Raw genomic sequence first — 81,040 nt, forward strand, 5'->3', positions numbered from 1 at the left:
GCGGAAGCCGCCAAGAAGGTCGAGCAGGAGTATTCGGCCATTACCGAAGGGGAGCGCAGCCCCAAATGGGTGGAAGGCCAAAGCATCCGCCTGCTACTGTTTTGCCAGTCGGTTGCTGCGCTCTAGACGCGCTGGAAAATCGCAGCGATACCCTGTCCCCCGCCGATGCACATCGTGACCAATCCGTACTTGGCGCCTGTACGCTGCATTTCGTATACAAGCTTGACGGTATTGATCGCACCGGTAGCGCCGATCGGGTGGCCGAGAGCGATGCCGGATCCGTTTGGATTGACCTTTCTCGGGTCGAATTGAAGTTCTTTCGCGACAGCGCATGCCTGCGCGGCAAAGGCTTCGTTCGCCTCAATGATATCTATGTCGTCTAGGGTTAGTCCGCCTTTTTGCAGTGCGACCTGTGTCGCAGTGACTGGTCCTATACCCATATGAGCAGGGTCGACGCCGGTAAATGCATAGCTGACGAGCCGTGCCATTGGTTTGAGGTCGAGCCGTTCGATCACCTTGCCGCCAACAAGCACCAGAGCGGCCGCGCCGTCATTGATTCCCGACGCGTTTCCAGCCGTTACGCTTCCGCCTTCACGAAACGCTGGCCTCAGTTTCTCAAAATCCGTGAGCACAGCGTTACGACGGACGTGCTCGTCGGTTCTAATCGAGACTTCCTTTCCCTTTTGCCGTGTTTTGACTTCGACGATTTGACCGTCGAAATAACCCGCATCGATAGCGTGGGATGCCCTGCGATGGCTCTCCAAAGCCAGCGCATCCTGTTCCGCGCGCGCTACATTGTATTTCTGTGCCACATTCTCGGCGGTAACGCCCATGTGGATTCGGCCGAAGGGATCGGTAAGGGAGCCAAGCAGCATATCCGTCGAGGTACAATCGCCAAGGCGCATTCCCCAACGGGCCTGGCTGAGGATGTAGGGCGCGCGGCTCATTGACTCTGCGCCACCGGCAAGCGCAATTTGCGCGTCCCCGAGCATAATTCCTTGAGACGCTGACAGGATTGCCTGCAATCCCGATCCACAAAGGCGGTTCACTGTGAGTGCGCCGGCGCTGTGAGGAACGCCCGCTTCAACGGCTATCACTCGAGAAATATAGGGGTCCCGTGTCTCCGTCTGGATGACTTGGCCGAATACCGAATGCTCCACCTCTGCGCCATCCAGGCCAGCACGCCTCAGCGCTTCGCGGGCAACGACTGTGCCAAGGTCTATCGGCGTAACATCCTTTAGCGAGCCTCCGAAAGAACCGATAGCCGTTCTGGCCGCGCCGGCAATGTAAACGTCCGTCATGGGATTTCCTTCTAAAATAGCGAGCGTTCGCTTTTTAATTTCGGATAGTCATCGGCGTCCTGCCCGAGTCCATTCGCGCTTCGCGTTGGGTTCGGTCGCAGTCTCCAATGGTTTATGCGGTGCGCAAGAATATCCGCGCCAGGCCGTCCTTCACAGACGCCATGGCGTCCGTGGCGCTCATCCTGATATGCTCGTACATCAAAATGCCGGCTTCTTCGCCCTTGCGCTTCGACAATGCATCCGCAATGTCTGTGTGCTCGGTATATGTCGTCGATCGACGGCGACGCTTTTCGATTTCAATTTCTCGAACGAACCGAATGCGCGCGTTAATCCCTTGAATCATACGGGAAAGCTCGGGATTACCGGACATTTGCGCTATCCTCATATGGAACTCTTCATCTTTGTCCGTCAGCTCTATGCTCGAATAGGAATCCGCTCGATCTGCGACGGCATGCCACCAGGAAGCAAGACCAAGAAGTTCGTCAAGCGGAGCGTGTTCCGCGGCGAGCTGGACCGCTTTCTGTTCCAGAAATCCGCGCACGTCGGACAGGTGCACGATCTGTTCGACATCAAGTCCGCGACAAAAGAAGCCCCTGCTTGGCTGAAAGGTGATCAATCCTTCTGTTACCAACCGCTGCAGGGACTCCCGCACGGGACTGCGGCTGACATTCAAACGCGTCGCAAGTTCGACTTCGTTAATTCGCTCGTTCGGCCTGAAGTCATAGCTCACGGCCATCCGGCGTACTTCCTCGTAAACACGCTCGCCAGTCGGTGTACGCTTTTGCACGGTTGCCGGAACCATATTGGAGAACGACTTCTTCTTGTTTTGTGGCATTTCTCTTCGAAGCCTTGACGCGAAAGGGGCGCATTCCGCGCCCCTTGTAGCACTCAGATTCCGGCAATAACAGCAATTTCAACCGTATATTGCGGCGCCGCGAGCTTCGATTCAACGCATGCCCTTGCAGGCGTGTTGCCCGGCGCGACCCAGGCGTCCCAGACTTCGTTCATTTCGCTGAACGTTGCGATATCGGTGAGCCAGATCGATGCTGACAGAATCTTTGATTTGTCGGTTCCGGCTTCCGCGAGAAGCTCATCGGTCTTTGCTAAAATATCCTTCGTCTGATCCGCTACGGACGCACCCGGTGCGCGCAGGGCGACCTGGCCGGCGAGAAACACGAGGTTGCCGTAAACGACAGCTTGAGACATCCGGTTGCCGGGCACGATGCGTTTGATATCGGTCACGTTATTTCCTTTCAATGTGAAACATGGAGCTTACTGACGTCACCGGCGGTCGGTCCCGAGGAGAGGGATTCTGCCGGAACGATTCCATCAAGTGGAATGGGTGGGGTGCGGCCCGCGATGAGGTCCGCGATGATGCGCGCCGAACCGTGCGACATAGTCCAGCCGATGTGGCCGTGGCCGGTGTTCAGCCAAAGATTGCTGAGGTGTCGCCGCCCGAGGACAGGGAGGTTGTCGGGCGTCATGGGACGCAATCCGGCCCACATTTCTGCCCTGTCGTAGGCAATGCCGCGCGGATATAGCTCCTGGGCGACGCGCTTCATGAACGCGAAATCGGCCGGTTTGTGGCCGCGATTGTAGCCAGCGAACTCCGCCGTTGCAGTTACGCGAATTCGGTCTCCCATCGGGGTAATACCAACGAGATTGTGCTCATCGAGAACGGGCAGTTTCGGTGCGGCGTCCCGATCGGTAATCGGTATGGTCAGCGAATAGCCCTTGATGGGGTAGATCGGCAATGAAAGGCTTATCTTCCGAGCCAGGATCGGGCTCTCGGAACCGAGACAAAGAACATAGGCGTCGGCGGTTAGGTCTCCGCGGGTTGTACGAACCGCGCGAATAACGTCTCCTTGACGGTCGAAGCCGGTGACGTTCGTTCCGGTCAGGATCTTGCCGCCTCGGCTTGCGACGACATTGGCAAGCGCGCGCGTGAACTTTGCGGAATCACCAGTTTCGTCCGTTGGGCAGAGAATCCCGCCGGCGATCTTTCCGCGGGACGAGGCAAGTGCAGGTTCGCGCCGGATGATCTCGCTTTCATCGATAACGCGGATTTCCTGCCCGTCTTCCTGGAGAAGGCGCATGTTCGCGGCGCCGCGATCGAGCGCCGCCTTGCTGCGATGGAAATACAGAATTCCCTGATCGGTTCGATCGTAGGAGATGCCTTCATCTCGTACGACTTCCTGCAGCACGCGCTGGGAATGAACCGCCAAACGATGTTTGAGCAGCGTGTTCTTCTTCGCCTTTGAGGCCGTGCATTCCAACAGGAACTTCAGGGACCAGGTGTAGAGGTGGGGATCTGTCGAAAGGCGGAAACGGAGCGCCTGGTCCTTCAGAACGAGTGATTTCATCAAGATTTTGGGCGCGGCGGGCGACGACCACACGAAGGAGTGGCCAGGTGCGATCATACCAGCGTTGCCCCAGCTCGCACCTTCGGCCAGAGAGGTCTCCCGGTCGACGATCGTAACGTCGTGTCCGTCCTTTTGAAGCTGATATGCGGTTGTGACGCCGACCACGCCGCCGCCCAATATCAACGCCCTCATCTGAATCCCTTTCTGCTTTTAATTCTGTCGACAGTAATGCGCTAATCCGCCGAAAGTCAAACTGGAAACGCAAATTCACCGCCGTTGCGCCTTCGCCATTTCACCGCGAAGGAGCATCTCGCATGACGAGGTTCGCGAATAACCACCAAAATTCCTGCAAAATCCGCGAGTTCAACGAAAGTCGTTTTCTGCCGCTTGACATAATCCAGCTTTGTTTATTGTACTGTCGACAGAAACAACTTTCATCAACCAAAAAAGGGGAACCACGATGAAAAGACTGTTGACCTACGCAATCCTCGTCGCCGGCCTTGCAGGTTCGGCTCATGCCAAGGACGTGACGATTGGTGCGATCATTCCCTTGTCGGGCGCCAGCGCCACGCAGGGTGAAGATCAGCGTCGTGGGATGGAGCTCGCTCTTGAAAAGATCAACGCGAATGGGGGCGTGCTCGGCGGCAAGCTGGCGATCATCACCGAAGACTCGGCCGGACGCGCTCCGACCGCGCTCGACGCAGCCAAGAAGCTCGTCACCGTCGACAACGTACCGGTCCTGATCGGCGAATTTTCATCCGGGATCACCATTCCGGTTGGGGAATACATCGCCCAGCAGAATAAGGTTCATTTGAACGTCGCCAGTACCAGTATCGACGTCCGCAAGATCAAAGGGGACTTCTACAGCGTGATCGGCCTTGACGATGTCTCCGGCTCGTTCTCGGCGCAGGACGCGATCGACCGCGGCGCCAAGAAGGTGGCTGTCATTGCCCCGAACAACGCGTATGGCCAAGGTATTGCTGATGCCTTCGCGAAGAAGTTCAAGGAGTTGGGCGGCGAGGTCGCTGCCTCCATTATGTACACGGAGGGGCAGACCAGCTACCGGCGCGAATTGCAGCAACTCGAGAAAAGCGCGCCCGACATGTACGTCTATACGGCATACGGGAAGGAATCGGCGACCATCAACCGCGAGGCATTCGAACTAGGCCTCACGGACACGCCCTGGTATGCCATGTATATTACCATGTGCACCGCCGACAGCGATCCGAAGTACATCGAGGGCCAGATCGGAATGGACCTGAACTACGTTGGTCCTTCCGGCGCCGATTACCAGGCGGCCTACCAGAAGCAATATAGCGGCGACTTCCTTTCGACCTTTAACGGCTTCGCCTACGATGCCGTTATGATGGCCGCGGCGGCCATCAACAAGGCTCAGTCGGATGATCCGGCCGCGATTGCTTCTGCCCTGGCCGAGATCGGCAAGAAGTACGATGGCGTCACCGGTGAAATCGCATTCGACAACGAGCGGCAGCGTGTGACGCAGCCCTATCTGAAGCTGAAGATCGCTTCTGGAAAGGTTGCAGCGAATTAAACGTCAGCAGAGGGCAGGCGACCGTCGTCGTCTGCCCTCGTTTCGTGGCCTGCATCTCTTTCTGGAAAGCAAAATCATGTTTCAGTTTGCCGTCGATGTCGCCCTGCGGGCGTGCGACCTTATGCTGATTGCCGTGGGAATGAGCGCGGTTTACTCGCTGATGAAATTCCCCAACATCGCCCTCGCACAATATGCTGCGATGGGCGCGTTCCTGGCAATTGTGCTACAAAGAGCCGGCATTCCTCTGGTCGTCTCGAGCCTCGCCGCGGTTTTGATTGTCGGGATAATTGCGGTTTTGCTCAACCGCATCCTCTTCGAAAGGATGCTGGCGATCGGTTCGTCGACCGCGATGATCGGCTCACTCGCGGTCAGCATGGTCATCTCAGCCGTATTCCTGGTGATCATCGGCCCAAGCCCCGCGCGCTTCGATCTGGAAATCACGCGACCGTTTCGCATTTTCGGGGCGCGGATCACAGAGCACCAGATCGTTTCGCTTGGAATTACGGCAGCCGCCATTTCCGTGTTCGCCATCCTCCTGTTCAGGACCGATCTCGGGCGTTGTATGAGGGCGACGGCGACAAACAACCTTTTGGCCGATGCGACCGGCATTGACACGGGCAAGACCAAAACCGCGGTCGTTGCCATCAGCGCATGCCTCGCCGCCCTCGGAGGAATCATCATCACCATGAAGGGTGAGGTCAATATCCAGACGGGCCTTGATCTTCTTCTGCCCGTGTTCTCCGCGGCGATCCTCGGAGGCCTTGGAAATCCGCTCGGTGCGGTCTGCGGCGCCATTGTGATCGCCATGGCCGAGACCCTGATCACGAACGTCAACTTTGGGCCCATGCTCGGCAAGGATCTCGTCTTTCTGCCCGCTGCCTATGCGACGGCCGGATCGTTTGTGATCCTCGTCCTAACCCTTTTGTGGCGTCCGCGTGGGCTCTTCATCAGCGAGGTGAAGCGTGTTTGACTTTCTCATCCATGTCCTGATCATGTGCTGCCTCTACAGCATGCTGGCGCTCAGTCTGAACCTTCAAGTCGGTTTTGGCGGTTTGATGAACTTCGGCCAAATTGCGTTGTTTGGCTGCGGAGCCTATGGCGCGGCCCTTGCCTATAAATATGATCTGGGATTTGCATCGGGTATTCTGATTGCTGTCGGCTTGTCGGCATTTGTTTCCTGGGCGTTTGCCGGCATCGGCCGCAATCTCCAATCCGACTACTGGGGTATCGCAACGCTTGCGCTTGCCGAGGTCATTCGCACCATCGTCACCAATGAAGGATGGCTCACCGGTGGCGCGCAGGGGATCAGTGGGATCAAACCTCTTCTGCCAGAGCTTTCGGGGCGAAATCAGCAACTTGGTAATCTCGCGATCTGCGGCATCGTGCTGCTCGTGGCTCTGTTTGCATCAACGCGTCTGACGAAGAGCAGATACGGTCTAGGGCTGAAAATGATGCGTGAGGAGCCGCAACTTGCGCAGTCCCTCGGTTACGACATTATGTCGCTGAAGCGCCGCTGCATGATCTTTTCCGGATTCATCGCTGCTGCAGCAGGTTTTATTTTCGCCCACTATATCACGTTCGTCGGACCAGATCAGATGTTCAGCTCGGAGACGTTCTTGATCTGGGCGATGATCGTCATCGGTGGATTGGGCAATCACTACGGAGCTGTCTTCGGCGCATTCTTACTTCAGTTCATCTTTGCCTTCATCCCGTTCGTTAAGGATATGCTCGGATTGCCGACCGAGTTCGTCGCCGCCATGAGGCTTATGCTGATCGGGGGCGGGCTGATCGGCTTCATCCTTTGGCGCCGCACTGGACTGTTTCCGGAAAAAGTCGGAGGGCGTGCCAATGCCTGAACCCGTTCTGAAAATCTCCGGGGTCGCAAAATCCTATGGTGCAAATCAGGTGTTGAAAGACATCGATCTGGAGGTTGGCACCCAGGAGATCGTCGGTCTGCTTGGACCTAACGGTTGTGGGAAGAGTACTCTCCTCAATCTGGCGAGCGGCTTTGCACGGGCAGATGCCGGGTCGATCATTTTTGCTGGTCGCGATATCACCGCGTGGGGAGTTGAGAAGATCGCCCAAGCGGGGCTGGTACGAACGTTTCAGCTACCCTCGATGCCTCACCGGATGACCGTCTCGGAGGTTTTGCGCGCCGCGGATTCCCGTGGTGCCCATTTGACAGCGATGTTCGCACCGGATCGGACATCGGTACAAGAAGTTGACGCGCTCCTTGAGGAGCTGTCGCTCTCCCATGTTCGCGATCTGTCAGCCGGCTCTCTTTCCGGGGGCCAGAAGAAGTTGCTGTCAATCGCCTTGGCTCTTCGCTCGAACCCGAAGCTCATCTGCCTCGACGAGCCGACGGCCGGTGTGCACCCAAACCTGCGGCACAGCATGGTGCAGCTCCTGCGCCGGGTGAGCCAGCGCGGTATCTCGCTGCTGATCGTAGAGCACGACATGCACTTCATTCGTGAGCTCTGTAGCCGATGCGTCGTTCTGGATCGGGGAGAGGTAATTGCGAACTGTGCGCCCGCTTCACTGACTTCAAACGAACGCGTCGTTGAGGCGTACCTTGGTAGCGCAAGAGATAAAGGGGCTATTGCATGATCGAGGTTCAGGGCGTGCGCGCCGGATATGGAGACGGTCCCGATATCCTCAACGGAATCAACCTGGTCGCCGATGCGGGAAAGATCGTAACGATCCTCGGCCCCAACGGATGCGGCAAGTCGACCTTGTTGAAGTGCATCGCCGGTTTCGTGAGGCCGAGAGCCGGCGATGTAAGAATGTCGGGCACGGCGGTGACGAATCTCAAGGCGCACGAGAAGGTGCGATCCCATGGCGTCGGTTTCGTGCCGCAAACCGACAACGTCTTCTCGACGATGTCAGTAACCGAAAATATCATGTTGGGCGCACGTCTAGTTGAAAGAGCGGAGCGGGAGCAACGTTTTGAAGCTCTCTTGATGCAGTACCCATCATTGGCGGCAAAAAAGAACCGTAAGGCTTCCGCCCTTTCGGGGGGAGAACGCCAGCTTCTCTCGCTTGCCAGGGCGCTGATCTCAAAGCCAAAAATTCTTCTGCTCGATGAACCCTCCGCCGGTCTGTCTCCGCGGATGATGCATGAGGTCTTCGAGGCGATCAGCGAGATCCGCACGCGCGAAGGGATTTGCATCCTGATGGTCGAGCAAAACGCCTTTGAGGCGCTCCACATCTCCGACACTGCCTATGTGCTGTCGCTCGGCGATGTCGCGATGCAGGGCAAGGCCTCGAATCTCCTGGCAGACCCGGCAATGCGATCACTTTATCTCGGCGGCGATGCACCGCACTGACACATGACTCTCCCGTTGAAAGAATTGAAGGAACTTCCCGAATGTCCGAAGCCGCATTGAAGTACCAGGACACCCTAGTCACCAATATGGAAAACATCCCGTTCGAGCTTGACAAAGGCATCGGCACACGTGCCAATCTCGGCCTTTTGGTCCTGCGCACGGACCAGACGATCGAAGACGAGTTCCGCTACGCGATGCCTGATAAGGGCGTTGCCCTCTACGAGGCGCGGTTGTTCAGCGAGGTCGAAATCACGCCGCCCAACCTTCGTAAGATGTATGACGAGATCCCAAGAACGGTTGGCTTGCTGCCAGACGTTCAGTTCGACGTGATCGGCTTCGCATGCACGTCGGGCTCGCTGGTGATTGGGGAGGATGTAATCGAGACGCGCGTTCAGGAAAGCATGCCCGGCGTCAAGGTCACCAATCCGGTCACGGCCGCGCGCGCTGCGCTCGAAGCACTTGGCGTGAAACGGATCGCTCTTCTCACGCCTTATCTCGCCAATATCAACCACTCGCTCCGGGCATCGTTGATTGAACGCGGCATGGACATCCCCGTCATGGGCTCCTTCAATGAGCCCGACGACAATCTGGTGGCGCGCATTCGCTCGCAATCCATTGAAAAGGCCATCCTCGAGGTTGGTGGCTCGCAGGACTGCGACGCCGTCTTCGTTTCCTGCACCAGCCTGCGTGTAGCGCGGATCGTCGAGCAGGTTGAAAGGAAACTTGGAAAGCCCGTCACGTCGAGCAATCACGCCTTGGCGTGGCATATGCTTCGTCTTAGCGGCGTGAATGATCCGATCGAGGGGCTCGGCGAGCTGTTCCGGAAACCCCTAAAGTGATGATCATCGTTTTCCGGATCAGCATTTTATGAACATCGAGATGTAGATGAAACAGAATGGTATCGAAACCGATGTCGTGGTGATCGGTTCGGGATCGGCCGCGCTTTCCGCTGCCTTACGAGCTTCTTTCGGCGGTCTGCGGGTCGTCATTCTGGAAAAGGCCGATGTCATCGGAGGAACGACAGCCATGTCGGGTGCTGGGACGTGGATCCCGGCAAACCATCACGCCCGGAATGCAGGACTGGGCGACTCGGTCGAGGAGGCCATTTGCTATCTTCGTGCGGCAGCACCCGGCGCTTGGCGCGAACATGAAGACAAGCTCTGGACAAACTTCGCGACCAATGCGCCCAAGGCTCTGAAATTCATCGAAGACAACACACCGCTGGAATTTGCCTTAACCGAGGAGCCTGATGTGTTCGTCGAAGCTCCGGGCGGCAAGAAGGTCGGTCGGATGCTCTCGCCGAAGCCACTCAGCAAGCACATCCTTGGCAAGTTCAAGAGCAAGATCCGCTCGTCGACACTTCCGCATATCTTCACCTACCAGGAGGTTTACATTGGAGACCTCTATCATCGGCCTATCTGGACCGGCTTCCGGTTCGCCCACAAAGTAGTCTGGCGCTTTCTCACGAAATCGCGCGCGCAAGGCAGCGCTTTGGTGACAGGCCTTCTCAGAGGGTGCCTCGATCACGGGTGCACGATCGAGACCGGCACCCGCGTAATCGAACTCGTCACAAGCCCTGACGGGTTCGCGGTGACCGGCGTTGTCGCTGAAACCGCCGCAGGTCAGCGTCGCTATCAGGCGCTGCGCGGGGTCGTGATTGCGAGCGGTGGCTTCGAATGGAACGAGGAGATGCGAAAGACGTATTTCGCCGGTCCGCTCGACCACCTGGGAAGCCCGCGCACGAACGAGGGCGATGGTCAAAAGATGGCGGCTGCCGTCGGCGCGCAGCTTGCGCATATGGACCAAGCGAATGTCTATCCGACGATGCCCACACGCTATGAGGGGAAACCCCATGGTATTCCTCTCATTTTCCAGGCGGAGCACCATGCGATCGTCGTGAACAAACACGGGCGCCGCTTCGTCAGCGAGTATGATTTCAATATCGGGGAGGCGATCGATAAACGTGATCCCGTTACTGGAGAAGCCGTGCACCTCCCTGCCTGGGTCGTTGCAGACAAGCGTTTTCTCAGCCAGGCGCTTCCATTCCTCTGGTACGCCCGCAAGGCGCCGAACTGGCTCCGCAAAGCGAAGTCTCTCGGCGAACTCGCACAAAAGATCGGTCTGTCAGCCGCCGAGCTTGAGCGAACCGTAGCGCGCTACAACAGCTTTTGCACGACGGGGAAGGATCTGGATTTCGGGCGTGGCGATTCCGAGTGGGAACAGTTCAAGGCCGGAGGCAAGGATGCGGCGCTCGCGGCGGTCGAAAAGGGACCGTTCTACGCAATGCCCTTCAATCGCTCCATCTTGGGAACCAAAGGCGGTGCCCGCACAAACGAGTATGGGCAAGTCGTTCGTGAGGATGGAAGCCTTATTTCCGGGCTATACGCGGCCGGCCTCGCCATGGCGAACCCGATAGGCACCCGTGCCGTCGGTCCCGGGACGACAATCGGCCCGAATCTGACATGGGGTTATATCTGCGGCGAGGCGCTGCTGCGGGACAATCGAGCCCAAGACTAGGCGATCAAGATCGTCGCTATGACGGTGTTTGCCCATCGTCGGGCGTGGCGGCGGTCTTTGGCTGGATGGCTCCGATGATGAAAGCCGTCGCGCCGGCGATATAGCTTTCGATTTGCGTGCCACGTTTTCTGTACTTGCTGCGCTTCACGTACCAGTCTTGCAACACCGGCTTTATCAGCGAGGCGATGAACGTCGGATCTTTCACATCGAATACACCTTTGCTGTTTCCGGCTTCCAGCGCCTGCGCAAACAGCTTCTCCGTCGCGACTTCGCTGTCGGTCGCAAGCTTGCGCGCGACGGCGGGAAAGTATTTCGCCTCCATGAATGCGAACACAAACCATTTGTGCATGGTTTCCGTGAGCCGTAGGTGTGTCTCTATCAGCCATCGCAAATGGGCCATTGGATCTTCGGCAATACCTTTGGGAGGGTCTGACAAGACTTCCGTCGCCGTTGCGGACACTTCCCCCAGGATCATACTGACCAGCGTCTCTTTCGTGTCAAAGTAGGTGTAGAGGCTACCCATGCTCACATTGGCTGCCTTCGAAAGATCGCGCAGGCTCGTACCCTCGAAGCCAAGCTTGTTGGAAAGATCCAGCGTCGCGTCGACGATCAGCGTCAGTTTCGCAAGAGCCACATGCTCTTTTTGAATCTGTATCGTCGCACGGTTTCGCTCGAGGATGCGACGGCAAAGCGCCTCGGTCGAAAAGTCTTGTGGTTTGAAATTGAATCCGGACACGCACACACCCAACTGTGCAAGAAGCTGTCCCGCCTAGCACATTTGGCGCGTGCTTGTAACGCCGTTGGCTTCATCTTTTCATTTGAATCCTATTGCCTTCACGAGAAAAAGCAAATATTAAAAAATCGAGCGCTCGCTCAATTTTTGGAGGGTTGGCCGATGGCTTGGGATGATCTTAAGGGCAAGACAGCGCTGGTCACCGGAGCGTCGAGCGGGTTGGGTAAGCATTTTGCCGGTGTCCTAGCCGGGCTCGGAGTGCACGTCGTTCTGGCGTCCCGCAACGAGGCCGCGCTGCACAACGAGTGCGATGCCATACTTGCCTCGGGCGGGCGAGCTTCCTTCGTGACGATGGACGTTTCGGATCCGGTTTCGGTCGGGCACGCGTTCGAAAATGCCCGCATGCGCTTCGATATCATCGTGAACAATGCAGGGATTAGCGGCGCCGGCCCTGCCTTGGATATCGAGGAATCGGCATGGGACGCGGTTGTCGACACGAACCTCAAAGGCGTGTTTTGCGTGGCTCAGGTCGGCGCAAGGAAAATGCGGGAGGACAAACACGGTGGCAGCATTGTGAATATCGCCTCTATTCTCGGCCTGCGCGTGGCTGGGCAGGTTGCCGCATATACCGCGTCCAAAGCCGCCGTCGTTCAACTCTCGAAGGCTCTCGCGCTCGAATGGGCGCGGTACGGCATCCGGGTAAACGCTTTGTGCCCCGGCTATTTCGAGACCGAACTGAACAAGGAATTCTTTTCTTCCGAAGCCGGGCAGGCGCTGATCAAGCGTATTCCCCAGCGGCGGCTCGGCCGTCTGAAGGAACTCGACGCACCGCTTCTGCTGCTTTGCTCGGACGCCGGCAGCTTCATAACCGGCGCAACTCTAGCGGTCGACGGCGGCCATCTCGTTTCCAGCCTTTAGAAAGCTTCCGCTTTTTTCTTGGCACGCTCTAACTCGATGTTTTGTCGCACTTCCCGGAAACGCTCGAAAGGAAAAACGCTATGGACTTCACGATTTCGAGAGAGCTGGAAGGCCTGCGCGGTCGTATTGCGGAGTTTGTAGCCGGGAATGTTCTGCCGCTCGAAAACAACCCCGAGGCCTATGACGAGCACGGCAATATCTCCGCGAGCCATTTGGGACCTCTCCGCGAAAAGGCGCGCCAAGCTGGTCTCTGGTGCCTGCAACTTCCCCGGCCGGACGGCAGCTTTATCGGCCGTGTCGGCATGGCGGTTTGCTACGAAGAGATGAACCGCTCGATCTTCGGCCCCGTCTTGTTCAACTCGGCTGCCCCCGACGACGGTAACATGATGGTCATGCACCAGCTTTGCCGGCCTGACCAGCGTGAGAAATGGCTGCAACCGATCACCGAGGGGAAGGTACGCTCCGCATTCGCCATGACGGAACCGAGCCCGGGTGGCGGCTCTGATCCTTCGATGATCCGCACCACCGCGAAGAAAGTCGGCAATCGCTACGTGCTTCGTGGTCGGAAGTGGTTCATCACCGGCGCGCAGGAGGCTGCGCATTTTATCGTCATCGCCAGGACTTCTGATGATCCTCGTTCGGGATTGTCCGCGCTGATGTTCCACAAGGATCAGCCCGGTTGGCGGATCGTTCGACGAATACCTATCATGGGACCGGAGGAGCATGGGGGGCATTGCGAAATCGAGTTTGACGGGCTGGAGATTCCCGAAGAGGACCTTCTGCTCGAAGAGGGCAGAGGGCTGAAAGTCACCCAGGTCCGGCTCGGACCGGCGCGTCTCACGCACTGCATGCGATGGCTGGGCCTGTCGAAGCGTGCTGTGGAGATTGCCATGGAATATGCCGAGAGTCGCGAAGGCTTCGGTGTCCGCCTTGCCGACCGCGAGAGCATCCAGATGATGCTCGGGGATCTGGCGATGGGCATCGAGATCGGGCGCCTGCTGGTGATGAAGGCGGCATGGGAACTGGACCAGGGCAGCTTTGCCAAAAAGGAAGTCTCCATGGCCAAGATCCATGTCGCAAACTTGCTCCACAAGGCGGCCGACACCGCGATCCAGATCAACGGCGCCCGCGGATACTCGACGGACACCGTACTGGAGTGGATCTATCGTTATGCGCGGCAGGCGCGCCTGGTCGATGGAGCTGACGAGGTACACAAAATGGTGCTGAACCGTCACCTTGCCGACGAACGGCGCGATTTCTGGCGCTGGGCCTCCCGTGAAGCCCCAGCCACAATCAAGTGACCGGGACGAAAGATGAGCCAAGTTTCAGAAATGCAGGCTGACGCCCAGACAATCGAATTCGACAGGGACAAGCTGCGCGGGTTCCTCGATACCACATTCGGTGCCTCGATGGATTTCAGCTTGGTGCGTGTCAGTGGGGGGCAATCGAATCCGACGTTCTTCATCGATCACGGCGGCAAGCGGATGGTGTTGCGCAAGAAGCCGCCGGGCCAACTCCTTCCCGGCGCCCATGCGATCGAGCGCGAATATCGTGTGATCTCGGCGCTTTCTTCCCAGACTGACGTGCCGGTTCCGGCACCCATCCTTCTTCACGAGGATAGCGAACTTCTCGGAACGCCGTTCTATCTTATGGAGCGTGTTGAAGGCAGGGTCTTTTCCGACTGTGCGCTGCCGGAGATTGCCGCCGAAGAGCGTCAGGATCTCTATTTCGGAATGGCCGAGGCGATGGCGAAGCTGCACGCCATTCATCCCGAGAAGATCGGGCTTTCTGACTTCGGCCGCCCGGGAAACTATTTCGAACGTCAGATCGCTCGCTGGACGAAGCAATGGGTCGAATCTCCAAGCGACCGGATCGCGGCGCTTGATGAACTAGCGCAATGGCTTCCGGCAAACGTGCAAGAGGACGACAGCCGCATTTCGATTGCCCATGGCGATTTCCGTTTGGGAAACATGCTGTTCCACCCGACCGAGCCACGCGTCGTCGCAATCCTCGATTGGGAATTGTCGACCTTGGGGCATCCTCTCGCAGATCTTGGGTTTTGCTGCATGCCTTGGCACACCGCGCCGTCGGAGTATGGCGGGATACTTGATCTGGATCGCGTAACTCTTGGCTTGCCGACGGAACGGCAATTCATCGAGCACTACTATCGGCACGCGATTCCAACGCCACCCTTAAAGCGCTTCCACGTTGCCTTCGCGCTTTTCCGATTTTCTGTCATCTGGGTCGGTATTGCCGATCGTGTTCGGGCAGGCAACGCCGCTGGCCATGACGCGGCCGAGGCGGGGCCACTAGCGGAGAAGTTCGCCCGGCGAGGTCTCGAAGTTGCGACCGGCCGGCAAGATTTCGCGGCGCGGCATTAGAGCATTCGGGTCAAATCATTTTCAACCGGTGCGTCCGAAAAAGATGCGGGCAAGGCCTTCCTTGGTCACTTCGACGGCGTGGGCCGAACTCATGATGATATGCCTCTCAATGAGTGCGCCCCCGACGTCCTCGTCGCGCCGCGTGAGGGCGTCGATGATTGCGGCATGTTCGTCATACGTACTGCCGCGTCGCCGCTTGCTTTCCAGATCGATCACACGAAAAAATCGGATTCGGTCATTTATCTCGCCGATTGCACGAATCATCTCGGAATTCTGGCTCAATTCCACAATCGCGAGGTGAAAGGCTTCGTCGGCGTTGGCGACCTGCGTCCAATCGACCGCACTCATATCGTCGAGTTTTCCGGCGTTGTTTGTCCAGACCGCTGCGGTGGCTGCGATTTCCTTGTCGCTGGCGCGTTGGCATGCCCAACGAAACGCGCCGCGCTCGATCGATGCACGCAATTCGTAGAGAGCCTGCACGCTTTCAGGAGCAAGTTCGCGTGAATAGAACCCTTTGTTCGGCACGAATGTCATGAAACCGTCTCGTACAAGACGGTTGAGGCTTTCGCGTACGGGCGTCCGCGAGCAACCAAGCCTGGCGGCGAGCTCGACTTCGTTCACACGTTCGCCTGGCTTGAAACGATACTCGACCGCAAGTTCCTTGATGGCCTCGTAGACGCGATCTACGACATCGGCCGGACGAGCTGGCTTTTGTGTCTTTACTTGGGTGGGTGATCGCATACCGGAAAGAGCCTCGTTCGGATAGCCGCCTCGATGGAAGCATTGGATTTGGATCGGTTGTATCCAGATTTGTCTTTAACGACACACAAAATCGATGCCAAGTCCGCATTCGCCGGTCATCGTCTTTAGCCCAAGCGCTCGAGGCTGCGAGGTGCCGGCCGTTGGTCGGCCGGCACGATCGTCAGATGTGCAGCGCCTTGCCGAGCGAGCGTAGTGCCGCCTCCTGGAATGCTTCGCTCTGCGTCGGATGAGCGTGGATCGTTTCCGCGACATCCTCCAGGCGGAGCCCCGCTTCGATTGCCAGCGCAAACGTCGCGGACATTTCCGATATGCCCGTCCCCACCGCCTGTATGCCGAGAATAATGTGGTTATCCTTCCGTGCAACGATCCTGACGAACCCGTCCTCGCGCCCTGTGGTCATAGCGCGCCCGTTTGCCTGGAAAGGGAACAGCCCGGTCACGGTCTCCACGTCAGTCGGATCGCCAGGCAAAGCCCCGACGGAGACCACCTCGGGATCCGTGAAGCAGACCGCCGGTATGCATCGCTTGTCCCACTCGCGCCTGTGGCCGGCGACGATCTCGGCGACCATTTCTCCCTGTGCCATTGCACGGTGCGCCAGCATCGGCTCGCCGGTAACGTCGCCGATGGCGAAAACGCCACGCATGGAGGTTCGGCAGGAGCCATCGATTTTAATGAATGGTCCGTTCATCGTCAGCAGCAGGCGTTCAAGACCGAATCCTTGCGTGTGGGGGCGGCGGCCGACGGTGACGAGGATTTTCCGGGCCTCAATGGTTTCTTCCTTACCATCGACTTCCACGATCAAGGTGTCGCCTTGCCCCCGGCCTTTGGCTTTGGCGTTCGTCATGAGGCGAATGCCAAGATGTTCAAGCCGCTGGCTGACAGGGCGAACTAGCTCCTTGTCGTAGATTGGCAGAATCTGCGGTGCCGCCTCGATAACGGTGACCTTGCTTCCAAGCTTCTGGAACGCGATTCCCAGTTCCAGCCCGATATAGCCGCCGCCGACAACGGCTAGTGTTTCGGGGACCGCCTTCAGTGAAAGCGCCTCCTTGGAAGAAATAACATTCTCGTCGAAAGGGAGGAACGGGAGTTCGACCGGAGCCGAGCCTGTCGCGATCACCACATTCTCAGCGGAAATCTGCACCGGGCCATCGGCTGTGTCGACCGCAACGGTCTTTCCGTCGAGAATTCTGGCTTCCCCTTCGATCAGCTTGACCTTCGCCTTCCGGAAAAGGCCCGCGACCCCGGTGTTCAGCCTTTCAACGATCCCATTTTTCCAGTCGATGGTCTTGGCAAGATCGATTGCGACCCCCGAAGCGGAAATCCCGATCGAATGGTCGTCAGTGGAAGAGCGTAGTTTGTAATATTCATCTGCTGCATGGATAATCGCCTTCGATGGGATGCAGCCAACATTCAGGCACGTACCGCCCGGCTTTTGCGAGTCGACCACGATCGTATCGATCCCCAGTTGGCCCGCCCGGATCGCACAGACATATCCGCTGGGGCCTGCGCCGATGACGAGCAGTTTGCAGGATAGCTTGTTCATTCGCTTACGTCTCCAGGAAGAGCAGGGCCGGGTTTTCCAAAAACTCCTTCATCCGGTTGATGAAGACGGCTGCGTCGTAACCATCGACGATGCGGTGGTCGAAGCTGCAGGAAAGGTTCATCATCTTCCTCGGAACGAAGGTCGATGTGGCCCCATCCCAGACAGGCCGGATCGCCATCTTGTTGACACCCACGATGGCCACTTCCGGGTGGTTGATGATGGGAGTGAACATAATGCCGCCGAGCGCGCCCAGCGATGTAAGGGTGATGGTCGAGCCGGACAATTCGTCCCGTTTAACGGTTCCGTCGCGCGCGGCTTGCGAAATGCGCAGCACCTCATCCGCGTTTTCCCAAAGGCTGTTTGCCTCCGCATGCCGGACGACCGGCACGAGCAGGCCACCGTCCGTTTGCGTGGCGACGCCAATATGCACGCCGCCGAAACGGTGAACGATACCCGCCTCGTCATCGTAGTGCGCATTGCAGACCGGCAGCTCGGCCAGCGTGCGCACCATTGCTCGCATCAGAAAGGGCAGGACCGTCAATTTCGTACGGTCACCCTTGGCGTTGAGTTTGGAGCGAAGCTCTTCGAGGGTGGTGACATCCACCTCCTCGACGCTGGAAATGTGTGGGATGTTGCGCTTGGCAAGCGACATGCGTTCCGCGATCCTGCGGCGCAGGCCGATCACTTTGACTTCGCTGACATCCGTATTGGGAGTCTTTCTGGCGCCGGACACCGGCGGATCCTGTCCTCCGTTTGCGAAATAGCCGTCCAGATCTTCATGCGTGATCCTACCGCCCGGCGCCGTGCCGCGTACGCGGCGCAAGTCGATGCCCGCGGCCCGCGCCCGCGCTCTGACGGCGGGCGAGGCGAGCGGCTTTTCGCCCTCCGACCGAGGCGGTCCGTTCAGTTGCACGGCGGGGCGGGCGGGTGCTGGCCCAACAGGCGGCGGCGTGTCCGCAGGCTTTGCCGCAACCGACGGCTTTTCCGGCTCCACCTTCGGGGCCGATGCCACCTCGGCGGCGGCCTGAGGCGCCTGTTGCATATTGCCCGCGCCATCGATTTCAAGCCGGATCAGTTCCGACCCGATGGCCATCAGATTGCCGGGTTCACCGCCCAGCCAAACCACTTTGCCTGCAATCGATGTCGGGATTTCGACGGTTGCCTTGTCGGTCATCACAGCGGCGAGAAGATCGTCCTCGCGCACCTCGTCGCCGATCTTCACAAGCCATTCAATCAGCTCGGCTTCGGCAATGCCCTCGCCAATATCAGGCAATCGGATAGAGTAAATGCCCATTCAAGCCTCCATGATTTCGATAAGAGCTGCGGCGACGCGAGCCGGTCCGGGGAAGTAGCTCCATTCGTGGACATAGGGATAAGGCGTGTCCCAGCCGCAGATGCGCGTGACCGGCGCTTCGAGATGGTAGAAGCATTCTGCCTGGACGAGTGCCGCCAGCTCCGCTCCAAAACCGGAGGTCAAGGTAGCCTCATGGACAACGACGCAACGCCCGGTCTTCTTCACCGATTGCACAATCGTGTCGAGGTCGAGGGGCAGCAGCGTCCGTAGATCGATAACCTCTGCGTCGACCCCACTTTCCTCCGCAGCGGCCTCGCAGACGTGCACCATCGTGCCATAGGCGAGAACCGTGACCGCAGACCCTTCGCGGTGGATGGCGGCTTTTCCGAATGGCGTGGTGTAATAGCCGGGATCGACCTCGCTCAGCGGATGCGCCTTCCACGGCTTTATCGGGCGATCGTGATGACCGTCGAAAGGCCCGTTATAGATGCGTTTCGGTTCGAGGAAGATGACCGGATCCGGTTCTTCGATCGACTGCAGCAACAGCCCTTTCGCATCCTGAGGGTTCGAGGGAATAACGACTTTCAAGCCCGGAATATGGGTAAAGAGCGCTTCCGGGCTCTGGCTATGCGTGAGGCCACCGAGAATGCCGCCGCCCGTCGGCATGCGCACGACGATGGGGCAGGTGGCGTCGCCGGCGGAGCGATAGCGCATGCGGGCCGCCTCGGAGACGATCTGATCGTAAGCGGGATAGACATAATCGGCGAACTGAATTTCCGCCACGGGCTTGATACCGTAAGAAGCCATGCCGATTGCTGTGCCGACGATGCCTTGCTCGCTGATCGGAGTATCGAAGCAGCGGGTCTTGCCGTACTTTTGCTGCAAGCCGACCGTGCAACGAAACACGCCGCCAAAGTAGCCGACGTCCTGCCCGAAGACGACCACCCGGTCGTCACGCCCCATCGCTACGTCCAATGCGTTGCGAATGGCTTCAACCATAGTCATCTGCACCATCTCAATACCCCATCTGTTGGCGCTGCCGAACAAGATGCGGGGGCATCTCGGCATAAACATCCTCGAACATCGTACTGACCGATGGCCGATCTCCGGTGTGCAGCGTGCCTATAGCTTCGGCCTCCTTTTGCACCGCGATGACTTCGGTCAAAACCTCCGCTTCCGCTTGCGTGTGTCGCTCTTCCGACCAGACGCCCTTGCCGATCAGATACTGCTTGAAGCGCGCAATAGGCTCTCCGAGCGGCCAGGCGGTCGCCTCCGAGGCAGGGCGATAGGCAGAGGGATCGTCAGTGGTGGAGTGTGCGCCGCCGCGATAAGTCACATATTCGATCAGCGTCGGACCGAGATTGAGCCTGGCGCGCTCGGCGGCCCATTTGCCGGCGGCGAACACTGCCAGATAGTCGTTTCCGTCAACGCGCAGTGACGGGATTCCATAGCCGTGGCCGCGCGCGGCAAATGTATCGGAGCCGCCACGGGCGATGCCTTGGAACGTTGAAATTGCCCATTGATTGTTGACGACGTTGATGATGACCGGAGCTTGGTAAGTTGACGCAAACAGCAGCGAGGTCGGGAAATCGCCCTCTGCGGTCGCACCATCGCCGATCCAGAAAGCAGCTATCTTTGTGTCACCCATGATTGCCGAGGCCATTGCCCAGCCCACCGCCTGCGTGCACTGCGTGCCGAGATTGGCCGAATGCGAGAAAAAGCCGTGTTCGAGTGAGGAATAGCAGACCGGCACCTGGCGACCTTTGTTTGGATCGCCCGTGTTCGAGTAAATCTGATTGGCCATCTTGATCAGCGGATAGTCACGGCCGATCAAAAGACCTGCCTGTCGGTAGTAGGGGTAGTTCATGTCGCCGACATCGAGCACTTGAGAGAAGGCGCAGGAGATCGCCTCCTCGCCGACATGCTGCATATAGAAGGAAGTTTTCGACTGGCGTTGCGCGGTGAGCATTCGCGCGTCGTAGGCGCGCAACGTGAGCATGTGACGGAGCCCCTTCAAGAGGGCTTCGTCAGAAAGATCGGGTGCCCACGGGCCGACGGCCTTTCCCTCATCATCGAGAACGCGGATCAAGGTGAAGGCGAGATCGCGCATCTCGGACTGATCGGTATCGACCGGGGGGCGGCGAACGGATCCAGCGGCCGGAATCCTCATCCACGAAAAGTCTGGATTTTCTCCTGGACGGGCACCAGGCTGCGGCACGGTAAGCGCCAGCGGCGTTCGCTTTTCCATCTTTCTCCTCCGAAATAACCAGCGTCGTTGCGTGCGTAAGATGGATTGTTGTATACGTGATGCACAAGTGTATCCACAAGTGAAATCTTTTCTGCATTACCGTGCGAATCGGGGTTGTGAGCAACGCGAACCGCTTCGCACGCCCTCGCCGCATGGTGCGTCTCAACAAGGAAGGTTGGAAAAATGAGCATTTTCGACATCGCCGGCTCGGTGCTGGTCATCGTCGGGGATGACGGGACAATCGTTGATGACGCCCTCCATCGCGGGTTCAGTCGGAATTCCCGCATTTGCCCTTACGCCGCGAGCAAAGGCGGCATCAATCAATTGGTGGGAACGCTTGCTGTCGATTGGGCGGAGTATGGAATTCGCGTAAACGCGGTGGCGCCAGGCTACATCGACAACATCATGGATGGTGTGACGGTCCATCGCAACCCGAAGTCTGAGGAGCGGATCCGAGGCTTCTTTGGGGATCCACCTGGATTGATCAGTCGATCATCAATCAGCAAGGTTCGGACGATGAGCAAGCGTATCCTCCAGGTGGTCAGCAATGTTGCCCACTAGCCGACCCGTCGCATCCAATCGGCCTTTGGCTGCCGGCGCAAAGCGGTTCCCTTGCTGATTACCGCTCGAAAATTTACAAGCCCCCGTGCAGTCAGGCCCACGCAATCAGATCAAACAAAACCCCGCAACATAAGCTACGGGGTTTTTGCGTTTCTGGGGGCTACGCGAGGCAGCTTCTACATCGGTGCGATCGATAGGGTCGAAGCGGGGCGTTGATCTCAGTGGCTTCTCGAGCTGAGAAAGATTGAGCGGAAGCGCCTGGAAGTTGCCGAGCCCTGTGGGGTGCGTTCCGATTGTCTTGCAGGCCAAGGTACCGCAGAGACTACTTCTTAGCAGAAATGAAGTCAGCCATCAGCGACAGCAGCTCGAACATCACCACCATCGCATTCATGGAGGTAATCTGGTTCGGGTTGTCCTTTGTCGGCATCAGGCAGACCACGTCGGCGCCGACCACGTTCAAGCCGCGCAGGCCCTGCAGCATGCGGACAGCTTCACCCATGCGGATGCCTGCATAGCCGGGCTCGATGTTCGAGACGCCGGGCGCGTCGGTGGGATCGAGCGAGTCCATGTCGAAGGTGATGTAGACGGGCGCATCGCCGATGCGCTCCCGCAGAGCCTCGATCACGCCCTTGCTGCCGATCTCCTCGATCTCGTCCATGCCGATGATGCGGTAGCCGAGGTCCTCGCTGGTGTTGCGCGAGCCGGGCGTGCCGACATTCGGACGGATGCCGACCTGGGTGGAGCGGTGCGCGTCGACATGGCCTTCCTGGACGAGATAACTTGCCCAGTGCGCCGCCGAACGTCGGTTGCCCAGCCAGTGCGGCATATGGTTGTAGCTGTCCGTGTGGGAATCGAAGTGCACCAGCGCGACCTTGCGGCCGTCGGTCAGGCGGGAATGGCTGCCGGCCACGGCCTTGACCAGCGGGCCGGTGATGCTGTGGTCACCGCCCATCGAGACGAGGCGCGTTCCCGCCCGGTCGAAGCGCTTCGCGAATGCCTCGATGTGCTCGACCGAGATGTCGTTGACCATGGCTTCCGGCAGCGGGACGTCACCCGCATCGTGGATGCGGCAGACATCCCAAGGGATCAGGTTGAAGCGCCCGTGGCCGCGGCGGTACTGGGCGGACAGGTTGCGCACGGCGCGCGGGCCCAGATGCTGGTCGCGTTCGGTCGAGCCGTTGCCGGAGCTGTGCGGGACGCCGATCAGGGCGATGTCGCTGTCCGCCGGGTTTTCCTTCCAGTCGCACCGGAAGAAGGTGGGGATGCCCCACCAGTACCAGCGTTCCATTTCTTTCTTGGCGCTTTCCACGTCGAAGTCGGACATTGTTTTCATACTCCTTTGCCTGTTCCTCGCCGGCCGGGCCGGCATCGCATCGTCTTGGGCAGCATTCCGGGGTTAGGCGTCACGCAGGAAGGCTGCATCCTCCCGGATCTCGATGATGGTGGGTCCTGCGTGACGGGCGGCCAGCGCCAGCGCCGCGCGCAAGTCGTCGAAGCTTGTGACGTGGGTCGCTGCGCAGCCGAAGCCACGCCCGATGGCGATGAAGTCCGGGCCGACGAGATCGACGCCGACGCGCGGAATGCCGCGTGCGCTCATGTAATCCCGGATCTCGCCGTAACCGTCATTGTTCCAGATAAGCACGACGACCGGCACGCGTGCCTCGACGGCGCTGGCCAACTCTCCGATGGAGAACAGCACGCCGCCGTCGCCGACGAGGGCGACGACCGGGCGGTCTCCCTTCAGGCCGATCGCCGCGCCGATGGCGGCCGGCAGGCCGTAGCCGAGCGTGCCGTATCCCGTGCTGGCATTGAAGAACGAGCGGGACAGGCGCGGGTGGTAGAACTGGTTTGCCGCATAGACGATCTGCGTCGAATCCCCGACAAAGACGGCATCTGGCAGCGCGTCGTCTATCGCGCCCATCAGGCGCCGGAAGCGGTTGAGATCCGCCGGCCGCGCCTGTTCCTGCGCCTCCCGCAGCGCGGCTGCGCGGCGCGCGCCTTCTTCCGTGGAGCGGACGTCGAGCCTGCGGGTGAGTCCGGCAAGCGCCTGGCCGGCGTCGCCGAGCAGCGGAAGATCGGCGAAGGGCCGGCGGCTGAGCTGCTCGCCGTCAATGTCGATTCGGATGAGACGGCCGTCCACGACGGGCTCGACCGGGAGGGGATACATTTCCGTCTCGCCCAGTTCTGTTCCCACAGCCAGGACCACATCAGCCGTGCGCAGGGCCTCGCGCATCGCAGGCGAGCCAAGATTCTCGCCGGCCAGAAGTGCATGGCCGGCCGGTAAAATACCGCGGGCATTGATAGTGAGGATAGCGGGGGCGCCCAGGCGTTCGATGAACTGGCGCGCCTCGGAAGCTGCGCCGACCGCGCCACCGCCCAGAACGACGAGCGGTGAACGCGCGCCGGCAAGCATCGCCGCAGCCCGGTCGAGCATATCGTCCGGCGGCGAGGGCCGCCACGGCAGGGGGCAGACGGCATGCTCCGCTTCGAAGGGGGCCGTCAGCACATCGACCGGAATTTCAAGGTAGACCGGGCGGGGGCGGCCGCTGGAAAAGACGGTCATGGCGCGCGCGAAGGCTTCCGCAAGCTGGGCGGGCGAGAGGATGGTCTGGCTGTAGGCGGAAACCTCGGCTGCGAGATTTCGCTGCGCGCGCAGCTCGTGCAGCGCGCCGACGGGCGCGCCGAGCTGGTCCACCGCGTTGACGGTCGAGATGACCAGCATGGGCACGGAATCCGCATAGGCCTGGCCCATGGCAGTGAGGATGTTCGTCAGGCCGGGGCCGCTGACCGTGAAGCAGGCCGCGACCTTTCCGGTTGCGCGCGCATAACCGCCCGCCATGAAACCCGCGCCCTGCTCGTGCCGGGGCGTCACATGGCGCAGCGCAGCGCTTTCGAGGCCCCGGTAGAGTTCGACATTGTGCACCCCCGGAATACCGAAGACGACCTCGACCCCGTAGGCTTCGAGAAGACGGATGATGGCTTGCGCGCATGTGGGCATGGTTCGTCCTTCGGCATTGCGGCTGCGGCGATGCGCGTTCAGTGCATGATCTGCGAGAGGAAGTTGCGCGCCCGCTCGGTCTTCGGCGCGCTGAAGAAATCCTCTGGCTCGGCAATCTCGACGATCTGCCCGGCATCCATGAAGATCACCCGGTCCGCCACCTTGCGCGCGAACCCCATCTCGTGTGTCACGCACAGCATCGTCATGCCTTCGCTTGCAAGTTCCACCATGACGTCCAGCACTTCGCCGACCATTTCCGGGTCGAGGGCGGAGGTAGGTTCGTCGAAAAGCATCACTTCCGGCTCCATGCAGAGCGCCCGCGCGATCGCGACGCGCTGCTGCTGGCCGCCGGAAAGCTGGGCGGGCATCTTGCGCGCCTGGTCGGCGATGTGGACGCGGCCGAGCAGGCGGATGGCGGTTTCCTCCGCCCGGGCGCGGGATTGCCCGCGCACCTGCATCGGCGCCAGAATGCAGTTTTCCAGCACCGAGAGGTGTGGAAAGAGGTTGAAGTTCTGGAACACCATGCCGACCTCGCGGCGGATGGCGGCGACGCTCTTGTTGCTGCCGCCGAGTTCGACGTCGTTGACGCGGATCGAGCCGGCATCATGGGGGGAAAGATGGTTGATGCAGCGGATGAGCGTGGACTTTCCGGAGCCGGACGGCCCGCAAATGACGATCTTCTCGCCTTTCTTCACCGACAGGTTGATGCCTTGCAGAACCTGAAACGCACCATAATGCTTGCCGACATTGGTAAGCCGGATGATCTCGCTCATTTGTATGGTCCTTTCGGGGCTCAGGCGCGGCGGAAGAAAGCCATGGCTTTCTGGACGGCGCCCGGATCGCCGGCGTCTTCGGCCTGCTTGCGGTCCCAGCTGTACTTTCGCTCAAGCTTGCCCTGAAGGAAGACCAGCGCGTAGACCATGATCAGATAGTAGATGAGTGCTGCGGCATAATATTCTGAGAACTGGAAGGTCGTCGAAACCGCGCGCGACGCGGAACTCATCAGCTCCTGCAGGGAGATGACGGAGGCAAGCGAGGTGATCTTCAGAAGCGTGATGAACTCGTTGACCGTCGGCGGTATCGCGATGCGCATCGCCTGGGGCAGAGTGATGAACCGGAAGATCTGGAACCGGCTGAGGCCGAGCGCCTCGCCGGCCGCCTCCTGGCCCGGATCGACCGCCTTGAGGGCTGCCCGGTTGATCTCGACCTGGTAGGCCGCCTCGTTGAGGCTGAGTGCGATCCACGCGGCAAGGAACGGCGTGAACCAGGGTTCCCGAAAGATCGGAAAGAACTGGGGAAGCGCGTTCCACACGAAAAGCAGCTGGAGCAGCGTCGGCGCGCCGCGCAGGACGCCGACGAAACCCCGCAGGATGCCGGGAAGAAAGCCCGTGCCGCGATTGATGACCACCGCAACGGGAATGGAGATTGCGATGCCCACGCCGTGCGACAACAGCGAGAGGAGGACGGTGACACACGCTCCCCGGAAGAAGGCCTCCGATGTCAGCGCGCTCCAGAAAACGGAAGGATCGAATGTCATGGTCACTGGCCGTGGTTTTTGTGGAGCGATGCGGGGAGAGGCGATCCGCGCCGGAGCGCGGGTCGCGTGGAAAATGCGGTCAGGTGGTGGTGAGCCGTTTACTTGCCCGCAGCGATCGCATCGGGTGACAGGCGCCATTTCTCAGTGATGGTCTTGAGCGTGCCGTTTGCGGCGAGCTCCGCGAGTGCAGCGCCGACAGCCTCCTTGTCGCCCCCGTTGCGGCGCAGGTAGACGCCGAAATTGTCCTCGCCAGGGAAGGTGTAGATCGTCTTCAACTGCCCCGGATTCTGGATCTCGCGATAGGCGAGTTCGGTGTCCTGCGAAACCGCCGCGGCCGCACGGCCGACCAGCACCTGCTGGATGACATCCGTCTGCTTCGGATAGGTCTGGATGCTGATTTCGTCGCGCCCTGCCGCTTTCAGCGCCGCGCTGACCTTTTCCAGTTGCTCGACATAATGCGTACCAGCCTGCACGGCGACAACCTTGCCGCTCAGATCGGCCGGGTCGGTAATCGTCAGGTCGCTCTTTGCCGAGGTGAAGGCGACGAGCGCCGTGCCGAGATAGGGCAGAGCGTCATAGGTCTTGGTGCGTTCCTCGGTCACGAGAATGCCGCTTATGACGGCGTCGCAGCGCTGCGCCTCAAGGCCGGGCAGGAGGCCGGCAAAGTCGGCAACGACGAGACGCGACTTCACCTGCCAATGCTCCGCCAGCGCGCCAGCGAGGTCTATATCGTAGCCGACGGGCGCTTGGTCGCCGGCCTTTTCGAAGAATTCCATCGGCGGGAATGTCGCGTCCGTGCACACGACGAATTCCCCCTTGTCGGCAAAACTCGGGCGTGCGCCCTCGGCTGCGAGCGATACGGCAGCCGATGCCGCGAAAGCCGCAAGTGCCATGCACGATGCTTTGATTACAGAAACCATTTTACGTGTTCCCCTAGAACATCCGTTCGTTAGGCCCGTGTGTCCGAGCCTTGATAGGGGTCGCAGTAAATTCGTTTAAAGTCAACAAAGTTCTTTTATAGCGAACTTTATCGCCTTGACGACGCTCTGCCTGATATGATCGATAGTCTGGCAGATTCATTCAAGGCAGCTGTATGGCAGATACACCCACCTCCAGAAACACCGGCAAACAGTCTCCGCGCATCGGCCATCTCCTGCGGGAACGGCGGCGGCAGCTCGACCTGACCCTCGATGCCGTTGCGGAGGCGACCTCGCTTACGAAGGGTTTTCTCAGCGATATCGAGCGGGACAAGACGTCTCCTTCCGTAGCCTCGCTGGTGAAGCTGTGCGAGGTGTTGGGCATGCCGGTCGGCGACCTGTTCAGTTCCTCCGAATCTGCTGTCGTGCGTGCCGATGAGCGAACGCCGATTAAGTTCGGCGGCACTGGCGTTTCCGATCATCTGCTGACACCGAGCGGTAGCATCCGGATCCAGGCGATCTGGACGGAAATCGAGCCCGGTGGCACCGGCGGCGAGCAGCTCTACGGTCTCAGGGCAGAGGAGGAGTTCATCCTCGTCATGTCCGGTGAACTTTCCCTCAAGCTGGAGGACGAGACGTTCGTCCTGCGCACCGGCGATGCCATGACCTTCGATCCGCGACGCCTTCATACGTTCTACAACCCCTCCGACAGCCATCCGACGACCGCGATCTTCGTCATCACGCCGAAGCCACGCTGACGTCGCCCGTACGTCAAAGTGGTCGCATGACGCGGCGAGGCTTGCGGGAAGGCGTGGCCTCTGCTTCCGACGCATGTTAAGATTTTGCAGAAAGCATGCAATGTTTTATTCGCTGTCCGCCATCGCCCGGCCAACGATGCGGCCGGCGCCCGCCGCACCCGACCCGCCATCGGTTGATATTGGCGGGATTGTTGCGTAGCAAACCAGAGCGGCAAGATGGCGGGCAAGGCGCAATGGGCAGGTTGTACAAGGTTTCGGAGATTTCGGCGGCGACGGGGGTGCCGCCGGCGACGTTGCGGCTTTGGGAGCAGCATGGCCTGATCGCGCCATCCCGTACGCCCAGCGGCTACCGGCTCTATAGCGAAGACGACTTTGCCCGCGTTCACCAGATCGTCCGGCTCCGCTCCGTGCAGGGCCTCAATCTTGCGGCAATCAAATCCACGCTGGAGGAGGCTCCGCCCGGTGCGCAGGCGCCTGCTGGCGACGATGCTCCGTCCCCGCGGCTTGGCCACGAGATCAGGCGGTTGCGCAAGGAAAAGAAGCTGACGATCACCGCACTGGGCGAGAAGCTCGGCATCTCGCCCTCGATCCTCAGCACGCTGGAGCGCACTTCGCGCGGCGCAAGCGTGCCTCTTCTTCGCGCGGTTGCGCAAGCGCTCGGCGTCACGGTGACCCAATTGACGGCCAGTCCCGTCGAGGTCGTCAAGGTCGTGGTGCGCAGCGGCGAGGGCCGGCAATTGCCGTCGCTCGGCACCGGCATCCAGATACGCGAGCTGGCATCCGGCCCCCGGATGATGGATTGCCAGGAATGGACCCTCTCGCCGGGGGCGGGAAGCGAGGGCTTCTATCGGCATGAGGGGGAGGAGTTCATCCGCGTGCTGGAAGGCAGTTTCGAGATCGAGGTGGACGGTCTCGGCCTCGCCACGCTGAACGAGGGCGACTCGATCTATTTCGAAAGTCATCGGGCCCATTCCTGGCGATCGGTCGGAACCGTGCCGTGCCGCCTCGTCTGGGTCAACACGCCGCCCACCTTCTAATCCCATCATACGGAACGGAGATAAAAGCAGCTTCGGCGGCAGGGCTGGAGCTGTCTGTCGTGCTATCCGCGAACCCGTTCGCCTTTGGGATCGTACCAGGGGCCGAGTTGAACCTCGATCGGGTATCGCTTCATCGCGACTTCCACTTCCCAGGTGCCGCTCGCTAGCCATTCCTTGGTCACGCCTTCGGCGCAGGAGATATAGCCGAGGCCGAGTGATGCCTTGACGCGGTGGCCATAGGCGCCCGACATGATTGAACCAATGATCTTGCCGTCGCGCAGCAGAGGCTCGTGGTGGAACAGCATGGGCGCATCGCCCTCGGCGTTCACCTTCACCTGGACGAGGCGCTTCCTGACGGCGCCTTCGGACTTCTGGCGGAGCAGGACCTCACGGCCGATGAAGCCGCCGGCCTTGTCGAACGCGACCGCAAAACCGAGACCGCCTTCAAGCGGCGTATCCTCTTCGCCGATATCGTGGCCCCAGTGGCGATAGCCCTTTTCCATGCGCAGCGCGTTCAAGGCGAAAAAGCCTGAGTTCTTCAGGCCGAGATCCTTGCCGGCCTCGGTCAGGACATCGTGCACATGCGCGGCCTGCTCGCTTGGGATGTAAAGCTCGTAGCCGAGTTCGCCGACGAATGTCAGGCGGCTCGCACGTACGCGCGCATAACCGAGGTCGATCTCGCGGCTTGTCGCAAAGGGGAAGGCCTCGTTCGAGAAGTCGTCCGGCGAGACACGCGCCATCAGCGTGCGTGCCTTCGGACCCCAGACCGCCAGCATCGACAGGCCGGACGTGATATCCGAAATGTGGACGCGCGCGCCCTGCGGAACATGGCGCTTGAACCATGCCAAATCGCGCCTCTGGGAGACCGCGACGGTCACGACGAGGAAGGCGTCTTCCGCAATCCTCGTGACGGTGACGTCGGCCTCGATCCCGCCCGCCTCGTTCAGCCATTGCGTGTAGACGACACGGCCGACATCGACGTCGCATTCATTCGCGCTGATCCAGTTGAGCGTCTTCAGCGCATCTGGTCCTTCGACGACATATTTCACGAAGCAGCTATGGTCGAACAGCGAGACGTTTTCGGCGGTGTTGCGGCATTCGGCGGCGACATTCTCGAACCAGCTCGGCTTCGCATAGGAATAACGAATATTGGCGACCTCTTCCGGCGTGCCGTAAAAGCCGGGGCGCTCCCATCCGGCAAGCTCCGTCATGAAGGCGCCGGAAGCCACCAGCCGGTCGTGGAACGGCGAGCGACGCACGCCGCGCGCCGTCGTGAACTGCCGTGAAGGCCAGTGCATGTCGAAATTCAGCCCGAGGGATTCGACCGTCCGGTCTTCCAGATAACGCCGGTTGCGCTGGAAACCCTGCGTGCGCCGGACATCGACGTCGATCAGGTCGACGGGCGGGCGGCCGTCGCGGATCCAGGCCGCGAGCGACTTTCCAACTCCGCCGGAGGAAAGGATGCCGATGGAGTTGAAGCCGGTGGCGCAGAACAGGCCGGCGACTTCCGGCGTTTCACCAAGCAGATACCTGTTGTCCGCCGTGAAGCTTTCCGGCCCGTTGAAGAAGAGCTGCATGCCCGTATGTTCCAGCAGCGGAACGCGGGCAGTCGCCGCTTCGAGATGCGGCGCGATATGATCGATATCCTCGGGCAGCGTGTCGAAGCAGAAGGTTTCCGAAATGCCCTTCTGGCCCCATGGCTTGGCGACAGGCTCGAAGAAGCCGACGAGAAGTTTGCCGGCATCCTCCTTGTAATATGTCCACTCGTCCGAGAGGAACAGCACCGGAAGGTCGCGGGGAAGATCGGGAATAGCTTCCGTTACGACGTAGAAATGCTCGGCGGCGTGAAGCGGCAGAGTCACGCCGATCTCGGCCGCGAGATCGCGCGACCACATGCCGCCGCAGATGACGACGGTGCGCGCTTCGATCCTGCCATGTTCGGTCATGACGCCGACGGCCTTGCCGCTCTCGACGAGGATTTTCGTCACCGAAAGGTTTTCGATGATCCGCGCGCCGCCCATGCGTGCGCCCTTCGCATAGGCCATTGTGACATCGGCGGGGTTGACCTGTCCGTCGTTCGGGAACCAGAAGCCGCCCACCAGCCCATCGGTGCTGATCGGCCCCCAGCGCTCCCTGATCTCACCGGGGCTGACGGCCTCGACCGGCAGGCCGAAATTCCGCCCCATCGATGCGCCGCGCGCAAGCTCCTCGTACCGGGCATCGTTCGTCGCCACGCGCAGCGAGCCCGAGCGGCGGAACCCCGTCGCCTGCCCGGTTTCGGCCTCCAGATGTCCGAACAGTTCGCCGGTATATTGCGCAAGCTCGGTCATCTGGCGCGTCGCGCGCAGCTGCGTCACCAGCCCGGCGGCGTGCCAGGTCGTCCCGCTCGTCAGCTGGCGCCGTTCGCAAAGAACGACGTCGGTAATGCCGAGCTTTGTCAGATGATAGGCGATCGAGCAGCCCGCGATGCCGCCGCCGACAATGAGCACGTCGGCTTTTGAGGGGATGTCCATTGGAGATTCCTTCTTCGGATAGGTGTCTCGGTCGCAGCCCATTCCAGCGCGCGTCACGGGCTTCGTTGCGAAAACATAGCAACGATGAAATCAAAACTCTACAGAAATTATGCCGAGTTTATGGATTGAATTAAGCGAGTAAGGGCCGGCGTCGAAATGGTTCAGAAAACCGTGACACAGACGGCCAGAGGACGGAGCAGCATGTTCATGTCGTGTGAACGAGATCTTTTGCGCAAAGCCAGACGCCAAAGCGGAAATCATTCCCCTCCGCCGGCTGAGGCTTAATTTACAAGCCTCCATGCAGTCAGGCCCTCGCAACCCGTTACGACAAAGTCCGCAATCAACGCGGGCTTGTGCCGCTTCTACCGGGCAAAATCAGCCGCCGTTTTCCCCGCCCTTCTTCGCGTCCGTATACTTCCGGAAAACCGACACAGGAACCGGAACCATGGACGCGACCGAAAATCTTTATCTTCCCTATATCCTTCCCGCACAGGCCCAGAAGCATGTGACGCACAACGAGGCCATCAAGGCGATCGATGCGCTGCTTCATCTGGCTGTCGGCAGCCGGAGTGTGGCGAGCCCGCCGGGAAGTCCTGCGGCGGGGGATCGTTATATCGTGCCTGTCGGCGCGACGGGGGCCTGGACGGGGCGGGCGAGGGATGTCGCGGCCTGGCAGGATGGGGTCTGGACCTTTTATACACCGCGCGACGGCTGGCTGGCCTACGCGACGGACGAAAACCGCATGCTGACATTCGAGGAGGGCGAATGGGAGCTTGCGACCGTCAGTGTCGCGATTCCGGTTGAAGTCGGTATCAACACGACGGCGGATGCGATGAACCGGCTTGCCGTGGCCTCGCCCGCTTCGCTGTTCACCAACGAGGGTGCCGGGCATCAGGTCAAGATAAACAAGGCCAATGCGGGGGACACGGCGTCGCTGCTGTTCCAGACGGGCTGGTCCGGGCGGGCCGAGATGGGGCTTGCCGGCAGCGATGCGTTCCGGGTCAAGGTGAGTGCCGACGGCTCCACCTTCAACGATGCCATGGTCGTCGACCAGGCGACGGGCAGGGTGTCCTTTCCGGCCGGCGCCGTCGGCCTGCGGCCGCAGCTGACCGGCAATCTTACCTACTATGTTGCGACCACAGGGAGCGACAGCAACAACGGCCTGTCCGCGGGAACGCCGTTTGCGACGCTCCAGAAGGCGATCGACGAGGCGCACAAACTCGACTGCGCGAGCTATGACGTGACGATCGAGCTTGCCAACGGCACCTATGCCGGCGCGACCGTCGTGCGGCCGCTGATCGGCGGCGGCACGCTCTTCATCAAGGGCAACGAGACGACGCCGGCCTCGGTCGTGCTGTCCTCGGGGCTCAGCTTCCGCAACGGAGCGCAGCTCCGTGTCAGCGGCCTGCGGATCGCCATCGGCACGGATCTCATCCATGCGCTTTCGGTCAGCAATGGCGTCACGCTCCGCCTCGGCAAGATGGAGTTCGGCGCGGTCGGCGCCAACGCCGACCACATCTTTGCCGACAGCCCCTGCCAGATCGTGCTGGAGGACAATTACACCATCAATGGCGGCGCGCGGCGGCATATGAACATCGCCATGGGTTATCTCACGGGCGTGAACCGCACCTTCACGCTGTCCGGCACGCCGGCCTTCACGCAGTTCATCGCCGCCAGCAGCTGCGGCACCGTGGCGCTCTCCAACCCGACGATCGTCGGCACGGCCACCGGCAGCCGCTACATCGCCGAAACGAACGGCGTCATCAACACGTTCGGCAAGGCGGCGACCTTCCTGCCGGGCTCGACGGCCGGCACGATCCCGACCGGCGGCATCTACGCGTAAAAGCATAGTATGCGTTGCTTTTCGGTGGCCTCTTGCAAGAAGGCCGCCGGACTGGCTATGAACATGGGCATGTCTCTCGAATCCGTCCGCAGCTTCTTTTCCGAAAACGCTCCCGATGTCGCGGTGCTCGTCACCGAGCAGAGTTCGGCGACGGTGACGCTCGCCGCCGAAGCCCATGGGGTGGCGCCGGAACAGATCGCCAAGACGATCTGCCTGCGCATCGGCGAGGAGATCGTGCTGCTCGTCGCCGCCGGCACGGCGCGGCTCAGCAACCGGAAATTCAAGGATCGCTTTGCCGCAAAGCCGCGCATGCTCGATGCGGAACAGGTGCTGGCGATCACGTCCCATCCCGTCGGCGGCGTCTGCCCGTTCGGCCTGCCCGCTCCCGTGCCGGTCTATTGCGACGTGTCGCTCCGGCCGTTCGACGAGGTGGTTCCGGCCGCCGGCGCGACGAATGCGGCGGTGCGCATTGCACCGGAGCGCATGGCGGCGTTGGTCAAGGGCGAATGGGTCGACGTCTGCGAGTGACGCAGGCCCCTGCCGATCCGACAAATCGCGCCGCCGCTTAGGCGAATCCGTGCCCCGCATCAGGCGAATCGTGAAAGAGTTTCGCTCAAATTCGGGGAAATGCCCGGCTGGCGCAACTGCGCTCAAACAAGCAATATGACGAAACTGTGATCAACCGCGGCCGGCTTCCGGCGGACAGCGGCGCGCGGGCGCGGGAAATCCGCGGGGGCGGCGGTTCGCAGCGCGAAGCGTCGGTCAGGACCGGGTGGCTGGAGGAGCTTTGACCCGGAAGTTTCGCACGGCGCGCCTCAGGCAGCGCCAGGGGGAGAAAACATGTTTGAACGGCTTTTCAAGCTGAGTGAGCACGGCACGTCCGTGCGCACAGAGGTGATCGCGGGTCTCACGACCTTCCTCACCATGTCCTATATCATCTTCGTCAACCCGGACATCCTGTCGACGACGGGCATGGACCGGGATGCCGTCTTCGTCGCGACCTGTCTTGCCGCGGCTCTCGGCTCGCTGGTCATGGCGCTCGTCGCCAACTGGCCGATCGGCATGGCGCCGGGCATGGGTCTCAACGCCTTCTTCGCTTTCACCGTCGTGGCAGCCCTGGGCTTCACCTGGCAGCAGGCGCTGGGCGCGGTGTTCATCTCGGGCATCATCTTCGTCATCCTGACGGTGACCGGCGTGCGCAGCTGGCTGATCGCCGGCATCCCGCATTCGCTGCGCAGTGCAATTGCCGCCGGTATCGGCCTCTTCCTCGGCATCATCGCCCTGAAGAATGCCGGCATCGTCGTCGACAATCCGGCGACGCTCGTCGGCCTCGGCAGCCTGAAGGAAACCGGCCCGCTTCTGGCGATCCTCGGCTTCTTCGTCATCGCGGTGCTCGATGCGCTGCGCGTGAAGGGCGCGATCCTGATCGGGATCCTCGCCGTCACGGTGCTCTCCTGGATCTTCGGGGTCAGCGAGTTCCGCGGCGTCGTCTCGGCTCCGCCGTCGATCATGCCGACCTTCCTGCAGCTCGACATCATGGGTGCGCTGCATGGCGGTCTCATCCATGTCATCCTGGTCTTCGTGCTCGTCGAAGTCTTCGACGCGACCGGCACGCTGATCGGCGTCGCCAAGCGCGCCAACCTCATCCAGGAAAACAAGCCCAGCCGCCTCGGCCGCGCGCTTCTCGCCGACAGCACGGCGATCGTCGCAGGCTCCCTGATCGGCACGAGCAGCACGACGGCCTACGTCGAAAGCGCGTCCGGCGTGCAGGCCGGCGGGCGTACGGGCCTCACCGCCTTCACCGTCGCCATCCTGTTCCTCGCCGCCCTCTTCATCTCGCCGCTCGCCGCCTCCGTGCCGACCTATGCGACGGCGCCGGCTTTGCTTTACGTGGCAGGCCTGATGATGCGCGAACTGACGGAGATCGAGTGGGAAGACCTGACGGAAGCGGCACCGGCGGCGCTCACCGCGCTCGCCATGCCCTTCACCTATTCGATCGCCAACGGCCTTGCCTTCGGCTTCATCAGCTATGTCGTGCTGAAGCTGTTTACCGGCAAGTGGAAGGACATCCACCCGGCGACGGCCATCGTCGCGGTCCTCTTCGTCATCCGCTTCGCCTTTTTCGCGGAGTAACAAGGGGCCGATTGTTTGATTGGACCATGCCACAAACTCCATCGTCATCCTCGGGTTTAACCCGAGGATCTACGCGGCACCCGCGGCTGTGGATGCTCGGGTCAAGCCCGAGCATGACGGAGGAGAGCTTTGTGGAAAGTGCCAAAAGGGCCGCGTGATCAGCGCGGCCCGTTTTCGTTTCAGGATTTTGCGATGCCATCGAGCCAGGCCTGCCATGTCGGCTCGGTCGCAGCGGCGGTCTCCGTGGCTTTCGGGCCGTAGAAGAAGCGGCAGACGCTGAGTCGGACCGCTTCGCCCATGCGGTAGATGCCGAACAGGCCGACGCCGGGCACGTCGCTGGCAATGTGCACCAGAACGTAGCGCTGCTCCTCGTCCTGTCGCACGCGAACCACTTCGCCGAAAAATGTTTCGCCGGCGTCGACGGTCCAGTTTTCGCCGGCATCGGCCGTTTCGTGGCCGAGCCCGTCGAGCAGCTTGCGCCAGACCACGAGGTCTTCGCCCTTCGCTTCGGCGCTGATCTGGAAGGACGCGGCGGTGTCGCCGGCATGATGGCGGAGATAGAGCCGCAGCACTTCGAAGAAGCCGGGCCAGCCGGATTCGAACCCCTCCATCTGGCTGTCCCAGTCATCGGTCGAAGAGAAGAGGGAATGCACCATGCGGATCAGGCACTGGTCGCCGGAGCGCGCGACGATGCTGATCTCGGTGGCGACCGGCGGCGCATTTTCGGCCCAGCCCACCTCCACATAGCCGAAACGGTGCGGCGGCTCCCACTGGGTGACCGTGCCGCCGGAGGTGACCCCCGGCATGAAATGGAAGGTGATCTGGCCGCCGATCTTTCCCTCGATCTCGGCCGTGGTGAACCAGGCAGTGTTGCCAGGTCCGGTCGCGATTGCCTGCCAGACCTGGTCGGGGGTGCCGGGCACCAGAAATTCCATCTCCACCCAGCGTTTGCCGGTGGCGTCAAAGTTCGTCGGCATGGGTCTTCCTTTCGGTTTCCGGAGGTGCGGGATATGCGGCGACCACCAGCCTGTGCGGCCGGCCGCCCGGGGTCGTGTCGTCATGATAGCGGGCGGCGAGCGCCGCGACCGCGTCGGTGAGATCGGCGGTGAAGGCGGCGCGTGCGGTGGGCGAGGCGAAGCGGATCGTCGTGTCGATCGAGAGCGTGGCGAGCCGTTTGTCCGAAGCCCGCGCGCTGCGCCAGAGCGCGCCGACCTCGCGCACGATGCGGGCGGCGAGCGCGATGAGGTGACTCGCGGAGAGCCGGTCGCCATTGAGAGCGGGATCGGCGCCAACCGGGCCGAGTACCGCGGGCGAGACGACGTAGGAGCGCGCCGTCGCCACCATCAGCCGCTCGGTGATGCCACCCCAGTGGCGCGCCTCGGTCTGCTCCACCAGCTTGCCCTCTTCCAGCGCCTTGAGGTGATAGTTGACCTTCTGGCGCGTCAAGCCGACGCGGCCGGCAAGCGCGGCTGCGGAGGAGGGAACCGAGAGTTCGGCGAGAAGCCGCGCCTTGATCGGGTCGAGGGCGAGGGCGGCCGCTGCCGGTGTATCGAGGATGTCGAGATCGAGCATGCCGCAGGATTCCATTGACAAGAAAATTTGTCAAGGAGGCCAAAAAGTGCCGGCCCGTGGAGGCGGGCCGGCGGATCCGCTGCCCGGTGGATGGATCAGCGGATCAGGAAGGTTTCATCGTAGAAGTGCTCTTCGAGGTTCACGCCCTCGCCTCCGCGGTCGACCACGGCAAAATCGGAGACGGTTTCGAGCGGGGTCAGGATGCCGTGCCAGACATTGCGACCGATATTGACGCCCTGCCCGGGTGCCGTGCGAAAGGCGATCGGCTCGGCCGGGCCGTTTTCCGTCTCCTCGGCGACGACGACGAGGAAGGGGCTTTCGCCGAGCGGAATGAAGGCCTGGCTGCCGAGCGGATGGCGCTCGACCATCTTCAGTTCCAGCGGCAGCGGATAGGGCTCGCCGCGCAAGAGGCTGATCATCGGCCGGGCCTTTTCGCCGGTCGTCTCGATATGGGCGAGGTCGTGGAAGCGGGTGCATTTGCCCGCATTGATCGGGAAATTCGGCGCCCCGTCCTGCTCGATGACCTGGCCGAAGGGCGCGAAGGCCTCCCGGGTCAACCGTCTGATCTCGATGGTCTTCATGTCTTTCCTCCCTCGGCCGGATGGCCAAAAACACGCAGGCGGCTGACGCCGCCGTCCGGATGGATGTTGAGGCGGACATGCGTCACCGCACCCGCCCGCTTCACGAGATGGCCGTCGAACGTGTGGATACGGTCGGCGGCCAGTTTCTGCTCGGGCAGGATTTCCTGCCAGAACATCGACGCGGCTTTGACAAGGGTGGGGAGGTCCCCCGTCGAGCCCGTCAGGTCGGCGGCCTGCATGGAACAGGCATCCGGGTAATTGCCCTTGAAATGGGCGGTATCGACGACGATGCTCTCCACCGTCGCCCGCGTGGCGAGCTTGACCACGATCCATTCGTGGCCGGGCTCGCGGCGCCGGCTGGTCTCCCAGCCGTCACCCATATTGACGCCGCGGCCGGGCGCGAGCAAGCGCTGATGGCCGTAATGCCCGTTCGAAAGCGCGATGACCTGCCCGCCGGTTAGCGCCGCGGCAAGGTCGATCGGCCCTTCGGCAGGGACGAGCGTCGGAATGCCGTAGACCCGCAACCGCGCCACCCCGCCATCGGGATAAATGCGAAGCCGCACATGGCTGTAGAGCCCGTCTGCGGCGCAATCGAAGAAATGCTGGGCGCTCGGCCCTAGCGGGCTGGGTCCAAGCAGTTCCACCCAGGCCGTCTGGTCGTCGGGGCCTTCCGGCGCATGACAGGCCTCGATGGCGCAGGCTGTCGGGAAATTGCCGGTGAAAAAAGCGGTGTCGACGTCGAAGCCGCGAATGCGACCGGGCGTGGCGAGCGCGATGACCGCGTGGTCATGGCCCGGCCCGCGCCGCCGCCGCGTTTCCCAGCCGTCCATCCACTTGCCGTTTTCGTCATAAAGGCCGGGGTGGAAGACGGCCGGTTCATCGGCCAGCATGCGCGACAGCGGCCCGAAGAATTCATCCGTCGCGAAGACGCCCCTCGCCCCGAGGCTGGCCGCGGCAAGGTTGATCGTTCCACGGGTGAACGCGGGCAGGGCGCCGGTCGACATGGTCTCTCTCAGGCGGGCAGCAGGGCTTTGAGCCGCAGCAGGCCGATCCGCTCCACCTGCTTGCAGGCAGTAGCGAATTCGACGTCGCGGTCATTGCCGATGCGTGTCTGGAAGGCGGCGAGGATGCTGGCCTTGGTATTGTCCCTGACCGCAATGATGAACGGGAAGCCGAATTTCCGGACATACTCCGTGTTGAGTTCGGTGAAGCGCGCCCGCTCCTCGTCCGTCAATGCATCGAGGCCGGCCGACGCCTGCTCCTCGGTCGAGCTTGCCGTCAGGCGCTTGGCCTCGGCCAGCTTGCCGGCGAGGTCCGGGTGGGCGACGAGCACGCCGAGCCGTTCGGCATCGCTTGCCGCGCGGAACTGGAAGGTGAGCGCTGCAGCAAGGCCGATCGCGGTATCGTTAGCCGGCGAAAGTTCTCCGGCCCAGGCGCGGCGCGCGACCCAGGGCGAATGCTCGAAAATATCGCCGAAGCGTTTGACGAAAGCCTCTTCCGGCATCTGCGAGGGGCGCTCGGCCTGCTTCTGCGGCGGATGGGTCTTCGCCCAGTGCTCGGCAATGTCGATGCGGCGCGCGATCCAGACCTTGTCGTGGCTCTGCACATAGTCGATGAAGCGGGCGAGCGCCATGACGCGGCCGGGCCGGCCGATCAGGCGGCAGTGCAGGCCGATGCTCATCATCTTCGGGCTGCCCGCCTTGCCTTCGGCATAGAGCGCGTCGAAAGAGTCTTTCAGGTAGCTGAAGAACTGGTCGCCGCTGTTGAAACCCTGCGGCGTCGCGAACCGCATGTCGTTGGCGTCGAGCGTATAGGGGATGATGAGCTGCTGGCGGCCGCCATGCTCGTACCAATAGGGCAGGTCGTCCGCATAGGTGTCGGACACATAGTCGAAGCCGCCTTCTTCCGCCACCAGATCGACCGTGTTCACCGAACAGCGGCCGGTATACCAGCCGCGCGGCCGCTCGCCGGTGACGAGCGTGTGCAGGCGGACCGCCTCGGCAATCGCTGCGCGCTCCTCTTCGGCCGACATATCCTTGTGCTCGACCCATTTCAGGCCGTGCGAGGCGATTTCCCAGCCGGCTTCCAACATGGCGGCGACCTGGGCCGGCGAGCGTTGAAGTGCGGTCGCGACGCCATAGACCGTAACCGGCACGGCCTTTTCCGTCAGCAGCCGGTGCAGCCGCCAGAAGCCGGCGCGGGCGCCATATTCGTAGATCGATTCCATGTTCCAGTGGCGCTGGCCCGGCCATTGGGCGGCGCCGACGATTTCGGAGAGGAAGGCCTCGGAGGCGGCATCGCCATGCAGCACGCAGTTCTCGCCGCCCTCTTCGTAGTTCAGCACGAACTGCACGGCGATGCGCGCCTCGCCCGGCCACTCGGCCGCCGGCGGTGTCTGTCCGTATCCGTGCATGTCACGGCAATATCGCATGGGAACGCTCCTCCAAACCCTGTCCATGGCGAATTTCTAACCCGAAATCGCGTGGGCCATTCCCCCGGAAATTTTGAAAGTCTCGAACGATCCCGCCGCTTTTCAGGGGGTAGGGGCTGACGGATAGTGGAGAGAGGAGCACTGTGTACGCGGAGGAAGATCATGCAGTCACATTTGGAGCGAGCCGGCCGGCTCACGACCCACGTCCTGGATACCGCCCGCGGCAAACCGGCGGAGGGGCTGCGCATCGAACTCTTCCGGGTCGAGGGCGATACCTTCCATCTGCTGAAGACCACCGAGACGAACGATGACGGCCGCTGCGACGCGCCGCTTCTCGCCGGCGAGACCATGAAGGCCGGCACCTACGAACTGCGCTTCCACGCCGGCGACTATCTCGGCCGCACGGGCGATGGCCCGATGTTCCTCGATATCATCCCCATCCGCTTCGGCCTTGCCGACGAGGGCGCGCATTATCACGTGCCGCTGCTCGTCTCGCCCTTTAGCTACTCCACCTATCGCGGGAGCTGAACCATGCCTGTCGAGATCCGCTCCGAGCTGCGCTTCATCCTCAACGGCCGCGACGTGGCGCTGCGCGATGTGGCGCCGGACCACACGCTGCTCGACTGGCTGCGCCTTTCCCGCCTGCTCAAGGGCACCAAGGAAGGCTGTGCGGAGGGCGACTGCGGCGCCTGCACGGTGCTGGTCGGGCGCCTGACGCCGTCCGGCGGCCTCGTCTATGAAGGCGTCAATGCCTGCATCCGCTTCCTCGGCTCGCTGGATGGCTGCCATGTGGTGACCGTCGAGCATGTTGCCGCAAGCGACGGCCATCTGCATCCCGTGCAGCAGGCGATGGTCGATTACCACGGCTCGCAATGCGGCTTCTGCACGCCGGGCTTCGTCATGTCGCTTTATGCGCTGTGGATGCAGTCGCCGAACCCGAGCGACCAAGAGATCGAAACGGCGCTCCAGGGCAATCTCTGTCGCTGCACCGGCTACGAGCCGATCCTGCGCGCCGCGCGCGCCATTTCGAGCTACGGCAACACGGACAAGGACCCGCTGCTCACCGAGCGCGCAACCATGATCGCGCGCCTCAAGGGCCTGCGCGATGGCGCCCGTGTCGAGATCGGCGAGGGCAAACACCGCTGGATCGTGCCGGCGAACCTCGACGATTTTGCCGCCGTGCTGGAAGCCTCGCCGACCGCCACCGTGGTCGCCGGCTCCACCGATGTCGGTCTGTGGGTCACCAAGCATATGCGCGCCATCACGCCGGTCTTCATCGCCGGGCTTGACGAGCTGAAGGCGATTTCCGTGCAGGACGGCATCGTCTCCTTCGGCGCCGGCGTCACCTATTCCGAGGCGATCGCCACGCTGTCGCAGCATATCCCGGCGCTCGGCCCTTTGATCACCCGCATCGGCGGCCAGCAGGTGCGCAACATGGGCACGATCGGCGGCAACATCGCCAACGGCTCGCCGATCGGCGACACGCCGCCGGCGCTGATCGCGCTGGATGCATCGCTCACCTTGCGCAAGGGCGCGGAGCGGCGCACCATCCGGCTCGAAGACTATTTCATCGCCTATGGCAAGCAGGATCGCCAGCCCGGCGAATTCGTCGAAGCCGTGCAGGTGCCCATTCCCGCCGCGACGGAAAAATTCGCCGTCTACAAGGTGACCAAGCGGCGCGACGAGGACATCACGGCAACGCTCGGCGCCTTCCGCCTGGTGCTCGCCGACGATGGCACGGTGGCCGACATCCGCATCGCCTATGGCGGTATGGCGGCGACGCCGAAGCGCGCCGCCGCGGTGGAGGCGGCACTGCTAGGCCAGCCGTGGTCCGAGGCGACGGTGGGAGCGGCGATGGAAAAATATGCCGAGGACTTTTCGCCGCTGACCGACATGCGCGCCACCGCGGAGTATCGCGCCCTGGTGGCCAAAAACCTTCTCCTGCGTTTCTATATGGAAACGACGTCCAGCGAGGCACCGGTGCAGGTGTCCAGATACGAGGCTGCGTGAGCCATGAACAAGCACACCCCTGACCTCAAGGCCGAAAAGATCGCCGGCGGCGTGCATTCCAGCGTGCGCCACGACTCGGCGCACAAACATGTCGCCGGCACCGCCGTCTATATCGACGACATCACGGAACCCGCCGGCACGCTGCATGCCGGCCTCGGCCTTTCGACCGTCGCGCACGGCATCCTGAAGTCCGTCGATCTTTCTGCCGTGCGCGCCGCGCCGGGCGTCGTCGACGTGCTGACTCACGAGGACGTGCCCGGCGTCAACGACATCTCGCCCTCCTACATGAACGACGATCCGGTGCTGGCGAACGGCAAGGTCGAGTTCCACGGCCAGCCGATCTTCTGCGTGATCGCCGAGACGCGCGAAGAGGCCCGCCGCGCCGCGCGCCTTGCCAAGATCGAGTATGAGGAACTGCCGGCCGATATCGACATCTGGGACCTCGACGTCAAAACCCATCGGCAGGTGGTCACCCCGCTGACGCTGAAGCGCGGCGATGCGGCAGCCGCCCTCGAAAGCGCCCCGCGCCGCATCAAGGGCCGCATGCGGCTCGGTGGGCAGGACCACTTTTATCTCGAAGGCCAGGTTTCGCTTGCCGTGCCGGGTGAGGATGACGAGGTGCTCGTCTATTGCTCGACACAAGGCCCGAGCGAGACACAGCACATGGTCGCGCACGCGCTCGGCGTGCCGAGCCATGCCGTGACGGTGGAAGTGCGCCGCATGGGCGGCGGCTTCGGCGGCAAGGAAACCCAGGCGAACCAGTGCGCCGCCTTGGCCGCCATCGCCGCCAAGAAGCTGAACCGCGCCGTAAAAGTCCGGCTCGACCGCGACGAGGACATGGCCGCCACCGGCAAGCGGCACGATTTCGCCATCGACTACGATGTCGGCTTCGACGACGAGGGCCGCATCCTCGGCATCGACTACACCTTCGCGCTGCGGGCCGGTTTTTCGGCGGACCTGTCCGGCCCGGTGGGCGACCGGGCGCTGTTCCATTGCGACAACGCCTATTTCTTCCCGCATGTGCATGCCAAATCCGCGCCGCTCTACACCAACACCGTCTCCAACACGGCGTTCCGTGGTTTCGGCGGTCCCCAGGGCATGGTCGGCGCGGAACGCGTCATCGACGAGGTGGCCTTCGCCGTCGGCAAGGACCCGCTCGATATCCGCAAGCTGAATTTCTACGACGCGATGGGCGTGGAGGGCACGCGCAACGTCACGCCCTACCACCAGAAGGTGGAAGACTGCATCATCCAGCGCATCGTCGCCGAGCTGGAAGAGAGCGCCGACTATGCCGGCCGCCGCAAGGCGATTGCTGAGTTCAACGCGAAGAGCCGCATCGTCAAGCGCGGCCTGGCGCTGACGCCCGTCAAGTTCGGCATTTCCTTCACCAAGACGGAATCGAACCAGGCCGGCGCGCTGGTGCATGTCTATACGGACGGCTCCGTGCACATGAACCACGGCGGCACCGAGATGGGCCAAGGCCTGCACCTGAAGGTCGCGCAGGTCGTCGCGGAAGAATTCCAGATCGATCTCGACCGGGTGAAAATCACCGCGACGACGACCGCCAAGGTGCCGAACACCTCGCCGACCGCCGCCTCCTCGGGCGCCGATTTGAACGGCATGGCGGCGCAGAATGCCGCCCGCCAGATCAAGGACCGGCTCATCGATTTCGCGGCGGAAACACACCAGGTGCCGCGCGAGCAGGTGGTGTTCCTGCCCAACCGGGTGCGCATCGGCAATGCGGAGATCTCCTTTAACGATCTCGTCAAGAAGGCCTATATGGCGCGTGTCCAGCTGTCGGCCGCCGGCTTCTACAAGACGCCGAAGATCCATTGGGACCGCTCGAAGGGCCGCGGCCACGCCTTCTACTATTACGCCTATGGCGCGGCCTGTTCCGAAGTCTCCGTCGATACGCTGACCGGCGAATATATCGTCGAACGCACCGATATCCTGCACGATACCGGCCGTTCGCTGAACAAGATCATCGATATCGGCCAGATCGAGGGTGGTTTCATCCAGGGCATGGGCTGGCTGACGACCGAGGAACTGTGGTGGGACGGCAAGGGGCGGCTTCGCACGCATGCGCCCTCTACCTACAAGATCCCGCTCGCCTCCGACCGGCCGAAAATCTTCAACGTAGCGCTCACCGACTGGTCGGAGGCCTATGAGCCGACGATCCATCGCTCAAAGGCCGTCGGCGAACCGCCGCTGCCGCTCGGCCTTGCCGTGCTGCATGCACTGTCGGACGCGGTGGCGAGCGTTGCGGATCACAAGATCTGCCCGCGCCTCGACGCGCCGGCAACGCCGGAATGCGTGCTGATGGCGATCGAGCGCCTCAAGGCTCAGAAGAAGGGGTGACGTCATGCCCGCCCTGCGCGAAGATATCCGGGATTTTCTGCGCCGCGAACCGGTGTCGATCCTGGTCGAGGTGACGGGTGCCGCGGGTTCCACGCCGCGCGACACCGATGCCTGGATGCTGGTGTCGGACCGGGCGATCTTCGCGACGATCGGCGGCGGGCAGCTCGAATATATGGCGATCGATCAGGCGCGGCGCGCCTTGCGCTCCGGGCTTGCGGCCGAGCCGATGAACGTGCCGCTCGGCCCGGAGATCGGCCAGTGCTGCGGCGGCCGGGTCGGGCTTTCCTTCACCGCCATGAACCCGGGGCTCGCCAAAAGCCTGATTTCCCGCAGCGATCGCGAAATGGCGGCGCGCCCGCATGTCTACGTCTTCGGCGCCGGCCATGTCGGCGATGCGCTCGCGATGGCGCTGTCGCTGGCGCCCTTGCGCGTCGTGCTGGTGGATACGCGGGAGGACGAGCTCATGGCGTCCACGGTGCCGCGCATTGGAACCTGCCTGACGGCCATGCCCGAAGCCGTGGTGCGCGACGCGCCGGCCGGCAGCAGCTTCGTCATCCTCACCCACGACCACGCGCTCGATTTCCTCATCACCGCCGAGGCGCTGAAGCGCGCCGACGCCGCCTATGTCGGCATGATCGGCTCGAAGACGAAACGCACGACCTTCCGCAACTGGCTGTCGCGCGAATTCGGCCAGCCGGGCCTGTTCGAAAACCTCATCTGCCCGATCGGCGGCACCACCCTCAAGGACAAGCGCCCGGCGGTTATCGCGACGCTCGCCGCCGCCGAGATCATGACGGCGGCGCTGAACTGGACCGATAGCCGGGTCAATAGATTGCGGGCCGTCAGCCGCTAGCAGTTTCGTCGGCAGGCGCGTCACCGAGCAGCTTGCCGATCAGCCGCTGACATCGCTCGGCCATGAAGTCGATCATCAGGCGGACCTTCGGGTCCTGGAACCGCTTGTGCGGATAGATCGCGGCGAGTTGCACAGAGGCGGGCGGGGAATCCTTCAGGATTTCGACCAACCGGCCTTCCTTCAGATGCGCCTTCACCTCGAACAGCGGCTTGTTGATGATGCCGCGGTCCTCCAGCGCCCATTGGGTCAAGACGTCGCCGTCGTCGCTGTCATAGGGGCCGGCGACTTCGAATTTGCGCGGGCCTTCCGCGGTCAACAGCGTCCAGAAATATTCCTTCGAACCGGGATACCGCAGCAGCAGACAGTCATGTTTGTCGGCAATCAACGCATCCGCAATTGCCGGCACGCCGCGCCGCGCGAGATAGGCGGGCGACGCACAGAGCACGCGTTCGCAATTGAGGATGCCGCGCATGCGGAGATTCGAATCCTCCAGCACGCCGAGCTTGAAGGCGACATCGACGCCTTCGGCGAGGATATCGACATTGTGGTCCGACAGGCGCACGCGCACTTCGATATCGGGGTACTTGTCGTGGAATTCCGGAATGCCGGAGGCGATCAGCCGCCGGCCGATGCCGAGCGGCGCGGTGATGCGGAGCGATCCCTTCGGGTTGCGCGAGAGGTCGGCGATCGCCGCCTCCGCCTCGTTCACCGCCTCGATGATCTTGACGGCGCCGTCGTAGAAGACGCGGCCGTGTTCGGTCGGTGAGAGCTTTCGCGTCGTGCGGTTGAAGAGGCGCACGCCGAGATGGCGCTCCAGCTCCTTGATGCGATTGCTGGCGACCGCCGGGGTGACACGCTGGTCGCGCCCTGCCGCTGAAAGAGTACCGAGTTCGACCACGCGAACGAAGACGCGCACATTATCGAGATAGGACATGGATTCCTTCTACCACATTGGCGTGCAGAGCAAAGTGGGGGCCATCTTATAGATTTTTTTGAAAGTGTTGGGGATTCACCGGGATTTCCGAGAAAATCGCTTGATGGCAAACAAGCCCATGAAAAGTGGGTGGAGGTCCCTATGTACGAATATGCCATAGCCTGGGATTGGCTGATGTTTGCCGTGCGCTGGCTGCACGTGATCACGGCGATCGCCTGGATCGGCTCGTCGTTCTATTTCGTCGCGCTCGACCTGGGCCTGAAGAAGCATCCCGCCCTGCCGCCGGGCGCCCATGGCGAGGAGTGGCAGGTGCATGGCGGTGGTTTCTACCACATCCAGAAGTACCTGGTGGCGCCGGCCTCGATGCCCGAGCACCTCGTCTGGTTCAAGTGGGAAAGCTACGTCACCTGGCTCTCCGGCTTCGGCATGCTCTGTCTCGTCTATTATGCGGGCGCCGACCTCTACCTGATCGACCCGAACGTGCTCGACGTCTCCAAGCCCGTGGCAATCGCCATCTCGCTGGCCTCGCTCGCCTTCGGCTGGATCATCTACGACCTCATCTGCAAGTCGCCCTTCGGCAATGACAACACGCGGCTGATGGTGGCGCTCTATTTCATCCTGGTCGCGGTGGCCTGGGGCTACACCCAGCTCTTCACCGGCCGCGCCGCCTTCCTGCATCTCGGTGCCTTCACGGCGACGATCATGTCGGCGAACGTGTTCTTCATCATCATGCCGAACCAGCGCGTCGTCGTCGCCGACCTCATTGCCGGCCGCACGCCCGATCCGAAATACGGCAAGATCGCCAAGCAGCGCTCCACGCACAACAATTACCTGACGCTGCCCGTGCTGTTCCTCATGCTGTCGAACCATTATCCGCTGGCCTTCGGCACGGAGTTCAACTGGATCATCGCCTCGCTGGTCTTCCTGATGGGCGTCACGATCCGCCATTACTTCAACACGACCCACGCCAACGCCGGCAACCCGACCTGGACCTGGCTTGCAACCGCGCTGCTCTTCGTCCTCATCATGTGGCTCTCCACGGTGCCGAAGGTGCTGACCGGCGAGACGGCGGATGCCAAGGTCTCGGCGGTCCAGCAGTCCTTCATCACGGCGGAGGCCTTCCCGAAGGTGCGTGACACGGTGCTCGGCCGCTGTTCCATGTGCCATGCCAAGGAACCCGGCTGGGAGGGCATCATCACCCCGCCGAAGGGCGTGGTGCTGGAAACGGATGGCGAAATCGCCGCCCATGCCCGCGAGATCTATCTGCAGGCCGGCCGCAGCCACGCCATGCCGCCGGCAAACCTGACGCAGATTTCCGACGAGGAGCGCCGTCTGCTCGTCTCCTGGTACGAAAGCGCCGTGAGCGGGGAGAAAATCCAATGAGCGAACGTCTGATCCGGGGCCGCGTGCTCACCTTCGTCACCGAGCCGCAGGGCATCGACGATACCGCCTCCTACCGCTATTTCGAGGACGGCGCCGTCTTCGTGCGGGGCGGCAAGGTGGTCGAGACCGGCAACTATGCCGATGTCCGCAAGCTCGCCGGTGCCGAGGTCGAGATCGCCGATCACCGGCCGAACCTCGTCCTGCCCGGCCTCATCGACACGCATCTGCATTTCCCGCAGACCCAGGCGATCGCCTCCTACGGCGCGCAGCTTCTCGAATGGCTGAACACCTATGTCTTCGTCGAGGAGCAGAAGTTTTCGCGTCCCGCCCATGCGGCGGCCGTTGCGGATCGCTTCATGGACGAGCTGCTCTCGAACGGCACGACGACCGCCGTCGCCTATTGCTCGGTACATCCCGAAAGCGTCGACGCCTATTTCTCGGCGGCCGAAGCGCGCGGCATGCGCATGATCGGCGGCAAGGTGATGATGGACCGCAATGCGCCGGATGCGCTACGCGACACGCCGCAGCAGGGTTATGACGAGACGAAACGGCTCATCGAGAAGTGGCACGGCCGCGGCCGCGCGCATTATGCGATCAGCCCGCGCTTCGCCATCACCTCGACGCCGGAGCAGCTGGAGATGAGCCAAGCGCTCGTCGCCGAACATCCCTCCTGCTACGTCCAGACGCATCTTTCGGAAAACCGCGACGAAATTGCCTTCGCAACTTCGCTCTATCCGGAGGCCAAGGACTATACGGATATCTACGCCCGTTACGGACTGCTGAACGACCGCATGCTGCTCGGCCATTGCATCTACCTGAGCGACCGGGAGATTTCGGTTCTCGCGGAGACCGGCGCCGTCGGCGTCTTCTGCCCGACCTCGAACCTCTTCCTCGGCTCCGGCCTGTTCGATCGCGACCGTTTCGACAGGCTCGGCGCGCGCTGGTCGGTCGCCACCGATGTCGGCGGCGGCACCAGCTTCTCTATGCTGGAAACCATGGACGAGGCCTACAAGGTGCTGCATCTGCAGGGCCAGCGGCTGACGCCGTTCAACTCGTTCTACCGCATGACGCTCGGAAATGCCCGCGCCCTCGGGCTGGAAAACCATATCGGTTCGCTGCATTCCGGCGCGGATGCGGATATCGTCGTGCTTGATTCCAGCGCTAAGTCGGCGATGGAATATCGCATGCGCACCGCGACCTCGCTGCTCGAAGAGCTGTTCATTCTCCAGACCATGGGCGACGACCGCTGCGTCGCCGAGGTCTATGTCGCCGGCAAGGCGATGAAGGGGAAGGGCAAGGCCGTCGAAAAACGCGTTCTCGAAACGGCCTGATTATTTGACGGTGCAAACGCCGTTCGCGCCGCCGTGTCCGGTATAGGACACGTCGGGCGAGCCGTCCGGGCGGATGGTGAGCGAGATCGTCACGCCGCCACCCTTGGCCTCGTAATAATTGTCGTTGAAGACGTGGAGCTTGGCTTCCTTGCCGTTGATGTAGACCGGCCCGCCCTCGTCGGCATGGACCTCGATCTTGCCGGGGCAGGTGGCGTTGACGAGCGGGATCTTTGCAAAGGCCGGGCTTGCGGCAAGAAGCGCGAAGGCGGCGGCAACGGCGGGGCGGACGGTGCGCATCGGGAAATCCTCTCGTGATTTTCACCGGGCAAAACTGAGCCCTTCGCCGGCAAAGTCAAGCGCGCTTCGAGCGTCCACCCATCGCCTTGGTTAACTCTTCCGCAGCCGCGCGCACGACCGGCCCGAAGGCGCCGACCTTCTCGTCCGGCAGGCGCACCGCCGGTCCCGACACGGAAATCCCCGCAACGGCCTCGCCATATTCGTCGAAGATCGGTGCGGCCACGCAGCGCATACCGAGCGTGTGTTCCTCGTCGTCGATCGACCAGCCGCGGATGCGGATCTTTGCGATATCCTCCAGCAACATCGCCACGCTGTCGCGGGTCTTGTCGGTAAAGTGCTGCAAGGTGCGGCCGGCGAGCAGCGCCTCGATGCGGGAATCCGGCCAGGTCGACAGGATCGCCTTGCCGATGCCGGACGCATGGATCGGCCCGCGCCGCCCGGGGCGGAAGAAGGCCCGCATCGGCGCATGGCTTTCGACCTGCGAGATGAAGACCACGTCGCCGTCGTCCTCGATGGCGATGTTGGCGGTCTCGCCGCAACCCTCCATCAATTGTTTCAGGAAGGGCCGGCTGATCGTGCCGAGCTTGCGGAAGCGCAGATACGCGGTGCCGATCTCGAAGGCCTTCACGCCGATCGTCCAGGCGCCGGTCTCGTTGTCATGGGTCACCATGCCGTGCTGGGCAAGCGAGGTGAGCAGCCGGTGCACAGTGGAGGGCGCCATCGCCGACTGGTCGGCAAGCTCGGTCAGGCCGGCACCATCGGCCTGCGCGACGAGCTCCAGCAGTTTCAGGCTGCGATCGAGCACCTGCACCGAAGAGGGCGCCGCATTCTCGCCGGCCTTGCGGCCCGGTTTGGCCCGCGTCTTTTCCTGATGGTCCGCCATGTCGTTTTCTCCTGTCCGCCGACGTCATGACATAGCTGGCCCGGATCGATTGTTCCAGTTTCGTTGAAAATGTTTATTTCCACATGATGGGATTGATTTCCATTTTATGATTGCGCGCGACCGGAAATGGGTTACCTTCCAACTCGAGAGACGGAGGAAATTCCCATGGCAAAAATGCGTGCTGTCGATGCAGCGGTCCTGGTTCTGGAAAAGGAAGGCATTGATTGTGCCTTTGGCGTTCCGGGCGCTGCGATCAATCCCTTCTATTCGGCGCTGAGGGCGCGCGGCACGGTCCGCCACGTTCTCGCCCGCCACGTCGAGGGCGCAAGCCACATGGCGGAAGGCTATACCCGTGCCCGGGCCGGCAATATCGGCCTGTGCATCGGCACCTCGGGTCCGGCCGGCACCGACATGATCACCGGCCTCTATTCGGCCTCGGCCGATTCGATCCCGATCCTCTGCATCACCGGTCAGGCGCCACGCGCCCGCCTCGACAAGGAGGATTTCCAGGCCGTCGACATCGCGAAGATCGCAGCCCCCGTCACCAAGTGGGCGGTCACCGTCATGGAGCCGGGGCTGGTTCCCTACGTCTTCCAGAAGGCGTTCCACACCATGCGTTCGGGCCGTCCCGGCCCCGTCCTGATCGACCTGCCGATCGACGTCCAGCTCGCCGAGATCGAATTCGACATCGACGCCTATGCGCCGCTCGAACCCTACAAGCCGTCGGCCACCCGCGCCCAGGCCGAGAAGGCGCTCGCCATGCTGAACGCATCCGAGCGGCCGCTGATCGTCGCCGGCGGCGGCATCATCAATGCGGATGCCTCCGATCTTCTCGTCGAATTCGCCGAGATCATCGGCGTCCCGGTCATCCCGACGCTGATGGGCTGGGGCACGATCCCGGACGACCATCCGCTGATGGCCGGCATGTGCGGCCTGCAGACCTCGCACCGCTACGGCAATGCGACCATGCTCGCCTCCGACTTCGTTCTCGGCGTCGGCAACCGCTGGGCCAACCGCCACACCGGCAATATCCCGACCTATACGGAGGGGCGCACCTTCGTCCATGTCGACATCGAACCGACCCAGATCGGCCGCGTCTTCACGCCCGATTTCGGTATCGTGTCGGATGCCGGCGCCGCGCTGAAACTCTTCCTCGACGTTGCGACGGAGTGGAAGGTCGCCGGCAAGCTGCGCGACTGGTCCGGTTGGGCCGAGGAATGCCGCGAGCGCAAGCGCACCATGCTGCGCAAGACCCATTTCGACCAGACGCCGCTGAAGCCGCAGCGCGTTTACGAGGAGATGAACAAGGCCTTCGATCGCGACACCTGCTACGTCTCGACCATCGGTCTTTCGCAGATCGCCGGCGCGCAGTTTCTGCATGTCTACAAGCCGCGCAACTGGATCAATTGCGGCCAGGCCGGTCCGCTCGGCTGGACGCTGCCGGCAGCGCTCGGTGTGCGTGCCGCCGATCCGGACCGCCCGATCGTGGCGCTGTCCGGTGATTACGACTTCCAGTTCCTCATCGAGGAGCTTGCGGTCGGCGCCCAGCACAAGCTGCCCTACCTGCATGTGGTCGTGAACAATTCCTATCTCGGCCTCATCCGCCAGGCTCAGCGCGGCTTCAACATGGACTTCGAAGTCTCGCTCGCCTTCGACAACGTCAATGCATCGGACGATGCGGAGCCGGGCTACGGCGTCGACCATGTCGCGGTCGCCGAAGGACTTGGCTGCAAGGCGATCCGGGTCCGCAGCCCGAACGAATTCCAGGAAGCCTTCAACACGGCGCAGAAGCTCATGAAGGAACACCAGGTTCCCGTCGTCATCGAGTTCATCCTGGAGCGCGTCACCAACATCGCCATGGGCGCCGACATCAATGCCGTCGTCGAGTTCGAGGAGCTTGCCGAACGCGGCGAAGATGCCCCGACTGCCACGATGGCACTGCTGGACTAAGGAGAAAAAAATGCCGAAATTTGCGGCCAATCTGACCATGCTCTTCAACGAGGCGCCGTTCCTCGAACGCTTCGCGCTGGCCGCGAAGGCCGGCTTCGAGGGTGTGGAATACCTCTTCCCCTATGATTTCGACAAGGAAGCGCTGCGCGCCGCCCTCGATCTCCATGGGCTGACGCAGGTGCTGCACAACCTGCCGGCCGGCAACTGGGCCGGCGGCGAGCGCGGCATCGCCATCCTGCCGGACCGCGTCGACGAGTTCCGCCGCGGCGTGGCTTCCGCCATCGACTATGCGACGGCGCTCGGCTGCAAGCAGGTCAACTGCCTGTCCGGCATCGCCCCGGTCGGCGCTTCCGACGAAGTGCTGCGCTCGACCTTCGTCGCCAACCTGAAGCTCGCGGCCGCCGAACTCGGCAAACACGGAATCCGGCTGTTGATCGAGCCGATCAACCGCTTCGACATTCCGGGCTTCTACCTCAACACGCCCGACCAGGCGGCCTCGATCATCGCGGAAGTCGGCAGCGACAACCTGTTCATCCAGTACGACCTCTATCACCAGCAGCGCACCGAAGGCGAACTGATCGGCACCTTCAAGAAGCACCAGGCGAAAATCGCCCATGTGCAGCTGGCCGACAATCCGGGCCGGGGCGAACCGGGCACCGGCGAGATCGCCTATCCCTTCGTGTTCAAGACGCTCGACGCGCTCGGCTACGACGGCTGGATCGGCTGCGAATACAAGCCGGCCGCCACCACGCAGGAAGGTCTCGGCTGGCTGGCCGAAGTCGGCCGCTGAGCCACCAAACATTTTCAAGACTGGGAGTTAGCATCATGGCAAATATCGGTTTCATCGGCCTCGGCATCATGGGCACGCCCATGGCGCGTCATCTTCAGGACGCCGGCCACACCGTCATCACCTCGAAATTCGCAATCGCACCGCGTCAGGAACTCCTCGACAACGGCCTGAAGATCGTCGACAGCCCGAAGGCGCTGGCCGAGACCGTCGACACGATCATCCTCATGCTGCCCGACACCCCGGAAGTGCAGGACGTGCTGTTCGGTGAAAACGGTGTTTCCTATGGTCTCTCCGCCGGCAAGCTCGTCATCGACATGAGCTCGATCTCGCCGATCGAGACCAAGGAATTCGCCAAGAAGATCCGCGCGACCGGCGCCGAATATGTCGACGGTCCGGTGTCCGGCGGTGAAGTGGGCGCCAAGAACGCCACGCTCTCCATCATGGCCGGCGGCTCGCAGGAAAGTTTCGACCGGGCGCTGCCGCTGTTCCAGTTGATGGGCAAGAACATCACGCTCGTCGGCGATTGCGGTGACGGCCAGGTGACCAAGGTCGCCAACCAGATCATCGTGGCGCTGACCATCGAGGCCGTAGCCGAAGCGCTCGTCTTCGCCTCGAAGGCCGGTGCCGATCCGGCCCGCGTGCGCGCCGCGCTGATGGGCGGCTTCGCCTCCTCGCGCATTCTCGAAGTGCATGGCGAGCGCATGGTCAAGCGTACATTCGATCCGGGCTTCCGCATCTCGCTGCACCAGAAGGACCTGAACCTGGCCCTCCAGGGCGCCAAGGCGCTGGGCGTTTCGCTGCCCAACACCGCCTCGACGCAGGAACTCTTCAACCAGTGCGCCGCTCACGGCGATGCCGGCCTCGATCACTCAGGTCTCGTCACGGCGCTGGAGCGCATGGCGAACCACGCCGTCGCATGACGGCCTGACCGGGCGGGGAGGGGAGCCCCGCCCGGTCACCCATCCTGGAGGAGGAAATACGAGCCCCTCATCCCGCCGCATCATCTTCATTCGGGAGGTGACGCAGGCTTGCGGATGAGGGGCTTCGTGTTCATAAGACCAGCATTCCGCAGACTTGGAGGAACCCCATGCCTGATATCGCCGATCCGCGCGCCTTTCTCGAAACGCTCTTTCACGCCGCGGTCGCCGCCGCCGACCCGGAAAAGGTGCTGGCCGCCAACCTGCCGGAAAAACCGAAGGGCCGCACGGTGGTGATCGGCGCCGGCAAGGGGGCTGCGCAGATGGCCCGCGCCTTCGAGCGCCTGTGGGATGCGCCGCTGACCGGCGTGATCGTCACGCGCTATGGCTATGCCGTTGCCTGCGAACGCATCGAGGTGCTCGAAGCCGCCCATCCGGTGCCGGATGACAGCGGCCTGCTCGCCTCCGGCCGGCTGATGGCCGCCGTGCGCGGCCTCACCGAAGACGATCTCGTCGTGGCGCTGATCTGCGGCGGTGGCTCCGCCCTGCTGCCCGCACCCGCCGGCGACCTGACGCTGGCCGACGAAATCGCCGTCAACCGCGCCCTGCTCGCCTCCGGCGCGCCGATCAGCGCCATGAATGCCGTGCGCAAGCAGGTCTCGCGCATCAAGGGCGGCCGCCTCGCCGCGCTCGCCCACCCGGCGCGCGTCGTCTCCCTCGTCGTCTCCGACATTCCGGGCGACAATCCCGCCCTCGTCGCCTCCGGCCCGACCATCGCCGACGCCACCACCCGCGCCGACGCGCTGCGCTTCATCGAGCGCTACCGCCTCGATCTACCGGAAGCCGTGATGCGCCATATCCGCGATGGCCAGGACGAGCCGCCGCTGCCGTCCGATGCCTGCTTCGCCCGCAACGAGGTCAAGCTCGTCGCCTCCGCCGCCGTCTCGCTGGAGGCCGCCGCCGATGCCGCGCGCAAGGCCGGCGTCGAGGCCGTCATCCTCTCCGATGCCATCGAGGGCGAGGCCGCCGAAGTCGGCCGCGTGCATGCGGCGATCGCAGCGGAAGTGGTGCGCCGCGACCGGCCGTTCCAAAAGCCCGTCGTCGTGCTCTCCGGCGGTGAAACCACCGTCACCATCAAGGGCAAGGGCAAGGGCGGCCGCAACGGCGAGTTCCTGCTGTCCTTCGCCTGCGCCACTGACGGCCTCGACGGTCTCTCCGCGCTCGCCGCCGATACGGACGGCATCGACGGTTCGGAAGACAATGCGGGCGCCTTCGCCGACGGCACCACCGTCGCGCGCCTCGCCGGCAAGGGCAAGGACGCCGCCGACTATCTCGGCCGCAACGACAGCTGGACCGCCTTCGACGCGCTCGGCGACCTTTTCGTGCCCGGCCCGACCGGCACCAACGTCAACGATTTCCGCGCCATCCTCATCCAATAGAAATGAAAACAGCCCCGGCTTGCCGGGGCTGTTTTGTTTCGTCGCATTCCTCCCCACCAACGTCATCCTCGGCCTTGAGCCGAGGATTCAGGCAACGGAGAGGCGGTGGATGCTCGGGTCAAGCCCGAGCATGACACAGGAGAGGTTGGCTCTCTCCGGCCGGTGCCTGATCAGGCGGCCGGCTGCTTGGTCTTGCGCAGATAGGGCAGCACCGTGTCGAAGGCGCCGAAGCGGGTGATGGCGTCTTCGTTGGAAACGGCGGCGGTGATGATGACGTCCTCGCCCTGCTGCCAGTTGGCGGGCGTTGCCACCTGGTGCTTGCTGGTGAGCTGGATCGAATCGATCGCGCGCAGGATTTCCGCAAAATTGCGGCCCGTCGTCATCGGATAGGTGAGGATCAGCTTGATCTTCTTGTCCGGGCCGATGACGAACACCGAGCGCACGGTGGCGTTGTCGGCGGGCGTGCGGCCTTCGGATGTCTCACCGGCGGCGGCCGGCAGCATGTCGTAGAGTTTTGCGACCGCGAGGTCCTTGTCGCCGATCAGCGGATATTCGACGTCGAAGCCGGTGGCGGTGCGGATGTCGTTCTTCCACTTGCCGTGGCTTTCCACCGGATCGACCGAGATGCCGATGATCTTGACGCCGCGCTTGCGAAATTCGCCTTCGAGGCCGGCCATGGCGCCGAGCTCGGTGGTGCAGACGGGGGTAAAATTCTTGGGGTGCGAGAAGAGCACGGCCCAGCCGTCGCCGATCCACTCATGGAAGCCGATCGTGCCGGCGGTGGTTTCGGCGGTGAAGTCCGGAGCGATGTCGTTGATGCGCAGGCTCATGGGTCTCGTCCTCTCTGTCGTGCGGGATCGCAGGCAAACGGCCCGCGAGAATATATCCCGGCGGGTGTAGAACGAAAATTCCGCCTTGCCTATAGCGGCAAGCCGTCGCTGCCGGAGGCGCCGGGAGCGCATCTTTGCGTCTATCCCGCCCCTCGCAACAAGGCATTCGGCGTTGCTTCGCCGCCGCGCCAAACCGTTCTCCGGAAAGGCCGCGAAAGGGAAGGGGATTTTATTTTGGCGAACAGGGTGAATCTGGCCTCAATCGCAGATTTCGGCCCGCCCGCTGGTGAGATCCACGATCAGCCGGCCGGTCTCCTCCGCCTTGTCAGCCGGCACGCGGAAGGATAGGCGTGCGCCCGTATCGTGATAGGCCTCGTCGTCCATCACCAGCCCCGGCAGGGCGGCAAGCCGCGCCTTCACCAGGGCGAGATCGGAAAAGCCGAGCGAGACGGAAAGCGCGACCCGCTCGACATATTCGGTCTTGGCGGCGGCGCGCAGGCAGAGGGCCGCCGTGCCGCCATAGGCGCGGATGAGCCCGCCGCTCCCCAGAAGAATGCCGCCGAACCAGCGCGTGACGACCACAAGCGTGCGATCGAGCGCCTGCCCGTCGATTGCCTGCAGGATCGGCTTTCCCGCCGTGCCGCTCGGTTCGCCGTCGTCGCTGAAGCGATAGGCCTGGCCGATCCGCCAGGCCCAGCAATTGTGGGTGGCCGCCGTTTCGGAAATCTCTGCAAGCCGCGCCTTTGCCTCCACCTCGCTCTCGACCGGGCAGGCGATCGCGCGGAACCGGCTCTTGCGGATTTCCTGCTCGAAAGTCTCGGTCTGGTCCAGCGTATACAAGCGGTCGATCCGGTGGTGTGGAGATGCCTCGTAACCCCACGGGCGCCGTGCAATCAAGGGTCGAATAGAGCACTAATTTTATGGACTATTGACAGATGCCACGATTTTGCCATGATGTTGACCGGATCGTAACAGCAACGGAAGCGATGGCATGATGTATCTCGGTGGCGTGACGCTCGGTTACTTCAACCTCTATCCAGTCGGCTTCCAGCCGAAGACCGAAGAAACCCGCGAGGCCGAAGAGACGGTTGATTCCGGCGAGCAGGACAGGCTTCCGCTCGAAGGCAGCCGGCTTTCCTATTCCCGCCGCCCGGTGCAGTGGCCGTTGCACGTTTTCTTCTGAAGCACGGCCGACTGCAGAAAATCATCGGTGATTTCCTGTGGTCCGGTCTTCGACGTCCCGCATGAAGCTCAAAAACTGACGACGGCCTCCAGGCCGAGGCCGCGGATTTCTCCGGCGGGTTTTGCCGCGGGATCGGTGCCGGCGCGGGCCGCAAGGCGGATGGTTTTCAGGGCGCCGGGCGCCAGGTGGAACCAATTGTCCGACGGCACGAAGCCTTCGGCCTCGATTGCGACGGACTGGGCGAAACGATCCGCCGACACATCCAGAACCCAGCCTTCTGCATCCTGCCGCAGCGCCGCCGTCGCGGCAGCGGAAAACAGGGCCTCCGCCCGGCCGCGCGGGAAATGAAATGTCTCCGAAACCACCGTTCCATCCGCATCGGTCAGCCGGCCGACGGTCACGTCGTGGGAGGGCGGGCCGAAGCGGAAGGCATAGGTCGTGTCGAAGAAAGCGCCGAAGAGGTCGGTTGCCGGCAGCGTTTCGGCCGAATGCGGGGCAAGGGTGATCGCGCGCCGTCCGCTGACGACAGCCTGGCGGCCATGGCGCAGGCAGGAAAGCTCCAGCACCAGATGCCGTTCATCCGCACTGTCGTTGATGACGTGCACGTCCAGCCCATTGGTGCCCTCGTCCGAGAGCACGACCTGCACCGGGCGGAAGGCGCGGCGCAGCGCATGCCAGGCGGATTTCGGCAGGCCGGTCGCATCCACGATGCCCCAGCCGGCGCCGGGCAGCAGGTCCTGGAAGGTCCAGACGAGCGCGCCGTTGCAGGTGGATTGCGACCGGCGCCATTCGGCAAAGGTCACCTCCATCACCTCGGCCACGACGGCGCGGGAGAGATCGAGATAACGGGCTGGGTCCTCGCGGCGAAGACGTGCTGGGTCGTGGCCGTAGAGCAAGCTGAGATAATGGTCGCGCACATCCTCGAAATCCCAGGAGGCACCCCGGTCGCGCGGGACGAGGGCCTTCCAGCGCGGATCGTGCACGGGGGGCACGGGCAGATGCGCATCCAGCGTCTGCTGCTCCGGCACATTGGCGAAGGCGAGGCTTTCGGCGGAAAAGCGCACTTCGGCGCGCCGGGCATCCTCCAGCGGCCGGCAATAGGCGCCGACACCGTAATAATGCGTCACGCCGGCATTCGGCGAAAAGGGCATCGCGCCGCCGCTCGGCGAGTTTTCGACATAGGGCACGTCGGGGCGGTGAGTTGCCACGAGCGAGGGCAGGATTTCTCGGGTCAGCGGCCCGGCCCACGACGCCTCCGGCAGGCCGAGCATCGCCGCCTGCTGGTCGATCTCGCTGCCGCCGCACAGCACGGCGAGCGATGGCGAGGCGGCGGTTGCGTCGAGAAACTGAGACACTTCCTTGCGCACGTTCTCCGCAAAGGCGGGATCGTTTGCCGGGTAATCGAAATTGGCGAACTGGAAATCCTGCCAGACCATCAGCCCGAGCTCGTCGCACAGCGCGAAGAAGTCCGACGTCTCATAGGCCATGGTGCCGCCGATGCGCAGCATGTTCATGTTGGCGTCCGCGGCGAGCCTCAGCAGCGGTTCGTATCGCTCGCGATTGCCGGGAAGATCGACGATATCGGCCGTGGTCCAGACAGCACCGCGGCAGAAGATTTTTACGCCGTTGACGAGGAGGGCGAAGTCCCGGCCATCTGCGCCGCGGTCGATTGCGATGCGGCGGAAGCCGGTGTGGCCGATCGCGTGGCGCTTGCCGTCCGCGAGGAGGGAGACGTCATGCAGAACGGGCTCGCCATGCGTGCGCGGCCACCAGGCTGCGACGTCGGCAATCGTGAGGCTGGCGCTGAAACTACCTTCGCCATCGGCCACGGCGACAGCGGTCGCGCCCGCGCATTCCACCATCGGCGGGGTAGCGCTGTCGAAGCTGAAGCGAGCATCGAGCCGCCCGGTGCCGTTCTCGTCGAGCCGCGAGGAAATTCGGATATCGGCAGGAAGGGCCGACGTGGGCCGTGAGAGGCGCACAGGACGCCAGGGGCCGGCGGCGTGAACCTCCGGGCACCAGCCCGGCATGCGGCCGAGCAGCGTGGTGCGCACGAGGCGCAGGCCTTGCGGTGTGATCATCTGCGGCCGCCAGCGGGCACGAGGCCCGCGTTTTTCAAGGTGGGGTTTCAGCGCGCGGAAGCAGAGGGCGAGGCGGTCGCTGCCGGTGAGCGTGACGGGCAGTTCGTGACGCACGAACATGCTGTCGGAGGACAGCGCCAGCGCATCGTTCCACCAGATCTCGGCGATCGTGGCGAGGCCTTCGAAATGCAGGACAGCCGCTCCCGGCGCCTCGGCGAGGTCGAGCACATACCAGGCGTCGAGATGATCGAGCGGCGCGGGCGCCGTGCGGTCGAAGCGGCCGGCGCGTTCCAGCGCACCGGCGACGGTGCCGGGGACAGGGGCGTCGACGACATCGGAAAAGCCTTCGAGCGCCGCAGGCTCCGCGGCGGCGCCGGCGGGCGTCAGGATCATGCGCCAGCCCCTCGAAAGATCGTTTCCGGTCAAGCACATCCCCCCGTCAGCCGATGCGGGCGGCAAGCGTCGCCATCAGCCTGTCCCAGGCTTCGATAGCCGGATCGAGCGCGGTCGTCAGCGGTTCGAACTTTCGGCGGGTTACGGCACGGGCGATCTGGAACTGCACGGATTTCGCCGTCTCGGAAATTTTTCGCGCGGCCTCAGTAGCCTCGGTGAGGCTCCCATCCGGCGCGATCCAGTCGAGATGGCTGCCGGCAAGCTCGAAATTCGCACCGAGCTGGCGCAGCGTGTTGAAGGCATATTTGTGGAAGAAGCCGAAGGGGCGATCCGCCACCGCCTCCACCTGCTGCGGGAAGACGCTTGCGAAGGCGGCGATCGGGTTCGCCTCCGGGCGCTGGCCGAAATGGATGGCGAGCAGGCGCCTCGCTTCACGGCGGAGATGGACTTCATCCGGCCGCTTTTCCGGGAATTTGGCGAATTCCGTATAGGGCAGGAAGGGCAGCTCGTCGGGGCCGTCATTCAAATGGAACAGGCCGTCGAAATCCGCACCCTCCAGCCGGAAGAAGCCGGCATTGTGAAAATAGTCGAGCCGCTTGTTCTCAAGATCCAGCCGGTTGATCGCGACCGTCGTCTTGCCATGCTCCTGACCATAGGCGACGCCGCGGGTATCGGGCATGTAAAAGCTGTCCATCTCGACGAGGCAGAGGCGGCCGCGCGCGATCTGGGTCGCGATGTGGCTTTCCACTTTGTCGAAGATGGCGAGTTCCGTCGCGCGGATGCCGTAGAGGCTTTCGAGGTCTTCCAGCGGCACCTTGAAGAAGGTGAACTGGTCGCCCTCGAAGTCCTGGGTCACGGAAAACCCGAGCATCGCCTCCGGCGTGGTGCCGAAGGCGTTCAGCACCTCGATCCAGAGATCGACATAGCAGTTGGTCTCCGGCCACATGCGCTCCGCATCGTGCAGCGCGTGCGGCCGGTAGGTCTCGGGATCGGCCCCGGCGAAGACGGCGGCCATGCTCAGTCCTGGTATCCCAGCACCTTGCGGACCTCGGCCGGCCACAGGGCAATATCGAGGCCGTGGCGGGCGAAGAGGGCGAGCGCGATGCGTTCCAAGCCGAAGCCGACGCAGGCGGTGTGCGCAACGTCGCCGTTTTCGAGGTTCAGGCCCCACTTCGCGCCAAAGGCGTCCTGGTGGTAGTTGAAGCTCATGCAGGCCGTCGGCTTGGCGGCTGACGTCACGGGGATCAGCAGCTCGAACTTCAGGTTCTGGTCGCGCTGGTTGTTGGCGAGCATGCGGCCGGCGCGGCCGAAGAACGGGTCGTTCGCCACGTCCATCGTCACGTCGAGGCCGACCTTGGCCATCATTTCGAGACCACGGTCCATCCAGGTCTGGCGGAACTCCGTCACATGATCCTGCGTGCCCATGCAGACATATTCGCGCATGCGAAACAGCTGCTGGCGGGCGGGGTCGTTCGAGGGTTCGTGGCGGAAGCAGTAGGATTGCAGGTCATAGAGGCCACCCTTAGCCGGCAAACGGCCACGCTTGGCGATCGTCGGATAGAGCGGGTAGCAGGCGGCCGGCGTCAGCACGATATCGGTCGGCTTCTGGTCCTTCATCCAGTCGCCGCCGACCTCCATGCATTGCAAGAGGCTCATATGGTCGAGTTCGCCGCCGCAGAAGCTGTGCACGGTGCCGGCGAGCTGCGGGAAGCTCTTCATATAGCCGGACGTCTCAAAATGCGCGCGGTTCATGCCGGGCGGGAAGCGCATGGCCTCCGCGCCGTCGGCGCCGCCATAGGCGTCGATCAGCCGCTCGAAGCGGGCGATCACGTCCTCGAAGGCGCCGCTGCGGCCATAGAGGCCTTCCACGCCGGTATCGATGAGCAGGCCTGAATCGAAGAGCCTGTCGAGAAGAGAGGTTTGCATGTCCATCGGTTTCACCCCGTCAGGCTGGTGTCTTGTTTGTGAACGAGCAGCAGGTTCGACGTATTGCCGAGAATGCGGTCGTTGGAGATCATGAGCTGGGCCGAATGCGCATCGCGCAGGTGCCGGCCGAGGCTGAAGGGCGTACCGTTCTTGTAGCCCATGATGCCGCAGATCAGCATCGCCTGGTTGATGATCGTGAGGACCGTTTCCGAAGAGGCGATCTTCACGTTGTTCATCGCCACCGCAAAGCCCATGGAGGACAGCTTGTCCGGATCGGCCTTGGCGGCTTCATATTCCTTAAGCCCGGCGATCGTGTTCGACTTGACGAGCTGGAGCAGGTTCGAGGCTTCCGCAAGGCGCAGCGCGCCGGGCGGTGCCACACCGGGGCTCTTGCGGGCGGCGGCGCGCACGAAGGCTTGTGCACGGGAGACCGCGTTGACCGCGATGCCGTACCACACACCGCTCCACAACAGATGCGAGGTGGCGAGCATCGACTGGGCGGCGATCTCGGCGAAGGGTTTGGGAAGGATCTGCTCCTTCGGCGCCTCGCCCTTGAACAGCCAGCCATCAGAGCAGGTGCCGCGCATGCCGAGCGTGTCCCAGACATGGGTCTGCTCCAGCGTGTACTGGTCCTTCGTGAAGACGGTCATGACCTGGTCGGTCGAGGCGGCGTCCGCGTGCGCGCGGGACGTGATGAGGATCGCGTCGGCATGGGCGCCGTAGGAGATGACGGTCGCGTCCTTGGTGAGCCGGCAGGTGTCGCCGTCGATTTCGATGGCGCAGATGCTGTTGCGAAGATTGCCGCCGATGCCGCCCTCGGTCGTCGCCGAGGCGAGCAGCAGCTGTTCGTCCGCGACGCGGCGCATGAAGGCGGAATGCCAGGCGCTATCGGCGCCATGCGTGACGAGGCTCGAAAGCTTGATGTGGTGCATGGCAAAAACCATGGCGGCGGCCGAGCAGCTCTGGCCGAGAAGCGAACACGCCTCGGCAATCTCGGAGACGCTCGCATCCTCGCCGCCGAGGCTGGCGGGAATCTGGATCGAGAGCAGCCGTTCGGCGATCATCGCGTCGACGGCTTCCCGCGGGAAACGGCCCTTGGCGTCCACGTCGTCGGCATGCACTGCGGCCACGGCGGAGACGCGCTGGGCGCGTTCCGCGAAGCTCGTACCGACGGTCATGGTCATTCCGCCGCCTCCGCGCTACCGGTCAGACCTTCGACCGCCCGCGTGATCGCGGCGATGCTCTGGAAGGATTTGCGGTTCAGGAGATTGTCGGGGAACTCGACGTCGAAGGCTTCCTCGATGCCGAGCATCACCTGCACGGAAGCGAAGGAGGAAAGGCCGGCCGCATAGAGATCGGAATCGTCCGCAAGCTGATCGACCGGAACCGGGAGGGCGCCGTGTTTTGCCAGGATGTCACGGATCTTCTGCTTCATGTCGCTTTCTCCATCGTTTTTGTGCCGGCATTTTCGTGCGCCGGCCGGACAGCGGGCTCTTGGCGTATTCTTCCCAAAAGGCATAACCGACGGTTGATAAGATCGGCTGAAAGGACATGGATAAGATTTCGTGAAGTGCGCCGGAGGGCTGCACCAAGGTGGTGCGACCCATTGTGAAGCTTCATGAAGGAAGATCGAAGAGCCCCGGTTTTCCACGGTATTGCGCGGGAGGGGCGGTGTTCTGGAACGGCACGCTTCGGCGCCGTTGAAGCTCTGTTAGCCATAATCGCAAAGCGTGTGGGACAAGGCGAAATTCAGGCTGGCGGAAAGGGTCAGGGTAGCGCAGGGCAGCTTCCGGGTTTGGCCGGCAGTTCGCCGCCGGCAACAAGGGCCGCAAGCTGCGGGCGGTCGCCGTCGGCGGTCGGCTGGATGTTGAGCGGTTCTGTGGCCGGCCACCAGTCGCCGCCCGCCCAATAGGTCCAGCCGGTCCAGACATCCTGTTCCTTGCCGACAAGCGCCGTCATGCGGGCGAGGCCATCCAGGCAGACCTGGTCGGCCGAGCCGCCGAACTCGCCGAGGAAGCCGCGCTTGCCATTGCGCTTCAGCCAATCGGTAAAGCGTTCCAGCGCCGCCACGGCATCGTCCGCCCGCTCGCAGGTGGTTGCCTTTCCGGAAAAGTCGCCGTCCAGGTACTGGTGCACCTCGTAGGCGTGGTTGTCGGCCGGGTCGGCGATGCCGAGCATGACGGTGCCGTTCGCGCCGCCCTCGCGCTCTTCCTCCCAGCTGTGCGCGCCTGTCCAGACCGTGCCGGGCACCAGCACGAGGTTTTTCGCGCCCGTCTCGCGGATGGCGGCGATGGCGGCATTGGCGGAGGCGAGCCATTGCGTGGCCGGCACGTCATGCGGCTCGTTCATCAGTCCGAACTGCACGCCGTCGTCATCCTTGTAGTCCTCGGCAAGCCGCTGCCAGAAATCGGCAAACGCGCTCTCCGGCACCTCGGTCGAGCCGATCTGCTTGTCGCCGTAGTAAGCATAGTTGTGCGGGTCGAGGATGACGGTCATGCCGGCGGCGCGTAGCGCCTTGACGGTGCCGGCCAGCCGCTTGCGCTCCGCCTTGTCGAAGCCGCGGTTGAGGCGCGGTTGCAGCCGCTCCCATTTGAAGGGCAGGCGCACCGCATTGAATCCTTTGCCGGCGAAATAGGCGATCGTCTCCTTCGAGGGGTAGGTATAGTCCTTGTCGAAGGTGCCGCGCCCCTCGCCGAATTCCGCGCCGGCGAGATTGACGCCGCGCAGGCAGCCGGCGCTCGCCGTAACGGGAACCGCTATCGCCACCATGGCCGCCACCGCCCTAAAAAATATTGCCGCGCCGGATGAGGATCGCATGCCTTGTCTCCGTGTCGGCTGTCGCACCGGTTCGTCCCGCGATAGGGCGTTGCGCCCATTCGCGCCGATCAAGACTCCGACGATCTTAAGGCAGCGTTAAGGCAGCGCTTCTTTGGCGAACAGGATTAAGAGATTGCAAGCGCTGGTCCACCCGGCTAGAGGCGAAGGCACTGCCCGCTGGCCTCTCCCGGTCCGACAACAGGTCCCGTTTCATGACTGCGTCCGAACAATCCGCTCCTCATTCCGCCGGCACCCGCCATCCGCTGCGCGTGCTGTTTTCTCTCGTTCGCGAAGAGAAGGGCCGCGTGGTGCGGGCGGTCGCCTCGTCGATCATCAACAAAATCTTCGACGTCATGCCGGAAATCCTCATCGGCATCGCGCTCGACGTGGTGGTGCGCGGCAAGGATTCCTTCGTGGCGCAGGTCGGCATCACCGATCCGGTGCACCAGCTTACTTTGCTCGGCATCGCGACCTTCCTCATCTGGTTCGGCGAATCCCTCTTCGAATATTTTTACCAGATCCTCTGGCGCGGCCTGGCGCAGGATGTGCAGCACCGGCTGCGCATCCTCTGTTATGACCACGCCCAGCACCTTCCGACCAGCTTCTACGAGGAGAACCGCTCCGGCGATCTCGTCGCGGTGCTGAACGACGACATCAACCAGCTCGAACGGTTCCTCGATCGCGGCGCCAACGAGCTGATCCAGACCTTTGCCGCCGTCATCCTCGTCGGCGCGGTGTTCTTCATCGTCAGCCCGCTGATCGCGGTCATCGCCTTCACGCCGGTGCCGGCCATCATTGCCGGGGCCTTCTGGTTCCAGCGCCGCGCGCAGGCCCGCTACGATGCGGTGCGGGCGCGCGCCGGCGGTCTGGGCGCCCGGCTCACTACCAACCTGCAAGGCCTCCAGACCATCCGCGCCTTTGGGGCGGAAGCGCGCGAGACGGCGGCGCTGACCAAGGAAAGTTTGGGCTATGTCGAGGCGAACCGGGCGGCGATCCGCGTCTCCTCCGCCTTCATCCCGATCATCCGCATGGCGATCCTGTCCGGCTTTCTCGCCACCTTCCTGATCGGCGGCTGGCTGACGCTGACCGGCCAGATGCAGGTCGGCGCCTACGGCCTGCTCGTCTTCCTGACGCAGCGCCTGCTCTGGCCGATGACGGGCCTTGCCGAGATCGCCGACCTCTACGAGCGCGCCATGGCCTCGACGCGCCGCATCCTTCGTCTACTCGACGAGCCGCGCGGCGAACCGCACGGCTCCCATGAGGCCAAGGTTTCCGGCCGCTTCGAGATCGACCATGTCGGCTTCCGTTACGCGACAAGCCCCGGCGGCGTGACCGACATCAACCTCGCCATCCGCGCCGGCGAGACGGTGGCGCTGGTCGGCCCCACCGGCAGTGGCAAGTCGACGCTCATCAAGCTGCTCGGCCTGTTCATCCGCCCGCAGAAGGGCCGCATCCTGCTCGACAACGTGCCGCTCGCCGACTGGTCGGGCGAATGTCTGCGGAAAAGCATGGCCTGGGTGCCGCAGGAGGTGACGCTGTTTGCCGGCTCGATCGCCGACAACATCGCCTATGGCAGGCCGGGTGCCAGCCGCGACGAGGTCGAGGCGGCCGCCCGCATGGCGGAGGCCGATGGCTTCATCCGCGAGCTGCCGGACGGCTATGAAAGCCAGATCGGCGAATACGGCCAAAAACTCTCCGGCGGCCAGCGCCAGCGCATCGCGCTTGCCCGCGCACTACTGATCGACCCGGCGATCCTCATCCTCGACGAGGCGACGAGCGCGGTGGACAACGAGACGGAAGCGGCGATCCAGCGCTCGCTCGCCAAGATGAAGGGCAAGCGCACCGTGATCCTCGTCGCGCACCGGCTCAGCACGGTGGTCCATGCCGATGCGATCCATGTGATGGAGGCGGGGCGGATCATCCAGTCGGGGTCGCATGACAGGCTGGTGGAGTGTCCCGGGCTTTACCGCACGCTGTGGAATATCCAGACGGGGCATGCGGAGATGAACGAGACCGTATAACGGCCCCTCATCCGCCTGCCGGCACCTTCTCCCCGCAAGCGGGGCGAAGGGGGTGTTGCACCGGTGCTCCCAGACAGTAGGCATCGATGTTGGAATAAGGCTTTGCCCCTTGTCCCTTCGCCCCGCTTGCGGGGAGAAGGTCGCGGCAGCGGGATGAGGGGCTGCCTTCCCCTCAGTGCGCCTCGTCCCAATTGTGCGCGGCCCGCGCATCCACCTTCAACGGCACCTTCATTGAGAGCGCCGGCATGGACGCATTCTCCATGATGTCGACGATGAGCGGGATCGCCTTGTCGACTTCGCCGTCCTCGACCTCGAAGATCAGTTCGTCGTGCACCTGAAGCAGCATGCGGGCGGAGAGGCCGGCTTCTTCCAGCGCCGGTTCGATCTTGATCATGGCGCGGCGGATGATGTCGGCGGCGGAGCCCTGTATGGGCGCGTTGATTGAGGCGCGTTCGTTGAAGGCGCGAACCGACGGGTTGGACGACTTGATTTCCGGATAATGCGCGCGGCGGCCGAAGATGGTTTCGACATAGCCGTTTTCGCGGGCGAAGGCCTTGGTGGAATCCATGTAGTCCTTGATGCCCGGAAAGCGCTCGAAATATTTCTTGATGTAGTCGCCGGCTTCCGATCGCTCGATGGAGAGCTGGTTGGCGAGGCCGAAGGCGGAAATGCCGTAGATGATGCCGAAATTGATCGCCTTCGCGCGGCGGCGCACTTCCGACGGCATCCCCTCGACCGGCACGCCGAACATTTCGGATGCTGTCATGGCGTGAATGTCGACGCCGTCTGCAAAGGCCTGTTTCAGCTGCGGGATGTCGGCGACATGGGCGAGCACGCGCAGCTCGATCTGGCTGTAGTCGGCCGAGACCAGCTTGTTGCCGGGCGTTGAAATGAAGGCCGTGCGGATCTTGCGGCCTTCCGCCGTGCGCACCGGAATGTTCTGGAGGTTCGGGTCGGAGGAGGAGAGGCGGCCGGTCGTCGTGGCGGCGAGCGCGTAGGACGTATGCACGCGTTTCGTCTCAGGATGCACGAAGCCCGGCAGCGCGTCGGTATAGGTGGATTTCAGCTTGGTGAGCTGGCGCCAGTCGACGATTTTCCGGGGCAGCGGCAGGCCCTGTGCGGCGAGGTCCTCCAGCACCTGCGCGGAGGTCGACCACTGTCCGGTCTTTGTCTTCGAGGCGCCGGGCAGACCCATCTTGCCGAACAGGATGTCGCCGAGCTGCTTCGGCGAGCCAATGTTGAAGCGTTCGCCGGCAAGCTCGTAGATTTCCTCTTCGAGCCCGGCGGCACCCTGCGCCAGCTCGCCGGAAAGGCGCGAGAGCACCTGCCGGTCGATGGTGATGCCGCGCTCTTCCATGCGCGCGAGCACCGGCACCAGCGGGCGCTCCAGCCGCTCGTAGACGGTGGTCATGCGGTTGGCGGCAAGGCGCGGTTTCAGCACATGCCAGAGGCGCAGCGTCACGTCGGCATCTTCCGCCGCATAGGCTGTGGCGCGGGAAATATCGACCATGTCGAAGGTCTGGGCGCCTTTGCCGGAGCCGGCGACGTCCTTGTAGGAGATCGGCTTGTGGCCGAGCCAGCGCTCGGACAGCGTGTCCATGCCATGTGTGCCGGCGCCCGCATCCAGCGCATAGGACATCAGCATGGTATCGTCGAAGCCCAGCACGGTGATGCCGTGGCGGCGCATGACGAGGTAGTCGTATTTGAGGTTCTGCGCGACCTTGAGGACCGAAGGATCTTCCAGCAGGCCTTTCAGCCTTTCCAGCGCGGTGCGGATCGGGATCTGCCCCTCGGCAAGCCCGCCGCCCAGAAGGTCGCCGACGCCGGTCTTGTGGTTGAGCGGCACGTAGCACGCGCGGATGGTGATGCCCGTCGGGTCCTTGGCATTGCTCGCGATCGCCAGCGAGAAGCCGCAAAGCTCAGCCTGCATCGGGTCGAGCGAGGTCGTCTCCGTGTCGAAGCCGACGAGGCCGGTCTCGCGGGCGTCCGCAATCCAGCGGTCGAGCGCGTCCAGGTCGCGCACCGTCTCATAGGCGGAATGATCGATCGGCGCGGCGGAGAAGCGCTCCGCCCGGGCTCTTGCGAGTGCGGCCGGCGTGGCGTCGCCGGGGCTGGCTGTGGGCAGCAGCGTCGAGGCCGCCTCCGCCGCGGTCTCACCGCCATCGAGCACGAGCGCGGGACCGGCCACCTCGCCCTTGTCGAGGTCCGGGCCGCGCGCTTCCGCACCCCATTCGACGGGCACGTCGGCAGCGTCGATGGCGCCGGCATCGCAGTCGCAGGCTTCGGCGACGCGCCGCGTCAGCGTGGTGAATTCCATGGCCTTGAGGAAGGCGATCAGCTTCGGCCCGTCCTGCGGATGCAGCACCAGCTCGTCCAGCACCGTGTCGAGCGGCGTATCGGTCTTGAGCGTCACGAGCTGGCGCGAAAGCAGCACGAGTTCGCGGTTCGCCACGATGTTCTCGCGGCGCTTGACCTGCTTGATCTCGTCTGCGCGGGCAAGCAGCGTGTCGAGGTCGCCATATTCTTCGAGAAGCTGCGCGGCCGTCTTCGGGCCGATGCCCGGCACGCCCGGCACGTTGTCGGTGCTGTCCCCGGTCAGCGACTGGAGGTCGATCATCTTTTCCGGCGGCACGCCCCATTTCTCGATGACTTCGGGAATGGAGATCTGCTTGTCCTTCATGCTGTCGTACATCGAGACGTTCGCCGTCACGAGCTGCATGAGGTCCTTGTCGGAGGAGACGATGGTGACATCGGCGCCGTCGGCCTCGGCAAGGCGGGCATAGGTGGCGATCAGGTCGTCGGCCTCATAACCTTCCTTCTCGATGCAGGGCAGATTGAAGGCGCGGGTGGCATGGCGGATCAGGCCGAACTGCGGGATCAGGTCTTCCGGCGGCGCGGTGCGGTTCGCCTTGTAGAGATCGTAGAGCTCGTTGCGGAAGGTCTTCGAGGAATAGTCGAAGATGACCGCGAAATGGGTCGGCGTCACGCCCACGTCGGTGTTGCGCGCATCCTTGAGCAGCTTCCACAGCATGTTGCAGAAACCGGAGACGGCATTGACCGGCAGCCCGTCCGATTTGCGGTTGAGCGGCGGGATAGCGTGGAAGGCGCGGAAGATGAAGCCGGAGCCGTCGACGAGGAAGAGATGATCACCTTTTTTCATGGGGTGAATGGATAGCGCGGGCGGCTTTCCGCGTCTATCTCTCATTGCGGTTTCAAGGCCGTTTCGGGGCTCTGGAAAGGGTCACGCGAACGTTACCAATTTGTAATTTTCGCTGCCCTCTGAAACCCTTGAAAAGCCACATTCGGACCCACAAATATTATCCAACGGCACCTGATCAAGCCGTTGTCTGGCACCCGGCCTGTCCCCCGCCGCGCCAGACAAAGGACAAAGGCCTTATCCCCCTCTCCGGGCCTTTGTCCATCATTCGAAGAAGCCGCCGCGACAAGCCTCCTGTCGTCGGCGGCTTCTCGGTTTCAGGCACTTGTCTTGCCCGTGATCCTTGATTGTCTTCTATCGAAAACCGGCATAGCTTCCGGTCATGGACTTTGACCGGACGGAGTCGGCAGCATATCTCGCCAATCTCCTGGCGAAGGCGGCGTCCCGCACCCTTCAGGCGCGGGCGGACGGGGCCGGCTTTGCGCCCGGCCAGTTCCCGGTCCTGCTGGAACTGTGGAACGGCGACGGCCTCACCCAGCGCGAACTTCTGGACCGCCTCGACATCGAACAGGCGACGATGGCCAACACGCTCGCCCGCATGCAGCGCGACGGCCTCATCTCGCGCCGCCGCCATCCCAAGGACAGGCGTGCGCAACTGGTCTTCCTGACCGAGCGCGGCAAGGCGCTGCGCGAGACGGCGATGGAGGCGGCAAGCGCCACGGAGGATGCGCTTTTCCACGGCTTCCGCCGCTTCGAGCGGGAGCTGCTGCTGGAATATATGCGCATGGTGCTGGCCAATCTCGGCCGCGAACCGCGGATCTGAGAACACCAGAATCGTCATACGATTTGCCCTCCCCGATGCGATCGGTCTAATGTCGCGCCGAGTTTCGCAAGGATTCGACCATGACCAATATTCTGCCCGTCCTCGACCACGCCAGCGCCGGCATTCCGGCGAGCCTCGAACGCATGTTCGAACTCGTGCGCATCAAGTCCATCTCCACCGATCCGGCCTACAAGGCGGAGTGCCGCCGGGCGGCGGAATGGCTGGTGACGGAGCTGCGCACGCTCGGGTTCGACGCGACAGTGCGCGATACGCCCGGCCATCCGATGGTCGTCGCCCATCATGACGGCGCGAAGCCCGATGCGCCGCATGTGCTGTTCTATGGTCACTACGACGTCCAGCCGGTCGATCCGCTGAACCTGTGGGACCACGATCCCTTCGAACCCGCGGTGCGCGATGCCGGCGGCGGGCGCCGCATCATCACCGGCCGCGGCACCTCCGACGACAAGGGCCAGCTCCTGACCTTCGTGGAAGCCTGCCGCGCCTACAAGGAAACGGCGGGCGCGCTGCCCTGCCGTGTCACCATCCTGTTCGAAGGCGAGGAGGAATCCGGCTCGCCCTCGCTGAAACCCTTCCTCGAAGCCAATGCGGCAGAGCTCAAGGCGGATTTCGCCCTCGTCTGCGATACCAGCATGTGGGACGCCGATACGCCGGCGATTTCCGCAGGCCTGCGCGGCCTCGTCGGCGAAGAGGTCGTCGTCAAGGCGGCCGACCGCGACCTGCATTCCGGCTATTTCGGCGGTGCTGCCGCAAACCCCATCCATATCCTTTCGAACATCCTCGCCGGCCTGCACGACGAGACCGGCCGGGTGACGCTCGATGGTTTCTACGACGGCGTCGAGGAGACCCCGACGCAGATCAAGGCGGCCTGGGAAAAGCTCGGCAGCTCCTCGGAAAGTTTTTTGGGCGAGATCGGCCTGTCGATCCCATCCGGCGAAAAGGGCCGCTCCGTGCTCGAACTCACCTGGGCGCGCCCGACCGCCGAAGTGAACGGCGTCACCGGCGGTTACACCGGCGAAGGTTTCAAGACGGTCATCGCCGCGGAAGCCTCGGCGAAGGTCTCCTTCCGCCTGGTCGGCAAGCAGGACCCGGCAAAGATCCGCGACGCCTTCCGCGCCTATGTGCGCGCAAAGATCCCGGCCGATTGCTCGGTGGCGTTCCATGCCCATGGCGGCTCGCCAGCGATCCAGCTTCCCTATGATTCCGCGCTGCTCGGCAAGGCGAAGAACGCGCTTTCCGACGAATGGCCGAAGCCCGCCGTCGTCATCGGCATGGGCGGCTCCATCCCGATCGTTGGCGATTTCCAAAAAATGCTCGGCATGGAATCCTTGCTCGTCGGCTTTGCGCTGTCGGACGACCGCATCCATTCGCCGAACGAGAAATACGAGCTGCGCTCCTTCGAGAAGGGCATCCGCTCCTGGGTGCGCATCCTCTCGGCGCTCGCGGCGCGCTGACCAAGATGTGATGACACGGTTGACCGGCGTTAACCGGACGGAACGGATATGCTGGTCAACTGGTTAAACAAGGACCGCATCGCGGACAGGCGATGACAGGTCCACACAATGGGGAAGGAACGGAATGGCGGTAGACGGATGGATTGCGAGAGAGCCTTGCTGCTCAGGCGATGGGGCGCCGGGGGCAGGGGATAAGGCAGGATGAAGCGGCTGAAAAAATTCTTCTGGCCGCTCGTCAGCACCGCCGCGATCATCCTGTCGATCTACATCCTCTACAAGGACCTGCGCGGCCTGTCGCTTGCGGAGTTCATGGCGAGCGTTCATGCCATTCCGGTTTCCGGCTGGATCCTCGCGAGCGTCGCGACGCTCGTCGCCTATGCGGCGCTGGCCGCTTACGATCACCTGGCGCTGGAACATCTCGGCCACCGCATCTCGCTGTGGTTCATCACCATCACCTCGTTCACCACCTATGCCCTGTCGCACACGATCGGCGCCTCGGTGTTTTCCGGCGCGCTGGTGCGCTACCGCGCCTATACGTCGAAGGGCCTGACCGGGTCGGAGGTGGGCGTCCTCGTCGCCTTCTGCTCCTTCACCTTCGCGCTCGGCACCTTCATGCTGTTCGGGCTGGTGCTGGTGCTGGAACCCGCGATCATCGAGCGCTTCGCCGCCTTCCTGCCGATCGAGGCGGCGCTGTCGACCGGCTGGCTGATCCTGGCACTGGTGGCGCTCTATGTCGTGGGAAGCCTCGTCGGCTTCCGGCCGGTCCATACGCGCTGGCTGCGGCTGGAATATCCCAAACCCTCGCTGGTGTTCCGCCAGCTCTTCATTGCGCCGATCGAGCTGATCGGGGCGGCGGCGATCATCTATTTCGTGCTGCCGGCGGAGGGCAATCCGGGCTTCTTCGTCGTGCTCGGCATCTTCCTCGCCTCCTTCTCCGTGGCGCTGCTGTCGCATGCGCCGGGCGGCATCGGCGTTTTGGAACTGGTCTTCATCGCCGGCCTGCCGGACATGGACCCGGCAACGGTGCTGGCGGCCCTTGCGGTCTTCCGGCTGTTCTACCTGATCATCCCGTTCATCATGGCGCTGGTGGTCGTGCTCATCTTCGAAAGGCAGCGTTTTCTGGCCCGCCCAAGCAATGGCGACGATTAAGCGGCGGAGAGTTTCGGTTCATCTCGTATTCAGTCGAATTGTTTCATGCTGTCATCCGTCTTGATCACTGTACAACAGTGACTATCCAAGGGAGACCGACATGAAGACAACGATCAAGGGCGGCATTGCCGCTGCCATGGCCGTCGCCATGTTTGCCACGACCTTCGTAACGGCGCCGGCCTTCGCCATGCCGATGCCGAAGGTCGGCGCGTCGCAGGCATCCGACGTCGAACAGGTTCAATATCGCCGCGAACGCCGTGGCTGGTACGGCGGCCATCGCGGCTATCGTTACGAGCGCCGCGGCTATCGCCGTCATTCGGATGGCTGGTGGTATCCGCTGGCTGCCTTCGGCGCCGGTGCGATCATCGGTGGCGCGATCGCCAATGACGGCTATTCCCAGCCGCGCTACGAAGGCATCAACCCGCGCCACACCGAATGGTGCTATGCGCGCTATCGCTCGTATCGTGACTATGACAACACGTACCAGCCGAACTATGGCGGCCGCCGCCAGTGCCTCTCGCCTTACTATTGAGGCCTTTTCTCGGGCGGTCCAAAGGGCCGCCCGAAGTCTTTTCGGCTGTTAATTCTCCGGCAGATCCGTCGTCACGGCGGTGGGGCGAAGGCGGCCGACCTCGCCGATGCTCACATAGAGTTGCAGCAGCGGCGGAACGAGGGCTTGCGACGCCTTGGCGACCGCCTCGTTATAGGCCTTGACGTCGGCCTCCGCCTCGATCGTCTTGCCCGCATTGGCGAAGATCATGACGATCATCCCGTTCATGGCGGCATTCACCTGCGCGGCTGCCTTCGGGCCTTCCGCCGTGGTGAACATCGGCATCATCGACAGGTTCTGCGCGCTGACGCGGCTGACGATCTCCTGCAGCTTGAACACCTGGTCCTGGATATCGAGCCCGGCCGCCTGCTTTTGCGTGACGACCGCGTAGAGACCCTGGAAGTCCTCCATTTTCTGGCGCAGGTCGCTGTAGTTGCGGATCACGAAATCCGTCTTGATCTTCTGCTCCTCGAAGGTGGCGTTCACCTGGGGGGCCAAGTAGTAGGTGCCGATACCGCCGACCATCAGGGCGAGCGTCGTGAACCACATCGGGGTCCGGTCCGCGACGAGGAATGTGCGCACGGCCTCGCGCTTCTTGCGGGGGCTTTCCGTCGACGAGGCTTCCGCGAATTCGGCCATCTGGCACTCCACCTTCTGTGACGGGCGTTAGTTGTAACCGCGCATAACGACATGACAACCCCGGCGGCGCTGCGCCCCTGCAAGGCGCAAACGATTGAGAAATTGGGGCTTTCCGTTTCCGATTTCTTAACCACCCCTTAAATCGCCGCATTTAAGGTTCACCCGACGGCGATATTTTTGAGGGTGTACCCGACCGCTTATGGCAGCCAATCGCAAATCCCAGCGCATCGAACCGTCCTTCCAGGGATCGGGAGGCCGCAACGACGACGACGATTTTCACGTCGGCGCGGGGGATCGCGTGGCGGGCGGAGCCGGCCGCAAGGGTCGCGGCAAGCCGGCGAAGGCCGAACGGCCGCGGCGCGGCGCGCGCGGGCGCCGGCAGGCCTCCGGCGGCGGCATCTTCGGCCTGTTCCGCCGGCTGTTCTACTGGTGTGTTGTGCTCGGCATCTGGGGCGCCATCGGCGTCGGCGGGCTCGTGCTCTATTACGGCGCGCGCATGCCGAGCGCCACGAGCTGGTCGATCCCCGACCGGCCGCCGAACATCAAGATCCTCGCCGTCAGCGGCGACGCCATCGCCAATCGCGGCCTCACCGGCGGCGAGGCGCTGTCGCTCGAAAACATGTCGCCCTATATCCCGCAGGCCGTCATCGCCATCGAGGACCGGCGCTTTTATTCGCATTTCGGCATCGATCCGCTCGGCCTTGCGCGTGCGATGTTCACCAATGTCACCACCGGCCGCATGGTGCAGGGCGGCTCGACGCTGACGCAGCAGCTCGCGAAGAACATGTTCCTCTCGCCGGAGCGCACGCTTGAGCGCAAGGTGCAGGAAGTGCTGCTCGCCTTCTGGCTGGAGCACAAATATTCCAAGGACCAGATCCTTGCGATGTATCTGAACCGCGTGTTCTTCGGCTCGAATTCCTACGGCGTCGAGGCCGCCTCGCGCCGCTACTTCAACAAGTCGGCGCGCGACGTGAACCTCGGCGAAGCCGCCCTTCTCGCCGGTCTGCTGAAGGCGCCGTCGCGCCTCTCGCCGGCGCGCGATCCGGAGGCGGCGGAAGCCCGAGCCCAGGTCGTGCTCGGCGCGATGCGCGAAGAAGGTTTCGTCACCGATACCGAGATCAAGACCGCAATGTCGCAGACGCCCGCGCGGGCAAAGAGCTACTGGTCGGGTGCCCAGCATTACGCCGCCGACATGGTCATGGCGCAGCTTCCCGGCATGATCGGCGACATTACCGAAGACCTCGTCATCGACACGACGATCGACCTCGATCTCGAAAAGAAGGCCGACGAGGCTCTCACCACGCTTCTCGACAAGGAAGGCGCGAAATCCGCCGCCTCGCAGGCCGCCCTCGTCTCGATCGACGGCACGGGCGCGATCCGCGCGCTGGTCGGCGGGCGCGACTATGCCGAAAGCCAGTTCGACCGCGCCTCCAAGGCCAAGCGCCAGCCCGGCTCCGCCTTCAAGCCCTTCGTCTATGCCGCAGCGCTTGAGGCCGGCCGCTCGCCGCTCTCGGTGCGCAACGACGCGCCGGTGCGGATCGGCAAATGGACGCCGGAGAACTACGACCAGAAATATCGCGGCGAGGTGACGCTCTCCTCCGCGCTGGCCAATTCGCTGAACACCATCGCCGCACAGCTCGTCATGGAAGTCGGCCCGGACGAGGTCATCAAACTCGCCCGCAGGCTCGGCATCGAATCGGAGCTGCAATCGAATGCCTCGATCGCGCTCGGCACGTCGGAAGTGACGCTCGTCGAGCTGACGGCCGCCTACGCCCCCTTCATGAACGGCGGCTACAAGGCCACCCCGCACATCATCCGCCGCATCTCGACCGCCGACGGCCGGGTGCTCTACGAAAACACCTACGACAACCCGCCCCGCGTGCTGGAGCCGAACATCGTCTCCATGATGAACGGCATGATGATGCGCGTCATCACCGAAGGCACCGGCAAGAACGCCCGCATTCCCGGCTGGCAGGCCGCCGGCAAGTCCGGCACGACCCAATCCTTCCGCGACGCCCTCTTCGTCGGCTACACGAGCAACCTCACGACCGGCGTCTGGTTCGGCAATGACGACGGCAAGTCGATGAAGAAGGTCACGGGCGGCGGGCTCCCCGCCAAAGCCTGGAGCAGCTTCATGACCGCAGCCCACGAGGGCCTCAGCCCGTCCCCGCTCTTCGGCACGGCCGGCGGCGACCAGCCGGTGGTGGACGGCACGCAGCCCGTCCCCGAAGAAGGCGGCGACCAGCTCTTCGACATCATCTCCCGCACGCTGGGCACTGACGAACGCCCGGCCGACAACCGTTCGGCTGTCGCGAGCGAACAGACGGGCGCCGTTCCTTTAGACGACGGACTGATCCCGCCTGCGGATGTCGGTGAGCAACGGCAGACCGGCACGCGCCGAACCACCCTTCTCGACGTCCTTTTGGGCGGCTAGTGCATAGTCGAACTACCCCCAGGCGATGATGACATTCTCGGGCTCAGCGGGATGATCCATTCACACCCGGATACGCGTTTTGAGGCTCATTCGCGTCAAACAGAATAAGCTCATTGTTCGGCTTGTTCAGAATGCCATCGAAATTGGGCTACTTTGCCTCAACAATCTCGGAAGCCGGCCCGAACGTCACATGCGTATCCCCGTCGTTCCAATAGAGTGCCGGAATGAGAATGCAGTCCTGCGAAGACAGAACCCCTCTCCGGTCCATATGCGTTGTAATATGAACATTCCGGCGACCCGCAGCCTAGAAGCTGACATACTTTGGCGCGATCGACAGATGTTGCGCGGTCATGACGTCAGAACCTCGCCTCGATAAAAGCCCGGCCTAGCTAATTAACAGCAAGACAGAGGAAGCCGCCATTGTTTAACCCCAGGCGATAACGACGTTTGAGGGCTCGATCGGGTGATCGAGCCATACGCGGACACGCGTTTTCGTTAGCGGCACCGTCGTTTTGAAGTACTCGGATACCGTTGCGCCAAAAACAATAAGCTGTTTTTGAGCCGTATCGAGAACACCATCAAATGTCGGTTCAGCTGTTTCGTTTAGCTCGTCGAATGGACCGATAGTGACATTCGTATCGCCGTGGTTCCAGTCATAGGCGGGAACGTTTATACACTGGGAAGATGCAAAGATTCCTTGGCGATCCATATGCATTGGGATGTCGACGTCAGTGCGACCAGCTATATATATGCTGAGATATTCTGGCGCGATTGCACGAGTTTTAACAGACATGACCTTCAATAAATCCCTTTGGATATAAAGCCACCTTGTGACTTGCTGCACCACCGGCCGCCAAGGCCGCCGGCAATGTTGTAGGCCGGGTCAGCACACGCTCGGATACGCGCACCGATGGCCGCCGACCGCGCCCTTTGGCTTGACGCCCGCAAGGAACCTCACCACATTGCGTCTTACAGACGGTTCACCCTTCTCATGGCGCTGATTTTGCGAGCTTTGCGGCCGCACGATGTCTTGCAGTCGTCTGGACTGCTCCTTATATACGCCGCAAGGCTTCGGCTCAGGCTCAAGCTTTCGAGAAGACCATACCATTAGGGGCTGCCAAAAGAATGCCTGAATGGGTTCCGGCAGTTCGCTTCAAGGAGAGAATGACATGGCTAAAGTAATCGGTATCGACCTCGGAACGACCAATTCCTGCGTTTCCGTCATGGACGGCAAGGACGCGAAAGTGATCGAAAATGCCGAAGGCGCGCGCACGACCCCGTCGATCGTCGCCTTCAACGATGATGGCGAGCGCCTGACCGGCCAGCCGGCAAAGCGCCAGGCCGTCACCAACCCGGAAAACACCCTGTTCGCAGTGAAGCGCCTCATCGGCCGCCGCTACGACGACAAGCTCGTCGAGAAGGACAAGGGTCTCGTCCCCTACAAGATCGTCAAGGGCGACAATGGCGACGCCTGGGTCCAGGCCCATGGCACCGGCTATTCCCCTTCGCAGATCTCCGCGATGATCCTTCAGAAGATGAAGGAAACCGCCGAATCCTACCTTGGTGAAAAGGTCACGCAGGCCGTCATCACGGTTCCCGCCTACTTCAACGACGCGCAGCGCCAGGCAACCAAGGATGCCGGCAAGATCGCTGGTCTTGAAGTCCTGCGCATCATCAACGAGCCGACGGCTGCGGCACTTGCCTACGGCCTCGACAAGAAGGACGGCAAGACCATCGCCGTCTACGACCTTGGTGGCGGCACGTTCGACATCTCGGTTCTGGAAATCGGCGACGGCGTCTTCGAAGTGAAGTCGACCAACGGCGACACCTTCCTCGGCGGTGAAGACTTCGACATGCGTCTCGTCGAATATCTCGCAGCCGAATTCAAGAAGGACCAGGGCATCGACCTGAAGAACGACAAGCTCGCCCTTCAGCGCCTCAAGGAAGCCGCTGAAAAGGCAAAGATCGAGCTGTCCTCCTCGCAGCAGACCGAAATCAACCTGCCGTTCATCACGGCGGACGCTTCCGGCCCGAAGCACCTGACGATGAAGCTGTCGCGCGCCAAGTTCGAAAGCCTGGTCGACGACCTCGTCCAGCGCACCGTCGCGCCCTGCAAGGCAGCCCTCAAGGATGCCGGCGTCACGGCGGCCGAGATCGACGAAGTCGTTCTCGTCGGCGGCATGAGCCGCATGCCGAAGGTGCAGGAAGTCGTCAAGCAGCTGTTCGGCAAAGAGCCGCACAAGGGCGTCAACCCGGATGAAGTGGTCGCCATGGGCGCCGCCATCCAGGCCGGCGTTCTGCAGGGCGACGTCAAGGACGTCCTGCTCCTCGACGTGACCCCGCTGTCTCTCGGCATCGAAACGCTGGGCGGCGTCTTCACCCGCCTGATCGAGCGCAACACGACGATCCCGACGAAGAAGTCGCAGACCTTCTCGACCGCCGAAGACAACCAGTCGGCCGTAACCATCCGCGTTTCGCAGGGCGAGCGCGAAATGGCTGCGGACAACAAGCTGCTCGGCCAGTTCGACCTCGTCGGCATTCCGCCGGCACCGCGCGGCATGCCGCAGATCGAAGTCACCTTCGACATCGACGCCAACGGCATCGTACAGGTTTCGGCCAAGGACAAGGGCACCGGCAAGGAGCACCAGATCCGCATCCAGGCCTCCGGTGGCCTCTCCGACGCCGACATCGAGAAGATGGTGAAGGACGCCGAAGCCAATGCCGAGGCCGACAAGAAGCGCCGTGAGGGCGTCGAGGCGAAGAACCAGGCCGAAAGCCTGATCCATTCGTCGGAAAAGTCGCTCAAGGAATACGGCGACAAGGTCACGGAAACCGACCGCAAGGCCATCGAGGACGCCATCGCCTCGCTGAAGACCGCGGTCGAAGCCTCGGAGCCCGATGCCGACGACATCAAGGCGAAGACCAACACGCTCATGGAAGTCTCCATGAAGCTCGGTCAGGCGATCTACGAGGCCCAACAGGCCGAAGAGAACGCGTCTTCCGGTGAAGACGGCGACAATGTCGTCGATGCGGACTATGAAGAAGTCAAGGACGAGGACGACCGCAAGAAGTCAGCCTGAGCCTCCTGATAAGCCGGCCGCCACAAGCGGCCGGTGCAACGGATAGCAAAAGGGCGGAAGTCAGCGCGAAGGGAACAAGGCCAAGATGATCACTCCCGTTGCAAGCGGTGACGATGTCCTGGTCTTTCCTTCGCTCCGGCTTCCGCCTTTTTGCGTGTCCGGTTTCCAGCGCAGGCTGAAGGCAAGCTTGTTCATCCATAACAAGAAGACCGTTCCACTGAAACGGACGTGAACCCGAATGGCAAAAGCTGATTTTTACGAGACGCTGGGTGTCTCCAAGACCGCCGACGAGAAGGAGCTGAAGAGCGCCTTCCGCAAGATGGCGATGAAGTATCACCCGGACAAGAATCCGGGCGATGCCACGGCCGAGCAGACGTTCAAGAACGTCAACGAGGCCTATGAGACGCTGAAGGACCCGCAGAAGCGCGCGGCCTACGACCGTTACGGCCACGCTGCTTTCGAGCAGGGCGGCATGGGCGGTGGCGGCGGTGCCGGCTTCCAGGGCGGCGGCTTCTCCGACATCTTCGAAGACATCTTTGGCGAGATGATGGGCGGCGGACGCCAGCGGCGCTCTTCCGGCGGGCGCGAGCGCGGCGGCGATCTGCGCTACAACATGGAAATCTCGCTGGAAGAGGCCTATGCCGGTAAGACGGCGCAAATCCGCGTGCCGACGTCGATCACCTGCGACGTCTGTTCCGGCTCGGGCGCCAAACCCGGCACCAGCCCGAAGACCTGCGCCACCTGCCAGGGTTCCGGCCGCGTGCGCGCCGCACAGGGTTTCTTCTCGATCGAGCGCACCTGCCCGACCTGCCACGGCCGCGGCCAGACGATCAGCGATCCCTGCACCAAGTGCCACGGTCATGGCCGCGTCACGGAAGAGCGTTCGCTCTCGGTCAACATTCCAGCCGGCATCGAGGACGGCACGCGCATCCGGCTCTCCGGCGAGGGCGAGGCGGGCGTGCGCGGCGGACCGGCGGGCGATCTCTACATCTTCCTCTCGGTGAAGCCGCACGAGTTCTTCCAGCGCGACGGCGCGGACCTCTACTGCACGGTGCCGATCTCGATGACGACGGCCGCCCTCGGCGGCACCTTCGATGTGGCGACGCTGGATGCCACCAAGTCGCGCGTGACGGTGCCGGAAGGCACGCAGGCGGGCCGGCAGTTCCGGCTGAAGGGCAAGGGCATGCCGGTGCTGCGCTCCGCGCAGGTCGGCGATCTCTACATCCAGATCCAGATCGAGACGCCGCAGAAGCTCACCAAGCGCCAGCGCGAATTGCTCAAGGAATTCGAGGAGATTTCCTCGAAGGAAAACAACCCGGAATCCGCCGGTTTCTTTGCGCGGATGAAGGAATTCTTCGAGGGCTGATAGCTTGCACGGAAGACTTCGGACCTCTCCTCCGTCATGGTCGGGCTTGACCCGACCATCCACGCCACACCCCGCCGATGGATCCTCGGGTCAAGCCCGAGCAACTGTGTTGTGTGATGTCAAGACAGGAACGCTCTGTTGTCCCTCACGGCTGC

Annotated in this window: 71 protein-coding genes; 35 read left to right on the forward strand and 36 right to left on the reverse strand. The window is 62.8% G+C overall.

The features are described 5' to 3' along the window. Positions 1-122: 122 nt before the first annotated feature. The 4 genes from bktB to AC1RWL_RS30360 form a co-directional block, all read right to left on the reverse strand. Positions 123-1,301: a beta-ketothiolase BktB gene (gene bktB, locus AC1RWL_RS30345; protein WP_493097278.1), complete on the reverse strand. Its 1,179-nt coding sequence runs from the start codon at positions 1,299-1,301 to the stop codon at positions 123-125. Positions 1,302-1,413: 112 nt separating this feature from the next. Further along, entirely contained in the window at positions 1,414-2,136 is a 723-nt protein-coding gene (locus tag AC1RWL_RS30350; protein WP_493097277.1) for a GntR family transcriptional regulator, read from the reverse strand. 53 nt (positions 2,137-2,189) lie between these two features. Next, positions 2,190-2,543 (reverse strand): RidA family protein, encoded by a 354-nt coding sequence (locus AC1RWL_RS30355; RefSeq protein WP_493097276.1) that lies wholly within the window; start codon positions 2,541-2,543, stop codon positions 2,190-2,192. A gap of 11 nt (positions 2,544-2,554) precedes the next feature. After that, positions 2,555-3,856, reverse strand: coding sequence for a D-amino acid dehydrogenase (locus AC1RWL_RS30360; RefSeq protein WP_493097275.1), 1,302 nt, complete (start codon positions 3,854-3,856; stop codon positions 2,555-2,557). A 268-nt stretch (positions 3,857-4,124) separates the two neighbouring features. Between AC1RWL_RS30360 and AC1RWL_RS30365 the strand changes: the two genes are divergently transcribed. The 7 genes from AC1RWL_RS30365 (at position 4,125) to AC1RWL_RS30395 (ending at position 11,059) form a co-directional block, all read left to right on the forward strand. Continuing rightward, positions 4,125-5,216: an ABC transporter substrate-binding protein gene (locus AC1RWL_RS30365; protein WP_493097274.1), complete on the forward strand. Its 1,092-nt coding sequence runs from the start codon at positions 4,125-4,127 to the stop codon at positions 5,214-5,216. A gap of 76 nt (positions 5,217-5,292) precedes the next feature. Continuing rightward, a complete protein-coding gene (locus AC1RWL_RS30370) occupies positions 5,293-6,186 on the forward strand; it encodes a branched-chain amino acid ABC transporter permease (protein ID WP_493097273.1) in 894 nt (297 codons plus the stop codon). After that, the gene (locus tag AC1RWL_RS30375; protein ID WP_493097272.1) at positions 6,179-7,072 is read left to right on the forward strand and encodes a branched-chain amino acid ABC transporter permease; all 894 of its coding nucleotides are present in this window, start codon (positions 6,179-6,181) and stop codon (positions 7,070-7,072) included. Before AC1RWL_RS30370 ends, AC1RWL_RS30375 begins: the two co-directional genes overlap by 8 nt. Further along, positions 7,065-7,823 (forward strand): ABC transporter ATP-binding protein, encoded by a 759-nt coding sequence (locus AC1RWL_RS30380; RefSeq protein WP_493097271.1) that lies wholly within the window; start codon positions 7,065-7,067, stop codon positions 7,821-7,823. The genes AC1RWL_RS30375 and AC1RWL_RS30380 overlap by 8 nt, the downstream gene beginning before the upstream one ends. Beyond that, positions 7,820-8,542 (forward strand): ABC transporter ATP-binding protein, encoded by a 723-nt coding sequence (locus AC1RWL_RS30385; protein ID WP_493097270.1) that lies wholly within the window; start codon positions 7,820-7,822, stop codon positions 8,540-8,542. The genes AC1RWL_RS30380 and AC1RWL_RS30385 overlap by 4 nt, the downstream gene beginning before the upstream one ends. Before the next feature lie 41 nt (positions 8,543-8,583). Then, complete coding sequence (locus AC1RWL_RS30390) at positions 8,584-9,381, forward strand: maleate cis-trans isomerase family protein (RefSeq protein WP_493097269.1); 798 nt, start codon at positions 8,584-8,586, stop codon at positions 9,379-9,381. A gap of 46 nt (positions 9,382-9,427) precedes the next feature. Next, a complete protein-coding gene (locus AC1RWL_RS30395) occupies positions 9,428-11,059 on the forward strand; it encodes an FAD-dependent oxidoreductase (protein WP_493097268.1) in 1,632 nt (543 codons plus the stop codon). A 16-nt stretch (positions 11,060-11,075) separates the two neighbouring features. Here the strand turns inward: AC1RWL_RS30395 and AC1RWL_RS30400 are convergent, their stop codons facing one another. Further along, a complete protein-coding gene (locus tag AC1RWL_RS30400; RefSeq protein ID WP_493097267.1) occupies positions 11,076-11,795 on the reverse strand; it encodes a TetR/AcrR family transcriptional regulator in 720 nt (239 codons plus the stop codon). Positions 11,796-11,954: 159 nt separating this feature from the next. Here AC1RWL_RS30400 and AC1RWL_RS30405 point away from each other — a divergent pair, with 159 nt between their 5' ends. The 3 genes from AC1RWL_RS30405 (at position 11,955) to AC1RWL_RS30415 (ending at position 15,091) form a co-directional block, all read left to right on the forward strand. Beyond that, positions 11,955-12,710 (forward strand): SDR family NAD(P)-dependent oxidoreductase, encoded by a 756-nt coding sequence (locus tag AC1RWL_RS30405; protein ID WP_493097266.1) that lies wholly within the window; start codon positions 11,955-11,957, stop codon positions 12,708-12,710. An 80-nt stretch (positions 12,711-12,790) separates the two neighbouring features. Further along, complete coding sequence (locus AC1RWL_RS30410; protein ID WP_493097265.1) at positions 12,791-14,011, forward strand: acyl-CoA dehydrogenase family protein; 1,221 nt, start codon at positions 12,791-12,793, stop codon at positions 14,009-14,011. A gap of 12 nt (positions 14,012-14,023) precedes the next feature. Next, complete coding sequence (locus AC1RWL_RS30415; protein ID WP_493097264.1) at positions 14,024-15,091, forward strand: phosphotransferase family protein; 1,068 nt, start codon at positions 14,024-14,026, stop codon at positions 15,089-15,091. A 21-nt stretch (positions 15,092-15,112) separates the two neighbouring features. Here the strand turns inward: AC1RWL_RS30415 and AC1RWL_RS30420 are convergent, their stop codons facing one another. The 5 genes from AC1RWL_RS30420 to AC1RWL_RS30440 all read right to left on the reverse strand — a co-directional run bounded on the left by AC1RWL_RS30420 (position 15,113) and on the right by AC1RWL_RS30440 (position 20,938). After that, positions 15,113-15,832 carry a GntR family transcriptional regulator gene (locus AC1RWL_RS30420; RefSeq protein ID WP_493097263.1) on the reverse strand — a complete coding sequence of 240 codons (720 nt, stop codon included), beginning with the start codon at positions 15,830-15,832 and terminating at the stop codon, positions 15,113-15,115. 181 nt (positions 15,833-16,013) lie between these two features. After that, positions 16,014-17,396: a dihydrolipoyl dehydrogenase gene (gene lpdA, locus AC1RWL_RS30425; protein ID WP_493097262.1), complete on the reverse strand. Its 1,383-nt coding sequence runs from the start codon at positions 17,394-17,396 to the stop codon at positions 16,014-16,016. A 4-nt stretch (positions 17,397-17,400) separates the two neighbouring features. Beyond that, the gene (locus tag AC1RWL_RS30430) at positions 17,401-18,690 is read right to left on the reverse strand and encodes a dihydrolipoamide acetyltransferase family protein (RefSeq protein WP_493097261.1); all 1,290 of its coding nucleotides are present in this window, start codon (positions 18,688-18,690) and stop codon (positions 17,401-17,403) included. After that, entirely contained in the window at positions 18,691-19,704 is a 1,014-nt protein-coding gene (locus AC1RWL_RS30435; RefSeq protein WP_493097260.1) for an alpha-ketoacid dehydrogenase subunit beta, read from the reverse strand. A gap of 1 nt (position 19,705) precedes the next feature. Continuing rightward, positions 19,706-20,938, reverse strand: coding sequence for a thiamine pyrophosphate-dependent enzyme (locus AC1RWL_RS30440; RefSeq protein ID WP_493097259.1), 1,233 nt, complete (start codon positions 20,936-20,938; stop codon positions 19,706-19,708). Positions 20,939-21,121: 183 nt separating this feature from the next. On the opposite strand from AC1RWL_RS30440, the gene AC1RWL_RS30445 reads away from it, so the two are divergent. Next, a complete protein-coding gene (locus AC1RWL_RS30445; RefSeq protein ID WP_493097258.1) occupies positions 21,122-21,499 on the forward strand; it encodes an SDR family NAD(P)-dependent oxidoreductase in 378 nt (125 codons plus the stop codon). A gap of 322 nt (positions 21,500-21,821) precedes the next feature. On the opposite strand, the gene AC1RWL_RS30450 is transcribed toward AC1RWL_RS30445, so the two are convergent. From AC1RWL_RS30450 to AC1RWL_RS30470, 5 genes are all read right to left on the reverse strand, one after another. Further along, positions 21,822-22,823: an arginase family protein gene (locus AC1RWL_RS30450; protein ID WP_493097257.1), complete on the reverse strand. Its 1,002-nt coding sequence runs from the start codon at positions 22,821-22,823 to the stop codon at positions 21,822-21,824. Between the two features lie 72 nt (positions 22,824-22,895). After that, on the reverse strand, positions 22,896-24,497 hold the full coding sequence (locus AC1RWL_RS30455) for a 5-guanidino-2-oxopentanoate decarboxylase (RefSeq protein WP_493097256.1): 1,602 nt from the start codon (positions 24,495-24,497) through the stop codon (positions 22,896-22,898). Positions 24,498-24,535: 38 nt separating this feature from the next. After that, positions 24,536-25,270, reverse strand: coding sequence for an amino acid ABC transporter ATP-binding protein (locus tag AC1RWL_RS30460; RefSeq protein ID WP_493097255.1), 735 nt, complete (start codon positions 25,268-25,270; stop codon positions 24,536-24,538). A gap of 20 nt (positions 25,271-25,290) precedes the next feature. Then, positions 25,291-26,034, reverse strand: coding sequence for an amino acid ABC transporter permease (locus tag AC1RWL_RS30465; RefSeq protein WP_493097254.1), 744 nt, complete (start codon positions 26,032-26,034; stop codon positions 25,291-25,293). Between the two features lie 98 nt (positions 26,035-26,132). Further along, on the reverse strand, positions 26,133-26,927 hold the full coding sequence (locus AC1RWL_RS30470; RefSeq protein WP_493097253.1) for an ABC transporter substrate-binding protein: 795 nt from the start codon (positions 26,925-26,927) through the stop codon (positions 26,133-26,135). 200 nt (positions 26,928-27,127) lie between these two features. Here AC1RWL_RS30470 and AC1RWL_RS30475 point away from each other — a divergent pair, with 200 nt between their 5' ends. Next, on the forward strand, positions 27,128-27,709 hold the full coding sequence (locus tag AC1RWL_RS30475; protein ID WP_493097252.1) for a cupin domain-containing protein: 582 nt from the start codon (positions 27,128-27,130) through the stop codon (positions 27,707-27,709). Between the two features lie 233 nt (positions 27,710-27,942). Beyond that, positions 27,943-28,746, forward strand: a complete 804-nt coding sequence (locus AC1RWL_RS30480) for a MerR family transcriptional regulator (protein WP_493097251.1) — start codon at positions 27,943-27,945, stop codon at positions 28,744-28,746. Between the two features lie 62 nt (positions 28,747-28,808). Here AC1RWL_RS30480 and AC1RWL_RS30485 read toward each other — a convergent pair whose 3' ends face one another. Beyond that, entirely contained in the window at positions 28,809-31,259 is a 2,451-nt protein-coding gene (locus AC1RWL_RS30485; protein ID WP_493097250.1) for a GcvT family protein, read from the reverse strand. A gap of 445 nt (positions 31,260-31,704) precedes the next feature. Between AC1RWL_RS30485 and AC1RWL_RS30490 the strand changes: the two genes are divergently transcribed. From AC1RWL_RS30490 to AC1RWL_RS30500, 3 genes are all read left to right on the forward strand, one after another. After that, positions 31,705-33,102: a DUF2793 domain-containing protein gene (locus AC1RWL_RS30490; protein ID WP_493097249.1), complete on the forward strand. Its 1,398-nt coding sequence runs from the start codon at positions 31,705-31,707 to the stop codon at positions 33,100-33,102. 69 nt (positions 33,103-33,171) lie between these two features. Then, positions 33,172-33,630, forward strand: coding sequence for a YbaK/EbsC family protein (locus AC1RWL_RS30495; protein ID WP_256121334.1), 459 nt, complete (start codon positions 33,172-33,174; stop codon positions 33,628-33,630). Positions 33,631-33,942: 312 nt separating this feature from the next. After that, positions 33,943-35,235, forward strand: coding sequence for an NCS2 family permease (locus AC1RWL_RS30500; protein ID WP_256121335.1), 1,293 nt, complete (start codon positions 33,943-33,945; stop codon positions 35,233-35,235). Positions 35,236-35,414: 179 nt separating this feature from the next. Here AC1RWL_RS30500 and AC1RWL_RS30505 read toward each other — a convergent pair whose 3' ends face one another. From AC1RWL_RS30505 to puuE, 5 genes are all read right to left on the reverse strand, one after another. Further along, positions 35,415-36,212 carry an SRPBCC family protein gene (locus AC1RWL_RS30505; RefSeq protein WP_493097248.1) on the reverse strand — a complete coding sequence of 266 codons (798 nt, stop codon included), beginning with the start codon at positions 36,210-36,212 and terminating at the stop codon, positions 35,415-35,417. After that, entirely contained in the window at positions 36,196-36,807 is a 612-nt protein-coding gene (locus AC1RWL_RS30510; protein ID WP_493097247.1) for a helix-turn-helix domain-containing protein, read from the reverse strand. Before AC1RWL_RS30510 ends, AC1RWL_RS30505 begins: the two co-directional genes overlap by 17 nt. Before the next feature lie 95 nt (positions 36,808-36,902). Continuing rightward, entirely contained in the window at positions 36,903-37,388 is a 486-nt protein-coding gene (locus AC1RWL_RS30515) for an ureidoglycolate lyase (protein WP_493097246.1), read from the reverse strand. Beyond that, positions 37,385-38,392, reverse strand: coding sequence for an allantoicase (gene alc, locus AC1RWL_RS30520; RefSeq protein ID WP_493097245.1), 1,008 nt, complete (start codon positions 38,390-38,392; stop codon positions 37,385-37,387). The genes AC1RWL_RS30515 and alc overlap by 4 nt, the downstream gene beginning before the upstream one ends. An 8-nt stretch (positions 38,393-38,400) precedes the next feature. Continuing rightward, positions 38,401-39,819: an allantoinase PuuE gene (gene puuE, locus AC1RWL_RS30525; protein WP_493097244.1), complete on the reverse strand. Its 1,419-nt coding sequence runs from the start codon at positions 39,817-39,819 to the stop codon at positions 38,401-38,403. Between the two features lie 162 nt (positions 39,820-39,981). Between puuE and uraH the strand changes: the two genes are divergently transcribed. Genes uraH through xdhC form a run of 4 tightly spaced genes read left to right on the forward strand, consistent with a single transcriptional unit; the run spans position 39,982 to position 45,040 of the window. After that, complete coding sequence (gene uraH / locus AC1RWL_RS30530) at positions 39,982-40,347, forward strand: hydroxyisourate hydrolase (RefSeq protein WP_493097243.1); 366 nt, start codon at positions 39,982-39,984, stop codon at positions 40,345-40,347. 3 nt (positions 40,348-40,350) lie between these two features. Then, the gene (gene xdhA, locus AC1RWL_RS30535) at positions 40,351-41,829 is read left to right on the forward strand and encodes a xanthine dehydrogenase small subunit (protein ID WP_493097242.1); all 1,479 of its coding nucleotides are present in this window, start codon (positions 40,351-40,353) and stop codon (positions 41,827-41,829) included. A 3-nt stretch (positions 41,830-41,832) separates the two neighbouring features. Further along, entirely contained in the window at positions 41,833-44,187 is a 2,355-nt protein-coding gene (xdhB, locus tag AC1RWL_RS30540; RefSeq protein WP_493097241.1) for a xanthine dehydrogenase molybdopterin binding subunit, read from the forward strand. 4 nt (positions 44,188-44,191) lie between these two features. Next, complete coding sequence (gene xdhC / locus AC1RWL_RS30545; protein WP_493097240.1) at positions 44,192-45,040, forward strand: xanthine dehydrogenase accessory protein XdhC; 849 nt, start codon at positions 44,192-44,194, stop codon at positions 45,038-45,040. Here xdhC and AC1RWL_RS30550 read toward each other — a convergent pair. Further along, complete coding sequence (locus tag AC1RWL_RS30550; RefSeq protein ID WP_493097239.1) at positions 45,030-45,974, reverse strand: LysR family transcriptional regulator; 945 nt, start codon at positions 45,972-45,974, stop codon at positions 45,030-45,032. The two genes, xdhC and AC1RWL_RS30550, sit on opposite strands and share 11 nt — an antisense overlap. Before the next feature lie 141 nt (positions 45,975-46,115). On the opposite strand from AC1RWL_RS30550, the gene AC1RWL_RS30555 reads away from it, so the two are divergent. Both AC1RWL_RS30555 and guaD read left to right on the forward strand, forming a co-directional pair. After that, positions 46,116-47,357 (forward strand): urate hydroxylase PuuD, encoded by a 1,242-nt coding sequence (locus tag AC1RWL_RS30555; protein WP_435266924.1) that lies wholly within the window; start codon positions 46,116-46,118, stop codon positions 47,355-47,357. Then, positions 47,354-48,688, forward strand: coding sequence for a guanine deaminase (gene guaD / locus AC1RWL_RS30560; protein ID WP_493097238.1), 1,335 nt, complete (start codon positions 47,354-47,356; stop codon positions 48,686-48,688). The genes AC1RWL_RS30555 and guaD overlap by 4 nt, the downstream gene beginning before the upstream one ends. On the opposite strand, the gene AC1RWL_RS30565 is transcribed toward guaD, so the two are convergent. Then, entirely contained in the window at positions 48,689-48,985 is a 297-nt protein-coding gene (locus AC1RWL_RS30565) for a hypothetical protein (RefSeq protein ID WP_493097237.1), read from the reverse strand. A gap of 55 nt (positions 48,986-49,040) precedes the next feature. Then, positions 49,041-49,868, reverse strand: coding sequence for an HTH-type transcriptional regulator BhcR (bhcR, locus tag AC1RWL_RS30570; protein ID WP_256121349.1), 828 nt, complete (start codon positions 49,866-49,868; stop codon positions 49,041-49,043). A 165-nt stretch (positions 49,869-50,033) separates the two neighbouring features. On the opposite strand from bhcR, the gene gcl reads away from it, so the two are divergent. The 4 genes from gcl to AC1RWL_RS30590 all read left to right on the forward strand — a co-directional run bounded on the left by gcl (position 50,034) and on the right by AC1RWL_RS30590 (position 54,964). After that, the gene (gcl, locus tag AC1RWL_RS30575) at positions 50,034-51,818 is read left to right on the forward strand and encodes a glyoxylate carboligase (RefSeq protein ID WP_493097236.1); all 1,785 of its coding nucleotides are present in this window, start codon (positions 50,034-50,036) and stop codon (positions 51,816-51,818) included. Positions 51,819-51,828: 10 nt separating this feature from the next. Continuing rightward, positions 51,829-52,608, forward strand: coding sequence for a hydroxypyruvate isomerase (gene hyi, locus AC1RWL_RS30580; RefSeq protein WP_439626119.1), 780 nt, complete (start codon positions 51,829-51,831; stop codon positions 52,606-52,608). A 35-nt stretch (positions 52,609-52,643) separates the two neighbouring features. Continuing rightward, positions 52,644-53,528, forward strand: a complete 885-nt coding sequence (locus AC1RWL_RS30585) for a 2-hydroxy-3-oxopropionate reductase (protein WP_435266919.1) — start codon at positions 52,644-52,646, stop codon at positions 53,526-53,528. A gap of 167 nt (positions 53,529-53,695) precedes the next feature. Then, positions 53,696-54,964, forward strand: a complete 1,269-nt coding sequence (locus AC1RWL_RS30590; protein ID WP_493097235.1) for a glycerate kinase type-2 family protein — start codon at positions 53,696-53,698, stop codon at positions 54,962-54,964. A 170-nt stretch (positions 54,965-55,134) separates the two neighbouring features. Here the strand turns inward: AC1RWL_RS30590 and AC1RWL_RS30595 are convergent, their stop codons facing one another. Both AC1RWL_RS30595 and AC1RWL_RS30600 read right to left on the reverse strand, forming a co-directional pair. Continuing rightward, positions 55,135-55,794 (reverse strand): peroxiredoxin, encoded by a 660-nt coding sequence (locus AC1RWL_RS30595; RefSeq protein ID WP_256121354.1) that lies wholly within the window; start codon positions 55,792-55,794, stop codon positions 55,135-55,137. 258 nt (positions 55,795-56,052) lie between these two features. Beyond that, positions 56,053-56,634, reverse strand: coding sequence for an IMPACT family protein (locus AC1RWL_RS30600; protein WP_493097234.1), 582 nt, complete (start codon positions 56,632-56,634; stop codon positions 56,053-56,055). Between the two features lie 151 nt (positions 56,635-56,785). Here AC1RWL_RS30600 and AC1RWL_RS30605 point away from each other — a divergent pair, with 151 nt between their 5' ends. Continuing rightward, positions 56,786-56,977, forward strand: coding sequence for a hypothetical protein (locus AC1RWL_RS30605; protein WP_435266916.1), 192 nt, complete (start codon positions 56,786-56,788; stop codon positions 56,975-56,977). 68 nt (positions 56,978-57,045) lie between these two features. On the opposite strand, the gene AC1RWL_RS30610 is transcribed toward AC1RWL_RS30605, so the two are convergent. The 7 genes from AC1RWL_RS30610 to AC1RWL_RS30640 form a co-directional block, all read right to left on the reverse strand. Further along, positions 57,046-59,451 (reverse strand): glycoside hydrolase family 2 protein, encoded by a 2,406-nt coding sequence (locus tag AC1RWL_RS30610; RefSeq protein ID WP_493097233.1) that lies wholly within the window; start codon positions 59,449-59,451, stop codon positions 57,046-57,048. 46 nt (positions 59,452-59,497) lie between these two features. After that, a complete protein-coding gene (locus tag AC1RWL_RS30615; RefSeq protein WP_493097232.1) occupies positions 59,498-60,466 on the reverse strand; it encodes a DUF1839 family protein in 969 nt (322 codons plus the stop codon). A 2-nt stretch (positions 60,467-60,468) separates the two neighbouring features. Beyond that, a complete protein-coding gene (locus tag AC1RWL_RS30620; RefSeq protein WP_327509294.1) occupies positions 60,469-61,383 on the reverse strand; it encodes an amino acid--[acyl-carrier-protein] ligase in 915 nt (304 codons plus the stop codon). 5 nt (positions 61,384-61,388) lie between these two features. Next, positions 61,389-62,561: an acyl-CoA dehydrogenase family protein gene (locus AC1RWL_RS30625; RefSeq protein ID WP_493097231.1), complete on the reverse strand. Its 1,173-nt coding sequence runs from the start codon at positions 62,559-62,561 to the stop codon at positions 61,389-61,391. Next, the gene (locus AC1RWL_RS30630; protein WP_439614715.1) at positions 62,558-62,812 is read right to left on the reverse strand and encodes an acyl carrier protein; all 255 of its coding nucleotides are present in this window, start codon (positions 62,810-62,812) and stop codon (positions 62,558-62,560) included. Before AC1RWL_RS30630 ends, AC1RWL_RS30625 begins: the two co-directional genes overlap by 4 nt. Then, a complete protein-coding gene (locus tag AC1RWL_RS30635; RefSeq protein ID WP_493097230.1) occupies positions 62,793-62,984 on the reverse strand; it encodes a hypothetical protein in 192 nt (63 codons plus the stop codon). The genes AC1RWL_RS30630 and AC1RWL_RS30635 overlap by 20 nt, the downstream gene beginning before the upstream one ends. A gap of 160 nt (positions 62,985-63,144) precedes the next feature. After that, positions 63,145-64,146 (reverse strand): glycoside hydrolase family 5 protein, encoded by a 1,002-nt coding sequence (locus AC1RWL_RS30640; protein ID WP_493097229.1) that lies wholly within the window; start codon positions 64,144-64,146, stop codon positions 63,145-63,147. Positions 64,147-64,406: 260 nt separating this feature from the next. Here AC1RWL_RS30640 and AC1RWL_RS30645 point away from each other — a divergent pair, with 260 nt between their 5' ends. Continuing rightward, positions 64,407-66,215, forward strand: a complete 1,809-nt coding sequence (locus AC1RWL_RS30645; protein WP_493097228.1) for an ABC transporter ATP-binding protein — start codon at positions 64,407-64,409, stop codon at positions 66,213-66,215. A 172-nt stretch (positions 66,216-66,387) separates the two neighbouring features. On the opposite strand, the gene polA is transcribed toward AC1RWL_RS30645, so the two are convergent. After that, positions 66,388-69,375, reverse strand: a complete 2,988-nt coding sequence (gene polA, locus AC1RWL_RS30650) for a DNA polymerase I (protein ID WP_493097227.1) — start codon at positions 69,373-69,375, stop codon at positions 66,388-66,390. A gap of 379 nt (positions 69,376-69,754) precedes the next feature. Here polA and AC1RWL_RS30655 point away from each other — a divergent pair, with 379 nt between their 5' ends. The 4 genes from AC1RWL_RS30655 to AC1RWL_RS30670 all read left to right on the forward strand — a co-directional run bounded on the left by AC1RWL_RS30655 (position 69,755) and on the right by AC1RWL_RS30670 (position 73,348). Further along, a complete protein-coding gene (locus tag AC1RWL_RS30655) occupies positions 69,755-70,195 on the forward strand; it encodes a MarR family winged helix-turn-helix transcriptional regulator (protein ID WP_256121365.1) in 441 nt (146 codons plus the stop codon). 80 nt (positions 70,196-70,275) lie between these two features. Next, positions 70,276-71,667, forward strand: a complete 1,392-nt coding sequence (locus tag AC1RWL_RS30660) for a dipeptidase (protein WP_493097226.1) — start codon at positions 70,276-70,278, stop codon at positions 71,665-71,667. Between the two features lie 201 nt (positions 71,668-71,868). Beyond that, entirely contained in the window at positions 71,869-72,816 is a 948-nt protein-coding gene (locus tag AC1RWL_RS30665) for a lysylphosphatidylglycerol synthase domain-containing protein (protein ID WP_256121367.1), read from the forward strand. 100 nt (positions 72,817-72,916) lie between these two features. After that, positions 72,917-73,348, forward strand: a complete 432-nt coding sequence (locus tag AC1RWL_RS30670; RefSeq protein ID WP_435266906.1) for a BA14K family protein — start codon at positions 72,917-72,919, stop codon at positions 73,346-73,348. Positions 73,349-73,396: 48 nt separating this feature from the next. Here the strand turns inward: AC1RWL_RS30670 and AC1RWL_RS30675 are convergent, their stop codons facing one another. Then, positions 73,397-74,005 (reverse strand): hypothetical protein, encoded by a 609-nt coding sequence (locus tag AC1RWL_RS30675; RefSeq protein WP_493097225.1) that lies wholly within the window; start codon positions 74,003-74,005, stop codon positions 73,397-73,399. A 199-nt stretch (positions 74,006-74,204) separates the two neighbouring features. Between AC1RWL_RS30675 and AC1RWL_RS30680 the strand changes: the two genes are divergently transcribed. Beyond that, positions 74,205-76,439, forward strand: coding sequence for a transglycosylase domain-containing protein (locus AC1RWL_RS30680; RefSeq protein ID WP_493097224.1), 2,235 nt, complete (start codon positions 74,205-74,207; stop codon positions 76,437-76,439). Positions 76,440-76,863: 424 nt separating this feature from the next. On the opposite strand, the gene AC1RWL_RS30685 is transcribed toward AC1RWL_RS30680, so the two are convergent. After that, positions 76,864-77,283 (reverse strand): hypothetical protein, encoded by a 420-nt coding sequence (locus AC1RWL_RS30685; RefSeq protein WP_493097223.1) that lies wholly within the window; start codon positions 77,281-77,283, stop codon positions 76,864-76,866. A gap of 325 nt (positions 77,284-77,608) precedes the next feature. On the opposite strand from AC1RWL_RS30685, the gene dnaK reads away from it, so the two are divergent. Both dnaK and dnaJ read left to right on the forward strand, forming a co-directional pair. Next, positions 77,609-79,519 (forward strand): molecular chaperone DnaK, encoded by a 1,911-nt coding sequence (gene dnaK / locus AC1RWL_RS30690; RefSeq protein ID WP_493097222.1) that lies wholly within the window; start codon positions 77,609-77,611, stop codon positions 79,517-79,519. 238 nt (positions 79,520-79,757) lie between these two features. Next, a complete protein-coding gene (dnaJ, locus tag AC1RWL_RS30695; RefSeq protein ID WP_256121371.1) occupies positions 79,758-80,885 on the forward strand; it encodes a molecular chaperone DnaJ in 1,128 nt (375 codons plus the stop codon). Positions 80,886-81,040: the final 155 nt, after the last annotated feature.

The organism is Shinella sp. GW821-FHT10F02 (assembly GCF_058809275.1).

Bases quoted from the DNA above. Each gene is read 5' to 3' on its own strand.
- AC1RWL_RS30370 (WP_493097273.1), top strand. From the start codon at position 5,293: ATGTTTCAGTTTGCCGTCGATGTCGCCCTGCGGGCGTGCGACCTTATG.
- AC1RWL_RS30485 (WP_493097250.1), bottom strand. From the start codon at position 31,259: ATGGACATCCCCTCAAAAGCCGACGTGCTCATTGTCGGCGGCGGCATC.
- AC1RWL_RS30500 (WP_256121335.1), top strand. From the start codon at position 33,943: ATGTTTGAACGGCTTTTCAAGCTGAGTGAGCACGGCACGTCCGTGCGC.
- lpdA (WP_493097262.1), bottom strand. From the start codon at position 17,396: ATGAACAAGCTATCCTGCAAACTGCTCGTCATCGGCGCAGGCCCCAGC.
- uraH (WP_493097243.1), top strand. From the start codon at position 39,982: ATGCAGTCACATTTGGAGCGAGCCGGCCGGCTCACGACCCACGTCCTG.
- AC1RWL_RS30550 (WP_493097239.1), bottom strand. From the start codon at position 45,974: ATGTCCTATCTCGATAATGTGCGCGTCTTCGTTCGCGTGGTCGAACTC.
- AC1RWL_RS30630 (WP_439614715.1), bottom strand. From the start codon at position 62,812: ATGAAGCAGAAGATCCGTGACATCCTGGCAAAACACGGCGCCCTCCCG.
- AC1RWL_RS30490 (WP_493097249.1), top strand. From the start codon at position 31,705: ATGGACGCGACCGAAAATCTTTATCTTCCCTATATCCTTCCCGCACAG.
- AC1RWL_RS30595 (WP_256121354.1), bottom strand. From the start codon at position 55,794: ATGAGCCTGCGCATCAACGACATCGCTCCGGACTTCACCGCCGAAACC.
- AC1RWL_RS30655 (WP_256121365.1), top strand. From the start codon at position 69,755: ATGGACTTTGACCGGACGGAGTCGGCAGCATATCTCGCCAATCTCCTG.
- puuE (WP_493097244.1), bottom strand. From the start codon at position 39,819: ATGCGATATTGCCGTGACATGCACGGATACGGACAGACACCGCCGGCG.
- AC1RWL_RS30465 (WP_493097254.1), bottom strand. From the start codon at position 26,034: ATGACATTCGATCCTTCCGTTTTCTGGAGCGCGCTGACATCGGAGGCC.
- AC1RWL_RS30470 (WP_493097253.1), bottom strand. From the start codon at position 26,927: ATGGCACTTGCGGCTTTCGCGGCATCGGCTGCCGTATCGCTCGCAGCC.
- AC1RWL_RS30590 (WP_493097235.1), top strand. From the start codon at position 53,696: ATGCCTGATATCGCCGATCCGCGCGCCTTTCTCGAAACGCTCTTTCAC.
- AC1RWL_RS30665 (WP_256121367.1), top strand. From the start codon at position 71,869: ATGAAGCGGCTGAAAAAATTCTTCTGGCCGCTCGTCAGCACCGCCGCG.
- AC1RWL_RS30615 (WP_493097232.1), bottom strand. From the start codon at position 60,466: ATGGCCGCCGTCTTCGCCGGGGCCGATCCCGAGACCTACCGGCCGCAC.
- AC1RWL_RS30585 (WP_435266919.1), top strand. From the start codon at position 52,644: ATGGCAAATATCGGTTTCATCGGCCTCGGCATCATGGGCACGCCCATG.
- AC1RWL_RS30430 (WP_493097261.1), bottom strand. From the start codon at position 18,690: ATGGGCATTTACTCTATCCGATTGCCTGATATTGGCGAGGGCATTGCC.
- AC1RWL_RS30515 (WP_493097246.1), bottom strand. From the start codon at position 37,388: ATGAAGACCATCGAGATCAGACGGTTGACCCGGGAGGCCTTCGCGCCC.
- AC1RWL_RS30365 (WP_493097274.1), top strand. From the start codon at position 4,125: ATGAAAAGACTGTTGACCTACGCAATCCTCGTCGCCGGCCTTGCAGGT.
- AC1RWL_RS30610 (WP_493097233.1), bottom strand. From the start codon at position 59,451: ATGATCCTGACGCCCGCCGGCGCCGCCGCGGAGCCTGCGGCGCTCGAA.
- AC1RWL_RS30455 (WP_493097256.1), bottom strand. From the start codon at position 24,497: ATGCCCACATGCGCGCAAGCCATCATCCGTCTTCTCGAAGCCTACGGG.
- AC1RWL_RS30645 (WP_493097228.1), top strand. From the start codon at position 64,407: ATGACTGCGTCCGAACAATCCGCTCCTCATTCCGCCGGCACCCGCCAT.
- AC1RWL_RS30625 (WP_493097231.1), bottom strand. From the start codon at position 62,561: ATGACCATGACCGTCGGTACGAGCTTCGCGGAACGCGCCCAGCGCGTC.
- dnaK (WP_493097222.1), top strand. From the start codon at position 77,609: ATGGCTAAAGTAATCGGTATCGACCTCGGAACGACCAATTCCTGCGTT.
- xdhB (WP_493097241.1), top strand. From the start codon at position 41,833: ATGAACAAGCACACCCCTGACCTCAAGGCCGAAAAGATCGCCGGCGGC.
- gcl (WP_493097236.1), top strand. From the start codon at position 50,034: ATGGCAAAAATGCGTGCTGTCGATGCAGCGGTCCTGGTTCTGGAAAAG.
- AC1RWL_RS30635 (WP_493097230.1), bottom strand. From the start codon at position 62,984: ATGGGTCGCACCACCTTGGTGCAGCCCTCCGGCGCACTTCACGAAATC.
- dnaJ (WP_256121371.1), top strand. From the start codon at position 79,758: ATGGCAAAAGCTGATTTTTACGAGACGCTGGGTGTCTCCAAGACCGCC.
- AC1RWL_RS30435 (WP_493097260.1), bottom strand. From the start codon at position 19,704: ATGGTGCAGATGACTATGGTTGAAGCCATTCGCAACGCATTGGACGTA.
- AC1RWL_RS30675 (WP_493097225.1), bottom strand. From the start codon at position 74,005: ATGGCCGAATTCGCGGAAGCCTCGTCGACGGAAAGCCCCCGCAAGAAG.
- AC1RWL_RS30565 (WP_493097237.1), bottom strand. From the start codon at position 48,985: ATGCGCACCGTCCGCCCCGCCGTTGCCGCCGCCTTCGCGCTTCTTGCC.
- AC1RWL_RS30480 (WP_493097251.1), top strand. From the start codon at position 27,943: ATGGGCAGGTTGTACAAGGTTTCGGAGATTTCGGCGGCGACGGGGGTG.
- AC1RWL_RS30640 (WP_493097229.1), bottom strand. From the start codon at position 64,146: ATGGTGGCGATAGCGGTTCCCGTTACGGCGAGCGCCGGCTGCCTGCGC.
- AC1RWL_RS30555 (WP_435266924.1), top strand. From the start codon at position 46,116: ATGTACGAATATGCCATAGCCTGGGATTGGCTGATGTTTGCCGTGCGC.
- AC1RWL_RS30510 (WP_493097247.1), bottom strand. From the start codon at position 36,807: ATGCTCGATCTCGACATCCTCGATACACCGGCAGCGGCCGCCCTCGCC.
- hyi (WP_439626119.1), top strand. From the start codon at position 51,829: ATGCCGAAATTTGCGGCCAATCTGACCATGCTCTTCAACGAGGCGCCG.
- AC1RWL_RS30360 (WP_493097275.1), bottom strand. From the start codon at position 3,856: ATGAGGGCGTTGATATTGGGCGGCGGCGTGGTCGGCGTCACAACCGCA.
- alc (WP_493097245.1), bottom strand. From the start codon at position 38,392: ATGTCGACCGGCGCCCTGCCCGCGTTCACCCGTGGAACGATCAACCTT.
- AC1RWL_RS30605 (WP_435266916.1), top strand. From the start codon at position 56,786: ATGATGTATCTCGGTGGCGTGACGCTCGGTTACTTCAACCTCTATCCA.
- AC1RWL_RS30385 (WP_493097270.1), top strand. From the start codon at position 7,820: ATGATCGAGGTTCAGGGCGTGCGCGCCGGATATGGAGACGGTCCCGAT.
- AC1RWL_RS30460 (WP_493097255.1), bottom strand. From the start codon at position 25,270: ATGAGCGAGATCATCCGGCTTACCAATGTCGGCAAGCATTATGGTGCG.
- AC1RWL_RS30445 (WP_493097258.1), top strand. From the start codon at position 21,122: ATGAGCATTTTCGACATCGCCGGCTCGGTGCTGGTCATCGTCGGGGAT.
- AC1RWL_RS30390 (WP_493097269.1), top strand. From the start codon at position 8,584: ATGTCCGAAGCCGCATTGAAGTACCAGGACACCCTAGTCACCAATATG.
- AC1RWL_RS30670 (WP_435266906.1), top strand. From the start codon at position 72,917: ATGAAGACAACGATCAAGGGCGGCATTGCCGCTGCCATGGCCGTCGCC.
- AC1RWL_RS30440 (WP_493097259.1), bottom strand. From the start codon at position 20,938: ATGGAAAAGCGAACGCCGCTGGCGCTTACCGTGCCGCAGCCTGGTGCC.
- AC1RWL_RS30415 (WP_493097264.1), top strand. From the start codon at position 14,024: ATGAGCCAAGTTTCAGAAATGCAGGCTGACGCCCAGACAATCGAATTC.
- AC1RWL_RS30505 (WP_493097248.1), bottom strand. From the start codon at position 36,212: ATGCCGACGAACTTTGACGCCACCGGCAAACGCTGGGTGGAGATGGAA.
- AC1RWL_RS30475 (WP_493097252.1), top strand. From the start codon at position 27,128: ATGGCAGATACACCCACCTCCAGAAACACCGGCAAACAGTCTCCGCGC.
- AC1RWL_RS30410 (WP_493097265.1), top strand. From the start codon at position 12,791: ATGGACTTCACGATTTCGAGAGAGCTGGAAGGCCTGCGCGGTCGTATT.
- AC1RWL_RS30350 (WP_493097277.1), bottom strand. From the start codon at position 2,136: ATGCCACAAAACAAGAAGAAGTCGTTCTCCAATATGGTTCCGGCAACC.
- AC1RWL_RS30405 (WP_493097266.1), top strand. From the start codon at position 11,955: ATGGCTTGGGATGATCTTAAGGGCAAGACAGCGCTGGTCACCGGAGCG.
- polA (WP_493097227.1), bottom strand. From the start codon at position 69,375: ATGAAAAAAGGTGATCATCTCTTCCTCGTCGACGGCTCCGGCTTCATC.
- AC1RWL_RS30450 (WP_493097257.1), bottom strand. From the start codon at position 22,823: ATGTCCGACTTCGACGTGGAAAGCGCCAAGAAAGAAATGGAACGCTGG.
- AC1RWL_RS30620 (WP_327509294.1), bottom strand. From the start codon at position 61,383: ATGGACATGCAAACCTCTCTTCTCGACAGGCTCTTCGATTCAGGCCTG.
- AC1RWL_RS30380 (WP_493097271.1), top strand. From the start codon at position 7,065: ATGCCTGAACCCGTTCTGAAAATCTCCGGGGTCGCAAAATCCTATGGT.
- guaD (WP_493097238.1), top strand. From the start codon at position 47,354: ATGAGCGAACGTCTGATCCGGGGCCGCGTGCTCACCTTCGTCACCGAG.
- bhcR (WP_256121349.1), bottom strand. From the start codon at position 49,868: ATGGCGGACCATCAGGAAAAGACGCGGGCCAAACCGGGCCGCAAGGCC.
- AC1RWL_RS30680 (WP_493097224.1), top strand. From the start codon at position 74,205: ATGGCAGCCAATCGCAAATCCCAGCGCATCGAACCGTCCTTCCAGGGA.
- xdhA (WP_493097242.1), top strand. From the start codon at position 40,351: ATGCCTGTCGAGATCCGCTCCGAGCTGCGCTTCATCCTCAACGGCCGC.
- bktB (WP_493097278.1), bottom strand. From the start codon at position 1,301: ATGACGGACGTTTACATTGCCGGCGCGGCCAGAACGGCTATCGGTTCT.
- xdhC (WP_493097240.1), top strand. From the start codon at position 44,192: ATGCCCGCCCTGCGCGAAGATATCCGGGATTTTCTGCGCCGCGAACCG.
- AC1RWL_RS30495 (WP_256121334.1), top strand. From the start codon at position 33,172: ATGTCTCTCGAATCCGTCCGCAGCTTCTTTTCCGAAAACGCTCCCGAT.
- AC1RWL_RS30395 (WP_493097268.1), top strand. From the start codon at position 9,428: ATGAAACAGAATGGTATCGAAACCGATGTCGTGGTGATCGGTTCGGGA.
- AC1RWL_RS30660 (WP_493097226.1), top strand. From the start codon at position 70,276: ATGACCAATATTCTGCCCGTCCTCGACCACGCCAGCGCCGGCATTCCG.
- AC1RWL_RS30420 (WP_493097263.1), bottom strand. From the start codon at position 15,832: ATGCGATCACCCACCCAAGTAAAGACACAAAAGCCAGCTCGTCCGGCC.